The sequence below is a fragment of the Azospira sp. I13 genome (genome assembly GCF_003112695.1).
Lineage (GTDB): Bacteria > Pseudomonadota > Gammaproteobacteria > Burkholderiales > Rhodocyclaceae > Azospira.
This window is the reverse complement of record NZ_BFBP01000005.1, coordinates 439-115,781: the sequence shown is the minus strand read 5'-3', so window position 1 is coordinate 115,781 and position 115,343 is coordinate 439. Positions and strand designations below refer to the sequence as shown.

Annotated in this window: 96 protein-coding genes and 1 tRNA gene (1 of these 97 running past the window's edge); 43 read left to right on the top strand and 54 right to left on the bottom strand. The window is 65.1% G+C overall.

The features are described from left to right. The 5 genes from AZSI13_RS05945 to AZSI13_RS05925 all read left to right on the top strand — a co-directional run. Positions 1–4,080 carry the 3' portion of an alpha-2-macroglobulin gene (locus tag AZSI13_RS05945; RefSeq protein ID WP_109040259.1) on the top strand. 1,602 nt of this gene lie to the left of the window's left edge, so only the last 4,080 of its 5,682 coding nucleotides appear in the window; its start codon lies off the left edge, out of view; it ends in the stop codon at positions 4,078–4,080. Between the two features lie 7 nt (positions 4,081–4,087). Continuing rightward, positions 4,088–6,370 carry a penicillin-binding protein 1C gene (pbpC, locus tag AZSI13_RS05940; protein WP_201262320.1) on the top strand — a complete coding sequence of 761 codons (2,283 nt, stop codon included), beginning with the start codon at positions 4,088–4,090 and terminating at the stop codon, positions 6,368–6,370. A 154-nt stretch (positions 6,371–6,524) separates the two neighbouring features. Next, positions 6,525–8,762, top strand: a complete 2,238-nt coding sequence (locus AZSI13_RS05935) for an AAA family ATPase (protein WP_165833361.1) — start codon at positions 6,525–6,527, stop codon at positions 8,760–8,762. Positions 8,763–8,841: 79 nt separating this feature from the next. Beyond that, positions 8,842–9,555: a hypothetical protein gene (locus tag AZSI13_RS05930; RefSeq protein WP_109040257.1), complete on the top strand. Its 714-nt coding sequence runs from the start codon at positions 8,842–8,844 to the stop codon at positions 9,553–9,555. Positions 9,556–9,614: 59 nt separating this feature from the next. Beyond that, positions 9,615–12,038 carry a tetratricopeptide repeat protein gene (locus AZSI13_RS05925; RefSeq protein WP_109040256.1) on the top strand — a complete coding sequence of 808 codons (2,424 nt, stop codon included), beginning with the start codon at positions 9,615–9,617 and terminating at the stop codon, positions 12,036–12,038. 124 nt (positions 12,039–12,162) lie between these two features. Here AZSI13_RS05925 and AZSI13_RS17480 read toward each other — a convergent pair whose 3' ends face one another. The 4 genes from AZSI13_RS17480 to AZSI13_RS05910 form a co-directional block, all read right to left on the bottom strand. Continuing rightward, a complete protein-coding gene (locus AZSI13_RS17480; RefSeq protein ID WP_165833360.1) occupies positions 12,163–12,339 on the bottom strand; it encodes a hypothetical protein in 177 nt (58 codons plus the stop codon). 122 nt (positions 12,340–12,461) lie between these two features. Next, positions 12,462–12,608, bottom strand: a complete 147-nt coding sequence (locus AZSI13_RS17475; RefSeq protein ID WP_165833359.1) for a hypothetical protein — start codon at positions 12,606–12,608, stop codon at positions 12,462–12,464. 162 nt (positions 12,609–12,770) lie between these two features. After that, on the bottom strand, positions 12,771–13,316 hold the full coding sequence (locus tag AZSI13_RS05915; protein WP_109040254.1) for a YaeQ family protein: 546 nt from the start codon (positions 13,314–13,316) through the stop codon (positions 12,771–12,773). Positions 13,317–13,470: 154 nt separating this feature from the next. Then, on the bottom strand, positions 13,471–14,058 hold the full coding sequence (locus AZSI13_RS05910; protein ID WP_165833358.1) for a TetR/AcrR family transcriptional regulator: 588 nt from the start codon (positions 14,056–14,058) through the stop codon (positions 13,471–13,473). A 223-nt stretch (positions 14,059–14,281) separates the two neighbouring features. Here AZSI13_RS05910 and AZSI13_RS17470 point away from each other — a divergent pair, with 223 nt between their 5' ends. From AZSI13_RS17470 to AZSI13_RS05875, 7 genes are all read left to right on the top strand, one after another. Next, positions 14,282–14,779: a phasin family protein gene (locus AZSI13_RS17470; RefSeq protein ID WP_165833357.1), complete on the top strand. Its 498-nt coding sequence runs from the start codon at positions 14,282–14,284 to the stop codon at positions 14,777–14,779. 51 nt (positions 14,780–14,830) lie between these two features. Then, positions 14,831–16,615: an alpha/beta hydrolase gene (locus AZSI13_RS05900; protein ID WP_201262319.1), complete on the top strand. Its 1,785-nt coding sequence runs from the start codon at positions 14,831–14,833 to the stop codon at positions 16,613–16,615. A gap of 157 nt (positions 16,616–16,772) precedes the next feature. Continuing rightward, complete coding sequence (locus AZSI13_RS05895; protein WP_109040252.1) at positions 16,773–17,012, top strand: RNA-binding protein; 240 nt, start codon at positions 16,773–16,775, stop codon at positions 17,010–17,012. A 10-nt stretch (positions 17,013–17,022) separates the two neighbouring features. Continuing rightward, the gene (locus tag AZSI13_RS05890; RefSeq protein ID WP_201262318.1) at positions 17,023–17,682 is read left to right on the top strand and encodes a paraquat-inducible protein A; all 660 of its coding nucleotides are present in this window, start codon (positions 17,023–17,025) and stop codon (positions 17,680–17,682) included. Beyond that, a complete protein-coding gene (locus tag AZSI13_RS05885; RefSeq protein WP_109040251.1) occupies positions 17,679–18,344 on the top strand; it encodes a paraquat-inducible protein A in 666 nt (221 codons plus the stop codon). The genes AZSI13_RS05890 and AZSI13_RS05885 overlap by 4 nt, the downstream gene beginning before the upstream one ends. After that, on the top strand, positions 18,337–19,908 hold the full coding sequence (locus AZSI13_RS05880) for an intermembrane transport protein PqiB (RefSeq protein WP_109040250.1): 1,572 nt from the start codon (positions 18,337–18,339) through the stop codon (positions 19,906–19,908). Before AZSI13_RS05885 ends, AZSI13_RS05880 begins: the two co-directional genes overlap by 8 nt. Positions 19,909–19,922: 14 nt before the next feature. Then, complete coding sequence (locus AZSI13_RS05875) at positions 19,923–20,597, top strand: membrane integrity-associated transporter subunit PqiC (protein WP_109040249.1); 675 nt, start codon at positions 19,923–19,925, stop codon at positions 20,595–20,597. 111 nt (positions 20,598–20,708) lie between these two features. Here the strand turns inward: AZSI13_RS05875 and pepN are convergent, their stop codons facing one another. Further along, positions 20,709–23,324, bottom strand: a complete 2,616-nt coding sequence (gene pepN / locus AZSI13_RS05870) for an aminopeptidase N (RefSeq protein ID WP_109040326.1) — start codon at positions 23,322–23,324, stop codon at positions 20,709–20,711. Positions 23,325–23,535: 211 nt separating this feature from the next. On the opposite strand from pepN, the gene AZSI13_RS05865 reads away from it, so the two are divergent. Then, the gene (locus AZSI13_RS05865) at positions 23,536–24,330 is read left to right on the top strand and encodes an alpha/beta hydrolase (RefSeq protein ID WP_109040248.1); all 795 of its coding nucleotides are present in this window, start codon (positions 23,536–23,538) and stop codon (positions 24,328–24,330) included. A gap of 108 nt (positions 24,331–24,438) precedes the next feature. On the opposite strand, the gene AZSI13_RS05860 is transcribed toward AZSI13_RS05865, so the two are convergent. The 6 genes from AZSI13_RS05860 to AZSI13_RS05835 all read right to left on the bottom strand — a co-directional run bounded on the left by AZSI13_RS05860 (position 24,439) and on the right by AZSI13_RS05835 (position 31,789). Next, a complete protein-coding gene (locus tag AZSI13_RS05860) occupies positions 24,439–24,750 on the bottom strand; it encodes a hypothetical protein (protein WP_235609683.1) in 312 nt (103 codons plus the stop codon). A 154-nt stretch (positions 24,751–24,904) separates the two neighbouring features. Continuing rightward, positions 24,905–28,033 (bottom strand): efflux RND transporter permease subunit, encoded by a 3,129-nt coding sequence (locus AZSI13_RS05855; protein WP_109040247.1) that lies wholly within the window; start codon positions 28,031–28,033, stop codon positions 24,905–24,907. Between the two features lie 10 nt (positions 28,034–28,043). Then, positions 28,044–29,162: an efflux RND transporter periplasmic adaptor subunit gene (locus AZSI13_RS05850; RefSeq protein WP_109040246.1), complete on the bottom strand. Its 1,119-nt coding sequence runs from the start codon at positions 29,160–29,162 to the stop codon at positions 28,044–28,046. Then, positions 29,159–29,824: a hypothetical protein gene (locus tag AZSI13_RS05845; protein WP_133247272.1), complete on the bottom strand. Its 666-nt coding sequence runs from the start codon at positions 29,822–29,824 to the stop codon at positions 29,159–29,161. The genes AZSI13_RS05850 and AZSI13_RS05845 overlap by 4 nt, the downstream gene beginning before the upstream one ends. A 17-nt stretch (positions 29,825–29,841) precedes the next feature. Next, positions 29,842–31,212 carry a TolC family protein gene (locus AZSI13_RS05840; RefSeq protein ID WP_109040244.1) on the bottom strand — a complete coding sequence of 457 codons (1,371 nt, stop codon included), beginning with the start codon at positions 31,210–31,212 and terminating at the stop codon, positions 29,842–29,844. Between the two features lie 175 nt (positions 31,213–31,387). Further along, positions 31,388–31,789, bottom strand: coding sequence for a hypothetical protein (locus AZSI13_RS05835; RefSeq protein WP_109040243.1), 402 nt, complete (start codon positions 31,787–31,789; stop codon positions 31,388–31,390). A gap of 197 nt (positions 31,790–31,986) precedes the next feature. On the opposite strand from AZSI13_RS05835, the gene AZSI13_RS05830 reads away from it, so the two are divergent. The 6 genes from AZSI13_RS05830 to AZSI13_RS05805 all read left to right on the top strand — a co-directional run bounded on the left by AZSI13_RS05830 (position 31,987) and on the right by AZSI13_RS05805 (position 38,441). Continuing rightward, positions 31,987–32,538 (top strand): DUF2975 domain-containing protein, encoded by a 552-nt coding sequence (locus AZSI13_RS05830; protein WP_109040242.1) that lies wholly within the window; start codon positions 31,987–31,989, stop codon positions 32,536–32,538. A 7-nt stretch (positions 32,539–32,545) separates the two neighbouring features. After that, the gene (locus AZSI13_RS05825; protein ID WP_109040241.1) at positions 32,546–32,785 is read left to right on the top strand and encodes a helix-turn-helix transcriptional regulator; all 240 of its coding nucleotides are present in this window, start codon (positions 32,546–32,548) and stop codon (positions 32,783–32,785) included. 10 nt (positions 32,786–32,795) lie between these two features. After that, positions 32,796–33,200: a hypothetical protein gene (locus tag AZSI13_RS05820; protein ID WP_133247271.1), complete on the top strand. Its 405-nt coding sequence runs from the start codon at positions 32,796–32,798 to the stop codon at positions 33,198–33,200. Positions 33,201–33,312: 112 nt separating this feature from the next. Continuing rightward, on the top strand, positions 33,313–35,517 hold the full coding sequence (locus AZSI13_RS05815; RefSeq protein WP_109040239.1) for a TonB-dependent siderophore receptor: 2,205 nt from the start codon (positions 33,313–33,315) through the stop codon (positions 35,515–35,517). 162 nt (positions 35,518–35,679) lie between these two features. Then, positions 35,680–37,182 carry a PepSY domain-containing protein gene (locus tag AZSI13_RS05810; RefSeq protein ID WP_109040238.1) on the top strand — a complete coding sequence of 501 codons (1,503 nt, stop codon included), beginning with the start codon at positions 35,680–35,682 and terminating at the stop codon, positions 37,180–37,182. A 299-nt stretch (positions 37,183–37,481) separates the two neighbouring features. Next, positions 37,482–38,441 carry a hypothetical protein gene (locus AZSI13_RS05805; RefSeq protein WP_109040237.1) on the top strand — a complete coding sequence of 320 codons (960 nt, stop codon included), beginning with the start codon at positions 37,482–37,484 and terminating at the stop codon, positions 38,439–38,441. Between the two features lie 205 nt (positions 38,442–38,646). Here AZSI13_RS05805 and AZSI13_RS05800 read toward each other — a convergent pair whose 3' ends face one another. Next, positions 38,647–39,750 (bottom strand): tartrate dehydrogenase, encoded by a 1,104-nt coding sequence (locus AZSI13_RS05800; protein WP_109040236.1) that lies wholly within the window; start codon positions 39,748–39,750, stop codon positions 38,647–38,649. 117 nt (positions 39,751–39,867) lie between these two features. On the opposite strand from AZSI13_RS05800, the gene AZSI13_RS05795 reads away from it, so the two are divergent. After that, the gene (locus AZSI13_RS05795; protein WP_109040235.1) at positions 39,868–40,776 is read left to right on the top strand and encodes a LysR family transcriptional regulator; all 909 of its coding nucleotides are present in this window, start codon (positions 39,868–39,870) and stop codon (positions 40,774–40,776) included. A gap of 42 nt (positions 40,777–40,818) precedes the next feature. Here the strand turns inward: AZSI13_RS05795 and AZSI13_RS05790 are convergent, their stop codons facing one another. After that, positions 40,819–42,189 (bottom strand): protein kinase, encoded by a 1,371-nt coding sequence (locus AZSI13_RS05790; RefSeq protein ID WP_109040234.1) that lies wholly within the window; start codon positions 42,187–42,189, stop codon positions 40,819–40,821. Between the two features lie 147 nt (positions 42,190–42,336). On the opposite strand from AZSI13_RS05790, the gene lexA reads away from it, so the two are divergent. The 8 genes from lexA to asd all read left to right on the top strand — a co-directional run bounded on the left by lexA (position 42,337) and on the right by asd (position 50,304). Continuing rightward, the gene (gene lexA, locus AZSI13_RS05785; RefSeq protein ID WP_109040233.1) at positions 42,337–42,948 is read left to right on the top strand and encodes a transcriptional repressor LexA; all 612 of its coding nucleotides are present in this window, start codon (positions 42,337–42,339) and stop codon (positions 42,946–42,948) included. A gap of 260 nt (positions 42,949–43,208) precedes the next feature. Then, complete coding sequence (locus AZSI13_RS05780) at positions 43,209–44,663, top strand: DEAD/DEAH box helicase (protein WP_109040232.1); 1,455 nt, start codon at positions 43,209–43,211, stop codon at positions 44,661–44,663. 131 nt (positions 44,664–44,794) lie between these two features. Beyond that, positions 44,795–45,583 carry a M48 family metallopeptidase gene (locus AZSI13_RS05775; RefSeq protein ID WP_109040231.1) on the top strand — a complete coding sequence of 263 codons (789 nt, stop codon included), beginning with the start codon at positions 44,795–44,797 and terminating at the stop codon, positions 45,581–45,583. A 92-nt stretch (positions 45,584–45,675) separates the two neighbouring features. After that, entirely contained in the window at positions 45,676–47,082 is a 1,407-nt protein-coding gene (gene leuC, locus AZSI13_RS05770) for a 3-isopropylmalate dehydratase large subunit (RefSeq protein ID WP_109040230.1), read from the top strand. A 20-nt stretch (positions 47,083–47,102) separates the two neighbouring features. Continuing rightward, positions 47,103–47,225, top strand: a complete 123-nt coding sequence (locus AZSI13_RS05765; RefSeq protein ID WP_109040229.1) for an entericidin A/B family lipoprotein — start codon at positions 47,103–47,105, stop codon at positions 47,223–47,225. Then, positions 47,225–47,863, top strand: a complete 639-nt coding sequence (gene leuD / locus AZSI13_RS05760; protein WP_109040228.1) for a 3-isopropylmalate dehydratase small subunit — start codon at positions 47,225–47,227, stop codon at positions 47,861–47,863. The genes AZSI13_RS05765 and leuD overlap by 1 nt, the downstream gene beginning before the upstream one ends. Before the next feature lie 143 nt (positions 47,864–48,006). Next, complete coding sequence (gene leuB, locus AZSI13_RS05755; RefSeq protein WP_109040227.1) at positions 48,007–49,071, top strand: 3-isopropylmalate dehydrogenase; 1,065 nt, start codon at positions 48,007–48,009, stop codon at positions 49,069–49,071. A 99-nt stretch (positions 49,072–49,170) separates the two neighbouring features. After that, positions 49,171–50,304: an aspartate-semialdehyde dehydrogenase gene (gene asd / locus AZSI13_RS05750; protein WP_109040226.1), complete on the top strand. Its 1,134-nt coding sequence runs from the start codon at positions 49,171–49,173 to the stop codon at positions 50,302–50,304. Positions 50,305–50,703: 399 nt separating this feature from the next. Here the strand turns inward: asd and aroC are convergent, their stop codons facing one another. The 3 genes from aroC to AZSI13_RS05735 form a co-directional block, all read right to left on the bottom strand. Beyond that, positions 50,704–51,804, bottom strand: a complete 1,101-nt coding sequence (aroC, locus tag AZSI13_RS05745; protein WP_109040225.1) for a chorismate synthase — start codon at positions 51,802–51,804, stop codon at positions 50,704–50,706. 86 nt (positions 51,805–51,890) lie between these two features. Then, on the bottom strand, positions 51,891–53,813 hold the full coding sequence (locus tag AZSI13_RS05740) for an ATP-binding cassette domain-containing protein (RefSeq protein WP_109040224.1): 1,923 nt from the start codon (positions 53,811–53,813) through the stop codon (positions 51,891–51,893). Positions 53,814–53,945: 132 nt separating this feature from the next. After that, positions 53,946–55,982: a methyl-accepting chemotaxis protein gene (locus tag AZSI13_RS05735; protein WP_109040223.1), complete on the bottom strand. Its 2,037-nt coding sequence runs from the start codon at positions 55,980–55,982 to the stop codon at positions 53,946–53,948. Positions 55,983–56,276: 294 nt separating this feature from the next. Between AZSI13_RS05735 and smpB the strand changes: the two genes are divergently transcribed. Both smpB and AZSI13_RS05725 read left to right on the top strand, forming a co-directional pair. Then, a complete protein-coding gene (smpB, locus tag AZSI13_RS05730) occupies positions 56,277–56,723 on the top strand; it encodes an SsrA-binding protein SmpB (RefSeq protein ID WP_109040222.1) in 447 nt (148 codons plus the stop codon). After that, entirely contained in the window at positions 56,723–57,340 is a 618-nt protein-coding gene (locus AZSI13_RS05725; protein ID WP_109040221.1) for a trimeric intracellular cation channel family protein, read from the top strand. The genes smpB and AZSI13_RS05725 overlap by 1 nt, the downstream gene beginning before the upstream one ends. A 203-nt stretch (positions 57,341–57,543) precedes the next feature. On the opposite strand, the gene ppsA is transcribed toward AZSI13_RS05725, so the two are convergent. Then, positions 57,544–59,919 carry a phosphoenolpyruvate synthase gene (gene ppsA, locus AZSI13_RS05720; protein WP_109040220.1) on the bottom strand — a complete coding sequence of 792 codons (2,376 nt, stop codon included), beginning with the start codon at positions 59,917–59,919 and terminating at the stop codon, positions 57,544–57,546. An 87-nt stretch (positions 59,920–60,006) separates the two neighbouring features. Between ppsA and AZSI13_RS05715 the strand changes: the two genes are divergently transcribed. Then, complete coding sequence (locus AZSI13_RS05715; RefSeq protein WP_109040219.1) at positions 60,007–60,849, top strand: pyruvate, water dikinase regulatory protein; 843 nt, start codon at positions 60,007–60,009, stop codon at positions 60,847–60,849. Positions 60,850–60,962: 113 nt separating this feature from the next. Here AZSI13_RS05715 and AZSI13_RS05710 read toward each other — a convergent pair whose 3' ends face one another. The 16 genes from AZSI13_RS05710 to rpsB all read right to left on the bottom strand — a co-directional run bounded on the left by AZSI13_RS05710 (position 60,963) and on the right by rpsB (position 75,926). Continuing rightward, positions 60,963–61,739, bottom strand: coding sequence for an RNA methyltransferase (locus AZSI13_RS05710; RefSeq protein ID WP_109040218.1), 777 nt, complete (start codon positions 61,737–61,739; stop codon positions 60,963–60,965). A 34-nt stretch (positions 61,740–61,773) separates the two neighbouring features. Further along, on the bottom strand, positions 61,774–62,370 hold the full coding sequence (rnhB, locus tag AZSI13_RS05705; RefSeq protein WP_109040217.1) for a ribonuclease HII: 597 nt from the start codon (positions 62,368–62,370) through the stop codon (positions 61,774–61,776). Beyond that, complete coding sequence (gene lpxB, locus AZSI13_RS05700) at positions 62,351–63,538, bottom strand: lipid-A-disaccharide synthase (protein WP_109040216.1); 1,188 nt, start codon at positions 63,536–63,538, stop codon at positions 62,351–62,353. Before lpxB ends, rnhB begins: the two co-directional genes overlap by 20 nt. Before the next feature lie 4 nt (positions 63,539–63,542). Then, positions 63,543–64,313 carry an acyl-ACP--UDP-N-acetylglucosamine O-acyltransferase gene (gene lpxA, locus AZSI13_RS05695; RefSeq protein ID WP_109040215.1) on the bottom strand — a complete coding sequence of 257 codons (771 nt, stop codon included), beginning with the start codon at positions 64,311–64,313 and terminating at the stop codon, positions 63,543–63,545. A 4-nt stretch (positions 64,314–64,317) separates the two neighbouring features. Further along, entirely contained in the window at positions 64,318–64,755 is a 438-nt protein-coding gene (gene fabZ / locus AZSI13_RS05690; RefSeq protein ID WP_109040325.1) for a 3-hydroxyacyl-ACP dehydratase FabZ, read from the bottom strand. Between the two features lie 5 nt (positions 64,756–64,760). After that, entirely contained in the window at positions 64,761–65,747 is a 987-nt protein-coding gene (lpxD, locus tag AZSI13_RS05685; protein WP_109040214.1) for a UDP-3-O-(3-hydroxymyristoyl)glucosamine N-acyltransferase, read from the bottom strand. 19 nt (positions 65,748–65,766) lie between these two features. After that, complete coding sequence (locus AZSI13_RS05680; RefSeq protein ID WP_235609689.1) at positions 65,767–66,249, bottom strand: OmpH family outer membrane protein; 483 nt, start codon at positions 66,247–66,249, stop codon at positions 65,767–65,769. Positions 66,250–66,303: 54 nt separating this feature from the next. Next, positions 66,304–68,595, bottom strand: a complete 2,292-nt coding sequence (gene bamA / locus AZSI13_RS05675; protein ID WP_109040212.1) for an outer membrane protein assembly factor BamA — start codon at positions 68,593–68,595, stop codon at positions 66,304–66,306. 2 nt (positions 68,596–68,597) lie between these two features. Then, positions 68,598–69,977 carry an RIP metalloprotease RseP gene (gene rseP, locus AZSI13_RS05670; protein WP_109040211.1) on the bottom strand — a complete coding sequence of 460 codons (1,380 nt, stop codon included), beginning with the start codon at positions 69,975–69,977 and terminating at the stop codon, positions 68,598–68,600. Next, positions 69,974–71,158 carry a 1-deoxy-D-xylulose-5-phosphate reductoisomerase gene (ispC, locus tag AZSI13_RS05665; RefSeq protein ID WP_109040210.1) on the bottom strand — a complete coding sequence of 395 codons (1,185 nt, stop codon included), beginning with the start codon at positions 71,156–71,158 and terminating at the stop codon, positions 69,974–69,976. Before ispC ends, rseP begins: the two co-directional genes overlap by 4 nt. Positions 71,159–71,216: 58 nt before the next feature. Then, entirely contained in the window at positions 71,217–72,050 is an 834-nt protein-coding gene (locus AZSI13_RS05660; protein ID WP_109040209.1) for a phosphatidate cytidylyltransferase, read from the bottom strand. Beyond that, a complete protein-coding gene (uppS, locus tag AZSI13_RS05655) occupies positions 72,043–72,819 on the bottom strand; it encodes a polyprenyl diphosphate synthase (protein WP_109040208.1) in 777 nt (258 codons plus the stop codon). The genes AZSI13_RS05660 and uppS overlap by 8 nt, the downstream gene beginning before the upstream one ends. A 34-nt stretch (positions 72,820–72,853) precedes the next feature. After that, the gene (gene frr / locus AZSI13_RS05650; RefSeq protein ID WP_109040207.1) at positions 72,854–73,411 is read right to left on the bottom strand and encodes a ribosome recycling factor; all 558 of its coding nucleotides are present in this window, start codon (positions 73,409–73,411) and stop codon (positions 72,854–72,856) included. 12 nt (positions 73,412–73,423) lie between these two features. After that, a complete protein-coding gene (pyrH, locus tag AZSI13_RS05645; RefSeq protein ID WP_109040324.1) occupies positions 73,424–74,152 on the bottom strand; it encodes a UMP kinase in 729 nt (242 codons plus the stop codon). Between the two features lie 23 nt (positions 74,153–74,175). After that, positions 74,176–75,072 carry a translation elongation factor Ts gene (gene tsf, locus AZSI13_RS05640; protein ID WP_109040206.1) on the bottom strand — a complete coding sequence of 299 codons (897 nt, stop codon included), beginning with the start codon at positions 75,070–75,072 and terminating at the stop codon, positions 74,176–74,178. Between the two features lie 104 nt (positions 75,073–75,176). Further along, a complete protein-coding gene (gene rpsB / locus AZSI13_RS05635) occupies positions 75,177–75,926 on the bottom strand; it encodes a 30S ribosomal protein S2 (protein ID WP_109040205.1) in 750 nt (249 codons plus the stop codon). A 382-nt stretch (positions 75,927–76,308) separates the two neighbouring features. Here rpsB and map point away from each other — a divergent pair, with 382 nt between their 5' ends. Continuing rightward, entirely contained in the window at positions 76,309–77,106 is a 798-nt protein-coding gene (map, locus tag AZSI13_RS05630; RefSeq protein WP_109040204.1) for a type I methionyl aminopeptidase, read from the top strand. 3 nt (positions 77,107–77,109) lie between these two features. Then, positions 77,110–79,695, top strand: a complete 2,586-nt coding sequence (locus AZSI13_RS05625) for a [protein-PII] uridylyltransferase (RefSeq protein WP_109040203.1) — start codon at positions 77,110–77,112, stop codon at positions 79,693–79,695. A 42-nt stretch (positions 79,696–79,737) separates the two neighbouring features. Here AZSI13_RS05625 and AZSI13_RS05620 read toward each other — a convergent pair whose 3' ends face one another. After that, complete coding sequence (locus AZSI13_RS05620; protein ID WP_109040202.1) at positions 79,738–81,798, bottom strand: molybdopterin-dependent oxidoreductase; 2,061 nt, start codon at positions 81,796–81,798, stop codon at positions 79,738–79,740. Between the two features lie 340 nt (positions 81,799–82,138). On the opposite strand from AZSI13_RS05620, the gene chrA reads away from it, so the two are divergent. Further along, a complete protein-coding gene (gene chrA, locus AZSI13_RS05615) occupies positions 82,139–83,497 on the top strand; it encodes a chromate efflux transporter (RefSeq protein WP_109040201.1) in 1,359 nt (452 codons plus the stop codon). 141 nt (positions 83,498–83,638) lie between these two features. Further along, on the top strand, positions 83,639–84,352 hold the full coding sequence (locus AZSI13_RS05610) for a hypothetical protein (RefSeq protein ID WP_109040200.1): 714 nt from the start codon (positions 83,639–83,641) through the stop codon (positions 84,350–84,352). A gap of 93 nt (positions 84,353–84,445) precedes the next feature. Here AZSI13_RS05610 and AZSI13_RS05605 read toward each other — a convergent pair whose 3' ends face one another. Continuing rightward, on the bottom strand, positions 84,446–85,309 hold the full coding sequence (locus AZSI13_RS05605; protein WP_109040199.1) for a sulfite exporter TauE/SafE family protein: 864 nt from the start codon (positions 85,307–85,309) through the stop codon (positions 84,446–84,448). A 6-nt stretch (positions 85,310–85,315) separates the two neighbouring features. Beyond that, positions 85,316–86,182, bottom strand: a complete 867-nt coding sequence (locus AZSI13_RS05600) for an MBL fold metallo-hydrolase (protein WP_201262317.1) — start codon at positions 86,180–86,182, stop codon at positions 85,316–85,318. Between the two features lie 183 nt (positions 86,183–86,365). Between AZSI13_RS05600 and AZSI13_RS05595 the strand changes: the two genes are divergently transcribed. The 3 genes from AZSI13_RS05595 to AZSI13_RS05585 all read left to right on the top strand — a co-directional run bounded on the left by AZSI13_RS05595 (position 86,366) and on the right by AZSI13_RS05585 (position 87,666). After that, the gene (locus AZSI13_RS05595) at positions 86,366–86,686 is read left to right on the top strand and encodes a metalloregulator ArsR/SmtB family transcription factor (RefSeq protein WP_109040197.1); all 321 of its coding nucleotides are present in this window, start codon (positions 86,366–86,368) and stop codon (positions 86,684–86,686) included. Positions 86,687–86,812: 126 nt separating this feature from the next. Then, on the top strand, positions 86,813–87,259 hold the full coding sequence (locus AZSI13_RS05590) for a YeeE/YedE family protein (RefSeq protein WP_109040196.1): 447 nt from the start codon (positions 86,813–86,815) through the stop codon (positions 87,257–87,259). Continuing rightward, positions 87,256–87,666 (top strand): DUF6691 family protein, encoded by a 411-nt coding sequence (locus AZSI13_RS05585; protein WP_109040195.1) that lies wholly within the window; start codon positions 87,256–87,258, stop codon positions 87,664–87,666. Before AZSI13_RS05590 ends, AZSI13_RS05585 begins: the two co-directional genes overlap by 4 nt. Positions 87,667–87,988: 322 nt before the next feature. Here the strand turns inward: AZSI13_RS05585 and AZSI13_RS05580 are convergent, their stop codons facing one another. The 7 genes from AZSI13_RS05580 to AZSI13_RS05550 all read right to left on the bottom strand — a co-directional run bounded on the left by AZSI13_RS05580 (position 87,989) and on the right by AZSI13_RS05550 (position 93,646). Continuing rightward, on the bottom strand, positions 87,989–89,278 hold the full coding sequence (locus AZSI13_RS05580; protein WP_109040194.1) for an NAD(P)/FAD-dependent oxidoreductase: 1,290 nt from the start codon (positions 89,276–89,278) through the stop codon (positions 87,989–87,991). Positions 89,279–89,292: 14 nt separating this feature from the next. After that, a complete protein-coding gene (locus tag AZSI13_RS05575) occupies positions 89,293–89,649 on the bottom strand; it encodes a c-type cytochrome (protein ID WP_109040323.1) in 357 nt (118 codons plus the stop codon). Between the two features lie 97 nt (positions 89,650–89,746). After that, a complete protein-coding gene (gene soxZ / locus AZSI13_RS05570) occupies positions 89,747–90,079 on the bottom strand; it encodes a thiosulfate oxidation carrier complex protein SoxZ (protein WP_109040193.1) in 333 nt (110 codons plus the stop codon). A gap of 4 nt (positions 90,080–90,083) precedes the next feature. Continuing rightward, positions 90,084–90,680: a thiosulfate oxidation carrier protein SoxY gene (locus AZSI13_RS05565; protein WP_109040192.1), complete on the bottom strand. Its 597-nt coding sequence runs from the start codon at positions 90,678–90,680 to the stop codon at positions 90,084–90,086. Then, on the bottom strand, positions 90,677–91,723 hold the full coding sequence (locus AZSI13_RS05560; protein ID WP_109040191.1) for a hypothetical protein: 1,047 nt from the start codon (positions 91,721–91,723) through the stop codon (positions 90,677–90,679). Before AZSI13_RS05560 ends, AZSI13_RS05565 begins: the two co-directional genes overlap by 4 nt. Positions 91,724–91,734: 11 nt before the next feature. After that, a complete protein-coding gene (locus AZSI13_RS05555; RefSeq protein WP_109040190.1) occupies positions 91,735–92,415 on the bottom strand; it encodes a DUF302 domain-containing protein in 681 nt (226 codons plus the stop codon). 1 nt (position 92,416) lies between these two features. Next, on the bottom strand, positions 92,417–93,646 hold the full coding sequence (locus AZSI13_RS05550; RefSeq protein ID WP_109040189.1) for a hypothetical protein: 1,230 nt from the start codon (positions 93,644–93,646) through the stop codon (positions 92,417–92,419). A gap of 315 nt (positions 93,647–93,961) precedes the next feature. Here AZSI13_RS05550 and AZSI13_RS05545 point away from each other — a divergent pair, with 315 nt between their 5' ends. Further along, positions 93,962–94,159, top strand: a complete 198-nt coding sequence (locus tag AZSI13_RS05545; protein ID WP_109040188.1) for a hypothetical protein — start codon at positions 93,962–93,964, stop codon at positions 94,157–94,159. A 393-nt stretch (positions 94,160–94,552) separates the two neighbouring features. Next, positions 94,553–95,746 carry an HD domain-containing phosphohydrolase gene (locus AZSI13_RS05540; RefSeq protein ID WP_109040322.1) on the top strand — a complete coding sequence of 398 codons (1,194 nt, stop codon included), beginning with the start codon at positions 94,553–94,555 and terminating at the stop codon, positions 95,744–95,746. Between the two features lie 125 nt (positions 95,747–95,871). Here AZSI13_RS05540 and AZSI13_RS05535 read toward each other — a convergent pair whose 3' ends face one another. Further along, positions 95,872–96,339 carry an Lrp/AsnC family transcriptional regulator gene (locus AZSI13_RS05535; RefSeq protein ID WP_109040187.1) on the bottom strand — a complete coding sequence of 156 codons (468 nt, stop codon included), beginning with the start codon at positions 96,337–96,339 and terminating at the stop codon, positions 95,872–95,874. Positions 96,340–96,471: 132 nt separating this feature from the next. Between AZSI13_RS05535 and leuA the strand changes: the two genes are divergently transcribed. Next, entirely contained in the window at positions 96,472–98,166 is a 1,695-nt protein-coding gene (leuA, locus tag AZSI13_RS05530; RefSeq protein WP_109040186.1) for a 2-isopropylmalate synthase, read from the top strand. 87 nt (positions 98,167–98,253) lie between these two features. Here leuA and AZSI13_RS05525 read toward each other — a convergent pair whose 3' ends face one another. The 5 genes from AZSI13_RS05525 to AZSI13_RS05505 form a co-directional block, all read right to left on the bottom strand. Beyond that, the gene (locus tag AZSI13_RS05525; RefSeq protein ID WP_109040185.1) at positions 98,254–99,897 is read right to left on the bottom strand and encodes an acyl-CoA synthetase; all 1,644 of its coding nucleotides are present in this window, start codon (positions 99,895–99,897) and stop codon (positions 98,254–98,256) included. Between the two features lie 115 nt (positions 99,898–100,012). After that, positions 100,013–101,155, bottom strand: a complete 1,143-nt coding sequence (locus tag AZSI13_RS05520) for a CaiB/BaiF CoA-transferase family protein (RefSeq protein ID WP_109040184.1) — start codon at positions 101,153–101,155, stop codon at positions 100,013–100,015. Between the two features lie 81 nt (positions 101,156–101,236). Continuing rightward, positions 101,237–102,373: an acyl-CoA dehydrogenase gene (locus tag AZSI13_RS05515; protein ID WP_109040183.1), complete on the bottom strand. Its 1,137-nt coding sequence runs from the start codon at positions 102,371–102,373 to the stop codon at positions 101,237–101,239. 89 nt (positions 102,374–102,462) lie between these two features. Beyond that, a complete protein-coding gene (locus tag AZSI13_RS05510; RefSeq protein ID WP_109040182.1) occupies positions 102,463–103,650 on the bottom strand; it encodes an acetyl-CoA C-acetyltransferase in 1,188 nt (395 codons plus the stop codon). Positions 103,651–103,814: 164 nt separating this feature from the next. Then, positions 103,815–104,579 (bottom strand): 3-hydroxyacyl-CoA dehydrogenase, encoded by a 765-nt coding sequence (locus tag AZSI13_RS05505; RefSeq protein WP_109040181.1) that lies wholly within the window; start codon positions 104,577–104,579, stop codon positions 103,815–103,817. A 215-nt stretch (positions 104,580–104,794) separates the two neighbouring features. Between AZSI13_RS05505 and AZSI13_RS05500 the strand changes: the two genes are divergently transcribed. Further along, a complete protein-coding gene (locus AZSI13_RS05500) occupies positions 104,795–105,853 on the top strand; it encodes an AraC family transcriptional regulator (RefSeq protein ID WP_109040180.1) in 1,059 nt (352 codons plus the stop codon). Positions 105,854–106,105: 252 nt separating this feature from the next. Here the strand turns inward: AZSI13_RS05500 and AZSI13_RS05495 are convergent, their stop codons facing one another. From AZSI13_RS05495 to AZSI13_RS05475, 5 genes are all read right to left on the bottom strand, one after another. After that, positions 106,106–106,678, bottom strand: a complete 573-nt coding sequence (locus tag AZSI13_RS05495; RefSeq protein WP_109040179.1) for a hypothetical protein — start codon at positions 106,676–106,678, stop codon at positions 106,106–106,108. Then, positions 106,678–108,069 (bottom strand): AAA family ATPase, encoded by a 1,392-nt coding sequence (locus AZSI13_RS05490; RefSeq protein ID WP_109040178.1) that lies wholly within the window; start codon positions 108,067–108,069, stop codon positions 106,678–106,680. The genes AZSI13_RS05495 and AZSI13_RS05490 overlap by 1 nt, the downstream gene beginning before the upstream one ends. Before the next feature lie 538 nt (positions 108,070–108,607). Continuing rightward, positions 108,608–111,169 (bottom strand): DNA topoisomerase IV subunit A, encoded by a 2,562-nt coding sequence (gene parC / locus AZSI13_RS05485; protein ID WP_109040177.1) that lies wholly within the window; start codon positions 111,167–111,169, stop codon positions 108,608–108,610. Positions 111,170–111,171: 2 nt separating this feature from the next. Next, positions 111,172–113,145: a DNA topoisomerase IV subunit B gene (locus tag AZSI13_RS05480; protein WP_109040176.1), complete on the bottom strand. Its 1,974-nt coding sequence runs from the start codon at positions 113,143–113,145 to the stop codon at positions 111,172–111,174. A gap of 526 nt (positions 113,146–113,671) precedes the next feature. Then, a tRNA-Val gene (locus AZSI13_RS05475) sits at positions 113,672–113,746 on the bottom strand. A gap of 169 nt (positions 113,747–113,915) precedes the next feature. On the opposite strand from AZSI13_RS05475, the gene gltX reads away from it, so the two are divergent. Then, on the top strand, positions 113,916–115,307 hold the full coding sequence (gltX, locus tag AZSI13_RS05470) for a glutamate--tRNA ligase (protein WP_109040175.1): 1,392 nt from the start codon (positions 113,916–113,918) through the stop codon (positions 115,305–115,307). The last annotated feature ends 36 nt before the right edge of the window (positions 115,308–115,343 follow it).

Genomic DNA, 115,343 nt, shown 5'->3' with positions numbered 1-115,343 from the left:
TCTGGCTGTAACGGCCAGTCCCTCTGGCAAGGCAGCACCGATGCCCAAGGCCGGGCCCGGGTGGATCAGGCCCTGCAAGCGCCCTACTGCCGCGAATCCCAGTTCCTTTTCGCCAGCGCCCGCCTCAACGGCGACTACAGCTTCGTCCGCTCCGACTGGAACGAAGGCATCGAACCCTGGCGCTTCGGTGTGGAAACCTGGGGCGAGAGCAGCGACTTCAAGATCCACTCCGTGCTTGACCGCACCCTCTTCCGTCCCGGCCAGACCCTCTCCATGAAGCACCTGGCCCGCAGCCGCAACAGCCGGGGCTTTGCCATTCTGGCAGCGGAAGAGCTGCCCACCCGCCTGGTCATCCGCCACGGCGAAAGCGGTACCGAATATCCCCAGCCCCTGAGCTGGGATGCCCAGGGCGCCGCCACCAGCAGCTGGAAGGTGCCGGACTCGGCCAAGCTGGGCAATTACGAAATCGTGCTCTCCGGCGGCAAGCGGGGCGAGCAGTACACCGGGGAATTCCGGGTCGCCGACTTCCGCCTGCCGGTGTTTACCGGCAGCGTGCAGGGCGTGCCGGCCCGCCAGGTGGCGCCGGGCAAGGTGCCCCTGGCCCTGGGCTTGTCCTTCCTCAACGGCGGCGCAGCCAAGCGGGCGGAAGTCCAGGTCTCGGCCACCCTGCGCCCGCGTTGGCCGGTGTACAAGAACTACGAGGCCTACAACTTCCACATCGACTTCGATGCCGCCGCCCTGGCCGCCTTCAAGGTGGAGGCCAATCGGGAACAGGAAACCCTCATCCTCGATCGCCAGGCCGTGACCCTGGACCAGGCCGGCGCCGGCAAGCTGGAGGTGGTGCTGCCTGCCAAGCCCAAGGGCCCCAGCGAAGTCTATGCGGAAATGACCTTCGCCGACCCCAACGGGGAAATCCAGACCCTGCGGGGCCGGGTGGAGCTATGGCCGGCCAATGTGGCGGTGGGCATCAAGGTGGCGGACTGGGCCTCCGGCAACGGCAAGAACCGCATCGAAGTGGCGGTGCTGGATACCCAGGGCAAGCCCGTGGCGGGCCAGGCGGTGAGCGTCAAGGCCAAGCGGCGGGTGGATTACAGCCACCGCCGGCGCATCGTCGGCGGTTTCTACGCCTACGAAAACCAGCAGGAATACCAGGACATGGGCGAAGTCTGCGCCGGCACCACGGACAGCCGGGGCCTGCTGCTGTGCGAGCCCAAGGCCGGCGAGCCGGGGGCCATCCACCTGCTAGCCGAAACCCGGGACAGCCAGGGCAACGTGGCCCGGGCCAGCACCAGCTACTGGGTCAGCGGCGGCGGCGACCTGTGGTTCACCGCCGGCAACCAGGACCGCATCGACGTCATTCCCGAAAAGCGCAGCTACCAGCCCGGGGAGACGGCCCGCTTCCAGGTGCGCACGCCCTTCCGGGAAGCCACCGCCCTGGTTTCCGTGGAGGCGGGTGGCATCATCGACACCTACGTGCAGCCCCTTTCCCGTTTCAAGCCCACCGTGGAAATCCCGGTCAAACCCGAATGGGGGCCGAATGTCTATGTCTCCGTGCTCGCCGTGCGGGGCCGGGTGGAGCCCCTGAAATGGACCAGCTTCTTCCACTGGGGCTGGCGCGAGCCCCTGGCCTGGTTCAAGGAATGGTGGCACCCGGAGCAGCCCACCGCCATGGTGGACCTGGCCAAGCCGGCCTACCGCCTGGGCCTGGGGGAAATCGCCGTGGGCAACGACGGCTTCCGCCTCAAGGTGGAGGTGAACAGCGACAAGAGCGACTACCGGCCCCGGGAAGAGGCCACGGTGAAAATCCGCGTCACCACGCCGGACGGCAAGCCGGCCCCCGCCGGCAGCGAGGTGGCTTTTGCCGCGGTGGACCAGGCCCTGCTGGAACTGCGCCCCAACGACAGCTGGGACCTGCTGCAGGCCTTCCTGCAGAAGCGGGCCTACCAGGTGGAAACCGCCACCGCCCAATCCCAGGTCATCGGCAAGCGCCATTTCGGCAAGAAGGCCCTGCCCCCCGGCGGCGGCGGCGGCCGCGCCCCGGCCCGGGAACTGTTCGACACCCTGCTCAGCTGGCAGCCCCGGGTCAAGCTGGATGCCAACGGCAGCGCCACCCTCAAGGTGGCGATGAACGATTCCCTCAGCGAATTCCGCCTGGTGGGCGTGGCCACGGCCGGAGCCGGCCTGTTCGGCAGCGGCAGCAGCAGCGTGCGCACCCGGCAGGACCTGCAGATCATCTCCGGCCTGCCGCCCCTGGTGCGGGAGGGCGACCATTTCAAGGCCCTGGTCACCCTGCGCAACGGCACCGCCCGCCAGATGACGGTGCGCCTCCAGGCCCGCCATGGCAGCCAGAGCCTGCCCGAACGCCAAGTCGTCCTGGCCGCCGAAGGGGCCGCCGAACTCAGCTGGGAGGCGGACGCCCCCGATGGTGCCAACCACCAGGACTGGGAATTCACCGCCAAAGAAGAAGGCGGCAAGGCCCAGGATGCCCTGAAGATTACCCAGCAGATCGCCCCCGCCGTGCCGGTGACGGTGCAGCAGGCCACCTTCACCCGGGTCGACGGCAAGTACGAGGTCGGCGTCAGTCCGCCGGCCGGCGCCCTGCCCGGCAAGGGCGGGCTGGAGATCAGCCTGTCGCCCAAGCTGGCGGTGCCGCCGCCGAGCCTGCGTCGCTTCTTCGAGGAGTACCCCTTCTCCTGCCTGGAACAGAAGACCTCCGTCGCCGTCGGCCTCAACGATGCCCGGCGCTGGCAGGCCGTAGCCGACAGCCTCCCCGGCATGCTGGACAGCAACGGCCTGGCCGGCTACTTCCCCGGCACTCCGGGCAGCGCCACCCTGACGGCCTATCTGCTCGACCTCACCACCCTGGCCGGCTTCGCCGTGCCGGAGGAGAGCAAACGGCGCATGATCCAGGGCCTCACCGCCTACGCCGAAGGCCGCCTGCGCACCGGAGAATGGGCACCCGCCAGTTACGGCGACCCGCTGCTGCTGCGCCGCCTCAACGTGCTGCAGGCCCTGGGCCGGCAGGGTGTGCAACTGCCGCGCACGGTGGCGGCCCTGGAGGTGGATCCCCTGCGCCTGCCCACGGCGGCCCTCATCGACTGGTATCTGGTGTTGCAGCGCACCGCCGACCTGCCCCAGCGCAGCAAGCGCCTGACCGAGGCCCAGCAGGAACTGCGCAACCGCCTCTCCTACACCGGCGGCCGCCTGACCTTCACCACGGAACGGGAAGACTACTGGTGGTGGATGATGCTCAACGCCGACGCCAACGCCTTCCGCCTCATCGAGGCCATGCTCGACAACCCGGCCTGGCAGGAGGACCTGCCCCGCCTGGTGCAGGGCGCCATGGAGCGCCAGGTGCGGGGCCGCTGGCTGACCACCACGGCCAATGCCTGGGCCCGGGTCACCCTGGACCGCTTCGCCCGCAAGTTCGAGCGGGAGCCGGTGGCCGGCAAGACCGTGGCCAGCCTGGCGAAAGCCAGTGCCGAGGTGGACTGGCGCCAGACTGGTGACGCCCTGCCCGCCCCCCTGGCCCTGCCCTGGCCCAATCCGGCCGGCAAGGAGGACAAGCTGCAGCTGAGCCACCAGGGCAGCGGCAAGCCCTGGGCCACCGTGCAGGTGCTGGCGGCCGTGGCCGACGGCCCGGCCCGGGCCATGGGCTACCGCATCAGCCGCAAGGTGGCGCCGCTGCAAGAGAAGACCCCGGGCAAGGTCAGCCGCGGCGATCTGTGGCGCGTGACCCTGACGGTGGATGCGGACCAGGACATGACCTGGGTAGCCCTGAGCGACCCCATTCCCGCCGGTGCCCGCATCCTGGGCGACGGCGACGGACGGGACAGCGCCATCGGCACCCTGGATGAGAACCGGGACGCGCACGGCCTGCGGCCCAGCTACGTGGAGCGCAGCTTCAGCGCCTTCCGGGCCTATTACCAGTGGCTGCCCAAGGGCCGCTTCGTCCTGCAATACACCCTGCGCCTCAACAACAGCGGCGACTTCGCCCTGCCGCCGACCCGGGTAGAGGCCCTCTACGCCCCCGACGTGTTCGGCGAAGTGCCCAACAGCCGGGTCAAGGTTGGCGACTAGACCGGCCGTGCCCCGCTCTTCAGGCTTTGGGGCGCGCCGCCCGCCGCTGCGGCGATGGGCGCTGCTCCCCACCCTGGCCCTGCTCCTGGGGCTGGCCGCGCCTGCCGCCCAGGCCCTGCCGGACTACGCCCAGGTGCGCCGGGAATACCGGGCCTCCGACGCCACCCTGCTGGCCCGGGACGGACAGGTGCTGCAGAGCCTGCGCCTCGACCGCAACGTCCGACGCCGGGCCTGGACGCCCCTGGCGGAAATTTCCCCGGCCCTGGTGCGGGCCGTCATCGTCTCCGAAGACCGGCGCTTCATGGAGCATGAGGGCGTGGACTGGCGCGCCGCCGGCAAGGCCGCCTGGAGCAACTTCTGGGGCAGCCGCACCCGGGGCGCCAGCACCCTGACCATGCAACTGGCCGGCCTGCTGGAGGAGGACGGGCAGCGCCGGGGCCGCCGCTCCTTCCTCGACAAGCTCGGCCAGTCCATGGCGGCGGGACGCCTGGAGCGCACCTGGAACAAGCGCCAGATCATCGAGGCCTATCTCAACCTGGTGCCCTTCCGGGGCGAACTGCAGGGCGTCGGCGCCATGAGCCAGGAGCTGTTCGGCAAGTGGCCCCACGGCCTGGACGAGCGGGAATCCGCCCTGGCTGCAGCCCTGCTGCGCTCCCCCAATGCCTCCCCCGCCGTGGTGGCCCGCCGGGCCTGCCGCTTGCTGGCGGAAATGGGCCGGGAACAGGAATGCAGCGACGCCCAGGCCTTCGCCGCCTATGTGGACTACGCCCTCAGCGGCGCCCAGCGTACGCGCCAGGCCCCCTCCCCCCAACTGGCGCCCCACCTGGCCCGCAAGCTGCTGGAGCACCCCGGCCAGGCCCTGCGTTCCAGCCTGGACGGGGACCTGCAGCAGTTCGCCAGCCACGCCCTGCGGCGCCACCTCCATGCCCTGCGGCACCAGAACGTGGAAGACGGCGCGGTGCTGGTGCTGGACAACGCCAGCGGCGAAATCCTGGCCTGGGTCGGCTCCAGCGGCGACCTCTCGGAGGCGGCGGAAGTGGATGGGGTCACCGCCCTGCGCCAGGCCGGCTCCACCCTCAAGCCCTTTCTCTACGCCCTGGCCTTTGAACAGCGGGCCTTGACGCCCGCCTCCCTCATCGAGGATGCGCCCCTGGCCCTGGATACGGGCAACGGCCTCTACGCTCCCCAGAACTACGAGCCCCACTACCAGGGCTGGGTCTCGGTGCGGCGCGCCCTGGCCGGCTCCCTCAACGTGCCGGCGGTGCGCACCCTGGTGCGCCTGGGGCCCGAACCCTTCCGCCGCAAGCTGCTGCAGGCCGGCCTGGCCAGCCTCAACCAGGATGGCGACTGGTACGGCTACAGCCTGGCCCTGGGCTCGGCGGACATTTCCCTGCTGATGCTGGCCAATGGTTACCGCAGCCTGGCCAACGGGGGGCGCTGGAGCCCCCTGCGGGCCGTGCCTGCCGCTGCTGCAACTGCCACCACTGCCGGCAGCAATGGCAAGGCCCAGCCCATTCCCTGCCGCCGCGAAGGCTGCACCGGGGTTTTCAGCGACGTGCCCCGCCCGGCCTTCACCGCGGCGGCAGCCTTCCTGGTGGGAGACATCCTGGCCGACCGCAATGCCCGGGCCTCCACCTTCGGCCTGGAATCCTGGCTCGCCACGCCCTACTGGAGCGCGGTCAAGACCGGCACCAGCAAGGACATGCGGGACAACTGGTGCGCCGGCTATTCCCGCCGCTACACCGTGGCGGTGTGGGTGGGCAATGCCGGCGGCAGCCCCATGCACGACGTTTCGGGCATCAGCGGCGCAGCGCCGGTGTGGCGGGAGGTCATGGACTGGCTGCACCGCGGCGATCCGGCCCGGGCCCGGCCCCCCCAATCGAGCCGACCACCTTCGGCCCCTGCCGGGGTGGTGCACCAGCGCATCCGCTTCGAACCAGCCCGGGAGCCGGCCCGCCAGGAGTGGTTCCTCGCCGGCACGGAACAGGCGGTCATCCGCCAGGCCGGTGGCCAGGCCCTGAGTCGTATTGCCTACCCGACCGACGGCACCATCCTGGCCCTGGACCCGGACATTCCACCCAGCCGGCAACGCATCGAACTGCGCCTGAGCGGCCCCGCCGACCCGGGCTGGCACTGGCAACTCGACGGCAAGAGGCTGGCGGCGGCCCACCCGGCACCCCGCTGGCTGCCCCAGCCCGGCCGCCACCGCCTGCAACTGCTGGATGGAAGCCGGAAGGTGGTGGATGAAGTGGCCTTTGAAGTACGGGCCCTGAAAGGCCGGGCTCGCTAAATCGGCGTGCCCCGCCCTCCGCCTTCGTCCGTGACCAGCATGGGGAAGGTTCGGCAGCAGCAGCTTTGTAGCCCCCTTCAAGAGCCGCGACATCAAATGTCGCATCAATCCCTATGATGGTCTCCATACCCCGAGTTTGGGAATGGAGACCATCATGGAACTGGATTTTGACGACCCGCCCGCCCTTGCTGTCCCCCACAAATGCAACCGGCGGGGCGCGGTATTTGCGCTGCGCATCCTGCTGGCCAACCCGGGGGCCTACGTGGAAGACAGCGAAAACCTGCTCCGCCTGTTGGGTGAAGAGGCCCGCTGGCCGGCCCCCATCCAGGCAGCTTTGGGCAAGGCCCTGGCGCGGGAACGGGACGACGAAGACGGCGAGCAGCCCAACGGCACGACGCTGCACATCGGTCCCCTGCTGCGGCGGCGCCAGGCCTTCCGAACCTACAACGAGGTTATTTCCCGCCAGTTCGTGGAAGCCCCCAGGCTGATCCAGGAAGCCCTGGAAGACAACCTGGCCCATCTGGCCCCCGGCAAGCAATGGAAAAAGCCGGGCAACCCCAACATCGCCCTGCTGGGCCGCCTGCTGCGCCTGAGCCCCCTGGAACTGCGCCTGCTGGACTTCGCCGAACTGCGTCATTTCGAACCGTTCCGCCAGTTTCTGCGGTCCATCAGCGGATTTGCACCGAACGAGGCTTTCGAGCTGCTGGCCCAGGCGATCGCTGCGCCAGCCCACCAGGTACGGGCTGCTCTCAGCAGCCAGGGCCCCTTGCGGGCCCTCGGCCTGGTGCGGCTGGACGTCTCTCCCCGGGACCTGGAGGACTTTGTCGCCCTGGGCGAAACGGGGCGGATGTTCCTGACCGAGCAATTCCGCACCGAAGCCGAAATGCTGCGCCATGTCTTGCAGGCCTCCCCTGCGCCGGCGCTGGAACACGCTGACTTTCAGCACATGGAAAAGGAGTTTGCCTGGCTCCAGGCCTATATGGCCCAGGCGGCGGCGGGCAAGGTTGCCGGCGCAAACATCCTCTTTTACGGGCCTCCGGGAACCGGCAAGTCCGAATTTGCCCGCCTCCTGGCAGCAAGCTGCGGGCTGGCGGCCTTTGACGTGAAATCGTCCGACAACGACGGTGATTCCGTCTCCGGCAAGCTGCGCATGGCCAATTTCGTCATCGCTCAGCGCTTTCTTGCCGATCGCCAGGACAGCCTGCTGGTCTTCGACGAGATCGAAGATGTTTTCCCCGACACGGGCATGGGCCTGGCCGCCTTCTTCGGCCGCGGCCGCAATACCGCCCGTCCCGACCAATCGAAAGCGTGGCTGAATCACCAACTGGAGCATTCACCGGTTCCCGCCATCTGGATCAGCAATGCCATTGACGGAATCGACGAAGCCTATCTGCGCCGTTTCGCCTTTCACCTGGAGTTCCGTACGCCGCCCAAGGCGGCTCGGCAACGGGTCATCAGCCGCTGCCTGGCCAATCTCTCCGTCAGCCCCCCGCTGATTACCCAATTGGCAGCCGATGACAGCCTGACCCCGGCCCAGATCCACCAGGCCAGCCGTTTCGCCAAAATCTGCGCCGGCAATCAGGAAACCGTGGATGAGCAGCTCCTGCTGCAGGCCATCCGCGCCAGCCAGGGGGCCATGGGGCGCCCCCTCCTGGCCGCGGCGACGGAAGACGGCCAACGCCCCTGCCAGTTCGACTACCTGAACCTGGACAGCGAACTGCCGGTGGCGCAGATCCGGCAGGCCCTGGTGCGGCGTCCGCTCGGCACCCTGTGCTTCTACGGTGTGCCGGGAGCCGGCAAGACCTCCCTGGCCCACCACCTGGCGGAAGCCATGGGCCGGCCTTTGCTGGTGAAGCGGGCCTCGGACCTGCTGGGCAAATATGTCGGCGAGTCGGAGAAGCGCATCGCCGGCATGTTCCGGGAAGCCGCCCAGGAAGGTGCGGTGCTGTTGCTGGACGAGGCTGACAGCTTCCTGCGGGATCGCCGTCTGGCAGCCCATTCCTGGGAGGTCACCCAGGTCAACGAGCTGTTGCAGCAGATGGAATCCTTTGCCGGCGTCTTCATCTGCACCACCAACCTGATGCAGGAGGTCGATCCGGCCGCCTTGCGCCGCTTCACCTTCAAGATCCGTTTCGACGCCCTTGCCCCCGCGCAGCGCCGGGCGATGTTTGCCGCCCAGGTGATGGGCATCCCCTCCCATCCCCTGCCGGCAGACATCGGCCGGGCACTGGACCGACTGCACGCCCTCACGCCGGGGGACTTCGCCACCGTGCAGCGACAGGAGCGGATGCTGGGAGAACGCTATTCCCCGGCGCATTTCCTCGCCCAACTGCTGCGCGAACACACCGCCAAGGCGGGGGAACAGCGGCCCGGCATGGGCTTTCTTGCCTGAGGCGCCTTTGCCGCCAGCAATTTTCCCAAGCCGGCCCGGCCTTTCATCTTCGGACACCATCGACATCACCGAGACCATCATGCTGAACTTTGACGACCTGGACGCCCCCGACCTTCCCCCGCCTGAAACGTCCCTGTTTTTCCGGCGCGCCTGGTGGGACCCGCTCTTCATCCTGATCGCCGGTCTGACCGCCTTCCTGGTCTTCGTAGCCTCCGATGTGGCGCGTGACCAATGGCTTGAAGACCTGGTGGGCTATTCCGCTACCCGCATTGGGGTCCTGCTCTGGCTGGTGATGTTCCTCTGGGGCACCCTCCAGGGAGCCCGCCACCGCGCGGTCATCTACATCAATGACGATATCACCCCCAACTACAACGATGCCCTGTGGACCTTCGGCATCTTCCTGGGGGCGCCGGTCATTGCGGTGACGGTGTGGCTGCTGCTTTCCCTGGGCTCCTGGCTGCTCTTTCCAGCCCATATGGAGCCGCCCCGCTACGACGATGCCGGCTTCTACCTGATGTACGCCCTGTGGCTTGCCGGCGCCATCTGGCTGTACGCCCGGCTGTATGCCTATAACCGCAATGCCCTGACCACCACGGCGGCCTTCATTACCAAGCTGAGCTGGTGCTTCCTGGCCTGCGCCTTCTTCCGCCAGGCCGAGCGGGACCTGGAAAACGAATCGGGCAAGGGCACCTATGAAGTCATGAGCAACTTCATCGTGCACATCGTCCTCTTCTTCATGGCGCTGCTGGTGATCGGCAAGCTGACCTACACTGGCCCTTCCCTCCGGAAGTAGGCTCCGATTACCCTTCGCCCTGCCGTCAGCCTTTCCATCTCACTTCATCCGCCCACCCCATGTCCGCCCAGAACAAGAGCACCAAGACCCTGCAACGCCACTGGGAACTGCTGGCGTTGCTGCCCTCCCATCCGCCCGGCCGCACGGCAGGCGAGCTGACGGAAGCCCTCGGGGAATCCTACGAGGTCACCAAACGCCAGGTGGAGCGGGACCTGGCGGACCTGGAAGGCCTGCATTTCCTGGGCATTGCCTGCAACGACAAGGGCAAGCCCTATGGCTGGTACTGGCCCCGGGAAGCCAGAAGCCGGGCCTTTGGCCTCCCGGGCGGAATGCGCCGGGCGCCAGCCCATGACTTTCCCCCCGCGGCCCTGGCCCCCTATCTCGCCCCCACCCGGAGCAGCGCCCCGGTAGCGCCCCTCCCTTTCTTCGGCCGGGAGTGGCTCTTTGCCGAATTGGAAGGCCGTCTTGCCGCTGACCCTGCGGCAACACCGGGACACCTCTGCGTGCTACAGGGCGCCATGGGCGTGGGTAAAAGTGCCTTCCTGGCCCATTACTGGGCGCAATCCGGCCGTCGGAGCCTGGCCTACTACGCTTGTACGGAGGCCGACAGACGCGTACCGGAAGCCCTGCTGGAGGAATTGATCCATACGATTTCGGCCCACCTGGCCACCGCCCATCCCTTCATTGCCCCGCCCCTCGCGCGGCAACTGGAAATCGATGCGCAAACTCGGGAACCGCGCACCCTCGCCGCACACTTCCGGCAACTGGTGCTGCAGCCCTTGTCCCAATGCCCATCCCCTCCCGTTCCTTGGCTGGTCGTCGTGGATGGTGTGGAGCGCTTCGGACTGGGCGATGGGCGCAATGCCCTGCTCGAACTGTTGCTCGAGGTACGGAGGGAGTTGCCGGCGAGCCTGCAATTGATCCTGGCCAGCCGGCCCATCCCCGCCCTGGCCCAGGTATCCGGCATTTTCCCCGTCATTCCCCTGGCCCAGGAAGATCCCCGGCATCAGGCTGATCTGACCGCCTGCGCCCGCCATCGTCTGGCCGGGCGTCTGTCCGAAAAGGGCATTGCCGACATCCTGGCGGCAGGCGGTGGCAGCTTTCTTTACCTGGAAGCCGTGGCCAGCGGACTGGAACACCCCACCGCGCGGCCCGGCGCTCTCCCCACCGGGCTTGACGAGGCCTACGGCAGAATCCTGCGCCAGCATTGCCCTGATAGCGGGCTATTCGCGGAACAGTATGCCCCCCTCCTGACCTTCCTCGCGGGCAGCCTCAGCCCCTTTCCGGAGCCCCTGCTCTGCGCCCTGTCGGGCCAGACCCCCAGGCAACTCATGAAACGGCTAACCCCGCTGCTGGGCCATCTGGTGCTGTACGAGAACGGCGCCTACCGACTGCTGCACGCCGGCTTGGCCGACTGGCTGCACAATCCCCACCGCAGCGGTCCCTTTGCCCTGGAAAACGAGGGAGACCAAGGTCTTGGCGACTGGATCACCGCCAAGGTCACGGCCCCGGACTGGGAAGACACGCCCGCCGATATTCGGCTCGCCTGCCTTGACGCCCTGCCCCGGGTCGTGGAGCGGTGTCAGGCATGGCACGAGCCGGAACAACTCCTGAACCTGGCTCGGCTACTGCATCGCGCCTACCGCTACCCGGAAGCCCGGCGGCTCACCGGGCTTGTCCTGGTTCTGGCCGAGCGGTACCCGGAAAACCTGCCGTTACAGGTCCAAGCACGCTGCCAGGAGGCTGCGGGATGGCGCATGGCGGGTCAGCCCCGGGCGGCCCTGGAAACCCTGGCCCGTGCCGAGGCCCTGCTCCCTCCCGAACCGGCGGAGCCCACCCTGCGGGTCGCCATCTATCGTCAATACGGACTCACCCATTACGTAACAAACGACTTTAATAAATCCGGTCAATTCTTTGTTTTATCATCAGAATTATTAGCCAACAATCCCCAGGGCAACTTGCTGCGTGCCGAACTGCTGAACAACGGGGGGCGCATGTGGAGCCGGGTACCGGAGCGCCATGGCGAAGCAGAGACCTGCCTGCGGGAATCCCTGCGCATCCGCCAGCAACTGCTGGGAGAATCTCACCCCAAGACCGGGGCAACGCTGAACAATCTGGGGTTTTTCTACAACCAAGCCGGCAGGCGCGAAGAGGCGGAGGAATGCTACCTCCGGGCCATCGCCGCAAAACGTACCCGGGGCAGCCAGTACGATGCCTCCATTGCCCTGGCCGAATCCAATCTGGGATCGTTTTACCTGCAGCAGGGATCGCCTGCCAAGGCCGAACCCCATCTGCTCCGGGCCCTGGCGGCACGGGAGGCCCTCTTTGGCAAAAACAGCATTCCGGTCGGCCGGGTGCTCCGAAAGCTGCTCAAGCTCTACACCCTGCAACAACGAACCGTGGAAGCGCGGACATGCGCTGAACGGCTCCATGGGATTCCCGGCTGGGAAGGTGCCGATGCTGGCGAAGAAGAACGGGACTAGTGCAACAGGCCCCGAGCGGGGTACCAAGATGCTGCCGAAACACTAGCGCCGCCGAACTGATCAGCGGTCGGCAGGTTTTCTAGGGGCTGACCGTCAATGCGAGGCTGCCCCACGCTCCTGATGATCAGCGGCGAATCACAGCCTGGCTGGCAATGAACAAGGCACAGGGCTGCAGGGAGTCACCTGTTGCCACGAGGGATACACCACCGCTGATCTCCCAGCCCACCCCCAGACAGGCATTGACCGCCCCCTCCAGGCGGTCCAGCGCCTCATCGGAATTGGTGGACGTTGCTCTCAGCACCCGGTACTCCATCCCATTTTTCCCTTCACTGTGATTTTCAAGTCCCTTCCCGGAAGCACTCCGGAAAGGGCTGGGGGAGCCCGACACCCTGCTCCCGCGCTTAACGAGCTTTGGCCGGCGGCTCAGGACGGCAACTGACGCCCACCCAGCACCTTGCCGCCGGTCTGGGCTTCTGCCTGGGCTTCCGCTTTTTCCCGTGTCGCCGCCTGAATGACGAGACGCTGTTCACCACCGCCGGGCAGACGGACCCGAATCTCAAAGGTATGCATTTGAATCTCCGCTGGATGAATGGAAAACGGATGCAGTCGCACGGTAAACCTGCGCCACAAACATCCGTACAACAACCTACGGAATTTTAGCGCCATCTGACGGATTGCCGCGAGCGGCTTATTCTCCGCCCGGCGATTGCCCCCTGGCGGCGGGAACTGGGTTCAGTCCCTAGCCAGCCATTTCACCGGCTCCACCGTGACGGTGCCCTTGTCGCTGCTGATCATCAGATGGCCGTCCTGGATGGAGCAGGAAAGGCGCATGGTGCGGTCCGCCAGTTCGGCCAGGGCGCGGCTCTGGGCTTCGGGAATGAACAGTACGGTGAGCTTCTCCTGCCGCTCTACCTTGGTCGCCAGTTGGGACCACCAGATTTCGGCGGCCCGGCCGCCATAGGCCAGCACTACCACCTGGGCGGAGCGGGAAAGCCCCTTCTTGATGCGCTTTTCGTCGGGCAGACCGACTTCGATCCACTGTTCGATGGCCTCGGTGTAGTCCTTGCGCCAGAGGTCCGGCTCGTCGTCGTCGGAGAGGCCCTTGCAGAAGCCCAGGCGCTCGTCGGCATAGAGCGCGTAGGCCAGCAGGCGAATCATCATGCGTTCGTCGGTTTCCGACGGGTGGCGGGCCAGGGTCAGGGAATAGTCGGCGTAATGATGCCGGTCCATGTCGGCGACGCTCAGATCGGCCTTGAAAACAGTGGATTTAAGTGCCATGAAATCAGTTTTTCAGTGGGAAGGAATGGGGGCGAAAGGTAGCCGACTTCGCGGCTTCAGCATAGGGGGCCGCTGGGCCGGGGGTCAGAGGAACAGACCGCAACCGATGGGCGCCGAGAACAGCCGGTGAGCACCGGTGGCAACTAGCGAATCCTCAGACTGCATCAGCCAGCAGCCCGCGGTGGATATGGGCCTTCAATTCCGCCAGGTCCATCTCGGCCGCCCCAAGGCTCGGCAGGATGGGGCGGAAGGCCAGGATCATGGCCATGGCGCCGAAGATGCCGACGTGGAACAGCACCGGGTCGGAACGGCGCAGTACGCCGGCCTCCATGGCCTCCTGCCAGAAGGGGGAAAAGCGTTCGCAGGACGGCCCCAGCAGCTGGGCCACCAGGAAATCCCGGCGCTCCCCGGGAAGAGAGGTCTCCCGCATGATGAGCAGGGTAAGGGTGGGCCGCTGCACGAGCTTGTCCATGAAAATGTCCAGCACCTGGGTGACGCGCTGCACCAGCGGGCCTTCGCCCTGAATCAGGGGCAGCAATTCATGGGCCAGGGAGGCCTGGAAATCGGCCGCCATGGATTCCACCACCGCCTGCCACAGTCCCTCCTTGGAGCCGAAGTGGTGGAAGATCATGGCCACGTCGAACCCCGCCGAGACGGCAATGGCCCGCAGGCTGGCGCCGGCGAAACCGAGTTCGGAGAAAGCCAGCAAGGCCGCGGCCAGCAGCTTTTCGCGGCTGTCCACATCGGTGCTGCGGGGGCGCCCGGGACGGCGCGGGGATGAAGGTGGCGGGCTCATATTCGGAGCGCAAAGATATCACGTTCGGCCAGGCACAGACGGTTACAAAGAGCCCCTTGTCATTATTAAACGATCGCTGAATAATGGATCGACCCGGGGCCGGCCTGCAAATGGCCGACCATCAGGCTCCGGGACGGTTTTCCATCCAATCCAAGAACAGGAGTCACCCATGTCAGAAAAGCTGAACTTCGCCTCCTTGGCCTCGCTTTCCCAGGCCAACAACGCCTTGGCCACCTCCTTCCTGGGGGCCACCCAGGTCTATTTCGACACCATCCAGAACCTGGCCGAACTCAATTTCGGCGCCGTGCGGCAAATGCTGGAAGACGAGGCGGCGGGCTACAAGCAACTGCTCGGCAGCACCAGCGTCCAACAGGCGGTGGATATCCAGACCGGCCTGGCCCACACCCTGCTGAAAAACGGCACCGCCTATGCCCAGGCTGCCTACGAGCTGACCACGACCGCCGCCGAAGAACTGACCCCCGTCATGCAAAGTCAATATGTAGAATGGCAGGCAGCCGTGGAGGATGGCGCCCGCCAGACCGCCGCCACCCTGCCCTTCGGCAAGGACCTGGCCCTGGCCGCCATCAAGCAGGGTGGCGCCCTGACCCAGTCGCTGCAGCAGGTTGCCGCCGCCATGCCGAAAGCGGCCGCAAAAAGCAAAAAATGATGTTCTTCCCGGGGGCCGCCAGCGGCCCCCGCCCGATAGAAAGGAGACCCCATGCCCCCCGCCGTCGCCACCTCTTCCCTCCTGCCCCTGATCTCCCCGGCCGCCCAGGTGCTGACGCCCCTGCAGGCCGACAGCGCCACCCAGCGCCTGGATCAGCACGTGCACGCCACCATCGCCCAGCTCACCAACTCCCTCTCGCCCCACACCATGGCCATGGCCATGATCGACTGGGCCGGGCATCTGGCCGTCTCCCCCGGCAAACAGCTGGAACTGCTCAAGCTGGCGGCGACGGAAGCCGCCGCCCTGCAGGCGGCCCAGCTTTCCATGCTCAACGAGGGGCCGGACTTCGTCGCCCCCTGGAGTACCGACCGCCGCTTCAAGGAAGAGGCCTGGCACCGCTGGCCCTTCAATGTCATGCAGCAGTCCTTCCTCCTCACCGAGCGCTGGTGGAAGGCGGCGACCCACGGCATCTGGGGGGTCTCCGCCCACCACGAACGCATCGTCTCCTTCGCCGCCCGGCAGATTCTTGACCTGCTCTCCCCCGGCAACAGCCCCCTCACCAATCCGGTGGTGCTCGAACACACCATCCGCGAAGGCGGCCAGAACCTGTGGCGCGGCATGGCCCATCTGCAGGAGGACCTGCAACGGGCCATGAACAACGAGCCCCCCGCCGGCAGCGAGGATTACGTGGTAGGCCGGGACGTGGCGATCACCCCGGGCAAGGTGGTGGCCCGCACCCGGCTGATGGAACTGATCCAGTACTCCCCCACCACCGCCAAGGTCCATCCCGAGCCCATCCTCATCGTGCCGGCCTGGATCATGAAGTATTACATCCTGGACCTCTCGCCCCACAACTCCCTGATCAAGTTCCTGGTGGACCAGGGCCATACCGTCTTCTGCATTTCCTGGCGCAATCCGGACGAGGAAGACCGGGACCAGGGCATGGACGATTACCTGGAAAACGGCTTCTTCGCCGCCCTGCAGGCCATCAACGACATCGTGCCGAAGCGCCGGGTGCACGCCACCGGCTACTGCCTGGGGGGCACCCTGCTGGCGATTGCCGCCGCCGCCATGGCCCGGGACGGGGACGAGCGCCTGGCCTCCATCACGCTCCTGGCCGCCCAGACCGACTTCACCGAGCCGGGGGAGCTGGCCCTCTTCATCGACGACAGCCAGATCAGCCTGCTCGAGGCCCAGATGGCGGAAAAGGGCTACCTCTCCGCCGGCCAGATGGCGGGCGCCTTCCAGCTGCTGCGCTCCTACGACCTGCTGTGGTCGCGCATGGTGAGCCAGTACCTGCTGGGCGAACGGGGCGCCATGAACGACCTGATGGCCTGGAATGCGGACACCACCCGCATGCCGGCCCGCATGCACAGCCAGTACCTGCGCCAGCTGTTCCTCAACGACGACCTCAGCGAAGGCCGCTACCAGGTCGGCGGCCGGCCCGTGTCCCTGGGCGACATCACCATCCCCATCTTTGCCGTAGGCACGGAAAGCGACCACGTGGCACCCTGGCGCTCGGTGCACAAGATCCACTACCTGAGCCCGGCCGAAGTCACCTTCGTCCTCACCAGCGGCGGCCACAATGCCGGCATCGTCAGCGAACCCGGCCACCCGCGCCGCCACTACCGCCTCCACACCCGGCCCGCCGGCGAGGTGTACGTGGCCCCTGAGCAATGGCTGGCGGAAACGCCCACCCGGGAAGGCTCCTGGTGGACCGCCTGGCAGGAATGGCTGGCGGCCCGCTCCGCCGCCCCCGCAGCGCCGGCCAAGACCGGCTCCAAGCGTTATCCGCCCCTGGAAGACGCCCCCGGCAGCTACGTCCTGCTGAAGTAGGCAGCCGGCTCCGGGGCTGCGCTCCCGCCGCCCCCGCCGCGCTGCGGGTAATATGCCATCAGGCCCCCGGACGACCGCCCGGCCTGGCGCCCCGCCCCGGAGCGCCGCCGGGCGCCCCTGACAAGCACCACCCTTCCACCAGCTCCCTGGACTTCCGATGAAAAAGATCATGTTCTCCGGCCTCCCCGCCGACGTCAGCGAAAGCGGGCTGCGCCAGGTCCTGGCGCGCTTCGGCCCCGTCGGCGAGATTGCCATCGTCCGCGACGGCGACCCGCAACAGCCCATCGCCATCGTCGAGATGCGCATCACCGACCAGGCCGCCTTCGACCTCACCACCCGCATCACCGACATCTGGCACGACGGCCGGCGCATCAACGCCTGGGTGCTGCTGCACTGAAACGCGCCCCATGCCTGCACCGCCGAGCGAGGCCGCCATGCCCGCCCCCCTCACCGCCTGCCACGAGTGCGACCTGCTGCTGCAGCCGGTGGCCCTGACGCTGCCCCGCAGCCGGGCCCACTGCCCCCGCTGCGGCGCCCGCCTCTACAGCTTCCACCGGGACCGGCTGGAGAAAATCCTGGCCCTGACCCTGGCGGCCCTGGTGCTGCTGCTCACCGCCAATCTGTACCCCATCGTCGGCCTCAACATCCAGGGCAACTACACCGAAACCACCGTCATCGGCGCCGTCCACCATCTCTGGCAGGACGGCCGGGAGGCCCTGGGCGGCCTGGTGCTGCTGACCACGGTGCTGATGCCGGCCATCGAGCTGGGCGCGGTGCTGTGGCTGGTGCTGCCCCTGTGGCTGGGACGCCGCTCGCCGGCCTTCGCCCCGGTCTTTCGCGCCTTCCGCCTGGCCCATCCCTGGGCCATGGTGGAAGTGTTCATCCTCGGCGTCCTGGTCTCCCTGGTGAAGCTGGCCCACCTGGCCGACGTGCTGCCGGGGCCGGCCATCTGGTGCTTCGGCGGCCTCATGCTGCTGCTGGCCGCCCTGGCTGGCCTGCTCGACGGCCATACCCTGTGGCAGGCCTGGGACGAGGCGCGCCCGGACGACGAGGCAGCCCCGGCATGAGCCGCCGCCATACCGCCGCCAGCCGCGGGCTCGCCGTCTGCGAGGTTTGCGGCCTGCTGGCTTCCCTGGAACAGCACGAACACTGCCCCCGCTGCCAGGCGCCCCTGCACCTGCGCAAGCCGGACAGCCTGGCGCGCACCTGGGCCCTGATGCTGGCCGCCTACGTGCTCTACCTGCCGGCCAACCTGCTGCCCATCATGGAGACCCGCTCCCCCTTCGGCACCCAGCGCGACACCATCATGAGCGGGGTGGTGGTGCTGTGGGACACGGGCTCCTGGGAACTGGCCCTGGTGGTCTTCTGTGCCAGCATCGTGCTGCCCATGCTCAAGCTCTTTTCCCTCACCTACCTGCTGCTCAGCGTGCATCGCGGCTCCCACCGCAACACCCGGCAGCGGGCCCGGCTCTACCGGCTGCTGGAACTGATCGGCCGCTGGTCCATGCTGGACGTCTACGTGGTCACCCTGCTGGTGGCCCTGGTCCAGGTCCAGTCCCTCGCCATCATTTCCCCCGGCCCCGGGGTGGTGGCCTTCGGCGCCGTGGTGGTGCTGAGCATGCTCGCCACCATGGCCTTCGACCCGCGCCTCATCTGGGACCGGGCCGTTCCCCAGACCGTACCCCCTGACACTTCTGCCGCCTCCGCCGAGGAACACCGCCATGCCTGACGACACGCCCCTGCCCGCCGCCGAGACGGTCCGCGTCACCCCGCCCCGCCGCCGCCCCACCCTGGTGTGGATCATCCCCCTGCTGGCGGTGGCCCTCAGCCTGGGCCTGGGCATCAAGGCCCTGCTCGAGCGGGGGCCCCAGATCACCCTGCAGTTCGCCCGGGCCGAAGGTCTGGAGGCCAACAAGACCCGCCTCAAGTACAAGGACGTGGACATCGGCACGGTGACGGACATCACCCTGAGCCCGGACCGCAGCTCGGTCCAGGTCAAGGTCCAGGTGAACAACAGCGCCAAGGGCCTGTTGGTGGAGGACAGCCGCTTCTGGGTGGTGCGGCCCCGGGTCACCGTGGGCGGCGTTTCCGGCCTCGCCACCCTGCTCTCCGGGGTACATATCGCCATCGACCCGGGCCAATCCGGCAGCGACGCCCGGGAATTCGTCGGCCTGGAGGAGCCGCCGGCCATCACCAGCGACACCCGGGGCAGCCAGTTCAAGCTCAGCAGCGACACCCTGGGTTCCCTCGACATCGGCGCCCCGGTCTATTACCGACGCATGCCGGTGGGCCGGGTCATCGGCTACGCCATGCAGCCCGATGGCCGCGGCGTCGATGTGCAGATTTTCGTGGATGCCCCCTACGACCGCTTCGTCAGCCCCAATTCCCGCTTCTGGCACGCCAGCGGCGTCGATGTGGCCATGGACGCGGACGGGGTCAAGCTCAACATGCAGTCCGTGCTCAGCCTGATGCTGGGCGGCGTTGCCTTCTCCAGCCCGGAAGGGGAGCCCGGCGAGATGCCGGCAGCGGCCCCCGCCGCCAGCACCTTCGTCCTCCATCCGGACCAGGCCACCGCCCAGCGCATTCCCGACAGCAGCTACCAGAAATACGTGCTCATCTTCCGCGAATCGGTGCGGGGCCTGACGGTGGGCGCCCCGGTGGATTTCCGCGGCATCACCGCCGGCGAGGTGTCCCGCATCGACCTGGATTTCGACCAGACCACCAAGAACTTTTCCATGGCGGTGGAGATCAAGCTCTACCCGGAACGCCTCAGCCGCCGCAGCCGCGGCATGGGCAACGCGGAACCCAGCCGCAAGGACATCCGGGAAGTCCTCAACGCCATGGTGGCCCGGGGCTTCCGCGCCCAGCTGCGCACCGGCAACATCGTCAGCGGCCAGCGCTACGTGGCCCTGGACTACTTCCCCAACGCCAAGCCCGCCGCCATGCGCTGGGGCAAGGGCATTGCCGAACTGCCGACCCAGCCCGGCAGCCTGGACTCCCTGCAGGACCAGCTGGAAACCATCGCCACGACCCTGCAGCACACCCTGCAGCACACGGACAAGCTGATCACCCGCCTGGACCGGGAAGTGGTGCCGGAACTGGCCGACACCCTGCGCGACGCCCGCAAGGCCCTGGACCAGGCCAACAAGGTCCTGGCCAGCGACGCCCCGATGCAGCAGGAAGTGCGCGACACCCTGCGGGAAGTGGGCCGGGCCGCCAGCGCCGTGCGCAACCTGGCGGACCTGCTGGAACGCCAGCCCGAAGCCCTGCTCAAGGGCAAGAAGGACGATTGAGAGGATTGAGAGAAATGCCGACCATGCCCACGCGCCGCCCCATCGCCGCCCCTTCTACCCTTTCCGCCTTCGCCGCCGCCCGGCGCGGCGCCCTCGCCATCCTGGGCACCGCCCTGCTCCTGGCGGCCTGCGGCACCACGCCCAAGGCCAGCCTCTACACCCTGGACGACGGCCGCCCCGGCGGCCAGGGCAACGGCCCCAGCGTGCTGCTGCTCAGCGCCAGCCTGCCCGAATTGCTGGACCGGCCCCAGCTGGTGCTGCGGGGCCCGGACCAGCGCATCTTGCTCAGCGAACAGCAGCGCTGGGCCGAGCCCCTGCGCAGCGGCATCGCCCGCAGCATCGCCGCCGACCTGGGACGCCTGCTGGCCTCCTCCCGGGTGGCGGCCCTGCCCAACGGCGCCCCCCATTTCGACGCCGACTTCCGCCTCACCCTGCACGTGCAGCGCCTGGAGGCCCAGGTGGGCCGGGGCGTCGATCTGGATCTGCTGTGGACCCTGCAGCCGCGGCAGGGCAAGGAGCTGCTCGGCCGCAGCCAGGTGCATGAGCCGCTGGCGGCGGGGAACGAAACCATGACGGGCGACGGTGGCGCCGCCGCCCTGGTAGCGGCCCAGCGCCGGGCTCTCAGTCAGGCCGCCGCCGAGATAGCCGCGGCCATTCGGAGCCAGCCCCTGCCGGCTGCAGCCCAATAGGGACGGCCACCTTCAGGCACGGCAGGCCGGAAACAAGGCGCCATGCGCCTTCCCGGCACCCTCTTTTTCAAGCCGCCACCTTGCTGGGCGGCGGCCCCGACTCTCCCCGCCTTAACCCAGGGCCCGGGTGACGATCTCGAACACGTCCCGGGACAGGCCGGGATGGTCCCGCAGACTCTCCAGGGCCGCCCGGCTGTGGGCCTGGCGGCCGGCGTCGAACTTCTTCCAGCGATCGAAGCAGCGGGCCAGGCGGGAAGCCACCTGGGGATTGCGGGCGTCCAGGGCCTTGATCTGCTCGGCGAAGAAACGATAGCCGGCGCCGTCGGCAGCGTGGAAGCGCACCAGGTTGGCACCGAAGGTGCGCAGCAGGGCATAGACCTTGTTGGGATTGCCGAGGTCGAAGGCCGGGTGGCCGGTGAGGCGCTGCACCGTGGCCAGGGTGTCGGGCTGGCGGCTGGAGGACTGCACCGCCAGCCATTTATCCACCACCAGGGCCTCGCCCTGCCAGCGCTGGTAGAAGGCGGCCAGGGCCGTCTCCCGCTCGGGGCAGTCGCCCAGCACGTTGGCCAGGGCGGCCAGGGCGGCGAACTGGTCGGTCATGTTGTCCGCGTCCTCGAACTGGCGCACGGCCAGCTGGCGCATGCCGGCGGTGTTGAATTCCAGCAGGTAGGAGAGGCACAGGTTGCGCAGGGCGCGGCGGCCCGCATCCTCGGCACTGGGCTGGTAGGGGCCGCTGGGGGCTAGTTCCGCATAGACAGCAGCCAGCTCGGCCCGCAGGCCCTCGGCCAGGGAGAGGCGCAGATGGTTGCGGGCGGCGTGCAGGGCATCCGGATTCACCTCCTCCAGCATCTCGGCCAGGGTGGCCTCGCCGGGCAGGGTCAGGGCTTCGGCGACGAAGGCGGCGCCGGCCTCTTCATGGCTGCTGAGCAGGCGGCGGGCAGCGGCGATGAAGCCTTCCGGCACGGCCGGCGCCTGGCCGGCAACGATGGCCCCGGTGGCTTCCAGGATCAGGCGGGAGGCCAGGCGCTGGCCCGCTTCCCAGGCGTTGAAGGGATCGCTGTCGTGGGCCAGTAGCAGGGTCAGGTCGGCGTCGCTGTAGGCAAAGTCCAACACCACCGGGGCGGAGAAATCCCGCAGCAGGGAGGGCACCGGAGCCTCCGCCACGTCCTCGAAATCGAAGCGCTGGGTGCTCTCGGTGAGCAGCAGGGTGCGGCTGTGGCCGGCCAGTTCCTGGCCCTGGCGGTCGAACAGGGCGACGCGGATGGGGATCAGGTAGGGCGCGCTGTCCGAAGCCTTGGGATTGCTCTGGGTGAAGCTCAAGGTGTAGCGCTTCGCCGCGGCATCGTAGGCAGCCTCGGCCTTGACCTGGGGCGTGCCGGGCTGGCTGTACCAGCGCATGAACTGGGTGAAGTCGAAGCCCGAGGCTGCTGCCATGGCGGCGACGAAATCGTCGCAGGTGACGGCCTGGCCGTCGTGGCGGCGGAAGTATTCGTCCATGCCGGCGCGGAAGGCTTCGCGGCCGATCAGGGTCTGGATCATGCGCACCACCTCGGCGCCCTTTTCATAGACCGTGGCGGTGTAGAAGTTGTTGATCTCCATGTAGGAGGCGGGACGCACCGGATGGGCCATGGGGCCGGCATCCTCGGGGAACTGGGCGGCGCGCAGGCCGCGCACCTCGCGGATGCGGGCGGTGGTGGGGTTGTGCAGGTCGGCGCCGAATTCCTGGTCGCGGAAGACGGTGAGGCCTTCCTTCAGGGAAAGCTGGAACCAGTCCCGGCAGGTGACCCGGTTGCCGGTCCAGTTGTGGAAATACTCGTGGGCCACGACCCGGTCGATGTTCTCGAAATCCACGTCGGTGGCCACGTCGGCCCGGGCCAGCACGTATTTGGTATTGAAGATGTTGAGGCCCTTGTTCTCCATGGCCCCCATGTTGAAGTCGCCCACGGCGACGATCATGTAGTGGTCCAGGTCGCACTCCAGGCCGAAGCGCTGCTCGTCCCAGGCCATGGACTTCTTCAGGGCCAGCATGGCGTGGGGGCACTGGTCCAGCTTGCCCGGCTCCACGTAGATGGCCAGCTGCACCGTGCGGCCGCTGGCGGTGGTGAAGGTGTCGCGCAGCACGTCCAGCTTGCCGGCGACGACGGCGAAGAGGTAGCAGGGTTTCTTGAAGGGGTCCTGCCAGCGGGCCCAGTGACGCCCATCGGCCTCGTCGCCGCTGGCGACGGGATTGCCGTTGGCCAGCAGCACCGGCAGGGCCGCCTTGTCGGCGTGCAGGGTGACGCTAAAGGTGGCCATGACGTCGGGCCGATCCGGGAACCAGGTGATGCGGCGGAAGCCCTGGGCTTCGCACTGGGTGAAGTAGCCGTCGGCGGAGCGGTAGAGGCCGGAGAGCTGGGTGTTCTTTTCCGGCACGATGCGCACCACGGTCCGCAGGGTGAACTGCTCAGGCACCCCTGGGATGGTCAGGGTTTCGGCTGCCACCGTGTACTCGCCGGCTGCCAGCGTCCGGCCGTCGATGGCGACCGATACGGTTTCCAGCTCTTCGCCATCCAGCACCAGGGCCTGGGCCCCGGCGCCCGCCGGATTGCGGCGACAGGCCAGGGTGGCGGTGACGGTGGTGCTGCCGGGGCGGATGTCCACATCCAGGTCCACCGTGTCCACCAGATAGGCGGGCGGGGTGTAGTCCTTGAGGTGGATGGTCTGGGGGGTTTGGGAGGTTTCGCTCATGTCGTTTTCCAGGAACAGCAGGGGCTGGCGGCACCAGCCCGCAAATACGGGAGCCGCCATGATACGCCACCCGATGGAGGCCGCCGGGCGTCACACAGCTTAAAAACAATGGTGTTATCGTTGCGGCATAAAAATGATCGCTGGGCCTATCCGCAAGGCCTGCCCATGATCGCCAACGACCTTCCCTCAACCCCAACACGCCGCACTGCCCATGAAACCCCGCCATATCCATACCCTGCACCGCCCCGCTTCCCCACCGGGCCAGCGCCCTCCCCTGCTTTTCATCCACGGCGGCTATATGGATGCCCGCTGCTGGGAGATCAATTTTCTGCCCTTTTTCGCCCAGGCCGGCTACGACTGCACGGCCCTGGACCTCTCCGGCCACGGCCAGAGCGAAGGCCGGGATTACCTGGATGCCTTCAGCCTCGACGATTACGCCGACGACGTGCTGCAGGTCATGGCCACCCTGGCCGAGCCGCCGGTGCTGATCGGCCACTCCATGGGCTGCGCCGTGATCGAACGGGTGCTGGAAGGACACAGCGCCCGGGCCGCCGCCCTCCTCTCCCCGGTGCCCACCACCGGCACCCAGGGCTCCATCGTCAACCTGGCCCTGACCCAGCCGGATTTCTTTGCCGGCATCCAGGCTGTCAGCCACGGCGACCTGGATGAAAAGACCCTGCCCCTGATGCGGGACATCTATTTCGATCCCGAGACCCCGGCGCAAGAACTGCTGGCCTTCGCCCCGCTGATCCAGCCGGAATCCGCGACGGCCGTGGCCGACATGGCCTCCCTCGGCTGCCGCCTCTACCGTGCCCGGCCCAGCCTGCCGGTGCTGGTCATGGGGGGCCAGCACGATGCGGTGTTTCCGCCCTCCAGCATCGGTTTTACGGCCCTGCGCTGGAACGGGGATTTCAAGATCATTCCCCATTGCGGCCACATGCTGATGCTCGATCGCCCCTGGCCCAAGGCCGCGGAAAAACTACTGGCATGGCTGGAACGGCTCTGATTCGGCGCGCCCCCGGGCTGCAGAACCACCGCCAGCATAGCTCGGCATAAAAAAGCCCCGGCGGCACCTTGCCCCGGGGCTTTCGCATCAACGCCTGCTTGTTGCCAATCAGGGCAGCACGAAGCGCAGGGAACTGCTCTGGGTCTTCCCGCGCACCTGGGCAACCACCTTGCTTCCCGGCGCCAGGACAAAGCTCCCCCGAGCCTCTAGCAGCCCCGGGCCAACCGGTGCCAGGACGACCTGCTGGGGCGCTCCCTTGCCCTGCAGAACCAGCTGGGCTGAGGCTTGGCTAACATCCGCCGGCTGGCCGTGATCCCGAACGTGAAGCTGCAACACCCCCGGGCCGGCCACCAGTTCATACGTGAGGTCCCGGGCCTGGGCCACCACCCCGCCGTGGCGCCAGATCGTGCTGGTGATCATGCCCGCCGGCCGCCAAAACGCCAGGCCCCGCCCACAGGCTGGCCAGGAACAGGAGCGTGGAAACAACGACGAAACGGAAGCCGGTACGCCGTGTGTGAAGCAATGGAATCATGGTCATGCCTATCTTTGGAGAGAAGTCGAGGTTGCTCAGGGCCTAGAGGGCACTGGCGCTGTCATCGGCCAGCAGCCGCTCTGCCGCCGGGCGGCCGAAGCACCAGAACAGCACGGGGGTGAGGAAGGTATCCAGCAGGGTCGAACTGACCAAGCCGGAGAAGATGACCACTGCCACTGGATGAAGAATCTCCGTGCCCGGCCGCTCCGCCTCGAAGAGCAGGGGCGCAAGGGCAAAGGCGGTGACCAGGGCCGTCATCAGCACCGGTGCCAGACGCTCCAGGGAGCCCCGCAGGATCATGGCCTGATCGAAGGCGGCCCCCTCGAAACGCATCAGGTTGAGGTAGTGGCTGACCTTGAGAATGCCATTGCGCACGGAAATGCCGGCCAGGGTGATGAAGCCGATGAGGGCCGCCACAGAAAGCGGCTGCCCCGATAGCCCCAGCCCCACCACCGCCCCTACCAGGGCCAGGGGAATGTTGGCCATGATGAGCACCGACAGGGTGGCCGAACGGTAACGGCTGTAGAGCACCACGAAAATCAGGATGAGGGACACCAGGGAAAGCAGGCCCACCAGCCGCGAGGCTTCCTCCTGGGCCTGAAACTGCCCACCCAGGGTGACGAAATAGCCCTCCGGCAGTGGCGTTTCCGCCACTACCCGGCGAATGTCCGCAACGATGTCGGAGAGAGCCCGCCCCTGGGCATTGGCCGAAATGACGATACGGCGACGGCCATCATCCCGGCTGATCTGGTTCGGGCCATCCCCCTCCTCCACCGTCGCCACCCGGGATAAAGGAATGGGGCCGCCCGGTGCCTCCACCAGCAAGCCTGCCAGGCCCTCTGGCCCCCGGGCGCTTTCCGGCAGGCGCAGCACCAGGGCGAAGCGGCGCCCGCCCTCCACCACCTGGGTGATTTTCTCCCCCTCCACCAGACGCTGCAGGGAAGCCAGCAACTGGGGCACGGCGATGCCGTACTGGGCCGCCGCACCGTAATCCACCCGCACCTTGATCTGGGGCGCCAGCACCTGCTTTTCCACCTCCAGGTCGGCGACGCCGGGAATGGCGGCAAGTCGGCTGCGCAGCACTTCGGCCTGGCCCCGCAGGGTGTCCAGGTCTTCGCCGAAAAGCTTGAGGGCGATCTGGGAGCGCACCCCGGACAGCATGTGGTCAATACGGTGAGAAATGGGCTGGCCCACCGCCACGGCCACTGGCAGGGAAGCCAGGCGCTGGCGGATGTCGGCGGCGATCTCCCCCATGGGTCGGGTGAGTTCGGCCACCGGCTTCAGGCCCACATCCAGTTCGCTGACGTGGACGCCTTCGGCATGTTCATCCAGCTCTGCCCGGCCACTGCGCCGCCCCACGTAGGCCACCTCCGGGATTTCCTTGACTCGCAGCTCGGCCTGCCGCGCCACGTTGGCCGATTCGGCCAGGGTCACGCCCGGATTGAGGCGCAGGCCCACCAGGAAGGTGCCTTCGTTGAAGGGCGGCAGGAAGGTGCGGGGGAACAGGGGCACTGCGACCGCTGCCAGCAGCACGGCGGCCACTCCGGCTGCCATGGCGGCCCGGGGCCGGGCCAATACCGTCGCCAGGCTGCGCCGGTAGCCGGCCTTGAGCCAGCGCAGCAGCCGGGTATCGCCGTGATCCAGCCCCTTCATGGTGGGCAGCAGGTAGTAGGAGAGCACCGGCGTCACCGTCACCGAGACCAGCAGGGAAGCCAGGGTGGAGACGATGAAGGCGATGCAGAGGGGCACGAAGAGCCGCCCCTCCATGCCCGGCAAGGCAAACAGGGGCAGGAACACCAGGACGATGATGAGGGTGGCGTAAAGAATGGCCGAACGCACCTCCAGGGTGGCCCGGGCCACCAGCATGAGGGGCGACAGGCGCTCCCCGTGGGGGCCGTCGCCCTGCTCCTGGGCGGCCTTGAGGCGGCGCATGACGTTTTCGATCCCCACCACCGCATCGTCCACCAGGCCGCCGATGGCGATGGCCAGCCCCCCCAGGGTCATGGTGTTGATGGATTGGCCAAAGTAGCGGAAGACCAGGGCGGTGACGAAGATGGAAACGGGGATAGCCGTCAGAGCAATGAGGGTTGGCCGCAGGGTACCGAGAAAGGCGAACAGGATCACCGCAACGAACACCGAGGCGCCGACCAGCTTGCCCTGCAGGGTGTGCAGGGAAGATTCGATGAAACTGGCCTGGCGGAAGGTCACCTGGGGCGCCGCCATGCCCTCGGGCAGGGTGCGGCCCAGCGCTTCCAGGGCCGCTTCAATGGCCTGGGTGAGGCGGATGGTGTCGGCCGTGGGCTGTTTCTGCACCCCCAGAATTACCGCGGGGCCGCCGGCAAAACCGGCATCGCCGCGCTTCAGGGCCGTGGCGAAAGTCACCTCGGCCACCTGTTGCAGCAGCAGCGGCTGGCCGTTGCGGGCGGTCAGGGCCAGTTGGCGCAAGTCCTCCAGGCGGGAAGTGCGGCCCAGATGGCGGATCAGGTATTCCCGCCCGTTACGTTCCAGGAAGCCGCCGGAGGTATTGGCGGCAAAGCCCTGCAAGGCCTGCTCCAGCTGGGTCTGGGTGATGCCCAGGGCGGCCATGCGGGCGGCTAGGGGCTGCACCTGGAACTGGCGCACCTCGCCGCCGATGGGAATCACCTGGGCCACGCCGGGAACCGCCATCAGCCGAGGCCGCAGCACCCAGTCGGCGTATTCCCGCACCTCCATGGCGGAGCGACGGGCCGGGTCAATGGGCAAGGCGATCTGCAGGATTTCCCCCATGATCGAGCTGATGGGCCCCAGGCGCGGCACCACCCCGGCTGGCAAGGCCCCTTCCAGGGCACTGAGCCGCTCCGTCACCATCTGCCGGGCCCGGTAGAAATCCGTCTCCCAGTCGAAGGTGACATAGACGAAGGACAGCCCGGCGCTGGAAGTGGAGCGGATGGCCTCCACCCCGGGCAGGCCGTTCATGGCCGTTTCCAGGGGGAAGGAAATCAGCTGCTCCACCTCCTCCGCCGCCATGCCGCCAGCCTCGGTCATGAGGGTGACGGTGGGCTTGTTGAGGTCGGGGAAGACATCCACCGGGGTGCGGGAGAGGCTCATCACCCCATACACCATCAGCACCAGGCTGATCATGAGCACCAGCAGGCGGTTGCGCAGGCTGGCATCGAGAAGCCACTGAAACATGGTGTTCTCCTCAGCGAACCTGATTGACGAGACCGGCGGCCTGCAGCACCACCCGCTCCCCCGCCGCCAAGCCGGATGTCACCGCCACCCGCGCGCCATCCAGAGGCACGTGGGTGACGACGCGGGGCACGAACTGCTCGGCCCCCTGCTTGACCCAGACAATGGTCTGGTTGGCTGGATTCTTCAGCAGGCTGGCGGCTGGCAGGGCGATACCGGGAATGTTTTCCCGGGTCTGCACCACCACCTTGACTGGCTGCCCCACGGCCAGGGCCGACAGGGCGGTGCCCCGGGCCCGGAAGGTCAGCGGCAGGGCTTCATCCCGCAGGCTGCGGGCGGCCCCCAGCAATTGCAGGGGCACGCTGTCGCCACCCACGCCAAGGGATGCGCCGGCCACATTGGCGCCCAGGCCCGGGTCGTAGGCCAGGGCCTCCACCAGCAGGCGCTCCGGGTCCACCACCTCGAAGAGGATTTCCCGGGCCTCCACCACCTGGCCGGCCACCCCGTTGGCCCGGGCAATGACGCCGCTGACCGGGGCCACCAGACGTTCATTGGCCACCGCCGCCTCCGCTTCCTCGATAGCTTTGCGCGGCACCGTGTCCGCCAGTTCCCGCAGGCGCCGCAGGCGGCTCTCGTTGAGTGAACGGTTCTGGCCGCCTACTTCCGGCGTCACATAGGCCAGCACCTGACCCTGGCGCACCCGCTGGCCGGCATAGGGCAAGCCCCCGGGGCCGGGGGTCAGACGCCCGGCCACCATGGCCTGGACGCGCCCGCCGGCGTTGGGGTCCATCACCACCCGGCCGTTCAGCTCCAAGCTGCGGGGCCAGGCTCCCGTCTCCGCCAGGACCGTGCGCAGACCGTACTGGCGCTGGGCTTCCTTGGGCAAGAAGACGCTGCCGTCTGGCAGGCGGCGGGGGCCGTTGCCGGCCGCAGGCGCCGGCGCTTCGCCATGGTCGTGGCCGGGGCCGGCCAGGGCCGGTTGGACAGCCGCACCCACCAAAGCCAGGAGCAGGCCCACCACCAAGGTGGCCGCCCGGGCCAATCGTTCGGATGGCGACTTCTGCGCACCCAGCCACAGCGACGGGTGTTGCGAACACGCCCCCCGCAGCACGGTCGTCCAACGGCGGCTCATTGGGCACCGCCGATCTGACCATGGGCGCGGGTGCGCCGGCCCCGTCGATGGCGCCAGATCCCGCCAAGCAAGAGACTGGCCCCCAAGGCGGCGAGAGCCCAGGCACTCCCGCGTTGCCAGAAACGCCCGGCATCAGCCCCATGGTCATCGTGGGATGCCGCGATATCCCAGTCCGCCGCGAGAAGATCGTCGACGCCGCCCGCTTGCACCTGGGCCAATACGGCCCGGGAGCCAGCTTCCGGGGCTTCCGCCAGGGTGGCGATGAATTCCCCGGCCCCATGGGGCGTCAGTGGAACCTCGCTGCCATCCAGGCTAAGGGTCAGGCGGGCGTTTTCCACCGGGCGGGAATCTGCAAAGTGATCCAGATACAGCGTAAGTTGCCGCCCTGCCAACACGCCGACCAACTCAAAGGTTTCGGAGGTGGCCGCAAAACGGGGGCTGACTGCGGCAGGGGCCACTACCGGCACTTCACCATGGTCGTGGCCAGCACCGGCAAAGGCCGGCAGGCTCAGTGAGGAGAGTGTTGCAAACACCAGCAACAGGCCGACAGGCACCGGACTTACCACCCGGCGATCGGTAGCGGGCAGGCCAAGCGCAAGGGGAAGCCCAAGGAGCGTAGCGGGTGCGGGCAGCGGGTTCTGCAATGAACAAGACAGTGACATGGGAAATCTCCGGAATTTCATTCGGGCAGCAGGCCCAGGGCCTGGCGCAGGTCGGATATGGCGGCGGCCAGGGCGATACGGGCGCGGGCAGCCTGGCGTTCCGCCTCCACCGCTTCCAGCTCAATACGCAGGCGGGTGGGCAAGTCGGATTCCCCCAGGCGGAAGGATTTGTCGAAGAACTGGCGGGTTTCGCCGGCCAGGCGGGCCCGCTCGGTGGCGGCCTCCAGCTGGCGCCGCACCGCGTCCACCTGGTGCCGGCTGGCTTCCCGGGACGCTTCCAGGCGTTCCTGCTCCAGCTGGCCAAGGCGCTCCGCCTCCAGGGCTTCGGCCCGGGCCAGGCCGAGACGGGCCTGGTGGCGAGCTTCAGAACCGATGGGAATGCGCACGCCGACGGTCAGGTTGCGCTGCCAGCCTTCCTCGAAGGCGCCCCGCTCCCGGGCAGTGGACAGCACCAGTTCCGGGTTGCCGCGGGTTTGCAGACGGGCCAGTTCGGCGCTTTGACGGGCCAGTTCGGCCCGATCCCGCCATTCCGCCAAGGCCGGATGCCCCTCGGGGACACCAGCCCCAGCGTCGGGCAGGGCGGGCCAGGGCTCCGGCTCGGGTGACGGCACTGACAGGGTGGCACTGACAGATCCGTTCATCCTCACCCGCGGCGCTTCCGGCCAGCCACCAACGATGGCCCGCAATTCCCGGGCGGCACCGGCCAGGGCACGGTCGCTTTCCGCCAGGGCGGCGGCGGCGCTGGCCCGGGCGCCTTCGGCCTGATGCTGATCGGCTCGGGCCAGATCACCGGCCCGGACTCGCCGGGCCACATCGGCTGCCAGGCGGCTGGCGCCTTCCAGGCGGGCCTGGGCCAGCTGCTGCTCGGCCTGCTGGCCCAGCCAGGCCCACCAGGCGGCGCGCAACTGACCGGCCAGGCGCAGCCGGGCACCACCGCTGCGGCTATCCACGACCCGGGATTCGGCTTCTGCAAGAGCCGCCGTGCCCTCCCGCTCACCGGGCAGCCACAGGGGCAAGGCCACGCCGGCGGCGTATTCCCGGCTGCCCTGGTTTTTCAGCAGTCGGTCGGACTGGCCGGACATTTCCAGCACCGGGGGTTCGGCGGTCCACGCCTGGGCCGCCTGGCGACGGGCCTGGGCGGCTTGGCGTCGCAAGTCGAGGGATTGGCCCTCGGGTTGTCTGGCCCAGGCCTGGTCAAAGGCCTGGGCCAGGGTGGGCGGCGCCACCGGCACCAGAGCGGACACGGTGCCCGCCGGCAGATTGGCCGGGCCGGACGGGTTAGGCAGGTTTGGGGGAGCAGCCGCCAGGGTCAGGGGGGCGCTCCACCACACCAGCCCCAGCAGGGCGGGCGCAGCGCGCCGCAGGGCATTACATCCAAAGAAATACATCCGATTCTCCGCAGGTACGGGTTTCGATCAGTCAAACGCATCGAGACAGGAGAAGCGGCAGGGCCAAAGATGGCGTCCATCGGGCATCCACAGGGCATGGCGCCATGGGCTCCCGGGCCGCGGGTGGCGCAGCCGGGGAGAAAACCGTCAGGGCAAGGAAGGGAAGGCCCGCCGCTTAGCGCGCAGCAAACCAGTTGGGACGATCGGGGAGATCGCTGGGGAGGGAATCGGGGAACAGGGGCGGCGCCAGCCAGCGGGCCGCCGTGGGCAAGGCCGGCCAGGCCACCGCCAGAGTCGGCAGGGCCACGGCGCAACCGGCATGGCAGGCAGCGCAGTCGTTATCCACCGCCAGACGGAGGGAAGGCTCGCCATCGGACAAGGGAGAGGCAGTGCCAGCCGTAACGTTTTCCGGGCTTGCCGGGGCGCCGTCGTGGGCAACCGGGTGCTGATGCTGGTGATGGCCCGGATGGGCATCGACGCCCCCCGCCTCGTGCTGGCAATAGCCCGCCACCGCGGCCCAGGAGAACTGGAGCGGCAGGAACATCAGCAGCAGGAGGGCGAACAGGCGGCGCAGCATGGGGCGGATGTTAGCAGAGCCTGCCCCACCTCCCGGATACGGGGAATTACGGACATGGCCCCGTGAATGGCCGGAATGGAATGGATAAAAGGGATGAAAGGTGGCTTGTCGGGTCGGAGTACTTATCTTATAGTCGTAAAAACTTAATATAAAACATTAAATAATTAACAAACTCGCTTTCCCTTGTAGAGACCGCCATGGCGCCCATTCCTGCCCGCATCCGCACCCTCTCCCGGCTACTGCGCATCATTGCCCTGCTCAGTGCCACCCTGCTTCCCATCCTGGTGGCGCTATTGTGGAGCCAGACGGCGCACTGGGCCGACTGGGGCATCACCTGGAGCGACGCCTTCAGGATTTGCGGCATAACGCCCGCCCAGCTGGCCCCTTCCCAACGCCTGCTCGGCTTTCTCACCGACCTGCCCGCCCTGGTGGCCGGCAGCGCCGCCTTCTTCATCCTGGCTGGCATTTGTCGTCGCTACGGCCAGGGGGAGCTGTTTTCCGCCGCAGTGGCCCGGGCCTATCGCCGCTTCGCCCTTGCCTTGCTGATCTGGGGCGCCCTGCGGGTGCTGGCGCAAACGCTGCTGGTGCTGGCCCTGACCCTGGACCTCCCCCCCGGACAACAACTGGTCGTCATCAGCATCAGCAGCGATACCCTGGCCATGGGCCTGCTGGGGCTGGCGGTATACCTGCTCGGCCAGGTGATGGAGGAAGGGCGCCGGCTGCAGGAAGATAACGCCTTGATCCTGTGAGCGCGCCATGGCCATCGTTTTGAATCTCGATGTCATGCTGGCCCGGCGCAAGATGCGCTCCCGGGAACTGGCCGAGGCCATCGGCATGACGGAACAGAACCTTTCCCTGCTGAAGAGCGGCAAGGTCAAGGGGGTACGTTTTTCCACCCTGGAAGCCATCTGCCGCCACCTGCAGTGCCAGCCCGGGGACCTGCTGGAATACCGTGCGGAAGACGAGCAGGATGGGCATGACGCCTTACCGGAATAAGGCCACGGCCGTGCCTGGGCACCTCCCTGGCGGAGACACGGAACCGGCCTCGCAACCCCACCGGCCGGCCCCTTGGGCGCCCTGGCGGCAAAGGGGGGCCCAGGCCCTCTTCGCGTCCCTCGCCCTGGCAGCCGCCCCATTCCTGCTTGGCGGCGGCACCGCCCAGGCCCAGGAGAATCCGCCCCGCCGCATTACTCTGGACGAGGGCGATCCGGTGCGCATCATCGCCCCGGGGGGGGCCTTGGAAAGCCGTACCGGCCCGGCCGGCGCCAGCCAGCGGGTGGAAGTGCGCACCGCCTGGGGCCGCTACTGCATCACCGACCACCGCAACAATCCGATCCTTGCCGAGGCCTACGCCACGCCCGGCAGCGGCGGTACTGGCAACTTCGGCATTCCCACCAACTGCCCGCCGTAACGGCCCCCTGTGACAACGTGTCACATTCCGCTGCCCTTCCCCCTCCCCTAGCATCCCGGTCTTTTCAACCGGCGCCGACACCGTGTTCGGCCGCCCTTTTGATCGGACCGACATGCTGCACGCTCCCCTGCCCCGGGCCCTGCTCGCCCTTTCCATCCTGACGGCGTTCACGCCGCGGGCCAACGCCCAAGCCGTTACGCCCGCCGCTTCCGCTTCTCCCTCCACCCCCGCAACCGCCAAGGTCCTGGGCGAAGTGGTGGTGCGGGAGCAGGCTGCGCCCCTGGACCTGGTGCTGGAACGCAAGTCGGAAACCGGCAGCCGCCTGGGTCTCAGCATCAAGGAAACGCCGGCTTCGGTCACCGTCATCGACCGGGAAACCATCGAGCGCCGGGGCGCCGACAACACCCAGGAAATCCTCAAGGGGGTGCCCGGCATGACCGCCGCCTCGCCCCCGGGGGCTGCCGGCTCGGTTTATTACCGGGGTTTCTCCGGGGCCAGCCTGACCCAGCTTTTCAACGGCATCACCGTCCAGTACGACAGTATCGCGGCGCGGCCGGTGGATAGCTGGATCTACGACCGGGTGGAGGCCGTCGGCGGTCCCTCCTCCTTCCTCTACGGCGCCGGCGCCGTGGGCGGCACAGTGAATTACGTGACCAAGCTGGCCACCCGGGAAGGGGAATTCACCGAAGCCAAGGCCGGCTACGGCAGCTACAACGCCAGCCAGCTGGCCATTGGCACCAACCGCAAGCTGGGGGAAAGCAATGCCCTGCGCCTGGATCTCAACCGCAACAGCGCCCGCGGCTGGAGCGATGGCACCGAACGGGAAGCCTTGCAGCTGGCCGCTTCGCTGCTCACCGACCTGACGCCCCAGCTGAGCCATACCCTGGCCCTGGAATACCAGAAGGAAAACGTGGATCGCCCCTACTGGGGCACGCCTCTGCTCAAGCCGGCCCGGGATTCGGTGCGCATCGACGAAGGCACCCGCTTCAAGAACTACAACAGCCAGGACGGCGTGTATGAACAGACCGTGCAGTGGCTGCGCTCGGTGCTGGAATACCGGGTCTCGGACCATCTGCAACTGCGCAACACCCTTTACCACTACGACGCCCTGCGGGATTACCGCAACGTGGAAACCTACGCCTTCAACGCTGCCAACACCCGGGTCACCCGCTCTGGCGCCCTGCTGCAGCGCCACGACCAGGAGCTGAACGGCGACCGCTTTGAATTCAACTGGAATTCCCATCTCGGTTCCCTGCCCAGCGCCTGGGCCGGCGGCTTCGACTACAGCGTCAATCAGCAGACCCGCTTTCCCCTTTCCGTCAGCGGGCCCTTCGGCAACGTCAATCCCTATGCCTTCAGCACCGAGAATTTCTTCAGCCTGCCCGGCATGAAGCCCGGCTTCAACCCAGACCGCACCAACAAGGTCACCACCCTGGCCTTCTTCCTGGAAAACCGCACCCTGCTGACCCAGCGCCTCTCCCTGCTGACCGGCCTGCGGCAGGACAATATCGACCTGGAAGTGACCAACCACCGGGCCGCCAGCCCCACCAACCCGGCCTATTTCAAGCGCACCTACACGCCCCTCACTGGCCGGGCTGCCCTGGCCTACGACCTGACGCCCAACGCCAACGTCTATGTGCAATACAGCACGGCCGCCGATCCGCCTGCCGGAATTCTCACCACCGCTTCCTTCAGCCAGGTGCGGGATTTCGACCTGACCACCGGCAAGCAGTGGGAACTGGGCAGCAAGTTCTCCTTCGCCGGGGGCCAGGGCAACGGCTCCGTGGCCTATTACGAGATCACCCGCCGCAACATCGCCGTCAGCGACCCCAAAAATCCGGGCACCACCATTCCCGTGGGCCAGCAATCCTCCCGGGGCATCGAAGGCGCCCTGGCCTACCAGCTGACCAGCAGCCTGCAGGTTTCCGGCAACGCGGCCCTGGTGGATGCCCAGTACGACGACTTTACCGAGACCGTCGGCGGCAAGGCCGTGTCCCGCGCCGGCAACAAGCCCACCAACATCCCGGCCCGGGTCGGCAACCTGTGGCTGACCTGGAGCCCCCACGCCCAGTGGCGCTTCGGCACCGACCTGCGCTACGTGGCCGAACGCTACGCCGACACCGCCAACACCCTGAAGGACGGCAGCTACACCCTGGTGGGGGCCTTCGCCCAGTACAAGCTGGACAAGAAGACCACCTTCACCGCCCGCATCAAGAACCTGACGGACAAGATCTACGCGGAAAGCCTCTCCGGCACCAATCAGGTGTACCTGGGCGCCCCCCGCACCCTGGACCTGTCGGTGCAGACCAGTTTCTAAGCCCCCTTGGGCGGTCCGCCGGGTTCCCCCCGGCCCGGTGGACCGCCTTCTTTCCCGGATCTTCCGCCATTCATTTCCCAGCGCGACGTCTGCCGCATCCGTCAGGCCTCCGCCAGCAAACCGTCAGCCACACCGCCCAGGCAATTACACCCCGACCGCCCCATGAAACGCACCCTCTATCTCCTCCACCGCTGGCTGGGCATCGCCCTGTGCCTGTTCATGGCCCTCTGGTTCGTCTCCGGCGTGGTCATGATGTATGTGGGCTACCCCAAGCTTTCCTCCCAGGAACGGCTGTCCGCCCTGCCGCCCCTGGAGCCGCAACACTGCTGCAACGGGCTGTCGACGGCGCTGACCGAACTTGCCGGGCTGGCCGATAGCGGCACGCTGCGCAGCCTGCGCCTGACCACCCTGGGCAAGGACCCGGCACTCATCGCCGGACTGGAAAAGGGACGCTACCGAGTCTTTTCCACCGATGGCAGCCCCCGGGGCCCGGTCACCCGGGAGCAGGCCCTGGCCACCGCCCAGGCTTTCCGCCCCGGAGTGGCCGCCACCTATCTCGATCAGGTGGAGGAAGATGCCTGGAGCCATTCCAAGGCACTGGACAGCCACCGCCCCCTGCACCGCGTCGCCCTGGCCGATGCAGACGAAACCTGGCTCTACCTTTCCGGCAGCACCGGCGAGGTGGTGCGGGATGCCAGCGCCACCGAGCGCACCTGGAACTGGCTCGGCGCCTGGCTGCACTGGCTCTACCCCTTGCGCGGCGGGCTGCTGGACGCTTGGTGGACGGACATCGTCATCACGCTTTCCGTCGCCGCCACCGTGCTCGGCATTGTCGGTCTCTGGGTGGGAATACTGCGCTGGCGCCGCCGGCCCTACGCCTCCGGCAGCCGCAGCCCCTACCGCAATCCCTGGATGCGCTGGCACCACTGGCTGGGCCTGGGCTTCGGCCTCCTCAGCGTGACCTGGATCGCCAGCGGCCTGTTTTCGGTCAATCCCTGGAAAATGTTCGACAGCGCCGGCCCCCGCCCGGCCCCGCGCCCGGCATTGTCCCGGCCCGACGTTAGCAGCCTGCGGGAGCCGATGGCCCTAACCGATGCCCTGGGCCGCTTCCACGCTGCCGGCCTGGCCGCCAAGGAGGTGGAATGGACCACCTTGGCCGGCCGCAGCTACCTACTGGCCCGGGACGGCCAGGGCCACTCGCAGCTCCTCGACTGGCCCCTGCAGCGGGACGAACAGCCCTTCGCCGCCTTTTCGCAGGAAGCCCTGGCCCTCGCCGGCCAGGGCCTCCTGCCGGGTTACGGCGTGGTCGACCAGCAACTCCAGGCCGACTACGACTGGCATTACTACGCCCGGGCACCCCACAGCATGACCGGCCACATGGAGCGCCCCCTGCCGGTACTGCGCCTGACCTTCGACGATCCGGCCCACACCTGGCTATATCTGGACCCGGCCAGCGGCGCCGTGGTGCACCGGCTCAATGATGCCCTGCGGCTCAAGCGCTGGCTCTTCGCCCTGCTGCATAGCTGGGACTGGCGGCCCTTGCTGCAGCACCGCCCGGTATGGGATGTGCTGCTGATTGGCGCCAGCCTGGGGGGCTTCCTGCTCAGCCTGAGCGGCGCCGTCATCGGCTTCCGCCGCCTGCGCCGGCCTCTGCCCCGCCAGTAACCCTGGGACTGCGCCGGACTGGCGCAGACTGGTTGGGAGTGGGGTGGACTTGGGGTGGACTTGGGGCGGAATGGTTCGGACTGCCGCCGGATAGCACGGGGATGGCACAGGCCGGTCCCCCCGGATGCCCCAGGTTGGGGCATCTTTTTGTTGTTTTCTCCGCAGTCCCTCCCCCATTTGGTACCTTGCCGCCCCACTTTGCCGGGAAAAAATCCGGCGAATCAGGGAGAATCGCCGCCCAGCCTGAGCTGCACGACTCTTGCTTCGCAACGATCATCCCTTCCCCTGGAGCCGGGACCATGAACACCCTTTACCGTCTGGAAGTCACCCAGGACGCCAGCCCGCCGCCCGAAGGCACCCGCCGCCTCATCGACGGCCGGGAGCGGGTCTATTACGACGGCTACTGGATCAAGTCCTACCCCGTTCCGGCAGACTCCCTGGAGGCCAAGAAGCGCCTCATCGAGGCCCTCACCCGGCGCCTCTTCAACCACACCGAGCACGGCCTCAACATTCCCGGCAGCCGCCTGGCCGAGGCCCGGGCCACCTACCAGGGCGAGGCCGACCCGGCGCGCAAGCGGGTCAAGGGGGCCATGCTGGCCGGCGCCCTGTTCAACCGGGCGACGGACATTTTCCGCAAGCTGGTGGATTTGCAGGCGGACGGCATCGAGATCGGCAGCGACGACGCCCTGATGCGGGAATGCGGCAACTGTCTGATGGAAGCCATGGAGCTGGGCCGCTTCGTCCTCCACCGCAGCGGCGACGAAGGCATCGACGAGCTGTGGGGCGAGCCTTTCCGCGCCTTCTCCATTCCCGTGGAGGATTTCTACGAAAGCCGTTACATCAAGATCGGCCAGACCCTGCGGGATATCGACCGCATCGCTGCGGCCATGACCGCCACCCTCTGCCGGGTGCCCCTCTTCGCCGGCGCTGCCGGCCCCATCCGGGATTTTGCCGAAGCGGCCAAGATCAAGACCGAAACCCTGCGTACCGATCCGGAAATCTTCGATATTTGGTCGTCCCTGGTCACGGCGGGCGAGCGCCTGGCCCACTTCACGCCGGAACTGGCCGCCCCTCAGGGTTCGCCGGCCTACAGCGTCTCCGACGGCCTGCACCTGCTGCGCAACGGCCGGGACCTGATCGTGGACATCACCCGGGCCCGCACCCCCATGCCCAAGAGCACCCAGGAATACATCGCCCGCTGCCAGACCTATCGGGACACCGGCATCGCCCCCCTGGCGCCTTCCCCCCTGCCGGCGTAAGCCGCGTCGAGGGCTGGATGTACCGCTCCTGAGCAAAGGGGGGCAGGGAAACAAAAGGGGCCGAATGGCCCCTTTTCCTTGTGCGGCGTAGCTGTCCGATTCGTTCCAGCCCGCCCCAATCCGTCTTGATCCATGCGGTCTGGCTGCCCCTGGCAAGCCCACCTCGCCAGCCCCCGAGCGGGGCGGAAACGGGCAGCGCTCGCCCTCAGAGGGCAGCGGCTACGGCCTCTCCCATGGCCGTGGTATCCGCCGTACCACCCATGTCCGGCGTGCGCGGCCCTTGCAGCAGCACCTTCTCGATGGCGGCCAGCATGGCGTCGTGGGCGGCCGTGTAGCGGGCATCGCCGTTGCCGAGGAAGTCCAGCATCATGGCGCCGGACCAGATCATGGCCACCGGATTGGCGATGTTGCGGCCGTAGATATCCGGCGCCGAGCCATGCACCGGCTCGAAGAGGGAAGGAAAAGTGCGCTCCGGGTTGAGATTGGCCGAGGGCGCGATGCCGATGGTGCCGGCACAGGCCGGCCCCAGGTCAGAGAGGATGTCACCGAAGAGGTTGGAGGCCACCACCACGTCGAAACGCTCCGGGCTGAGGACGAAGCGGGCCGCCAGGATGTCGATGTGGTACTGGTCCCAGCGCACCTCGGGGTAGTCCGCGGCCATGGCTTTCACCCGCTCGTCCCAGTAGGGCATGCTGATGGCGATGCCGTTGGATTTGGTGGCGGAGGTGAGGTGCTGCTTGGGCCGCTTCTGGGCCAGGTCGAAGGCGTATTTGAGGATGCGATCCACCCCCTTGCGGGTGAAGATGGATTCCTGCAGCACCGTCTCCCGTTCCGTGCCTTCGTACATGCGGCCGCCAACGGTGGAATATTCCCCTTCGGTGTTTTCCCGCACCACGTAGAAGTCGATGTCGCCAGCCTGCTTGTTGGCCAGGGGGCACGGCACGCCGGGCATGAGGCGCACCGGGCGCAGGTTCACGTACTGGTCGAAGTCGCGGCGGAACTTGAGCAACGAACCCCACAGGGAAACGTGGTCCGGCACGGTCGCTGGCCAGCCCACGGCGCCGAAGTAGATGGCATCGAAGCCCTTCAACTGGTCGAACCAGTCATCCGGCATCATCTTGCCGTGTTGCAGGTAGTAGTCGCAGTGGGCCCAGTCGAAATGGGTGAATTCCAGGGCAATGTCGAATCGGGCCGCAGCGGCTTGCACCACCCGCAGGCCTTCGGGCATGACTTCCTTGCCGATGCCATCGCCAGGAATGACGGCGATGCGGTGGGGGCGGTTGGGATGCTGGGCAGGGGTGGGGTTCATGGTGAGTCTCCAGGTCGATGGCCGGCCCCGCAACGGCGGGGGCTTCATGGAGCGGCAGCATATCCCCAACCATTGAATCTACAATCCCGCCATCCGTAACTTCAAAAGACACGAATCGTGAACAATAAACCCCTCCTGGAAGACCTGCGCCTTTACTGCACCGTGGCCCGCAAGCAGGGATTTGCCGCTGCGGCCCGGGAACTGGGTACCTCCAACGCCTTCGTCAGCAAGCGCATCGGCCTGCTGGAAGAGGCCCTGCAGGTAAGGCTCCTGCATCGCACCACGCGCCGGGTCAGCCTCACCGACCAGGGGGAAATCGTGCTGCAGTGGGCCCAGCGCATCCTGGAAGACGTGGACCAGATGGCGGCGGAGGTTTCCAGTGAGCGCCTTTCCCCCCGGGGCCGGCTGCGCCTGTGCACCAGTTCAGGCTTCGGCCGCAACCGGGTGGCGCCGGCCCTCTCGGCCCTGGCCCGGGAGTACCCGGAGCTGGAAATCGAACTGGAACTCATGGACCGGCCGGTGGACCTGATCGAGGAAGGCTTCCACCTGGATATCCGGGTCGGCGCGGTGCGGGAATCCCATCTCATCACCCGCCGCATCGCCAGTAACACCCGGGTGCTGTGCGCAGCCCCGGATTACCTGGCGCGCTGGGGCGAGCCCCGGGCACTGGCCGACCTGCCCCGACACCGCTGCATCGTCATCCGGGAGCGGGACCAGGATTTCGGCCGCTGGACCTTGCAGGGGCCGCAAGGGGCGGAAACAGTGAAAGTGGGCGGCCCCCTTTCCGCCAACAACGGCGAAATCGCCCGCCAGTGGGCGGCGGACGGCCACGGCATCATCCTGCGCTCCGAGTGGGATGTGGGGCCGAGCCTGGCCCGGGGCGAACTGCGCCGGGTGCTGCCGGACTATGCCCAGGCGGCCGATGTATGGGCGGTGTATCCCTCCCGCCTGTCCACCTCGGCCAAGCTGCGGGTCTGCGTGGAGTTCCTGCAGAACTGGCTGCAGCGGGCCGACACGCAGCCCTGAAGCGGGGCGCCCGCAGCGCCGGACGGCCAGGGGGCCGGCCCCTCAGGCCGGATTGCCTTCCCGCATCTGCATGTGCTGGTGGTAGAGCGTGAGGTATTGCTCATCCACCTTCTTCAGCCGTTCGGCGGCCAAGCGGAAGAAAATCTGCAGCATTTTTGATTGCAGGGCGGTGGAGGCGTGGTGCAAGCGCTCATAGGAGAAGCGGCCTATGGTGACGTCGCTGGTGGAGGTGACGGTGGCGGCCCGCACCGTGGGGGTGGCCTCGGCAAAGGCCAGCTCGCCGAACAGGGTGCCGGGGGAAAGGCAGTTGATGAGCTTGCCCTCCTGGGTCACCTTGGCTTCCCCTTCCAGCAGCACGTAGAAGGAGCGGGCCGGCGCCCCCTCCTCCACCAGGATGGTGTTGGTCGGCACCCGGTGCCAGCGGGAAATGCGCAGCAGCTCCCACAGCTCGGCACCGTTCAGCTCCCCCAGCAGGGGAAGGCGGCTCAACTGATCGTGCAGCTCGCCCTGAGGCGGGGTACGGGCGCCGGCGGTGGTGTTGTTGAGGGTGCGGCGGCCCAGGCGTTGCAATTGCTCCCCCAGGGCGATCAGCACATGGGGCCAGCTTTCGTAGCGTTCCTCCAGGCTGCGGGCGATCATGCGGGCGGCAATGGCATCCAGCTCCGGCGGCAGGTCGTTGCGCAGTTCGGAAAGGCGGGGCGGCGTCCCGTTGAGGATCTGGTACATGAGGGCGGCCTGGGTCGGCGCCTCGAAGGGGTGGCGGGAGGTAAGCAGGCGGTAGAGCACCACCCCCAGGGCGTAGATGTCGGCCTGGGGGGTGATCCACTGACGGAACAGCTCCGGCGCCATGTAGGCCAGGGAGCCGATATCCAGCACCTGGGTGGACTCTTCCCCACCCTGGCTCCAGTAAGCAGCGCCGAAATCCCCCACCTTCACTTCGCCGGGTCCCACGTATTGCAGGTTGGCGGGCTTGATGTCGCGGTGGATGATGCCGGCGCGGCAGGCGTAATCCAGGGCGCTGGCGCACTTGTAGAGGATTTCCAGCACTTCCTCCACCGGCTTCAGGCTATCCGCCCGGGTAAAGGGTTCCAGGGTGCCCTTGGGCAGGTATTCCATGACCAGATAGGCGGTGCTCGGCGTCACCCCGGCATCGAAGACCGAGACGATGTAGGGGTGCTGCAGGGTGCCCGCCAGGTGCACCTCGTTGAGCCAGGCCTTGCGCACCTGGGGCTGCTGGGAATCCTCGCGGAAAATCTGGGCGTGGGCGATCTTCACCGCTACCTGGCGCTGGGAAAAAGTGTCGTCCGCCAGATAAACGACCCCGGTGGCCCCCCGGCCCAACTCCGAGCGGGGCTCGTAGCGGTGCAGCAGGCCTGCCTCGGTGAAGGCGGTGCGGATGGCATCGGGGGTCATGGTCACGGTCAGGAAGGGGAAAAGTGGGAAAGGCCCCGATGGTAGCCCGTCCTCCAGGCCGCCGTCATCTTCCCGAAGGCAGGAGATGCCTTGCCTTTTCCCCGATAACTGTACGAAAATACAGTTACCCAGCCCGAGGCACCCGCCATGATCAAACTGACCCCCCGCCAGCAGGAAATCCTGGAGTTCATCCGCAACCACCTGGAAACCCTGGGGGCGCCGCCCACCCGGGCAGAAATCGCCCGGGCTTTCGATTTCGCCTCCGCCAATGCGGCGGAAGACCATCTCAAGGCCCTGGCCAAGAAGGGCCACATTGTGCTCGAGCCCGGCTCGGCCCGCGGCATCCGCCTGGTGGAACAGCTGGGCCTGCCCCTGGTGGGCAGCGTCGCCGCCGGCTCCCCCATTCTGGCAGTGGAAAACGTGCAGGGCCGCTATTCGGTGGCGCCGGACCTGTTCCAGCCCCGGGCCGATTTTCTCCTCAAAGTGCGGGGCCTCTCCATGCTCGGCGCCGGCATCCTCGACGGCGACCTGCTGGCGGTGCATCGCACCACCCAGGTGCGGGACGGCCAGATCGTCGTCGCCCGTATTGCCGACGAGGTGACGGTGAAACGCTTCAAGCGCAATCTGGGGCGCATCGAACTGTTGGCGGAAAATCCCGATTTCGGCCCCATCCTGGTGGATCCTGCCCGGGAAGACTTCGCCATCGAAGGGGTGGCCGTGGGCCTCATCCGGGGCGGCTTCTCCGGCAGCCTGAGCTGAGGGCCGGCGCCCTCCGGGGCGCTGCCCGCAGTACCCGCCGGACGCCCTGCCGGGACGGAAGATTCTCCGCAGCCGGCTGCGGCCCCGTGCTACACTCCGCGCCTCGCTTCGCCGCTATCAGTCGCGGCGGTCGTCGAAATTCCCCCGGAATTCCTTGAGAAACAAGGAATTCTGCGTGATTTACCCCATCCCGTAGTTCGCCTCGACTGGTTCGTGCCGCTGGCACGCAAGGCCCAAGGGCTACCCCACCAGGAGCATCCATGCTGTTTACTGATCTCGGCCTTTCGGCCGAAATCCTGCGCGCTATTGCCGAGCAGGGTTACACCGAACCTACCCCCATCCAGCAACAAGCCATTCCCGCCGTCATGGCCGGCCGCGACCTCATGGCCTGCGCCCAGACCGGCACCGGCAAGACCGCCGGCTTCACCCTGCCTATTCTCCAACGCCTCGCCGAAGCTCCCCGCCGCGCCCCGACGCCTCTCAAGCCCCGCGTCCTGATCCTGGCACCGACCCGGGAACTGGCCCTGCAGGTGGAAGAGAGCGTGCGTACCTATGGCCAGCACCTGCCCTTCAAGTCCATGTCCCTCTTCGGCGGCGTCGGCATGAATCCCCAGGTGGCTTCCCTGCGCCGCGGCGTGGATATCCTGGTGGCCTGCCCGGGCCGCCTGCTGGACCACGTGAACCAGCGCACCCTGGATCTCTCCGCTGTGGAAATCCTCGTCCTCGATGAAGCCGACCGCATGCTGGACATGGGCTTCATCCGCGACATCCGCAAGATCCTGGCCCTGCTGCCGCCCAACGGCCAGCGCCAGAACCTGCTCTTCTCCGCCACGTTCTCTGACGAGATCAAGGATCTGGCCCGCAGCTTCCTGCACGACCCCCAGTCCATCGAAGTGGCTCGCCGCAATACCACCGTGGAAACCGTCGCCCAGACCATCATCCACGTGGACCGGGAGAAGAAGAAGGATGTGCTGCTGCACCTCTTCGAGAACCGCGGCTGGAACCAGGTGCTGATCTTCACCCGCACCAAGCACGGCGCCGATGCCCTGGCCCGCCGCCTGGACAAGGAAGGCATCCGCTCCGCCGCCTTGCACGGCAACAAGACCCAGGGCGCCCGAGTGCGGGCCCTCACCGAATTCAAGGACGGCAAGCTGGTGGCCCTGGTGGCCACCGACATTGCCGCCCGGGGTATCGACATCGACCAGTTGCCCTACGTGGTGAACTACGAGTTGCCCAACGTGGCAGAAGACTATGTGCACCGTATCGGCCGTACCGGCCGGGCCGGCGCCGAAGGGGAAGCCATTTCCCTGGTCTGCCACGAAGAGAAGGACAACCTGCGGGGTATCGAGCGCCTGATCAAGATGGATCTGGGCAAGGTCATCCTGCCCGGCTTCGAGCCCAGCGCCAATCCTACTCCGGCTCCGCCCCCCCAGAATCGTGGTGGCCAGCGCCAGGGTCAAGGCCAGGGACGCGGTGGCAACGGCAATAACGGCGGCCGTAACGGTGGCCGCGAGGGCTCCCGGGAAGGCGGCAGAAGTGGCGGCCAATCCCAGGGCCGGGGCCGCCCCCAGGGCGGCAATGGCGGTAATGGTGGCAACGGCGGCGAAGGCCGGCGCTTCGGCGAAAACCGGGGCCGCGGCAACAGCGGCAGCGGCGGCAACAGCGGGACCGGCGGCAACGGCCCGAGCCATCGCAACGGCAGCCGCCACCACTGAGCGACGGGGCCCCGCAGCCCCTCAATACCTGAGGCCCTAGCCTCAACCGAAACGCCGAAGACCTGAAAATCTTCGGCGTTTTTTTGGGTCAAACTGGCTAAACTGCACCTTTTTTCTCGCTGCCGACGCCCATGAAACTGACTCCCTGGTTGCTCGCTGCTTCCGCTGCCCTTTTCGCTGCCTGCCAGACGGTGCCCATCACCGGCCGCAGCCAGATGCAATTCCTTGGCGAAGGCCAGGAAATGCGCATGGGCCTGACCTCCTACCAGGACATCCTGAAGAAGGAGAAGGTGTCGGACGACCCCGAACTGAACGCCCAGATTCAGCGCGTCGGCCGGCGCATCGCCGCCGCCACGGGCAAGAATTACCAGTGGGAATTCAAGGTCATCGAGAACGACAAGACCATCAACGCTTTCTGCCTGCCCGGTGGCAAGGTGGCGGTCTATACCGGCCTGCTGCCGGTGACCCAGGACGATGCAGGCCTGGCGGCGGTGATCGGCCATGAAGTGGCCCACGCCATCGCCCGCCACGGGGGTGAGCGCCTGAGCCAGCAGATGCTGGTGGCCGGCCTGACCGCCGCCGTGGTGGTGTCCTCCAGCGATTCCCGCAAAGCCAACCTCTACGCCGGCCTGCTGGGCGCCGGAGCCGCGGTGGGCTACCTTCTGCCCTACTCCCGCCTGCAGGAATCGGAGGCGGACCGCATGGGCCTGGTCTACATGGCCAAGGCCGGCTATGACCCCCACGCCTCTCTGGAATTGTGGAAACGCATGGCGGAAGCCGCCAAGCGCGAAAGCAAGCCGCCGGAGTTCCTCTCCACCCACCCGGCCGATTCCACCCGCATCCGCCAGATCCAGGACTGGCTGCCCGAAGCGATGCAGTACTACAAGCCGGTGCCGGAAGCGGCCAAGCACGGGAAATGAGGGGCTGCTTTCCAGTCCCGGCGGCCCCCGCACAGCCCTGAATAGCCGGTTTTGCTATAGAATTTCCCCCTTTCCCCTACGCCGTACCGAAAATGCCCCAAACCCTCTATGACAAGCTCTGGCAGAGCCATGTGGTGCATGAAGAAGCCGATGGCACCGCGCTGATTTATATCGATCGTCATTTGGTCCACGAAGTGACCAGCCCCCAGGCTTTCGAGGGTCTGAAGCTGGCAGGCCGCAAACCCTGGCGCATTTCCTCCATCGTCGCCACGGCGGACCACAACACCCCGACGGACCACTGGGAAGAAGGCATCAAGGACCCGATCTCCCGTCAGCAGGTGGAAACCCTGGACGCCAACATCCGTGAAGTGGGCGCCCTCGCCTACTGGCCCTTCAAGGACATGCGGCAGGGCATCGTGCACGTGGTGGGGCCGGAAAACGGCGCCACCCTGCCCGGCATGACCGTGGTCTGCGGCGACTCCCACACCTCCACCCACGGCGCCTTCGCCTGTATGGCCCACGGCATCGGCACCTCCGAGGTGGAGCACGTGATGGCCACCCAGTGCCTGATCCAGAAGAAGTCCAAGTCCATGCTGATCCGCGTCGAGGGCAAGCTGGGCAAGGGCGTCACCGGCAAGGACGTGGCCCTGGCCATCATCGGCAAGATCGGTACCGCCGGCGGTACCGGCTACGCCATCGAATTCGGCGGCTCCGCCATCCGCGGCCTCTCCATGGAAGGCCGCATGACCCTGTGCAATATGGCCATCGAAGCCGGTGCGCGCATGGGTTTCGTGGCGGTGGACGACACCACCATCAACTATCTGAAGGACCGCCCCTTCTCCCCCAAGGGCGAGACCTGGGACAAGGCAGTGGCCCACTGGCGCACCCTGAAGTCCGACGAAGGCGCCACCTTCGACCGCGTGGTGGATTTGAAGGCTGAGGAAATCCAGCCCCAGGTGACCTGGGGCACCTCCCCCGAGATGGTGGTGGCCATCGGTGCGACCGTGCCCGATCCCGCCAAGGAAGCCGATCCGGTCAAGCGCGAAGGCATGGAGCGGGCCTTGCAGTACATGGGTCTGACGCCCAATCTGGAAATCAAGAAGATCGCCATCGACAAGGTCTTCATCGGTTCCTGCACCAACTCCCGTATCGAGGACCTGCGCGAAGCCGCCACCGTGGTGCGGGGCCGCCAGAAGGCCGCCAACGTCAAGCTGGCCCTGGTGGTGCCGGGCTCCGGTCTGGTCAAGCGCCAGGCCGAGGCCGAAGGTCTGGACAAGATCTTCATCGCCGCCGGCTTCGAGTGGCGCGAACCGGGCTGCTCCATGTGCCTGGCCATGAATGCCGACCGGCTGGAGCCGGGCGAGCGCTGCGCCTCCACCTCCAACCGCAATTTTGAAGGCCGTCAGGGCCCCGGCGGGCGTACCCACCTGGTCAGTCCCGCCATGGCTGCAGCGGCGGGGATCGCCGGCCACTTTGCCGACGTGCGTGACATTCTCTGAAGACCGAGGAGATTAGAGCCATGAAAAAACTGACCCTGATCGTCGCAGCCCTGGCCGTTCTGCTGGCCGGCTGCAACACCGTGCGCGGCATCGGCCAGGACATCGAAAAGGGTGGCGAGGCCATCCAGAAGGCGACCAAGTAATGCAGGCATTTACCAAACTCGACGGCCTGGTGGCCCCCCTCGACCGTAACAACGTCGATACCGACGCCATCATCCCCAAGCAGTTCCTCAAGTCCATCAAGCGTTCCGGCTTCGGCCCCAACGCCTTCGACGAGTGGCGCTACATGGATCACGGCGAGCCGGGCATGGACAACTCCAAGCGGCCCCTGAATCCCAATTTCGTGCTCAACCAGCAACGCTACCAGGGCGCTTCCGTGCTGCTGACCCGCAGCAACTTCGGCTGCGGCTCCTCCCGGGAGCATGCTCCCTGGGCCCTGCTGGATTACGGCTTCCGCGTGGTCATCGCCGAATCCTTCGCCGACATCTTCTTCAACAACTGCTTCAAGAACGGCATCCTGCCCATCGTCCTTCCCAAGGCCGAGATCGATGCCCTGTTCGGCCTCACCGAATACACCCCGGGCTTCAAGCTGGTGGTGGACCTGGAGCAGCAGAAGGTGGTGCGCCCCGACGGCCACGCCATCCCCTTCGAGGTGGATGCCTTCCGCCGCGAATGCCTGCTCAACGGCTGGGACGATATCGGCCTGACCCTGAGACACGCCGACAAGATCAAGGCCTTCGAGGAACGCCGCCGGGCTGAACAGCCCTGGCTGTTTTCCTGATCTTTTTTTGCCACAGAGGACACAGAGTTCACAGAGAGGAAGTTGCGGGATTGGCCTGTTGATGCAGGTTCCGTGATGCCCCAGGGGGTTTTACCTCTGTGTTCTCTGTGCCCTCTGTGGCCAAGTCCTTTAAGGTTCTGAAAATGAAAATTTGCGTTCTCCCCGGTGACGGCATCGGTCCCGAAATCATGGCGGAAGCCGTGCGTGTGCTGGAAGCCCTGAACCTGGGCTTTGAAATGGAAACCGCCCTGCTCGGCGGCTGTGCCGTGGATGCCACCGGCACCCCCTACCCGGAAGCCACCCAGAAGCTGGCCCAGGAAGCCGATGCCGTACTGCTGGGCGCCGTGGGTGGCCCCCAGTGGGACACCCTGCCCCGGGAGCAGCGCCCCGAGCGCGGCCTGCTGGGCATCCGCAAGCAACTCAACCTGTTTGCCAACCTGCGCCCCGCCATCCTCTACCCGGAACTGGCCAATGCTTCCACCCTGAAGCCCGAAGTGGTGGCCGGCCTGGACATCCTCATCGTGCGCGAACTGACCGGCGATATCTACTTCGGCCAGCCCCGCGGCATCGAGGAGCGCGAGATTGACGGCCAGAAGCAGCGTTTCGGCTTCAACACCATGCACTACAGCGAATCCGAAATCCGCCGCATCCTGCGCGTGGCCTTCGAAGCCGCCCGCAAGCGCAACAAGAAGCTGTGCTCGGTGGACAAGATGAACGTGCTGGAAACCACCCAGCTCTGGCGCGACATCGCCAACGAACTGGCCCCCGAATACCCGGACGTGGAACTCTCCCACATGCTGGTGGATAACGCCGCCATGCAGCTGGTGCGCAATCCCAAGCAGTTCGACGTGATGGTCACCGGCAACATGTTCGGCGACATCCTCTCCGACGAAGCCTCCATGCTCACCGGCTCCATCGGCATGCTGCCCTCCGCCTCCCTGGACGCCAACAACAAGGGCCTCTACGAGCCCTCTCACGGTTCCGCTCCGGACATCGCCGGCAAGGGCGTGGCCAACCCGCTGGCCACCATCCTCTCCGCCGCCATGATGCTGCGCTACACCTTCAATATGGAAGAAGCCGCCGTGAAGGTGGAAAACGCCGTGAAGAAGGTGCTGGCCCAGGGCTACCGCACCGGCGACATCTACGAGCCGGGCACCACCAAGGTGGGCACCAAGCAGATGGGCGACGCCGTTCTCGCGGCCCTCTGAGCATTCAGGGAAAACCATGAGGGCGGCGGAGTGGAAAAGCCCGCCGCCTGTGATACCGTTACATATTCGTTAATTAGTTCTTTACCCAAGGAAGCAGTGATGAAGCGAGTTGGTCTGGTTGGTTGGCGCGGCATGGTCGGTTCCGTCCTCATGCAGCGCATGGTGGAAGAAGGCGATTTCGCCCATATCGAGCCGGTGTATTTCTCCACTTCCAATGCCGGCGGCAAGGCCCCGGTGTTCGGTGGCAAGGAAGCCGCTGCGCCCCTGCAGGACGCCATGTCCGTGGACGCACTGAAGGCCTGCGACATCATCATCACCTGCCAGGGTGGCGACTACACCAAGGAAGTCTTCCCCAAGCTGCGGGCTGCCGGCTGGAACGGCCACTGGATCGACGCCGCCTCCGCCCTGCGCATGGCCGACGACGCCGTGATCATCCTCGACCCGGTGAACAAGAACGTCATCCAGGATTCCCTGGCCAAGGGCGGCAAGAACTGGATCGGCGGCAACTGTACCGTCTCCCTGATGCTGATGGGCCTGGGCGGCCTGTTCCAGAACGACCTGATCGAGTGGGCCACCTCCATGACCTACCAGGCCGCTTCCGGCGCCGGCGCCCAGAACATGCGCGAGCTGATCGCCCAGATGGGGGCCATCCACGCCTCCGTGGCCGACCTGCTGGCCGATCCGGCCTCCGCCATCCTGGAAATCGACCGCAAGGTGGCTGAAACCATCCGTTCCGACGCCTTCCCCAAGAAGAACTTCCGCAACACCCCCCTGGCCGGCAGCCTGATCCCCTGGATCGACGTGCCCGTGGAAAACGGCCAGTCCAAGGAAGAATGGAAGGGTGGCGCCGAATGCAACAAGATCCTCGGCAAGCCCGCTTTCCGTAGCGCCGGCTCCATCCCCATCGATGGTCTCTGCGTGCGTATCGGCGCCATGCGCTGCCACTCCCAGGCCCTGACCATCAAGCTGAAGAAGGATGCGCCCCTGGACGAGATCAGCGACATGCTGGCCAAGGCCAACCAGTGGGCCAAGGTGGTACCCAACGAGCGCGAGATTTCCGAGCGCGAGCTGACCCCCGCCGCCGTCACCGGCACCCTCACCGTGCCCGTCGGCCGTCTGCACAAGATGGCCATGGGCCCCGAGTACCTGGCTGCCTTCACCTGCGGTGACCAGCTGCTGTGGGGTGCTGCCGAGCCCCTGCGCCGCATGCTGCGCATCCTGCTGGAAGCCTGATCCCCCGGCCGGATATTCCGGTGACAAAAAAGGACGCCTGCGGGCGTCCTTTTTCATTCATAGTCGGTGCTTAATCATCCATGGCCCATGGGCCATAGCCCCAACTCATGGCCAGCGGAGTGGCGCCGGGTGACGGTCATGGCGATGACGAGGGAAACGGTGCTGGGGAGAGAGGATGCTAACCCGCCCTGCCCTGAGAGGCAGCAGGGACGCGGCTTGGCACTCGCCCCAGCTGCCAAGGCGCATCCCGCCTGCCCGGCGCGGCAGGGGGTGGCAAGAATGGCGCCCCTATTGCCGCTCAGGGCAGGTGTTGCGAAGGTATTGAAGTAGCGGGAAGAAACCGCTCCCCTCCCCGGATTCCGGCTGGAGGGAAACGGCGTGGCCCCGTGCCTGGGATGCTCAGGCCGGGCTGGCCGGAATGCGCGGGGTGGCGCACTGCACGTCACCACACTGGGCGCGGTGGCGCAGGGCGTGATCCATCAGCACCAGGGCCAGCATGGCCTCGGCAATGGGCGTGGCGCGGATGCCGACACAGGGGTCGTGGCGGCCTTCGGTGGCCACTTCCACGGCATTGCCCTGCAGGTCCACGGAGCGGCGCGGCTGGGCAATGGAAGACGTGGGCTTGATGGCCATGTTCACCACGATCTCCTGACCCGTGGAAATCCCCCCCAGCACGCCGCCGGCATGGTTGGAGAGGAAGCCTTGCGGGGTGATTTCGTCGCCGTGTTCGCTACCCTTCTGGGCCACGGAAGCAAAGCCGGCGCCGATCTCCACGCCCTTGACGGCGTTGATACCCATCATGGCGTAGGCGATTTCCGCATCCAGACGGTCATAGACCGGCTCGCCCCAGCCCGGAGGAACCCCGGTGGCGGTGACGGTGATCTTGGCGCCGACGGAATCCAGGGACTTGCGCAGGGCATCCATGTAGGCCTCCAGCTCCGGCACGAGGGCGGCGTTGGGGGCGAAGAAGGCATTGCCATCAATGTCGGCAGCGCTGACAAAGGGAATCTCGATGGGGCCCAGGGCGCTCATCCAGCCCCGGATGCCGATGCCGTAGCGTTGCTGCAGCCACTTGCGGGCAATGGCGCCAGCCGCCACGCGCACGGCGGTTTCCCGGGCGGAGGAGCGGCCGCCGCCGCGATAGTCGCGGAAGCCGTATTTCTGGGTGTAGCCGTAATCGGCATGGCCGGGGCGGAAGGTCTGGGCGATGTTGCCGTAGTCCTTGCTGCGCTGATCCTGGTTGCGGATCAAGAGGCCGATGGGGGTACCGGTGGTTTTGCCGTCAAAGACGCCGGAGAGAATCTCGACGGTGTCCGGCTCCCGACGCTGGGTGACGTGGCGGGAAGTGCCGGGCTTGCGCCGGTCCAGTTCGGCCTGAATGTCCGCCTCGGTCAGTTCCAGTCCGGGAGGACAGCCATCCACCACGCAGCCGATGGCCGGGCCGTGGGATTCGCCGAAGGAAGTCACCGTAAACAGGGTGCCGAAAGTATTGCCGGACATGGGCGTCAAAACCTTGTGCTGGAAAGGTTTCGGAGTTTATCACAGGGCCGGGGGCGGCATCCGGCGGGGCCGCCCCGCAGGCGGGGTCAGGCGGCGGTTTTGCCTTCCAGCGCTTCCCAGCGTTCGAGCAGCGCCAGCAGCTCCTCGTCGATCTCGCCCAGACGGGCGGAAAGGCGCTGGGCTTCCTGGGGGTCGCGCTGGTACAGGCCCGGGTCTTCCAGACGCTGGCTGATGCCGGCCTGCTCCGCCTCCAGTCCGGCAATGCGGTCCGGCAGGGCTTCCAGTTCCTTGGTTTCCTTGTAGGAAAGCTTGACCGGCTTGGCCTTGGCGCCCTTCTCTTCCTTCGGCGCCGCAGCTTTTTCTTCCCGGGCCTGGGCCTTGGCGGCTTCTGCTTCGGCGGCCTGGCGCTTCTGCTGGTAGGCCGCCCAGTCGCTGTAGCCACCGGCGTACTCGTGCCACACGCCGTCGCCTTCGGCGGCGATGGTCTGGGTTACCACGTTATCGAGGAAAGCCCGGTCGTGGCTGACCAGGAACAGGGTGCCCGGGTAGTCCTGCAGCAGCTGTTCGAGCAGCTCCAGGGTTTCGATATCCAGGTCGTTGGTGGGTTCGTCCAGCACCAGCACATTGGCCGGACGGGCGAAGAGCCGGGCCAGCAGCAGGCGGTTGCGCTCGCCGCCGGAGAGGGACTTCACCGGCGAACGGGCCCGCTGTGGCGCGAAAAGGAAGTCGCCCAGGTAGCTGATGACGTGCTTTTTCTCGTTGCCGATTTCCACGTAGTCGGAGCCCGGGGAAATGACGTCGGCCAGGGCGGCTTCCTCGTCCAACTGGCTGCGGAACTGGTCGAAATAGGCCACTTCCACCTTGGTGCCCTGGCGCACCGTGCCCTCGTCGGGCTGCAGTTCGCCCAGAATGAGGCGCAGCAGGGTGGTCTTACCAGCACCGTTGGGGCCGATCAGGCCGATCTTGTCGCCGCGCATGAGGCGGGTGGAGAAATCCCGCACGATGGTGCGGTCGCCGTAGCGTTTGGTGACATGCACCAGCTCGGCCACCAGCTTGCCGCTCTTTTCGCCGGCATCCAGGTTCAGTTCGACCTTGCCCTGGCGATCCCGCCGGGCCGCCCGATCCCGCCGCAACTGCTCCAGGCGCAGCACCCGGCCTTCGTTGCGGGTGCGCCGGGCTTCCACGCCCTTGCGGATCCACACTTCTTCCTGGGCCAGAAACTTGTCGAACTTGGCATTGACCACTGCCTCGTCGGCCAGCATGCGCTCCTTGCGCTCCTGGTAGGTGGCGAAGTTGCCGGGAAAACTCACCAGCTGGCCCCGGTCCAACTCGACGATGCGGGTGGCCAGGCGGTTGAGGAAGGCCCGGTCGTGAGTGATGAAGAGCAGGGTGACGTTGGCTTCAACGAGCAGATTTTCCAGCCAGGCGATGGCCCCCACGTCCAGGTGGTTGGTGGGTTCGTCCAGCAGCAGCACTTCCGGCGCCACGGCCAGGGCCTGGGCCAGGGCCAGGCGCTTCTTCTGGCCGCCGGAAAGGCCGCCCACCCGGGCCTCCGGGTCCAGGGAAAAGCGCTGGATGGCGGCTTCGGCCTGGGCATTGACGGCCCAGGCACCCCGGGCTTCCAGGTCGGTCTGCAACTGGTGCAGGCGGGCCAGCAGGGGCTCGTGGTCGGCCCCCTCTTCTGCCAGGCGATGGGAAACCTCGTGGTACTCGGCCAGCAGCACCGAGGTATCCCCCATGCCCCCCACCACGGCCTGAAAGACGCTCTGTTCCGGGTCGAAGGGCGGCTCCTGGGGTACGTAGCCGATGCGCGCGCCGGGCTGGCGCCAGACCTCGCCATCGTCCAGCCCGCCCTGGCCGGCCAGGGCCTTGAGCAGGGAGGATTTGCCGCAGCCGTTGCGACCGATCAGGGCCACCCGTTCGCCGGGGTCCAGCTGGAAATCGGCGTGGTCCAGGAGGGGCACGTGGCCGAAGGCCAGGCAGGCGGATTTGAGTTGCAGATAGGGCACGGGCGGACGGGGGATAAGAGGAAGGCCGCTATTGTAGCCTTGCCGCCAGCTCCATGACGCCACGGAAAGGAAAACCCCGGCCGGAGCCGGGGTTCAGAGTCATGCCGGGGCGCCAGGACCCGGGGCAGGAGTTCAGACCTTGAAGCGCTGCAAGGCCAGCTGAAGCTCGTTGGAAAGCAGTTGCAGGTTCTGGGCCGAGGCCGTGTTCTGGGTGGAAGAGGCGCTCCCCTCCTCCGCCATCTGGGCGATCTGCTCCACCATGCGGGCGATTTCCTGGCTTACCACGCTCTGCTCCCGGGTACTGTCGGCAATATCCCGCACCGTGGAGACCGAACGGCTGGTGTTGGTATCGATCACTTCCAGGGCCTGGCCGGCTTCCCGGGCCCGGACCACGCCGGCTTCCACCTGCTGGCTGACCACCTGCATGCCCAACACGGCGCTCTGGGTTTCGCTGGTGATGGCCGAAATGGTGTTGGCGATTTCCTGGGTGGACTGGCTGGTGCGCTCCGCCAGCTTGCGCACTTCATCCGCCACCACGGCGAAGCCCCGGCCCTGTTCACCGGCCCGGGCCGCCTCGATGGCGGCGTTGAGGGCCAGCAGATTGGTCTGGTCGGCGATTTCCTTGATCACGCCGACGATGCCGGAAATCTGCTGGGAACGCTGGCCCAGGCTTTCGATCACCTCGGCGGAGCGGCCGATATCCCCAGCAATGCGCTCCATTTCCTGCTCGTTTTCCTGGACGATGCGGCGCCCCAGATGGGCGGATTCAGCAGCCTCTTCGCCGATGTGGGCCGCATCGCCGGCACTGGAGGCGACATGGGAAATGCTGACGGACATCTGCTCCACTGAAGCCGCCATGCCGGAGGCCGACTGGGACTGCTGCTCGGCGGCCTCCATGGCGTTGCGGGAAGCACTTTCCACTTCCGCAGCAGCCTGGCCAACCCGGCTGGCAGCAGTAGAAATCTCACCCACCAGGCTGCGCACGCTGGCCGCGGTGACATTGAGGGAATGCCCCAGCCGATGGATTTCGTTGTCGCTGCGAGCATCGGCCTCAGCCACGCTGATGGTCAGGTCGCCGCTGCCCAGGCGGTCCATCTGGCGCATGAAATCAGCCAGGGGCCCCAGGCGCTGGCGCACCAGGAAAAAGATGACAGCGCAGGAGAGCAAGGCGGAAATGGCACTGGCAATGATGAGAAAATCGCGCAGCTTCAAGCTTTCCTCAAGAAATTCATCAAGCCAGGCCGCCCCCACCAGACGCCAGCCCCAGCGCTCTGAAGTTGCTGCGACGCCGAGTTTTTCCCGCAGCCGACCGGTTTCATCGGCAACGCTGTAGCGCAGCAGGCCATCAGGCCCCTTGACCACCTTGGTCAGGCTGTCCCGGGCTTCCGCAGCGGCGCCTTCCAGGGTCTTGCCCTGCAGGGTGGGGTGGACGACAAATTCGGCGACAGTCTTCTCGTCCTGGGTTGGCCGGGCGATATAGACATAGCCGGTCTTCGCCACCTTGATATTGGAAAACAGCTCCCGGGTGCGGGCCAGTTCCGTATCCAGCTTGATGCGCACGGAAAGGCCGCCGAAGACCTTACCTTCCGGCGTCTTCAGGGCCTTTACGGTGCTGAAGAAATAAGCGCCGTTGCGAATCACCAAGCCGGCGTAGTCCTTGCCCTGGAGGATGGCCTTGCTCACCGGGTCGTCGGCACCCAGGGGCACGCCATCCATGTAGGCACCATCCTTCTTCAGCAGGGTGGCAGCCCGGTACAGCTTGCCATCGTGGATCACCAGGACGGCGGCATCTTCACCCGTCAAATCCTGAAAATTCTGCAGCAGGCGATGGTTGTTGTTGAAAACTTCATTGCCGACCCGGATCACCGGCAGCTCCACACCGCCAGAGGCCACCATGCCCTGGCCCAGGGTCACCTCCCCGGGCAACTGGCGCTTGAAGAAGCCGGCTTGCCGCTCACCCCGGGCCAATACGCCCTCGAACATGCTGTCCAGCACATCGCCGAGGATGTGCATCTGTTCCTTGAGGTCGCTCTCGGCCAGCTGGATGGAGGACTTGGCGGCCATGGAGGTGGCCAGGTAGGTCATCACCGAAAATATGGCGATGAGCAGGGCGGCGGCCGCCATGATGATCTGTCGGGCAATGGGCTGCCGCTGGTAGGCTTGGGGCATGGGGTTATCCTCTTCTTTGAAATGGCTGCCCGGCAAGACCGGGGCTGGCTGATGACGGAGGTTTTACGAATGTTGCCAATCTAATACCGGGATCATACCGCAGCCACCACCCACCAACCCAGGGCTTCGGCAGGATCAAAGCCATGAATTCACCCGCTGTACGGCCATCTACGTACAATCACTCCAAACCATGGTTCGACTTCCCCGGGATGCTTCACCCGACCCATTCACCGCCATGGCTTTATCCCCGCCAGACCATTAAAATGGCGGACTTTTAGCGGAAAGCCCGGCCCGATGAGCATCACCAACAACAAGAAAGCCTTTCACGACTACTTCATCGAGGAGAAGGTCGAGGCTGGCCTCGCCCTCGAAGGGTGGGAGGTCAAGGCCATCCGTGCCGGCCGGGTTAATCTCAAGGAAGCCTACGTCGTCATCAAGCGTGGCGAAATCTGGCTGCTGGGAATGCATCTGACGGCCCTACCCACCGCTTCCACCCACGTCACCCCGGAGCCGACCCGCACCCGCAAGCTGCTGCTGCACCGGGAGCAGATCGACAAGCTCATCGGCAAGGTGGAGCGGGCCGGCTATGCCCTGGTGCCCATCGACCTGCACTACACCCGGGGCCGCATCAAGGCCGAGATCGGCCTGGCCAAGGGCAAGAAGCAGCACGACAAGCGGGAAACCGAAAAGCAGCGGGACTGGGACCGGGAAAAGCAGCGCCTCCTGCGGGTGAAGGCCTGATGGCCCTGGCCGATCTGCTTTACTGGGTCGGCCTGGTGGCCGTGGCAGTGAGCGCCGCCACGGGCGTTTTTGAAGCCGAACGCAAGGGCATGGATCTGGTGGGTGCGGTCATGGTCGCCGTGGCCACCGGGCTCGGCGGCGGCACGGTGCGGGATGTGCTGCTGGACCGCAATGTCTTCTGGGTGGTGGACCAGACCTATCTGCTGGCCGCTTTCGGCACTGGCCTGCTGACTTTCTTCCTGGTGCGCCGGCATCCTGTGTCGCCCCGCCTCTTCCTCTACCCTGATGCCCTGGGCCTGGCCCTCTTCGCCGTCCTTGGCACCCAGGCGGCCCTGCACTGGCATGCCCCCTGGCTGGTGGCCAGCCTCATGGGGGTCATCACCGGCGTCTTCGGCGGCGTGGTGCGGGACATCTTCTGCAACCAGGTGCCGCTCATCTTCCTGCCGGGAGAACTCTACGCCTCGGCCGCCCTGGCCGGCTGCCTGCTGCTCATCGGCCTGCAGGAGTTCGGCGTTTCCCCCGTCTGGTCAGCCTGGCTGGCCGCTGGCTTGATTTTCGGCCTGCGCTGGGCCGCCATCGTCTTCAAGATTTCTGTTCCCACCTTCAAGCCGCGCTGAGCAGTCCCCTCCCGGAGAGGCAGGAAGGACGCCATTCTCCGTAGCCTGCCCGCCCTCTGCCGCTTGCCGCCTGCCTCTCAGGCCCATGGCCATGATGGGTAACTGCGAGCGGTTCCGCATCTCCCAATAGCATCCAGATGCATTACGGCAATAAAAAAGGCGCCGCAATTGCGGCGCCTTTTGGCTGGAGCTTGAGTCCAGGTTTAGCCGGCCTTGTGGGCGCCCAGGCGGGTCCAGGTATCCACCACCGTATCCGGGTTGAGGGAGATGGAGGAAATGCCCTGATCCATCAACCACTCAGCCAGATCGGGATGGTCGGAGGGGCCCTGGCCGCAGATACCGACGTACTTGCCCTTCTTGTTGGCGGAGGCGATGGCCATGGCCAGCAGGGTCTTCACCGCCGGGTCCCGCTCGTCGAAGAGGGAAGCCACCAGGCCGGAATCCCGGTCCAGGCCCAGGGTCAGCTGGGTCAGGTCGTTGGAGCCGATGGAGAAGCCGTCGAACACTTCCAGGAACTGGTCGGCCAGCAGGGCGTTGGAGGGAATCTCGCACATCATGATCAGCTTGAGATTGTTCTCGCCTTGCTTCAGGCCGTGCTCGGCCAGCAGGCTGACCACGCCCTTACCTTCATCGACGGTGCGCACGAAGGGCACCATCAGTTCCACGTTGGTCAGGCCCATTTCTTCCCGGACCTTCTTCATGGCACGGCATTCCAGGGCAAAACAGTCGCGGAAGGTACTGGCGATGTAGCGGGAAGCACCGCGGAAGCCCAGCATGGGGTTTTCTTCCTCGGGTTCGTAGAGATCGCCACCCAGCAGCTTGCGGTACTCGTTGGACTTGAAGTCGGAGAGACGCACGATGACGGGCTTGGGCCAGAAAGCGGCGGCAATGGTGGAGACGCCTTCGGCCAGCTTCTCGACGAAGAATTCCACCGGATTGGCGTAACCCCGGGCGCGACGCTGAATCTCTTCCCGCTTGGAAGCGGGCAGGCGATCGATTTCCAGGATGGCCTTGGGGTGGATGCCGATGACGTTGTTGATGACGAATTCAACCCGGGCCAGGCCAACGCCGGCGTTGGGCAGCTGGGAGAACTCGAAGGCCAGCTCCGGGTTACCCACGTTCATCATGATCTTGGTCTGAATCTCGGGCATGGTGCCCAGATCGCGGGAGATCACTTCGTAATCCAGCTTGCCGCGATAGACGTGGCCGGTGTCGCCTTCGGTGCAGGAGACCGTGACCACTTCGCCTTCGCCCAGGGTTTCGGTAGCGTCACCGCAACCGACGATGGCGGGAATGCCCAGTTCGCGGGCAATGATGGCGGCGTGGCAGGTACGGCCACCGCGGTTGGTGACGATGGCGGAAGCCCGCTTCATCACCGGCTCCCAGTTGGGATCGGTCATGTCGGCCACCAGTACATCACCGGGCTTGACCTGGTCCATCTCGGAGGGATCGCGCACCACGCGCACCGGGCCGACGCCGATCTTCTGGCCGATGGCACGGCCGGAGGCCAGCACCTTGGAGAAGGACTTGAGCTTGAACTTCTCCAGGCGGCCGTGGCTTTCCTGGGACTTCACGGTCTCGGGGCGGGCCTGCAGGATGTACAGCTTGCCATCCACACCATCCTTGCCCCACTCGATGTCCATGGGGCGCTGGTAGTGCTTCTCGATGATCATGGCGTAGCGGGCCAGTTCCTCCACTTCGGCATCGGTGATGGCGAAACGGTGACGGTCGGCCTCGGCCACGTCCTCGGTGATGGTGGACTTGCCGGCGACCTTCTCGGCGGAGAAGGTCATCTTGATCAGCTTGGAACCCAGGTTGCGGCGGATCACGGCCTTCTTGCCGGCGGCCAGCATGGGCTTGTGCACGTAGAACTCGTCCGGGTTCACGGCGCCCTGCACCACGGTCTCGCCGAGGCCGTAGGAGGCGGTGACGAAGACGGCATCGCGGAAGCCGGATTCGGTATCCAGGGTGAACAACACACCGGCAGCGCCCTTGTCGGAACGCACCATGCGCTGTACGCCGGCAGACAATGCCACTTCGGCGTGGGTGAAGCCCTTGTGCACCCGGTAGGAAATGGCCCGGTCGTTGTACAGGGAGGCGAACACTTCCTTCATGGCGTGAAGGATGTTGTCGAAGCCGTGGATGTTGAGGAAGGTTTCCTGCTGGCCGGCGAAGGAGGCGTCGGGCAGATCCTCGGCAGTGGCGGAGGAGCGCACGGCGAAGGAGGCGTCGGCGGTGGAATCGGCGATCAGGGCGTCGTAGTGGGCCTTGATCTCGTTCTGCAGCTGGGCCGGGAACGGGGTATCGATGATCCACTGGCGGATCTTGGCGCCAGCAGCCAGCAGGGCATTGACGTTATCCACATCCAGCGTGGAGAGTTCTGCCTCGATGCGGGCGGCCAGGCCTTCATGGGCAAGAAACTCCCGATAGGCATGGGCCGTGGTGGCAAAACCGCCGGGAACCCGCACACCGGTATTGGCCAGCTGGCTGATCATTTCGCCGAGGGAGGCGTTCTTGCCGCCAACACGATCCACATCGGTCATGCGCAGTTGGTCGAAACCGATCACATAATCGCTCATGAAGTCCTTCCTGAAGATTGTTTCAAAGTCGGGAAACCGATATTTTAGCGCCTTCCACAACACTTGACCCGCCGATTAGGGAAATCCATGACCCAAGCTGCACCCCCGCTGCCCGCCCGAACCATTTTCTTCATCTCCGACGGGACCGGCATCACCGCCGAGACCCTGGGCCACAGCCTGCTCACCCAATTCGAGGGCGTGCGGCTCAAGCAGGTGCGCATTCCCTTCGTCAACACCCCGGAAAAGGCCTGGGAATGCCTGGATCGCCTGCAGGAAGCTACCCGGCAGGACGGCGCCCGCCCCATCGTTTTCTCCACCCTGGTGGATCGGGAGCTGAACCGCATCATCAGCAATGCGGACACGCTCTGCCTGAACTTCTTCGAAACCTTCATCGTGCCCCTGGAAGCGGAGCTGGGGGTGAAATCCACCCACACCATCGGCCGCACCCACGGTTCCATCGATACCAACGACTACAAGCAGCGCATCGAGGCCATCAACTACACCCTCTCCCACGACGACGGGGTGACCAACCAGGGGCTAGAGCAGGCCGACGTGATCCTGGTGGGCGTTTCCCGCTGCGGCAAGACCCCCACCAGCCTCTACCTGGCCATGCAGTTCGGCGTGAAGGCCGCCAATTTCCCTCTGATTCCCGAAGACTTCGAGCGCATGAAGCTGCCGGACAGCCTCATCAAGCACCAGGACAAGCTCTTCGGCCTGACCATCCAGCCGGAACGGCTCAACCAGATCCGCAGCGAACGGCGCCCCAACAGCAAGTACGCCTCTCTGGAAAACTGCCGCTACGAAGTGAAGGAAGCGGAAAAGATGATGCGCGGCCACGGCATCCGCTGGCTCGATTCATCCACCAAGTCCATCGAGGAAATTTCCACCACCATCATGCAGGAAGTGAAGCTGGAACGACTCAGCTTCTAAGCGCCGTCCAAGCTACCTGCGCCACAACGCAACAGGGGCGCCCTTCTCCGCAGCCTATCGCGGAAGAACGGCGCCCCTGCTGCATCTCAGGGCATACCCTCCGGGCCGGCAACTCAGCGCCGTTGGCGCACCGTCTCGAACAGGCAGATCGCAGCGGCAGCAGCCACGTTGAGGGATTCGCTGCCCCCTGGCATGGGAATGGCCAGATGCAGGCCCGCCGCGGCCTGAACCTCAGGCCGAACGCCCTGCCCTTCGGAACCGAAGACCCAGGCGGTGGGGCCGGCAAAATTCCCGTCAAACAGGGACCGGGAGGCCCCCAGCACCGTCACGGCGGCCTGGCCGGCATAGCGGGCAAGGAAGGCGCACAGGTCCTGACTTTCGTGGAGCGTGGTCTGAAAATGGGCGCCCTGCCCCGCCCGCAGCACCTTGGGCGACCAGGCCTGGGCGCAATCCGGGCTCAACAGCACCTGGCGAAAGCCGGCTGCTGCCGCACTGCGCAGGATGGAGCCGAGATTGCCCGGGTCCTGCACGCCGTCCAGCAGCACCGCATCAGCCTGAAAGTCCGGGCCAGCCCCGGGCACCGGCGTGTCGATGAGGGCAACGATGCCAGTGGGGGAATCCACCAGCCCCAGCTCTTCGAAGAGGCGATCGGGCAGCAGGGTCTGCTTGATGCCACCATGGCTGGCCAGACAGGCGGCGATTTCATCCTTGTGCTGGCTGCCGGCGCTGACAAAAAGCTCCCGCACCCGCTGGAAACGCTCTTCGTAGGCGGTGATCAGGTGCATGCCGTCAAGCACCGAAAGACCGGTCTTGCGGCGCTCCCGGCCGGATTGGCAGAGGCGACGCAACTGGCGGTAGGCCGGATTGTCGGCGGACTGGATTTCACGCATGGTCGGAGAAGGCCTGGATCAGACTCAGATAGGCTCAGAACAGGCTGGCCTGGGCCAGCAGGGCCTTGACCGGCCCGAAGGAGCGGCGATGCACCGGCGTCGGGCCATGGCAGCGCAGGCGCTCCAGATGGTCGGCGGTGGGATAGCCCATGTGGCGGTCAAAACCGTAATCGGGGTATTGCTGATGCAGCGCCAGCATGGCGTGGTCCCGATCCGTCTTGGCGAGGATGGAGGCAGCAGCGATGCAGGCCACCTTGCCATCCCCCTTGACCACGGCCTCCACCGGCACCGCCAGCTTGGGGCAACGATTGCCATCCACCAGGGCCCGTAGCGGCACCACGGCCAGCCCTGCCACCGCCCGCTGCATGGCCAGCATGGTGGCGTGGAGGATGTTGAGCTGGTCGATTTCCGCCACCGAGGCTTCGGCCACACACCAGGCCAGGGCCTTCTCGCGGATTTCCAGGGCCAGGGCCTCGCGGCGCGCCGCGGTCAGCTTCTTGGAATCGTTGAGCCCGGCAATGGGCCGGGCCGGATCGAGAATGACGGCCGCCGCCACGACGGAACCGGCCAGGGGACCACGGCCGGCTTCGTCGATGCCGCACACGGCCTCGTCAAACAGCTGCAGGGACATCGCGGGCAACAAGGGGCCGCCGGCCCAGCACGGAGAGAATCGCCGCTGCCGCCTTTTCGGCGGTGTTCTGCCGCAGCAGCAGGTGGATGCGGAGGAACTCCTCCTCGATGCGCTGGCGCAGCACCTTGTCTGTCTGCAGATTGAGCAGGGCCTGGGCCAGGTTGTCCGGCGTGGCATCTTCCTGCAGGAATTCCGGCACCACGAACTGGCCCGCCAGGATGTTTGGCAACCCGACCCAGGGCTGGTACTTCATGCGCTTCATCAGCCGCCAGGAAAACGGCGCCATGCGGTAGGCAATGGCCATGGGGCGCTTCAGCAAAGCCGCTTCGAGGGTGGCGGTACCGCTGGCCACCAGCACCGTGTCGGCCGCCGCCATGGCGTCATGGGAGTGGCCAAAGAGCAGGTTGAAAGGCAAATCCAGGGCCTGATGGCGATACATGGCGGTTTCAAAGAGCAGCCGGGTTTCCCGGGTGGCCAGGGGCACCAGGAAAATGGCCCGGGGCAGCCGGGCATGGAGGCGCTTGGCCGTCTCGATGAAGGTATCCGCCATGTATTCCAGCTCGGACTGACGACTGCCGGGCAGAAAGGCGAAAATCGGCGCATCCACGGGCAGATTGAGCTTTTCCCGGGCGGCCTTGCGATCCACTTCCAGGGGCGCCATGTCGGCCACCGGGTGGCCCACGTAGTCCACCGGCACGCCCTTGGCTTCATACAAGGCCGGTTCGAAGGGGAACAGGCACAGCATACGGGAGACGGAGCGGGCGATCTTGTGAATACGCTTACCGCGCCAGGCCCAGATGGAAGGACTGACGTAGTGGATGGCCGGGACACCCTTGTTCTTCAGAGCCCGTTCCAGGTCCAGGTTGAAATCAGGGGCATCCACACCGATGAAGACATCGGGCTTTTCCTCCAGCAGGCGTTTCTTCAGTTGCCGCCGGATGCCGGTGATTTCCCGGTAATGCTTGAGTACTTCGACATAGCCACGCACGGCCAGCTTTTCCAGGGGCCACCAGGCATCAAAGCCCTGGGCGGCCATCTTGGGGCCGCCGATACCATAGAAAGTAGCGTCCGGCAGATGCTGTTTGAGCGCTTTGATCAGATGGCTGGCCAGGAGGTCGCCCGAGGCTTCCCCCGCCACCATGGCGATGCGGATTCCGTTACCGGCCATGGCCTCACCGCACGATGCCGCGCTTGGACACGGCGAGGAAATCGAGCAGCAGCTGGTATTCGGGATGCTTGGCCACATCGGCCTCCAGCTTGGCCTTGGCTTCTTCCAGGGTCAGGCCAGACTTGTAGATGGCCCGGTAGGCACGCTTCAGCGCCATCAGGGCTTCGGAGGAGAAACCGCGACGCTTCAGCCCCTCGCTGTTGATGCCATAGGGCGAGGCGGTGTTGCCCGCGGCCGTAACGTAGGGCGGCAGGTCCTGGAAGAGGATAGTGCCCATGCCGGTCATGGAATGGGCACCGATACGTACAAACTGGTGCACCACGGTGAAGCCGCCAAGAATGGCGTAATCGCCAACATGGCAATGCCCGGCCAGCTGGGCATTGTTGGCGAAAATGGTGTGATCGCCCACCTGGCAGTCGTGGGCCAGGTGCACATAAGCCATGATCCAGTTGTCGTTACCCAGGCGGGTGATGCCGCCATCCTGGATGGTGCCCAGGTTGAAGGTGCAAAACTCGCGGATGATGTTGCGGTCGCCGATTTCCAGCCGGGTCGGCTCGTTGGCGTACTTCTTGTCCTGGGGGACGGCGCCGAGGGAGGAGAACTGGAAAATCCGGTTGTCCCGCCCGATGGAGGTATGCCCCTCGATCACCACATGGGGACCGATCTCGGTGTTGTCACCGATCTGCACATGCTCGCCGACGATGGAATAGGGGCCGACGGAGACGTTCTCTCCGAGGCGGGCGCCGGGATGGACGATGGCCGTCTGATGGATCATGGGCTTACTCGATGGAGCGGACGGTGCACATCAGTTCAGCCTCGGTGGCCAGCAGGCCATCCACCCGGGCTTCGGCCTTGAACTTCCAGATACCGCGCTTGCTGGCGATGATCTCGACGTGCAGGTTGAGCTGGTCGCCGGGGCTGACCGGCTTCTTGAAGCGGGCACCGTCAATGCCGGCAAAGTAATACACGGACTTGTCGTCAGGCTTGGAGCCCATGGTCTTGAACGACAGGATGGCGGCAGCCTGGGCCAGGGCTTCCAGGATCAGCACGCCAGGCATGACGGGATGATGGGGGAAGTGACCGTTGAAGAACGGTTCATTGATGGTTACGTTCTTGATCGCATGGATGCTCTTGCCCGGCTCGCACTCGAGCACCCGGTCCACCAGCAGGATCGGGTAGCGGTGGGGCAGGTATTCAAGAATTTGGTGGATGTCCATGTTGGTCAAGATTTTTTCTCCAGCTCACTAAGTTTTTTTTCAAGTTCGTGGACCCGGTCGGCCAGCTTCGAAAGGTGGCGCAGATGGGCTGCATTCTTCAGCCAGCCGTCGTGGCGTTCGACGGGGAAGGCCCCGGTGTACTGCCCGGGTTGCTTTAGGCTCTTGGCGACCAGGGTACCGGACGAGACATGCACGTCGTCAGCCAGCTCCAGATGACCGAGGATGATGGCGCCGCCGCCGACGGTACAGCGCCGGCCGATGCGGGCGCTGCCGGCAATGCCGACGCACCCGGCCATGGCGCTGTGATCACCGATGACGACGTTGTGGCCCACCTGGATCTGGTTGTCCAGCTTGACCCCATCGCCGATCACGGTGTCTTCGATGGCACCTCGGTCGATCGTGGTATTGGCGCCGATCTCCACATCGTCACCAATGATCACCCGGCCCACCTGGGGAATTTTCAGCCAAGCTTCGCCGGCCTTGGCAAAGCCGAAGCCGTCGGCGCCGATCACGGCACCGGCGTGAATCAATGCCCGCTTGCCAATGCGGCAGCCGGCGTAAACCGTTACGTTGGGATGCAGTATCGAATCGTCACCGATGCTGGCGCCATCGCCGATGACACAACCGGCATGGATGACCACCCCCTCCCCCAGCAGTACATCGCGGCCAATCACGGCCGTCGGATGGATGGGCTGCTCGGGAATCCGGGAAGGGTAAAGCAGCTGGGCGACCCGAGCGTAGTAGACATAGGGATTGTCTGCGACGATACGGGGCCCGTCGTATCCCTCCTGCATGGCAGGAGAGAGAATCACCGCTGCCGCACGGGTTGCCGCCAGCTGACTGCGATATTTGGGGTTGGCAAGAAAGGTGATCTGTCCCTCCCCTGCCCCGGCCAGGGTGCCGACGCCGTGCACACCAATGGCACCATCGCCCAGCAAGGTTCCTCCCAGCTGGGCGACAATTGCGTCGAGACGAACCCCCTCCCCGGCCACGGATCCCCCGGGAAACGCCTTACCGGGCGGCCTTGTCGTCAGACAGGGCCTTGATGACCTTGTCGGTGATGTCCAGCTTGGGGCTGACCCAGACCACATCCTGCAGGATCAGGTCGAACTTCTCGTTCTCGGCGATCTGCTTGATGGCCTTGTTGGCCTTTTCCAGCACGGCAGCCATTTCTTCGTTTTGACGCAGGTTCAGGTCTTCACGGAATTCACGCTGACGACGCTGGAAGTCGCGATTCAGATCATTCAGCTCACGCTCCTTGTTGCGGCGATCGCTGTCGGAAAGAGTAACGCCGTTCTTTTCCAGGCTTTCCTGCAGGGACTGGAGCTTCTTGGCCATGGACTGAAGATCCTGGTCACGACGGGAAAACTCGGCATCCAGCTTCTTCTGGGCCTTGACTGCGGCCGGAGCATCGCGGAAAACGCGTTGGGTGTTTACATAACCGATCTTGCTCGCTTCGTTGGCAAAGGCCGGCACAGCCAGAAAGGCAGACAGGACAGCGGCAGCGCCGACTTTGAGGATAGTGTGTTTCAAATCAGTCTCTCCTGATTAAAAAGTGGTGCCCATGGTGAATTGGAACCGTTGGGTCTTGTCCCCTTCCTTATCGTTAAGGGGCTGGGCAATGCTGAACTTGAGGGGGCCCATGGGCGAGGTCCACGCCACGGCAAGGCCCGTAGAGTAACGCAGATCAGCCAGGCTGACCTTGGAGTAGCGGCCGAAATCATCCTTCGGCCCGAACACCTGACCCGCATCGACGAACCAACCCAGACGCAGGGATTTGTCCATCCCGGAACCCGGCATGGGGAACAGCAATTCGGCATTCATGACCACCCGCTTGTTACCGCCGATGGCTTCGTCACTCTGACGGGGGCCCAGGCTGGCAACGTCATAGCCACGCACCGAGGTCACGCCGCCGGCATAGTAGCTGCGATAGAAGGGCAAGGGTTTACCACCCAGGCCATTGCCCATGCCGAATTCACCGTTCAGCATCAGCACCAGATCCTTGGTAAAGGGAATGAAGCGCTGGTGCTGGAAGTTCATGCGATAGAACTTCAGGCTGCCCACCGGAGACATTTCCCCGTTAACGCGGGTATAGGTACCCGAGGTGGGGTAAATGAGGCTATCGCGGGCATCGCGGCCCCAGCCCAGATTGACCGTGCCGGAGGTATTGGAATTACCGAATTCCTTGATGAAATCCTTGTAGATGCGACGGCTGTCGGCAAAGGTCTCGATGTCGGTCTTGTCCACTGCCACGCCGAAATTGATGCTTTCTTTTTCGGCAATGGGTACGCCCCAGCGCAGGCCGCCACCAATGGAGGAGGTCTTGTAGCTCTTGGCGTAGGAAGTACCAGTGGGGTCATAGGTCTTCTTGTAGATATCGAAGCCCTGACTGATGCCATCCACCGTGAAATAGGGGTTGGTGTAGGAGAAGGAGTAGGTTTCCCGGGACTTGGCGGTATTCACGGCCACGGCCACGGATTTACCGCTACCGAATAGGTTCTGCTGGGCGATGGAGCCGGAGAGGATGATGCCGTCGGAACTGGAGAAGCCGGCACCCAGCATGAGGCTGCCAGTGGGCTTTTCCGTGACGTTCATATTGACGTCCACCTGGTCGCTGGTACCAGGCACCGACGGGGTTTCCACCGTCACTTCGGAGAAGTAACCCAGCTTGTCCACCCGCTGACGGGAGAGCTGAATCTTCTCGGCGTCGTACCAGCCGCCTTCCATCTGGCGCATTTCCTGGCGCACCACCTCGTCCCGGGTCCGACTGTTGCCGCCGATATTGATGCGGCGAACATAAACCCGCTTGCCCGGATCCACGAAAATGGTGAAGGCAACCTGGCGCTTTTCCTTGTCCACTTCGGGCGCGGAGTTCACGTTGGCAAAGGCATAGCCTTCCTTGCCGAGACGCTCGGAGATGGCTTTCTGGGTTTCATTGAGGCGTTCACGGGAGAAAATATCGCCCGGCTTGACCTTCACCAGCTTGCGCAAATCCTCTTCCGGAGCCACCAGATCACCCGCCAGCTTGACGGAGGAAACGATAAAGCGCTCCCCTTCATTGACGCTGATGGTGATGAAAATGTCCTTCTTGTCCGGACTGATGGACACCTGGGTTGATTCAATACCAAACTCCAGGTAGCCGCGGTTCTGGTAGTAGGACTTGAGACTTTCCAAGTCAGCCGTCAGTTTTTGCTTGGAATACTGGTCGTTTTTGGTATACCAGGTCAGCCAGCCCGGCGTCTGCAACTGGAACAGCTCCAGCAGTTCCTTTTCCTTGAAGGCCTGGTTGCCGACGATGTTGATCTGCTTGATCTTGGCAGCTTCACCTTCGTCGATGGTGAAGTTGATGGAGACCCGGTTACGCTCGAGCGGCGTCACCGTGGTTTTCACTTCCACCGCATAGCGGCCACGGGAAAGATATTGGCGCTTCAGTTCCTGCTCGGCCTTGTCGAGCAGGGCGCGGTCGAAAATCCGGGATTCAGCCAGACCGATATCCTTCAGCCCCTTTTTGAGCTGATCCTTGTCGAATTCCTTGAGGCCGACAAAATCGATCTGGTAGATGGCCGGGCGCTCCTCGAGCACCAGCACCATCACGTCCGCTTCGACTTCAATACGCACATCCTTGAAGAAACCGGTAGCAAACAGGGCTTTGATCGCCTGTGCCGCCTTTTCATCATTCAAGGTATCGCCCACCCGCACGGGAAGGTAGCTGAATACGGTGCCGGCCTCGGTGCGCTGAATGCCTTCAACGCGAATATCTTTGACCACAAAAGGGTCGAAGGCCTGGGCTGCGGAAGCGAAAAGCGCCGCAATTACCCCTGCCAACAGGTTTTTCTTCATATTCAGCCGGAAATCAATCGATTGATGTCATTGTAGAAGGCGAACGCCATAAGCAACACCAGCAGCGCCAGCCCGATTTGTTGGCCGATCTCCATAACCCGCTCGGAGACTGGGCCTCGCTTGATAATCTCAATCATATAATACATCAAATGCCCACCATCCAGCACGGGGATGGGAAGCAGGTTGAGCACCCCCAGGCTGATACTGACCAAGGCCAGAAACTTGAGGTAATAGTCGCTTCCCATGCGTGCCGACTGGCCGGCGTAATCGGCAATGGTGACCGGGCCACTGAGGTTTTTCCACGAAACCTCGCCGGTCAGCATCTTGCCCATCATTACCAGGGAGAAAGACGCCTTGTCCCAGGTTTCCGCCACGGCCTTGGCCAGCGCCACTCCTACACCATAACGTACGGTAACCATGACATCTTCCCGGGATGGCCCGGGATCCCGCACGCCAACCCCGATGCGGCCGATGCGCAGCCCCCGTTCCTCATGGGTTTCAGGAATAACTTCCAGGTACAAACGCTGCTCACCACGCTGAATGGTCAGAGCCAGCAAACGCCCGGCGGCGGAGCGAATCTTCTGTACCGCCTCGGGCCACAGCTCGATGACATCGCCGTCAATCGCCACAATGCGGTCCCCCGACTGCAGCCCCGCCCTTTCCGCAACGCTACCCGGCGCAATAGTGCCCAGAACTGCTGCAATCTGGGGGCGAAAGAAAATCACCCCCAGGTGGGCCAGGGGATCACCTTCAAAGCCTTGCTCAGCGAGGGAAGAAAGATCCAGTCGCCGCATGAAAATCTGCTGCTGCCCGTCCATGACCTCCAGGGTGACCTGACGATCCGACGCTTGGCCATCCATTCCCTGCTGCAGCAACTCCCAGCGGAAATCCTGCCAAGTCGCCACCGCGGTGGCGCCCACCTTCCGCACCACTTCACCGTTATGAATGCCGGCGGCGGCAGCCGGTGTCGCTGCCGGCGGGGTACCGAGGATGGGCCGCAGTTCTTCCATGCCGCTAAAGAACAGCAGCCAATAGACGAGAATGGCGAGCAGAAGGTTGGCGCCAGGGCCTGCGGCGACGATGGCCATGCGCTTCAGCACCGGCTGAGTATTGAAGGCCCGATGCCGCTCATGCGCAGCCACCTCCCCCTCCCGCTCGTCCAGCATTTTCACGTAGCCGCCCAGAGGAAAGGCCCCAAGGGCCCATTCGGTACCATCACGCCCCAAGCGCAGAGCAAACAGGGGGCGACCGAACCCGACGGAGAAGCGCAGCACCTTTACACCGCACCAGCGGGCCACGCTGTAGTGGCCGAACTCATGGACGATGATGAGCACCCCGAGGATCAGGGCGAAAGCCGCGAGATAAAAGAGGAAATTGCTCACCGAGCAACCTCTCGGGCCAGTAGCGCCCGAGCCTTCTCACGAGCCTGCCGGTCAGCCTCCATCACGGCCTCCAGGCTGGCGACAGGGGTTGCCGGAATGGCGTTCAGGGTCGCTTCAATGATGCGGGGAATAGCGGTAAAGCCGACCTGCCCGGCAAGGAAAGCCTCCACAGCCACTTCATTGGCCGCATTGAGCAGGGCCGGCGCACTGCCCTCCTCCGCCAACGCCCGATACGCCAGGGAGAGGCAGGGAAAGCGTTGCAGGTCCGGTGCCTGAAAATCCAGACGAGCCACCTGGAACAGGTCCAGCGGGCCGACACCTGATTCGATCCGCTCCGGGAACGCCAGGGCATGGGCGATGGGCGTCCGCATGTCCGGGTTGCCGAGTTCAGCCAGCACCGAACCATCCACATACTCCACCAGGGAATGGATGACACTCTGGGGATGGATCACCACCTGGATGCGATCCGCCGCCACATTGAACAGATAGTGGGCTTCGATCACCTCCAGCCCTTTGTTCATCATGGAGGCGGAATCGACGGAAATCTTCCGCCCCATCACCCAGTTGGGGTGGGCGCAAGCCTGATCCGGAGTCACCGACTCCAGACTCTCGGCCGTTGCATTGCGGAAGGGGCCGCCAGAGGCGGTCAGCAGAATGCGGCGTACGCCATTTTTCGATAAATCACTTGAGAAATTAATCGGAAGTGATTGAAAAATCGCATTATGTTCGCTATCTATTGGCAGTAAGGTAGCACCATGACGGGCCACTGCCGCCATGAATACCGGGCCAGCCATAACCAGGGCTTCCTTGTTTGCCAGCAGTACTTTCTTGCCGCTGTGTACAGCAGCTAGCGTCGGCGCCAGACCGGCTGCACCGACAATGGCCGCCATTACTGCATCCACTTCGGGCAGGCTGGCCATCCTGCACAGCGCCTCGGGGCCGTGCAGGATTTCAATCGGCATCCCGGTCAATTCCTGCGCCAGAAGCGACGCAGACTCGGCACTCCCCACCACGGCAAAATCGGGACGAAATTCACGGCACTGCTCCGCCAGGCGCATTACCTGGCGATGGGCGCACAGTGCGCGCACCCTGTAGCGCTCCGGGTGGCGGCGCACCACATCAAGGGTGCTGACGCCGATGGAACCGGTAGAGCCTAAAACCGTGAGTTGCTGGAGTTGCATGAAAGATCCGGCGGGGGAAGGAAAGGCAGCGCAAGAAAGCAGCTGGCGCCAGGCTGAATCAGCTCAGCAGCCAGAACAGCGTGACCAGCGGCAAGGTGGAAGTGAGGCTATCGATGCGGTCGAGAATGCCGCCATGACCGGGCAAAAGCTGGCTGCTGTCCTTGATGCCGGCCTGGCGCTTAAGCAAGGACTCGAACAGGTCACCGATGATGCTGACGGCTGTCAGCAGCAGCAAGACGGGAACCAGCAACAGCGGGGATACCCCGTTCGACGGAGCGAACAGGCCATACATAGCCAGCCCGTAGACCAGCACTCCGGCGGTAGCCCCGTAGGCCCCCTCCCAGGTCTTCCCGGGACTGATCTGGGGTGCCAACTTGCGCCGCCCGAAGGCCCGCCCGGTAAAGTAGGCGGCAATATCGGCAATCCAGACCAAAGCCATGATGGCCAGGAGGACTTCCGGACCAAGATGGCGCAACAGCACCAAAGCCAGCCATGTCGGCAGCAGCACCACGGCACCTGTCAGCAGGCCGGCCACGAAATCGGTCAGGGGCCAGCGGCGGCTCAGCCACAACGGCACCAAGAAAATCCAGAAAGCCGCGGCCGGAAGCAGTAGCACCAGTGCCAGCGAACGGGCAGCCGCCTTATCCAGGATGCCGCCCAGCCCCAGGGATTCAGGTGACCACAGCATGATAACGGTGCAAGGCACTCCCATCAGCAAGCCCAGAGCCACTCGGGGCAGACGCCCCAGGCCCATCAGGCCACCCCACTCCCAGGCTGCCAGCATGGCCACCGCAGTGGCCAGCAGGGTCCAGCCCGTGGTGGAAAGCCCCCACAGGGCGCCGAGAAAGCCGATGAGAAGGAAAATGGCGGTGATGACCCGAGCCTTAAGCATGGGGCTGATTTCCCTTGAGTTCTGATTCCAGTTGTTCGCTGGTCCGACCAAAACGCCGTTCCCGCTTCTGGTAAGAGGTAATGGCAGCCTCCAGGGCGGCCTGGCCGAATTCCGGCCAGAGCGTTTCGGTGAAGTAAAACTCGGAATAGGCCAGCTGCCAGAGCAGGAAATTACTGATCCGCTCTTCACCGCCGGTGCGGATGAAAAGGTCAGGCTCTGGGGCGTAGGCCATGGAAAGATAAGGTTCCAGGTCCGCCTCCTCCCAGGCTCCCGCCTTTTCCGGCTGCTCCGCCGCCAGACGGTTGGCTGCCTGGAGGATATCCCAGCGACCACCGTAATTGGCGGCAATAGTCAGGGTCAGGCGGTCGTTGCCGGCAGTACGTTCCTCACCCTGGCGGATAAGCTGCTGCAGGGCCGGATCGAAGCGGGAAAGGTCGCCGATGATGCGCAGGCGCACGCCGTTGCTATGCAGACGTTCCACTTCCTGCTCTAGCGCCTTGACGAAAAGCTGCATGAGCAAACTCACTTCGTCCTGGGGACGGCGCCAATTTTCGGAACTGAAAGCAAACAGGGTCAGATAGGCGACTCCCTTTTCGAGGCAGGCGCGCACCATGTCACGGACGGACTCCACCCCTTTGCTATGGCCGGCGAAACGGGGCAGGAAACGTTTTTTGGCCCACCGGCCATTGCCATCCATGATGATGGCAATGTGCCGGGGCACCGCTGCCGCCCGGGGAATTTCCCGGGTGGAGCTTTTGAAAATGGACATCCGGTGAAGTCTCCCGGAAGGGGGCTGAAGGCGGTCAGACCGCCATCAGCTCGCTTTCCTTCTGGGCGACGAGCTTGTCCACTTCGGCAATGTATTTATCGGTCAGCTTCTGGACATCATCCTGGGTACGACGCTCGTCGTCTTCGGAGATTTCCTTGGCCTTGACGGCATCCTTGAGGGCGCTATTGGCATCACGCCGCAGATTGCGCACGGCCACCTTGGCGTTTTCACCTTCACCCTTGACCACCTTGGTTAGGTCGCGGCGGCGCTCTTCGGTCAGGGGGGGCATCGGCACGCGGATCAGGTCGCCTTGGGCGGCCGGATTGAGGCCCAGGTCGGAATCGCGAATAGCCTTCTCAACCTTGGCACCCATGCCCTTTTCCCAGGGCTGTACGCCGATGGTACGGGCATCCACCAGGGTGATGTTAGCCACCTGGCTGATCGGCACCATGCTGCCGTAGTAATCCACCTGCACGTGGTCCAGCAGGCCCGTGTGGGCGCGGCCGGTACGTACCTTGGCGAGGTCGTTCTTCAACGCCTCGATGGATTTCTGCATCTTGCTTTCGGTGTTTTTCTTGATTTCGGAAATCATTGCCTATTCCCCTCAGCAGTAGACCAGCGTGCCTTCGGCTTCACCCAGCACCACACGCTTCAGGGCGCCGCGCTTGAAGATGGAAAACACGTTGATCGGCAGTTTCTGGTCGCGGCACAAGGCGAATGCGGTGGCATCCATGACCGCCAGATTGCGGGCGATGGCCTCGTCGAAACTGATCTTGTCGTAACGGGTTGCGGTCGGGTCCTTCTTCGGGTCGGCGGTATAGATGCCGTCCACCTTGGTCGCCTTGAGCACGATCTGGGCGCCGATTTCGGCGCCGCGCAGCGCGGCGGCAGTATCGGTGGTGAAGAAGGGATTGCCGGTACCGGCGGCGAAAATAACGATCCGGCCCTGCTCCAGATAACGGATGGCCTTGCCCCGGATATAGGGCTCCACCACTTGCTCAATATCCAGAGCGGACTGAACCCGGCTGTTCAGGCCGGCCATACGCATGGCATCCTGCAGAGCCAGGCCATTCATGACCGTGGCCAGCATGCCCATGTAGTCGGCGGTAGCCCGATCCATGCCAGTGGCGGCCGGTGCAACACCCCGGAAAATGTTGCCGCCGCCGATGACCACGCCGATTTCCACACCCAGTTCGGCCACTTCCTTGATCTCGGAAACGATCTCGGAGATCGTCTGGCGGTTGATGCCGTAAGCATCAGAACCCATCAGGGCCTCACCGCTGAGTTTGAGGAGAATACGCTTGTAAGCCGGCTGGGGCGTGGTATCGGGCATGGACATCCTTTTTTAAAACAATATTACTTCTGGGCAGCAGCGGCAGCCTGGGCAGCCACTTCGGCAGCGAAGTCGGTGACCTTCTTCTCAATGCCTTCGCCCACGATGAACAGGGTGAAAGCGGCCACGGAAGCGCTCTTGGCCTTCAGCAGCTGTTCGATGGTCTGCTTGCCGTCTTCAGCCTTGACGAAGACCTGGGCCAGCAGGGTCACTTCCTTCAGGAACTTCTGCACGGTGCCATCAGCGATCTTTTCCAGCATGGCTTCGGGCTTGTTGTCGGCACGGGCCTTCTCGATGGCAACGCGGCGCTCGGTGTCGATCAGGTCCTGGGACACGCCGGAGGCGTCCAGAGCCTTGGGCTTGGAAGCGGCGATGTGCATGGCGATGTCCTTGGCCAGCTGTTCGTCGCCACCCACCAGATCCAGCAGCACGCCGATCTTGGCGCCGCCGTGGATGTAGGAGGCCAGCTTGCCTTGGGCTTCCACGCGCACGAAGCGGCGGAAGGACATGTTTTCACCGATCTTGCCGACCAGGGCGGCGCGGATGGATTCCAGGGTCTGACCACCCACTTCCAGGGCGGACAGGGCTTCCACGTCGGCCGGGTTCTTGGTGGCCACCAGCTCGGCAGCGTTCTTCACCAGTTCCAGGAAGTCGTCGTTCTTGGCCACGAAGTCGGTTTCGCAGTTCACTTCGACGATGGCGCCCAGCTTGGCGTCGGCGGAAATGTAGATGCCGACCACGCCTTCGGCGGTCACGCGGGCAGCGGCCTTGGTGGCCTTGTTGCCCAGCTTGACGCGCAGGATTTCTTCGGCCTTGCCCATGTCGCCATCGGCTTCGGTCAGGGCCTTCTTGCACTCCATCATCGGCGCATCGGTCTTTGCGCGCAGTTCAGCCACCATGCTTGCGGTAATTGCCGCCATATTTTTTCTCCGGTTGCTACTGGAAGGGCGCCACGCAGGCGCCCTTCCGGATTGTCATAAACGAATCAGAAACGCCGCTCGGGAGCGGCGTCGGAAGGGACCGATTACTCGGCAGCTTCTTCCACTTCAACGAACTCGTCGTCACCGCCGGTGGCGGCCACGATTTCCTGCAGGGACATGCTGCGACCTTCCAGGATGGCATCGGCCACGCCGCGGGCGTACAGGCGGATGGCGCGGGAGGAGTCGTCGTTACCGGGGATCACGTAATCCACGCCTTCGGGGGAATGGTTGGTATCAACCACGGCGATCACGGGGATGCCCAGCTTGTTGGCTTCGGTGATGGCGATCTTGTGGTAACCCACGTCCACCACGAACAGGGCGTCGGGCAGGCCGGCCATGTTCTTGATGCCGCCGATGGACTTCTGCAGCTTTTCCAGTTCGCGCTTCTGCATCAGGGCTTCTTTCTTACCCAGGCGCTCAATGGAGCCGTCCTCGATGGACTGTTCCATGTCTTGCAGGCGCTTGATGGACTGCTTGACGGTCTTGAAGTTGGTCAGCATGCCGCCCAGCCAGCGCTGGTCAACATAGGAGGTGCCGGCGCGCTGGGCTTCTTCGGCGATGATCTCGCGAGCCTGGCGCTTGGTGCCGACGAACATGATGGTGCCCTTGTTGGCGGCCAGCTTCTTCACGAAAGCCATGGCTTCGTTGTACTTGGCCAGGGTCTTTTCCAGGTTGACGATGTGAATCTTGTTGCGGGCGCCGAAAATGTACTGAGCCATCTTCGGGTTCCAGAAACGGGTTTGGTGACCGAAGTGGACACCGGCTTCCAGCATTTGACGCATCGTTGCGGACATTGAAAACTCCTCAAGGGTTGAACCGCCATCCGCCGCATTACAGCTTTTAAAGCCACTACTGCCACCCGCAAAGCGGGCACCCTAGATAGAGGCGGATGTGAGTGATTTGCCCGGAACCGGACCACCCGATTCCATGACATGCCGGCCTGACCCAAAAGCCAAACCGGCGGTTTCTCCGACTCGGGAAAGCCCGAAGCCGAAAAAGCCGCAGGATTTTAGCATTTCCCCCGCCTTTTCTCAAGGCGAACCATCGCCTGCGGAAATTGCCCAAGGGGTGCCGCCGGAGTTGTTTCGGAGTTGTTTACTTCTACGGCGTATTTTTCCTGTGGCGTCTTTTTCTTATATCCTTCGCCCTTCACCCTGCGTCTAGCAAAGAGAAACAATGAGCGTCGTCATCAAAACCGCCGAAGAAATCGAAAAAATGCGCATCGCCTGCCGCCTGGCGGCAGAAGTCCTGGACCACGTCACTCCCCACGTCAAACCCGGCGTGACCACGGGCGAGCTGGATCGCATCTGCCACGACTACATGGTCAATGTGCAAGGCTGCATTCCGGCCCCGCTGAACTACGCGCCCCCGGGTTACACGCCCTATCCCAAGTCCATCTGCACCTCCATCAACCATCAGGTGTGCCATGGCATCCCCGGCGACAAGCCCCTGAAGAACGGCGACATCGTCAATCTGGACATCACCGTCATCAAGGACGGTTTTCATGGCGACACCAGCCGCATGTTCGTGGTGGGCGAAGGTTCCATCCTGGCCAAGCGACTGTGCGAAATCACCCACGACTGCATGTGGATCGGCATCAACCAGATCAAGCCCGGCGCCCACCTGGGTGACATCGGCGCCGCCATCCAGAAATATGCCGAGGACGCCGGCTTCTCCGTCGTCCGCGAATTCTGCGGTCACGGTATCGGCCGCAAGTTCCACGAAGACCCCCAGGTGCTGCACTACGGCAAGGCCGGCACTGGCATTGAACTCAAGCCCGGCATGATCTTCACCGTGGAACCCATGATCAACGCCGGTAAGGCCGCCATTCGGGAAATGGGCGACGGCTGGACCATCGTCACCAAGGACCGCAGCCTGTCCGCCCAGTGGGAACACACCATTCTCGTCACTGAAACGGGCTACGAAGCCCTCACCGTCTCCGCCGGCACCCGCCCCAAACCCGACTGGATCTGAGCCATGTCCCGCAGCGCCACCTCGCCCCACCCCTTGAGTGTCTATAAAACCAGGCTCCAGGAGGGGCAGAAGGCGCTGAAGGCCGCCTACGAAGCCAGCGGCGATGCCGCTGCCCTGCTCCAGGCCCGCTGCCGCCACATCGACGGCGTCCTCACCGAACTGTGGCAGGACCACCATTTCCCCACCAGCCTCGCCCTCATCGCCGTGGGCGGCTACGGCCGGGGGGAACTCTACCCCGCCTCCGACATCGACCTGCTGATCCTGCTGCCCAAGGCACCGGACGACAAGCTGAAGGGCAAGCTGGAACAGCTGGTGGGCCTGTTCTGGGATATCGGCCTGGAAATCGGCCACAGCGTACGCACCGTCGACGAATGCCTGGAAGAAGCCAAGGGCGACATCACGGTGCAGACCGCCCTCATCGAAAACCGCCTGCTCACCGGCAGCAAGGTCCTGTTCGAGAAGTTCCGCAAGGGCCTGGCGGCCAGCCTCGACCCCCAGGCATTCTTCAAGGCCAAGAAGCTGGAGCAGGAAGAACGCTACCTGCGCTTCCAGGAAACCCCCTACGCCCTGGAACCCAACCTCAAGGAAAGCCCAGGCGGTCTGCGGGACCTGCAGGTGGTGCTATGGGTCGCCCAGGCCGCCGGCCTCGGCCGCAGCTGGCAGGATCTGGAAGCCGGTGGCTTCATCACGGCGGAGGAAACCGCCGCCCTGATCGATGCCCAGGGCCTGTTGGAAACCCTGCGGGCACGCCTGCACCTGCTCACCGGCCGCCGGGAAGACCGCCTGCTCTTTGACGTGCAAACCCCCATGGCCGCCCAGATGGCCATCGAGGCTGCGCCGACGCGCCGGGCCAGCGAACTGCTGATGCAGCGTTACTACCGCAACGCCAAGCTGGTCACACAACTCAACATCATCCTCATGCAGAACATCGGCGCCGCCATCTTCCCGGGCCACGGGCAGCCGCCGGAGCCGATCAACGAACGCTTCCAGAACACCCGCAACTTCCTCGACGCGGTGGATGAAGAAGTCTTCCAGCGCCACCCCGGCGCCCTGCTCGAAGCCTTCCTGCTGCTGCAACAGCATCCCGAACTGAAGGGCATGACGGCCCGCACCCTGCGCGCCCTGTGGCGCGGCCGCCTGCTCATCAACGACGACTTCCGCGCCGACCCGGCCAACCGGGCCCTCTTCCTTCAGCTCTTCCAGCAACAGCAGGGGGTGGTGCATGAATTCCGCCGCATGAATCAATACGGCATCCTGGGCCGTTACATCCCGGCCTTCGGCGCCGTCGTCGGCCAAATGCAGCACGACCTCTTCCACGCCTACACCGTGGATCAGCACATCCTCCAGGTGCTGCGCAACATGCGCCGCTTCACCATGGAGGAATTTGCCCACGAATACCCCCTCTGCTCCCGCCTCATCAACGCCTTCGAGCGCCACTGGCTGCTCTACATCGCCGCCCTCTTCCACGACATCGCCAAGGGCCGGGGGGGCGACCACTCCGCCCTGGGCATGGCGGATGCCCAGGCCTTCTGCGAAAACCACGGTCTCTCGGCGGAAGACACGGAGCTGGTGGTCTGGCTGGTGGGCCAGCATCTGGTCATGTCCCAGGTGGCCCAGAAGGAAGACATCACCGACCCCGATGTGGTGGCCGCCTTTGCCGCCCGGGTCAAGGACGAGCGCCACCTGACGGCCCTCTACCTGCTCACCGTGGCCGACATCCGGGGCACCAGCCCCAAGGTATGGAACGCCTGGAAGGGCAAGCTGCTGGAAGACCTCTACGGCATGACCCTGCGCCGCCTGGAAAAGGGCGAAGCCCCCGAACCCCGTGGCGTCATCGACGAGCGCCAGCAGGAAGCCCTGCGCCTGCTGCGCTATTTCGCCCTATCCGACACCGTGCACCAGGGCCTGTGGAAGCAGCTGGACACCGTCTATTTCCTGCGCCACTCGGCGGAGGAAATCGCCTGGCACACCCGCTGCCTGCACTACCGCATCCACAACGACGAGCCGGTGGTGAAGGCCCGTCTGCGCCAGGGCGAAAACGAGCCCACGGAAACCCTCCAGGTGATGGTCTACACCCGGGACCAGCCGGACCTCTTCGCCCGTACCTGCAGCTTCTTCGGCCGCGCCGGCTTCAACATCGTCGATGCCAAGATTCACACCACCCGCCACGGCTACGCCCTGGACAGCTTTGTCCTGCTCGATGTCTCGAACCGGGAAATCACCCGGGAAATGACCAGCTACGTCGAGCACGAACTGAGCGAAATGCTGCTCCACCCAGCCCCGGCCGAAGCACCGCCGACGGGCCGGCTGTCCCGCCAGGTGCGGCACTTCCCCATCACCCCCCAGGTCAGCCTGCTGCCGGACGACCGGGGCCACTGTGTGCTGTCCATCGTCGCCGCCGACCGGCCGGGGCTGCTCTTCGCCATCGCCGAAACCCTGGCCCGCCATGGCGCCGGGCTGCAGACCGCGAAAATCGCCACCCTCGGCGAACGGGTGGAAGATACCTTCCTCGTCTCCGGCGGCAACCTGGACCAGAGCCAGAATCGCATCAAGCTTGAAACCGAGCTGCTCGACCTGCTCCAGGTCTGAGACCCGCTGCAGCGGGCCGGGCTAAAGCCCTCAAAAACGCTTTCAGGCCCGCCGCAACCACACCGCCGTGTCGTGATAGGCCGCGCCGGCGGCGGGAAAGCCCGGCTCTGCCCCCACCAGGGCATTGATGCCCAGCCCCTCGATGAAGGCATCGTTGGGCCACAGACTCTCCACCACCAGGGTATCCGGCTGCAGGCCGGCAAAGGGCCGGGCGTGGATCAGCAGGCTGGCCCGCTCGTTGCCCAGCCGCACCCGGTCGCCCTCTGCAATGCCCAAACTGGCACAGACCTGCGGATGCACCAGCACCGTGGGCCGGCCTTCTGCCGCCCGGGAACCGGGTGTTTCGCTAAAGCTGGTGTTGAGAAAATGGCGGGCCGGCGCCGCCACCAGGCGGAAGGGATGATCCGGCCCCGCCGTTTCGATCACCGCCAGATGGTCCGGCAGGGCCGGCATGACGCCGTGGTCGGCCCCTACCCGGGACCAGTCCGGGGCGAAATGGAAGCGCCCGTCGGGCTGGGGGAAACCATCGAGAAAATGGGCCACAGCAAAGGGCGGCGCACAATCCTCCCAGCCCTCGGCCAGCAGCGCCTCGGCTCCGGCCTTGCCCGAATCCTTGAGAATCCGGTCCACCACCTGCCATTCGGGCAGGGCGAAGGCCGGGTGGGCAATGCCCAGACGCTGGGCCAGCTGCCCCATCACCCAGTGGTTGGAGCGGGCGTCGCCCTGGGGCGGAATGACGGCCCGGGCGGCCTGCAGATAGGTATGGCCCGAGGCCTGGTACAGGTCGTCGTGCTCGAGGAAAGTGGTGGCCGGCAGCAGGATGTCGGCGTAACGGGCCGTATCGGTCATGAACTGCTCGTGCACGCAGAGGAAGAGATCCTCCCGGGCCAGCCCCTGTAACACCCGGGCGCTTTCCGGCGCCACCACGGCGGGATTGGTGCTCTGCACCAGCAGGGCCGTAACGGGGGGGCCATCCCCCAGATCGCGCCGGTCCCCGGCCAGGATGGGGCCGATGCGCGCCATGTCCAGGGTGCGGGCCGGCGGCAGGGGCTGGTCGAGCCCATGCAGGAAATCCTTGTTGAGCCCGTAGAGGCCGCCGTTGCTGAACAGCGCACCGCCCCCCTGATGGCGCCAGGCCCCGGTGATGGCGGGCAGGCAGCTCACCGCATGCATGGCGGCGGCACCGTTGCGCTGCCGGGTGAAGCCGAAGCCCACCCGCAGATAGGTCTTGCCGCTGGCCCCGTAACGACGGGCAAAGTCCACGATCTGGGCTTCCGTCAGACCGGTGATGGGGGCCGCCCAGGCCGGGCCGCGGTGGGCCAGGTGCTCGGCCACCGTGGGGGAAAAATCCGTGTAGCGGGCCAGATACGCCTGATCGGCCAGTCCCTCCGCCAGCAGCACCTGCATCACGGCACAGGCCAGGGCGCCGTCGGTGCCCGGCTTGAGGGCCAGATGCAGGTCGGCCTTTTCCGCCGTGGCCGTGCGGTAGGGGTCAATGACCACCACCTGGGCGCCGTTCTGGCGCCGGGCCTTTTGCACCCAGTTCATGAAATTGACCTGGGTATGCACCGGGTTGCCGCCCCAGATGACGATCAGGTCCGAATGCACCACCTCCCGGGGATCCACGCCCCGCTTCTGCCCGACCCCGGCCAGCCAGCCGGCATCCGCCAGGGCCACGCAGAAGGTCTCCCGCTGGCGGGACCAGCCGGCCAGATGGCCGAGCCGGCGGATGGCGCCGCGCTGCACGAATCCCATGGTGCCGGCGTAGTGGTAAGGCCACACCGTCTCCGGCCCGTGCCGGGCCACTGCCTGCTGCAGGCGGGCAGCCACTTCGTCCAGAGCCTCCCCCCAACCGATGGGTGTGAACTGGCCGCTGCCCTTGGGGCCTGTGCGGCGCAAGGGCTGGGTAAGGCGCAGGGGATGATGGACCCGATCGGCGTAACGGGCCACCTTGGCGCAGACCACGCCATCCGTATAGGGCTGAGGAGCCCCACGCACCCGACCGATGCGATCGGGGGACAGCAGCTCCACCTCCAGGGCGCAGACACTGGGGCAATCGTGGGGGCAGACGCTGGGCACGCGGCGGCTGGCTTCCTGGGCCATGGGGGAAACTCCTGGGCGACAAGGCGGTAAAGGGAGGGGGATGGTAAAGGCCCCCGGGGCCGGAGGCAAAACATCAGGGAGGAAGCGTATCCACATGCCTGCCCCGGCGGGAAATAATTCATCAGGATTTAGTCATAACCCGAGATAATTTCCCTTACTGCGGCATTAGCCCTAACCTCGCCATTGAGCCGGAGCCGCCTGATGAAGCAGGATGTCTGGACGTCGGAACATCGGGACATCGAGCAAAGCAGGAAAATAGCGCCCAGCCCGTCGCTCCTTTTTCCCTATCTTTTCCCTATCAAATACCCCACCAAACCACGCCACCTTCCGCCAGCCCAACATGACCACCCCTGCCGCTCCTCCGCCCCCCGCCGCCGGCTTCTGGGAAGCCTTCCGCTTCTGGCTGAAGCTGGGCTGCATCAGCTTTGGCGGCCCGGCGGGGCAGATCGCCATCATGCATCAGGAGCTGGTGGAAAAACGGCGCTGGATTTCCGAGCGGCGCTTTCTCCACGCCCTCAACTACTGCATGGTGTTGCCCGGGCCGGAAGCCCAGCAGCTGGCCACCTACATCGGCTGGCTGCTGCACCGTAGCTGGGGTGGCGTCATCGCCGGCGCCCTGTTCGTCCTGCCCTCCCTGCTGCTGCTGATTCTCCTCTCCTGGGGCTATGCCGCCTTCGGCCAGACCCTCCTGGTGGCTGGGCTGTTCTATGGCATCAAGCCGGCGGTGACGGTGATCGTCCTCCAGGCTGCCCACCGCATCGGCTCCCGGGTGCTGCGTCACGGCAGCCTGTGGGCTCTGGCAGGGGCGGCCTTCATCGCCATGTTTGCCTTCAACCTGCCTTTTCCTCTCATCGTTGCCGCGGCGGCCATGGCCGGCATCGTTGGCGCCCGCTGGGCCCCCGGGCAGTTCCAGGCTGGCGGCGGCCATGGCAAGGCCACGGGGGAACACGCCCCGGCCCTCATCGACGACCACACCCCGCCGCCGCCCCACGCCTGCTTCAGCTGGAGCCGACTGGCCCGGGTGCTGGTCCTGGGCTTGGCCCTGTGGCTGCTGCCCATGGCCCTGATGACTGCCACCCTGGGCTGGCAGCACACGTTCACCCAGATGGGCTGGTTCTTCACCAAGGCCGCCCTGCTCACCTTCGGCGGCGCCTACGCGGTGCTGCCCTACGTTTATCAGGGGGCGGTCACCCACTACGGCTGGTTGAGCCCGACCCAGATGATCGACGGCCTGGCCCTGGGGGAAACCACGCCGGGGCCGCTGATCATGGTGGTGGCCTTCGTCGGTTTCATCGGTGCCTATGGCAGCCCGACGCCGGAACTGCTGTTTGGGCCGGAAGGGCGCTTCCTGGCGGGCGCCGTGGCCGCGGCCCTGGTCAGCTGGTTCACCTTCCTGCCCTCCTTCATTTTCATCCTGGCCGGCGGCCCCCTGGTGGAGCGCACCCGTGACGACCTGGCCTTCACCGGCCCCCTCACCGCCATCACCGCCGCCGTGGTGGGGGTGATCCTCAACCTGGCGCTCTTCTTCGCCTACCACGTCTTCTGGCCGGCCGGCCTGGGCGCCCCCTTTGACCCCGTCGCCGCCGGTATTGCCCTGATTGCCGCCGTTGCCCTCTTCCGCCTGCGCCTCGGCGTGCTGCCCCTGATCGGCCTGTGCGCCCTGTTGGGCCTGGGCTGGCGATGGCTGGGCTTGATCTGATGATTTAAGGAGCGATTGAGGGCATTGGGAACGACCGGGCTAGGCGCCTCCGCTGTGTCTTTGCTATCGTCGCCGGGGTCGTGGTGGCGCCTGGTCTGCGGCACCGCCTTTCACCCACCGTTTCGTCAGCATGTGTTCCCCATGGATGCTTCCCAGCCCTTTGCCGCCTCCCCCCTCGCCGACGCCGGCCTCAATCTCCACGCCGTTTTCAATCTGGCCGACCTGCCCGCCGGGCTACGGCAATCCTTGGCGGACGCCGGCCCCGGGCGGGATAACTACCGGCAGCTGATCCTCATCGGCCACGGCGGACGCCGCCTCTGGCAGGCCGTGCAAGCCGCCCACCCGCCGGGGCCGGACCCCATCGACACCTTCACCGTGCAGACCCTGCAAGACTGGTTCGCTCGCCATTACCCCTCGGCCCGTTACACCCTGCTGTACCCGGCACCGGATTCGGCCCCCGGCGTGGGGCTGCAAAGTCTGGGAGAACTGGCGGGCTGGCACCAGCCCGGGCCTTTCATGCTCGGGGTGCGGGCTGACTGGGGCAGCTGGTTCGCCTACCGAGCGGTGATCCTGGCGGATACGGCATTCGCCCCAACGCCGGCCTACGCTGCCCCGCCCCCCTGCGCCAGTTGTGCCGGGCGGCCCTGCGTGGCGGCCTGCCCCGGCGGCGCCATGGCCACGGGGCAATTTTCCCTCACCGCCTGCGTGCCCTACCGCAAGGCCAAGGATTCCGCCTGCAAGGCCACCTGCCTGGCCCGCCTGGCCTGCCCCGTGGGCGCCGAACACCGTTACGACGCGGCCCAGCTGGCCCACACCTACGGCATCTCCATGGCTGCCATCGAGGCCTGGTACTAGCCCTTCGTCACGACAAGGCGGATACGCCCTCGCCCCAAGGGGAGCCAGCAGCCCCGCCAGACAGCGGGGCGGCAACACCCGTCACCCCCAACCTCAGCCCTGCCAGAGCAGGCCGCTGGCGCGCAACAGCAGCAGCGCGGCAGCCAGCAGACTGACCAGGGCGAAGCTTTGCTGCAAACGGTGGCCCGCCAGACGGGCCCCTATCCCCTGCCCCAGCAGCAGGCCGGCCACGGCACCGCCGCCGAACGGCAGGGCCGCGGCCCAGGGAATGGCGCCGTGCCAGGCGGCGGCGCCGATGCCCCCCAGGGCCACCAGGGTGATGACGCCCAGGGAGGTGGCCAGCACGCTGCGCTGGGGCAGGTCGGAATGGCGCCCCAGGGCCGGTACGATGACGAACCCGCCCCCGACGCCCAGCAGGCCGCTGAGCAGGCCGCTCACCAGGCCAGTGCCGGCCAGGGCCCGGGCGCAGGGCAGGTTCCAGAGAAAGCGCCCCTGGGCCGGGTCCAGGCGACAGGCAACACCGGGCCGGGCCGCCGCCAGGCAGTCGGCCTCCCCGCCCCCGCCCTTTGCTCCCCGGGCACCCTGCCGGGCCCGGCGCAGGGTGGCCAGGGCAGTCCACACCAGCACCAGGGCGAAGGCCGCCATCAGGGGCCGGTTGGGCACTTGATGGGCCAGCCACACCCCCAGGGGAGCCGTGGCCATGCCCACCAGGCCGATCAGGCCCGCCGCCCGGTAGCGCAGGATGCCCTGGCGCCAGCCGAGGAAAGCCCCCAGGCCCGCCGCCAGCCCCACCGCCAGGAGGCCGATGGGCGCCGCCTGCTGCATGGGCAGGCCGAGGCCGAAAACCAGCAGCGGCACGGCGATGATGCCGCCGCCGGCGCCACTCATGGCCAGGATCAGCCCCACCACCCCGCCCAGCAGGATGGCCAGGCCATGCACTTCAGTCCACCAGGCCATCGCTGCTTACAGCCCGTTGAGGGGAATTTTCAGGTAGCGGGTGCCGTTGGCCTCCGGCTCGGGAAACTGGCCGGCCCGCATGTTCACCTGCACCGACGGCAGGATCAGCACCGGCATCTCCAGGGTGGCGTCCCGCTTGCTGCGCAGGGCGACGAAATCCGCTTCACTGACACCGTCATGCACATGGATGTTGGCCGCCCGCTGGGCGCCGACGGTGGTGATGTAGCCCAGGGGACGGCCCTCAGGCGGGTAGTCGTGGCAGAGGTAGAGCCGGGTCTCCGCCGGCAAGGCCAGCAGGCGCCGCACCGAGCGGTAAAGAATCTCCGCATTGCCGCCCGGGAAGTCGCAACGGGCGGTGCCGGTATCGGGCATGAACAGGGTATCGCCGACGAACACCACCTGCTCCTCGCCATCCGACACCAGATAGCTGACACAGGCCGGGGTGTGGCCGGGGGTGTGCAGCACCCGGAAGGTGAGTTGGCCCAGGGCGAAGGTTTCGTCGTCGGCAAAAAGGTGGTCGAACTGGCGGCCATCGGTGGCAAAGCCCTCCCCGGCATTGAAGAGCTGGCCGAAGACCTTCTGCACCACGCCGATCTGGTTGCCGATGCCGGTCTTTCCCCCCAACTTTTCCTTCAGATAGGCGGCGGCGGAAAGATGGTCCGCATGGACATGGGTTTCCAGAATCCACGCCACCTTGGCGCCCAGTTCCTGGACCCGGGCGATGAGCCGGTCGGCGCTGGCGGTTCTGGTGCGCCCCGATTTGGGGTCGTAGTCGAGCACGCTGTCGATGAGCGCACAGGCCCGGCTTTGGGGATCGAACACCAGATGGCTGACGGTGCTGGTGGCGGGGTCGAAAAAGCTGTCGATATGCACGATGGCGCTCCTTGGGGTCGTCCGGCGCGGGCCAATGGATGGGAGGAAGCGTACAGGACGGCGAGGGGCGCTGCTTTACTGCAACGCCTGATCGCCTGTCGAATACATTATCGAATAATAATATATTGATTCACATAATATCAATCAATATAATGAAAGCCATCCCGACTCTGAAAGCTGCCCATGGAAACTGCCAGCCCGCCCCTGGATATGGCCCTGATGCGCGAAGGCGCCAGCCAGGCCAAGGCCATGCTCACCGCCCTGGCCAATGAAAACCGCCTGCTGCTGCTCTGCCAGCTGACCCACGGGGAAAAATCCGTCAGCGACCTGGAATCGGCCCTGGACCTGCACCAGCCCACCCTCTCCCAGCAGCTCGGGGTGCTGCGCAGCGAGGGTCTGGTGACTACCCGCCGGGACGGCAAGCGCATCTACTACGCCATAGCCGACCCCCGGGTGCACAGCCTGCTGGGCATCCTTTACCAGCTCTACTGCCCGGCCAAGTAAATACGGCAGCGCGCCCACAGACACTCCCATGAATTTTCCCCGCAAGCCCTGCCCCAACAGCCAGCCCGCACCGGGCACCGCCCGCCAGAGCAGCCCGGCCCGCCCCAATTGACGAAAGGAAACCCCATGACCCTGGACTGGACCCACTTCACCCCCTGGAGCGCCCTCGCCGGCGGCCTGCTGATCGGCCTGGCCACCGCCCTGCTGCTGCTCTTCAACGGCCGCATTGCCGGCATCAGCGGCATCATCGGCAGCCTGCTGCCCAAGCCCCCCAAGGGCGACAGCGCCTGGCGCCTGGCCTTTGCCGGCGGCCTGCTGGCGGCCCCCCTGCTCTATTCCCTCTTTGCCGCCCTGCCCGCCAGCCAGGTGGATGCGGGCTGGGGCACCCTGGTGATCGCCGGCCTGCTGGTGGGCTTCGGCACCCGCCTGGGCTCCGGCTGCACCAGCGGCCACGGGGTCTGCGGGCTTTCCCGCCTGTCCCCCCGCTCCCTGGTGGCCACCCTCACCTTCATGGCCCTGGGCTTTACCACCGTTTTCGTCACCCGCCATCTTTTCCCGGGAGTTCTGGCATGAACATCCTCAGCGCCTTCATCGTCGGCCTGGTCTTTGGCCTCGGCCTCATCGTTTCCGGCATGGGCAACCCCGCCAAGGTGCTCGGCTTTCTCGACTTGGCCGGGGCCTGGGACCCTTCCCTGGCCTTCGTCATGGGTGGCGCCATCGCCGTCGGGCTGGTGGCTTTCCGCATTGGCGGCCAGCGCGCCCGCTCCTTCCTCGGCCACCCCATGCAGATTCCCACGGCCCGGCAGTTGGACAAGCGCCTCGTCATCGGCAACGCCCTCTTCGGCATCGGCTGGGGCCTGGCCGGCATCTGCCCGGGGCCGGGCTTCATCCTGGTAGGCAGCGGCATTCCCCAGGGGCTGGTATTCGTGCTGGCCATGCTGGCCGGGATGCTGGCCTTCCAGCTCCTGCCCAAACGCTGAACGGGTGAACCGTGGCATCCCTGGAAGGCAATAGGGACGCCATTCTTCCCGTCATCACCCCGGAGCGGCAAGCGGGGCGGGGCCTCTGGACAAACCCCGCGCCCTGCTTGCCTCTCCGGGCAGTTTTAAGTAGTGCTGACTTAGGCGGCACAGACAGCCGCTGCTCAAGGCGCTAGCCCCCCCAGTGAAAAGGGCATGACCGTTACCGGCCATGCCCTTTTTCATTGCCAACATTGCCCGGCCAATCCGGGCGGAACTTCGCTTGAGGCAACCCGGGATGGCCCCGGAATCCCTCCGGGGCCGCGCCTAGATCAAGCCAATATCACCCCAGGGTGTCCTTCCAGATGGTTTCGGCCCAGGCCCGGGTGTACAAGCCTTCGCTCACCGAAGGCTCGGTGGAGACGCCGCCGGAGCCTTGCACCACCAGGGGCACCTTCTTCTCCGGGTCGTAGCGGTGCACCGAATCCACGTGGATGGCCCGCCGGTTATCCACCAGGGAATAGCAGGTGTTGGCCAGCAGGGTCGGCGTCGGGGTGCGGCCGGAGAGCAGTTCGACGATGGCGGCGGCCACGGCCTTGCCATGCTGGTTGGCCATGTGGCCGGACTTGGGCATGAGGGGCGCGGCCTGCAGGGCATCGCCGACGATGTGCACGTTTTTCACGGCGGTGGATTCGAGGGTCACCCAATCCACGTCGCACCAGCGGTTATTGACGTTCACCAGGCCGGCTTCCCGGGCGATGTCGCCGGCCCGCTGGGGCGGCAGCACGTTGAGCACGTCGGCGGTGAATTTGTCGCCCAGCTCGCTGGTGACGGTCTTGCTCGCCGCATCCACGGCCACCACGTTCCAGTTGGGGCGGTATTCGACGATGCCCTTGTAGTCGTTCTCCCAGACGCTGCGGAAGAGCTTTTCCTTGGACTGCACCTTGTCGTTGGCGTCCAGCAGAACCACCTTGCTGTTGGGCTTGTGGGTCTTGAAGTAGTAGGCGATCTGGCAGGCCCGCTCGTAGGGCCCCGGGGGGCAGCGGTAAGGCGCCTTGGGAATGGTCAGGGCGTAGGTCCCGCCGTCGGGCAGGTCTTCCAGCTGCTTGCGCAGGGCCAGGGTCTGGGGGCCGGCTTTCCAGGCGTGGAGGATGGTTTCCCGGGCCTTGTCGTCGTAACCGGCGATCTGGCTGTAGTCGAAGTCGAAGCCGGGGGCCACCACCAGGCGGTCGTAGGCGAACTCGCCGGCTTTGTCGGTTTTGACCTGGCGCTTGTCGGTGTCGATGGCGGTGACGCTGGCGTGCACCACCTTGACGCCCCAGGTCTTCTTCAGGGCATCGTAGCTGTGGCGCAGGGTCTTGAAATCCCGGTTGCCGCCCAGCACTTCGTTGGAGGTGGGGCAGGAAATGAATTCCTGGTTGCGCTCGATGAGCACCACCTCGATGCGGCCTTCGCTCCACTTGCGCAGGTACTTGGCCGCCGTGGCGCCGCCAAAGCCGCCGCCTACCACCACCACGCGGCCCAGGGGCTTGCCCTTCACCGCCGCCAGGGCGTTGCCGGAAAGCGCGCCCACGGAAGCCGCGGCGCCCAGGGCCTTGATCAGGGTACGGCGGGAAAATTTGATCTGTTCCATCTTGGCTATCCTCCTCAGGGCTTCTGTTTGGCGAAGTAGTCGGCGATGACGGCGATTTCCTCGTCCGTATAGCCCTTGGCCAGCTGATGCATGATGGTGGCCGGACGGCTGCCGTCCTTGAAGCCCTTCATGGTTTCGACGATGTACACCGCCTCCTTGCCGGCCAGGCCCGGAATGGCGGCGTTGCTGCGGCCGTCGGTGCCGTGGCAGTTGAAGCAGTTGGCGACGAAATAGGGGGTGGGCGTGGTAGCTGCCGGTGCCGCCTTGGCGGGCGGCTGAGCCGCCGCCGGCAGCGCGGTGAGGGCTGACAGCGCGGTCAGGGTGGATAAGGCGAGAACGCCCAGGCCCCGGGAGAGTGCGCGTTTATTCATGCTGGCTCCTTGGATGAAATAAAGGTTAATGCCGGCCCGGCAGGGCAGGCGGTGGATGCGAAAAAGGTTCATGACCCATGGGCTCATGACTCGGGCTTCATGGCGTGGGGCGGACCACGGTTTCGGCCCAGTTCTCGTCGCCCCGGTTGTCGCGCCAGCCCACCCGCACCGTGTCGCCGGCCTTGGCGCCCTTGAGGCGCCAGCCGAAGAGCGGGTCCTTGGCCACGCCGGAACCGGTTTCCACCTGGATCACGGTCTGGCCGTTGAGCTGGAGTTGCACCTGGGTGATGTAGCGGGCGGCGATGAGGCGCCCGGCCTCGTCCTTGGCCAGGCCGTTCTCCATGGGATGGCTGAAGAGGGTTTTCACCACCAGGGCGTCCCCCTCCAGGCTGGCCCGCAGGCGAATGGGGTAACTGCTGTTCTGGCTCATGGCATCACCCCGGCAGGCAACCGCCGACGATGACCTTCACCTCCCGGGTGGTGGTGTAGAGCCGGCCGTCGGCCTGGACGATGGCCCGCAGGCGGGAGCTTTCCCCCAGCTTCACCTTCAGCTCCAGCCAGGGCTGGACCTGGATCGGCGCATCGGGCGCAAAGGCGGCATCCACCAGCAGGGGGAAAAGGTTCTTTTCGGCGATGAGCAGCACCCGCTCCACCCGGGGCAGGCTGACAGACACCTCCACCGGCACGTTGGCGCCGTTTTCCGCCACGTCCGGGGCGTGGATGCGGATGCCCTGCCCTTCCGCCAGTTCCGTTGGCGCCGCCAGGCCCAGGGCACCGAATACGGATTCGGGGCTGCGGGCGTTGAAGGCGTTTTCATTGCGGCTGGCCGCCCGGGCCCAGCGGGGCGAGGCCAGCAGGGCCGCCAGCAGGGCACCGGCGGAGGCGGCGATGAAACGGCGCCGGCTCCGGGATTCCTGGCCCGCGCCCGCCAGGGCCGGCACGGCTACCGCACCCCGATCTCCCCGCTCCCCCGCCTCAGCGGGGGGCCGGGAGACGCCGGTGCGACGGGCACTCATGGCGAGACGGCTCATTTGCCAGCCACGCCCGGAGCGGCCTGGCTGGCGCCGCTGACGCCGGCGATGGCCTTGAGCAGGGTCACCAGATTGTCCGGCGTGGCCGCCTTGAGGAAGGCGCCGATGATCTGGGGATCGGTCAGGGTGGTGACCCAGCGCCCGGTGACCTGGGCATCCCCCAGGCGCACCACGCTCTCCACCAGGGCCGGATTAACCAGGGCGTTGGCCCAGGCCAGCATGGCTGCCGGCTCCAGGTTGTGGGAGACGAAATCGCTCTGGGCGAGCTGGGTCATGGCGTTGATCCAGCCCAGCAGGGACGCAGGGCGGGCCAGCCGGGTCAGGGCCGTGAGGGTTTCCTCCCGGGTCAGCAGGCGGATCCAGTCATTGACCAGGCGGGGCTCGGCCAGCTTGGCAAAGCTGTCCAGCAGCTTGGGGTTGGAAAGGGCAACGATCCACTTCTCGAACAGGGCCGGGTCGGAAAGGCGCAGGGCGACGCTGATGCTGCGGGGGTCCAGCAGCACATCCACATAGCGTTGCAGCTTCTGCTTGTCGGCGGCGCTGCCGATGATGGCCTCGAAGGCCGGCTGGTAGTAGGCGGCGTTGGCCCACTGGGCCAGCAGCTTGTCGTCCGCCAGGCGGCTCAGGCTCTCGGCCAGGCGGGGGTCGGCAATGGCGGCCACCCAGGCTTCGATGAGGGCCGGATCGGCGCTTTTCAGGGCCGCCTCCACCAGGGCCGGGTGGGTGGCGGCCTGAATCCAGGTGCCCACCACGTTGCGGTCGGTGCTGGTGACGATGGCCTCGAAGGCGGCCGGGTCCGCCAGCTGGCGAATCCAGGCCTTCAGCTGCTCGGGGCCGGCAATGGCGTTGGCTTCCCGGGCGCCGGCCTTGGCCGGCAACTTGGCCAGCTTTTCGGTAATGGCGTGGAAGGTGGCGGCATCCAGGGGGTGCTCGGCCCAGGCCAGGGCTGACAGGCCGAGATTGGCCACCAGCGCGGCCGCCAGGGCGGTTTGCCGGAAAGAGAAAGTCGCGGAAAAAACAGCGGGGAAAGCAGTCAATTTCATGAGATCGCTCCTTACAGGTCGCCGTTGGCGCCGGCCTGGATGATTTCCTCCAGGGACTTGCGGATGCGCTCGGCCCCCTGGCGCACGTTGTCGGGCAGGGTGTTGGGATTGGGGGAGCCGTCGAACCAGCTCACGTCCCAATCCAGCATCACCAGCCAGACCTTGCCGGCGGCGTCTTCCACCACGGCGATGCGGCAGGGGAAGAAGATGACGAACTCCAGGCTGTAATCCAGAATGTCCCGGGCCAGCTGGGCGTCGCAGAAATTGAACACTTCCACCTTGGGGGTGGGCTTGCCGGTGAGGGCGGCCACGTCCTTGTAGATGGAATTGACGCCGACGAACTTGAAATTGAGCTTGTTGGCCCGGGCCTTGAGGGAAGCCACCACGTCGTCGTAGGAAACGCCGGGCTTGGCTTCCACCTTGTAGGCCAGCAGATTGACCATGTCCCGCACCGACAGGGGGTTGAAGGCGGTGCCGCTCTGCATGAAGCGCTTGCGGGCTTCGGGGGTGATGGGGTCCATCACCGTATTGGGGGTGAATTGCTTCTTGGCCGGGGCCGGGGCGGTGTATTTCTCGGGCACGGCATAGCTGCTCTGGGCCAGCACGGGGGGGGCTGCAAGGGTGCCGAGGGCGCCGACGGCACATAGCAGGGCCCGGGCGGATTGACGAAGTTTGGTCATGTTCTGGGTCATGTCATTTCCCCTTTTTCTTGGCTTCGGCCTTGGTTTCACCCTTGGCGGCGGCGTGATGCAGGCCGTCAGCCCCCTGCACGGAGGCCTTCAGCACCTGGGCCATGGCCCGCAGGGTGGCATCCACCAGCTTGGGGTCCGAGGCCAGCAGCAAGGCATTGAGCACCTTGGGCTCGGTCAGGGCGTTGGCGTAGGGCACGGCGATCTTGGGGTCGCTCCAGGCCAGGCCGGCGGCCAGCAGCTTGGGTTCGGTGAGGGCGGCGATCCAGTGGTTGATCAGTTCCGGCGTGGCGAAACGGGTCACCGCCTCGATGGTCTTGGGATGGGTTACCGCCTCGATCCACTGGCCCACCAGCTTGGGGTCGGCAAACTTGAGCACGGCGGCGATGATCTTCGGGTCCGTGGCCAGGGCCGCCAGCTGGTTGATCAGCTTGGGGTCGGCGTACTGCACCAGGGCCTGGACGTAGCGCGGGTCGGTGAAGGCCGTGGCATAGGCCTGTACCGCCTTGTCGTCGGCGAACTGCAGGAAGGTGGCCACCAGGCGAGGGTCGGTGCCGGCTTGCAGCCACTGGTTCCACAGGCTGGCATCGGCCAGGACGGCGAGGCGCTCGATCAGTTTGGGGTCGGCAAAGGCCCGGGCCAGGCGGGAGACATAGACCGGATCGGCCCAGGCCAGGGTGGCCTGGATGAGGGCCGGGTTGCTCAGCAGATTGACCCAGGCGCCGGCGATCTTCGGGTCCCCCAGCTTGAGCACGGCGGCAATCAGGCGGGGATCGGTGAAGGTCTTGATCCACTGCCCCACCACCTTGCGGTCGCTCAGTTGCAGCACCGCATTGACAATGCGCGGGTCGGCAAAACCGTTCACCCATTGCTGGATCAGGGCCGGGTCGGTGGCCTTGAGTACATTGCCCACCACCGCCGGGTTGGTCATGACCTCGGCCCAGCGGGCCAGGTTTTCCGGGTTGCCCTGCTTGAGCAGGGCTTCCAGGGTGTCGGGGCTGGTCAGCACCTGGACCCAGACCGTCAGGGTCTTGGGATCCACCAACTGGGCAAAGCTGGCCACGCTGTCGGGCTGCTTGAGGGCCTTGGCGGCGGTGTCGGCCATCTTGTCCACGGCCTTGCCGTCGTACTGGGCCAGGGCGGTGCCGGGCAGGGTCACGGCCAGACCGGCGACCAGACAGGCCGCCAGGGTGAGGGGGCGCCGGGCAGGCGCCCGGTCAAACCAATGGGGCATAGGATTCTCCCTTGAAAAATGTTGTTCTCGCCTCGGCCAGGCCCGTCCTGTAAGGGTTGCGGAGCTGGCCGGGGTTTTCAGGGAGGCATCCTAATCAACACGGCATATAATTCAAAAAACTTTATTAACCTATAACTTCTAACTTTTGGTTATAAATAGCTGGCGATACGCCCAGAAAGAGGGAGTCAGGCCTTAGTCCATTACTTATTCCAAAACAGATATAGAAATATAAATATTGATTACTTATGGAGCTATATTTTCCTGCCATACTCGCTCCATCAATTTTTTGTGGGCCCAAGGCCCGGGAGACCTGTCATGAAGTCCTGCGAGCTGCTCAATGCGCTGGTTGCGGCCCTGACCATGGCCTCCGCCCAGGTGGATGAAGCCCCGGCCCAGAGCGTCATCGAGCCTGCCCACATCCAGGTTTCCGAGAACCGCCCGAGCGAACCCCGGCCGCGCCTGTTGCGCCGGGCTGCCAAGCCCCAGACTGCCGCACCGACCCACGGCGACTGACCTTCCGCCCTCGCCCTGCCGCCGGTCGGGCGCTTCAACGATGGTGGGGCTCGGCCCCGATACGGTGCCCCTCTCCCGCTCCCCGACAGCGGCACCTTTCTCCATCGCCAACGGGCCCTGCTGCGATCTCTGCGACAGGCGCCCTACTCCAGCCGTTCCGGTTAGTCCCGCGCCATTTCCGTGACTTGCCCAGGCCATGCCCTGTATGGGCTCAAGCTGCCTGGCAACACCACGCCCCCAATCCCGGGCGTGACCCCAACAGCGGTGGTAGTGGTATCGGTAAGGCCGGTCATGGATGATGAACCGCGCGGCGAAAAATAGCCTTACCGGTTGCACGGCCAAATTCACCGTTCATATAATGCGCCTCCCTCAATGCGCCCCCGGCCCCGCGCCATGCCCTTTTCCCTCCCTGTCAGTGCCAACCCGGCCATTCCGGAGGATGTGCCCCTGCACCAGCCGTCGTTCTCCCACGACGATGGGCTGGGCATCCTGCATTCGGCGCTGCCCCTGGAAGAAAAACTGCGGCAGATTCACCGCCACGTGCAGCAGGCCCTGCCCTTTCTCGACCGCATCTCGGTGGTGTCCTACGAGCCCCTGACGGACAAGCTGAAGACCTTTCTCCACTCCAGTGATCAGGACAGTCCGCTTTCGTTCTACGAAAGCACCCTGGCCCAGTCCCGCTCCCTGATGGAAATCGCCACCCTCCAGCGGCCCCGGGTGATCAACGACATGGAGGCCCTGGTCCGGGATGCCAGCCGCCAGCACACCCGGCGCATCGCCGGAGGCTACGGCGCCAGCTACACCATGCCGGTGAAGCAGAATGGTGAGCTGTACGGCTTTCTCTTCTTCAATTCCCGCCAGAAGTGGGTCTTCGATGCCCAGGCCCTGCGCTACCTGAACATGCTGGGCCATCAGCTTTCCCTGATGGTGAGCAACGAGCTGAGCTGCCTGCGCACCCTTGGCGCCTCGGTGCGCACGGTGACCCAGATCGCCCAGTTCCGGGATTTCGAGACCGGTGCCCACCTGGAGCGCATGGCCCACTACTCCCGCATCATCGCCCGGGAACTGGCGCCCCGCTGCCAGCGGGATGATGCCTTCGTCGAATACCTCTATCTGTTCGCCCCGCTCCACGACATCGGCAAGATCGCCATTCCCGATGCCATCCTGCTCAAGCCGGGCCGCCTGGAAGCAGAGGAGTTTGCCGTGATGCAGCAGCACACGGTGAAGGGCGCGGAAATCGTGGACACCATGCTGGACAATTTCGGCATCCGGGGCATGGCCCATGCCGACATGCTGCGCAATATCGTGCTGCACCACCACGAAACGGTGGATGGAACCGGCTACCCCCACAGACTCAAGGGCGAAGACATCCCCCTGGAAGCGCGGATCGTCACGGTGGCGGATGTCTTCGATGCTCTCACCAGCCGCCGGCCCTACAAGGAACCCTGGACGCCGGAAACCACCTTCCGCTTCCTGCAGGAGATGGCCGGCAGCAAGTTCGACCGGGATTGCGTGGATGCCCTGGTGCGCCACGAAGCAGAGGTACTGGCCATCCGCCAGCGCTTTGCCGAAGATTACCTGGGTTAGGCGAAAAGCGCCCGCAACGGCCCCTGGCGGCCATCGAAAGACGCGGCAGGAACGCCAGGAACGCACCTGTACCGGTGCCCTCCTCAGGGCGGGGCAACAACAGGCGTGGCCAGCCGCCGCCAGGCTCAGGCGGAAACGGGAATCTCGGTACGATCCACCACCCGCCGCAGCACGAAGCTGGTGTGCACCCCGGTCACCCCCTGGATGCGGGTGAGCTTGTTGAGCAGCAGGTCCTGGTAGGCATCCATGTCCCGCACCACCACCTTCAATTGGTAGTCCGACTGCTGGCCGGTGATCAGCAGGCATTCCAGCACCTCGGGAATATCCCGGATGGCCGCTTCCAGATTGGCGAAGCGCTCCGGGGTGTGCTGGTCCATGGAAATGCCGATGAGGGCCATCAGGGTCAGGCCCAGCTTCTTCGCATCCACCAGGGCGCGGTAGCCGGTGATCAGCCCCGCCTCTTCCAGGGTGCGCACCCGGCGCAGGCAGGGCGACGGCGAGAGGCCGATGCGGTCGGCCAGGTCCTGGTTGCTGATGCGGCCATCCTGCTGTAATACGGCGAGAATTTGCCTGTCGTAGCGATCAAGTTCCATATTGTTGCGCCATTTAAAATAATAACGATATTTTCTGCCGATCATAGCACCTATGACGGCAAACAACGCAATCGTCTGCCAAGGGCTTTTCCGTAGAATTCCTCCATCGAAATTCATTCTTTGGAGCCGACCATGGCACAACAAGCGCAAACCAAGTATCAGCCCTTCCCTCCCGTTCAGCTTGCTGACCGCCAGTGGCCCAACAAGGTCATCGACAAGGCGCCGATCTGGATGAGCACCGACCTTCGGGACGGCAACCAGTCCCTCTTCGAGCCCATGAACATCGACAAGAAGATGCAGATGTTCAAGACCCTCTGCGCCATCGGCTTCAAGGAAATCGAGGTGGCCTTCCCCTCCGCTTCCCAGACCGAATTCGATTTCGTGCGGGGCCTCATCGAAGGTGGACACATCCCCGAGGGCGTCAGCATCGAAGTGCTCACCCAGGCCCGGGAACATCTCATCCGCCGCACCTTCGAATCCTTGAAGGGCATCAAGCGGGCCATCGTGCATGTCTATAACGCCACCTCCAAGCCCTTCCGCGAAAACGTCTTCGGCATGAGCAAGGCCGAAGTGGTGAAGATGGCCGTGGATGCGGTGAAGCTCATGAAGGAATTGGCCGAGGCCCAGCCGGAAACCGAATTCACCCTCGAGTACAGCCCGGAAACCTTCACCGCCACCGAACTCGATTTCGCCCTCGAAATCTGTTCCGCCGTGGTGGAAGCCTGGGATGCCACCCCCAACCGCAAGGTGATCCTCAACCTCCCCACCACCGTGGAAGTGGCCACCCCCAACATCTACGCCGACCAGATCGAGTGGATGCACCGCCACTTGCCGCGCCGCGACAGCATCATCCTCAGCCTCCACCCCCACAATGACCGGGGCACCGCCGTGGCCGCCGCCGAGTTGGGCCTCATGGCCGGCGCTGACCGGGTGGAAGGCTGCCTCTTCGGCAACGGCGAGCGCACCGGCAATGTGGACTTGGTGACCCTCGCCCTCAACATGCACACCCAGGGCGTCAATCCGGGCCTCGACTTTTCGGACATCAACGCCATTGCCCGTACCTACGAGCATTGCACCCAGTTGCCCATTCACCCGCGCCATCCCTACGTGGGTGATCTCGTCTTCACGGCCTTCTCCGGCTCCCACCAGGACGCCATCAAGAAGGGTTTCTCGGCTCAAGAGGCCGGAACGCTGTGGAACGTGCCCTACCTCCCCATCGACCCCGCCGATGTGGGACGCAGCTACGACTCCGTGATCCGGGTCAACAGCCAGTCCGGCAAGGGGGGCATCGCCTACCTGATGGAAAACGAGCACGGCGTGGTCATGTCCCGCCGCCTCCAGGTGGAGTTCTCCGGCGTGGTGCAGCAGCACACCGATGCCCACGGCGGCGAAGTAACGGCCAGCGACATCTGGAAGCTCTTCTCCGACACCTATCTCGATAACGTCATGCCGGTGCGTTACCGGGAACATCACCTGACCGAGCAAGGCGGCAACCAGGGCATCCGCCTCTCGGTGGATATCCACGGCACGCCCCACATCCTCACGGGTGAAGGCAACGGCCCCATCAACGCCGCCGTCCATGCCTTGCAGAGCGCCGGCGTCAAGATCCAGGTGCGCAGCTACGAGGAACGCTCCATGGTGCCCATGGGCGAAGACGGCAACGCCCGGGCCTGTGCCTTCATGGAAGTGGCCGGCGGCGAACAGGGCGAGTGCTACGGGGTGGGCATCGACAGCAACATCGTCACCGCCTCCATCAAGGCCCTCATCAGCGGGGTGAACCGCACCCACGCCGGGGCCCGCCAGTTCTCCCCCCAGGCCGCCGCCTGATCCCGGTTGCGGGCCGCCATACGGGCCCGCCAAACAAAAACGGCGACGGATGATCCGTCGCCGTTTTTCATTGCAGCTTCGCCCAGCTTATTCGATGGCCAGGGCCGACTTGGCGTTCTGGCGCAGCACGAATTTCTGGATCTTGCCGGTGGAGGTCTTGGGCAGTTCGCCGAAGACGATCTGCTTGGGTACCTTGAAGTGGGCCATGTGCTCACGGCAGAAGGCCACCATCTCGGCTTCGGTGACGCTGGCGCCGGCCTTCAGTTCAACGAAGGCACAGGGCACCTCGCCCCACTTGGCATCGGGCTTGGCCACCACGGCGGCGGCGATCACCGCGGCGTGGCGATAAAGCACGTCTTCCACTTCCAGGGAGGAGATATTCTCGCCGCCGGAGATGATGATGTCCTTGGAGCGATCCTTGATCTTCACGTAACCATCGGCATGGACCACGGCCAGGTCGCCGGAGTGGAACCAGCCGCCGGCGAAGGATTCCTCGGTGGCGGCCGGGTTCTTCAGATAACCCTTCATCACCAGGTTGCCGCGGAACATGATCTCGCCCATGGTTTCGCCATCCCAGGGCACCGGCTCCATGGTTTCCGGGTCCATCACGGTGATGGCTTCCAGGGCGTGATAACGCACACCCTGACGGCCGTTGCGGGCGGTGCGCAGGTCCAGGGGCAGCTTGTCCCATTCCGGATGCTTGGCGCAGACGGAAGCCGGGCCGTAGGTTTCGGTCAGGCCATAGACGTGGGTGATGTTGAGGCCGATCAACTCGGCGCCCTCAATGATGGCGGCGGGAGGCGCAGCGCCGGCGATGAGGCCGCTCACCTGATGCTCGATGCCGGCCCGGACTTCCGCCGGGGCGTTGATCATCATGCCGTAGATGATGGGGGCGCCGCACATGTGGGTGACCTTGTGCTGGCGGATCAGGTTGAAGATGGTGCCCACCTCGATACGGCGCAGGCAGACGCTGGTGCCGGCATTGGCGGCCAGGGTCCAGGAGAAGCACCAGCCGTTGGCGTGGAACATGGGCAGGGTCCACAGATACACCGCATGGGGAGGCATGCCCCAGGAGACGATGTTGGACATGGAATTCAAATAGGCGCCCCGGTGGTGGTAGACCACGCCCTTGGGGTTGCCGGTGGTGCCGGAGGTGTAGTTGAGGGCGATGGCATCCCACTCGTCTTCAGGCAGGGACCAGGCGAATTCCGGGTCGCCCTCGGCGAGGAACGCTTCGTAGTCCATCACGCCCAGGCGCTCGCCGCCGGTGTAGTCCGGGTCCATGGCGTCGATGACCAGGGGCTTGGGGCCCTTCATCAGTTCCAGGGCGCCCTTGATGATGTTGGTGAATTCCGGATCGGTGATCAGTACCTTGGCCTCGCCGTGATCCAGCATGAAGGCTACGGCCTCGGCATCGAGGCGGGTGTTGAGGGTGTTGAGCACGGCGCCGGCCATGGGAATGCCGAAGTGGGCTTCGAACATGGGGGCCACGTTGGGCAGCATCACGGCCACGGTGTCGCCCTTGCCGATGCCCCGCTTCACCAGGGCGGAAGCCAGCTGGCGGCAGCGACGGTAGGAATCGACCCAGGTGTACTGGCGATCGCCCTGGATGACGGAAATTCGCTTCGGGTAAATATAGGCCGAGCGTTCGAGGAAGCTCAGGGGCGAGAGGGAAACATAGTTGGCCGGGTTTTTCTCGAGGCCGGTGCTGTAGGGATTGTTAGCAGCCACAACTTTCTCCAGATAATGCGAATGACGCGGGACCACCGCTGCGGGCGCCCGCCGGGGCTGGCCCGACGGCCGGTTTTATCCCTGGCCGCCGGGTCGAAAGGGTATGAACGGGGCGTTACAGGGCGCCGCAGGCCTGCAGCCGGGCCACCTCGTCGGCAGAAAAGCCCCACTGGGCCAGCACTTCCGCCGGCACGCCGGTATCGGTGGGGGGCCGCGGGGTATCCGGCACAGTGCGGCTGAAGCGGGGCGCCGGGGCGGGTTGCACCACGCCTTCCACCTCGATGAAGGTACCGCGGGAAACGTTGTGGGGATGGTGGGGTGCTTCCTCCATGTCCAGCACCGGCGCCACGCAGGCATCGGTGCCTTCCATCAGGGCACACCATTCGTCCCGGGTCTTTTGTTCCAGCACGGCGGCCAGCTTTTCCTTCAGGGCCGGCCACTGGCCCCGATCCCACTGGGCCTTGAAATCCGGATCGGCGGCAAGGCCGGCCTTTTCCAGGAACAGGGCGTAGAACTGGGGTTCGATGGGGCCGATGGAGATGTACTTGCCGTCCTGGCAGCGGTAGGTGTCGTAGAAGTGGGCGCCGCCATCGAGCAGGTTGCTGCCCCGCTCCTGGGTCCACTGGCCCATGGCCTTCAAGGTGTACATCATGGTCATGAGGGTGGCGCAGCCGTCGGTCATGGCCACATCCACCACCTGGCCCTTGCCGGAGCCCTTGGCTTCCAGCAGGGCGGCCATCACGCCCATGGCGAGGAACAGGGCGCCACCGCCGCAGTCCGCCACCAGGTTGAGGGGCGCCACGGGCTTGCCGCCCTTCTCGCCGATAGCATGCAGGGCGCCGGAGAGGGAAAGATAGTTGATGTCGTGGCCGGCGGCCTGGGCCAGGGTGCCGCGCTGACCCCAGCCGGTCATGCGGCCATAGACTAGGCGCGGATTCCGGGCGAGGCATACGTCAGGGCCGAGACTCAGGCGTTCCATGACGCCAGGGCGGAAGCCTTCGATCAGGGCATCGGCACCGGCAATGAGTTGCAGGGCGGCAGCGATGCCTTCCGGCTTCTTCAGGTCCAGGGCCACTACCTGGCGGTTGCGGTTGAGGATGTCGATCTTGGGATCGAAGAGGTCGGCCGTGGGTCGGCCGCTGGTCTTGCGCTCGATGCGCACCACCTGGGCGCCCAGGTCGGCCAGCAGCATGGTGCCCATGGGGGCGGGGCCCAGGGCGGCGAATTCCACCACCTTGATACCGTGTAAAGGTCCCATTCGGTTTTCCTTGGCCGAGCAAAACCAAAGCCCCGTTAAAAGTACCCGGGGCTTTGGCTCATACGGCGGAACGTTGGAAGATTACTGCTGGGCGATGGAGCGGCCGATCACCAGGCGCTGAATATCGTTGGCGCCTTCGTAGATCTGGCAGATACGCACGTCACGGTAGATGCGCTCCACCGGGAAGTCGGCGGTGTAGCCCACGCCACCATGGATCTGGATGGCGTCGGAAGCGATCTTCTCGGCAGCTTCGGAGGCGAACATCTTGGCCATGGAAGCTTCGGTCAGGCAGGGCTTGCCGGCATCCTTGAGGCTGGCGGCGCGCCACACCATGAGGCGGGCGGCATCCAGCAGGGTGGCCATGTCGGCCAGGCGGAAATTGACGGCCTGGTGATCGATGATGGGCACGCCGAAGGTCACACGCTCCTTGGCGTAGCGTACGGCGGCCTCATAGGCGGCGCGGGCCATACCGATGGACTGGGCGGCAATGCCGATGCGGCCGGCTTCCAGGTTGGACAGGGCGATCTTGTAGCCCTCCCCTTCCTTGCCCAACAGGGCGGAGGCGGGTACGCGGCAGTCTTCCAGAATGATCTGCACGGTGTCGGAAGCGTGCTGGCCCATCTTCTCTTCGGTGCGGCCAACGATGAAACCCTTGGTGTCGGTGGGCACCAGGAAGCAGGAGATGCCCTTCTTGCCGGCGGCCTTGTCGGTGACAGCGAAGACGATGGCCATGTGGGCGTGCTTGCCGGTGGTGATGAACTGCTTCACGCCGTTCAGCACGAAGTGGTCGCCGTCCCGGTCGGCCCGGGTGGTGATGGCGGAAGCATCGGAACCGGTGTGGGGTTCGGTGAGGCAGAAGCAGCCCAGCTTTTCACCGCGGGCCAGGGGCTTGAGCCATTCTTCCTTCTGCTGGTCGGTGCCGTACTTCTGGGTGATGCCGCAGGCCAGGGAGTTCTGCACGGAAACGATGGTGGAAGTGGCGCCGTCACCGGCCGCGATTTCTTCCAGGGTCAGCACCAGGCTCATGTAGTCCATGCCGGCACCGCCCCACTCCTCGGGCACGCACATGCCCATGGCGCCCAGCTCGCCCAGTTCCTTCAGGGCTTCGGCGGGGAAGGTGTGGTGCTTGTCCCATTCGGCGGCGAAGGGGGCCAGACGCTCCTGCGCGAAGGCGCGCATGGAGTCACGGATCATTTCCTGTTCCTGGGTCAGAATCATTTGCTACTCCGAATATTTCTGGATGGCGGAGCCCCCAGGGCCCCGCCTGTTACTCAATGGCTGGTTGAAGCCAGGCTTGGTACCGCCGTTTAGTACATTTCGACGCCAACGGCCACGGCTTCGCCGCCGCCGATGCACAGGGAGGCCACGCCCTTCTTCTTGCCGTACTGCTTCAGGGCACCGATCAGGGAGACCAGGATGCGGGCGCCGGAAGCACCGATGGGGTGGCCCAGGGCGCAAGCACCGCCGTGCACGTTCACCTTGGCGGGGTCCAGCTTCAGGTCCTTCACGGCGGCCATGGTGACCACGGCGAAGGCTTCGTTGATTTCCCACAGATCCACGTCACCCACGTTCCAGCCGGTCTTCTTCAGCAGCTTTTCCATGGCGAAGACGGGGGCGGTGGTGAACAGGTTGGGTTCCTGGGCATGGGTGGTGTGGCCAACGATCTTGGCCACGGGGGAGAGCCCCAGGGCCTTGGCCTTGGATTCCTTCATCAGCACCAGGGCGGCAGCGCCGTCGGAGATGGAGGAGGAGTTGGCGGCGGTCACGGTGCCGTCCTTCTTGAAGGCGGGCTTCAAGCCGGGGATCTTGTCGATCTGGGCCTTCAGAGGCTGTTCGTCCTGCTCCACCACGGTGTCGCCCTTCTTGCCGGCGATGGTGACGGGGGCGATTTCCCACTTGAAGAGGCCTTCCTTGACGGCCTTCTGGGCGCGCACGGTGGACTGGATGGCCCACTCGTCCTGGGCTTCACGGGTGAAGCCGTAGGATTCGGCGCATTCCTCGGCGAAGGTACCCATCAGGCGGCCCTTCTGGTAGGCATCTTCGAGGCCGTCGAAGAACATGTGGTCCAGCAGCTGGCCGTGGCCCAGGCGATAGCCGCCGCGGGCCTTGGGCAGCAGGTAGGGGGCGTTGGACATGGATTCCTGGCCGCCGGCCACGCCGATCTCGTAGGAACCGGCCAGCAGGCCGTCATGCACCATCATCACGGACTTGAGGGCGGAACCGCACACCTTGTGGATGGTGGTACAGCCGGCAGAGAGGGGCAGACCGGCACCCAGGGCGGCCTGGCGGGCGGGGGCCTGGCCGACGCCGGCCTGCAGCACGTTGCCGAACACCACTTCTTCCACCTGCTCGGCCTTGATGCCGGCGCGCTCCACGGCGGCCTTGATGGCCACGGCGCCCAGCTGGGGGGCGGTCAGGGCGTTGAAGTCACCCTGGAAACCGCCCAGGGGGGTACGGGCGACGGAAACGATAACGATGGGATCTTGTTGGGACATGTGAATTCCTTTCAGCGTGTCGGAGACAAAACTGGCTTAAAAGCAGTCTCGGAAGCGGTAAAAAAATGGAGCGAAGCGATCCTGGCTAGGCGTGCTGCCGCAGACAGTACCGAGTAGTACGGCAAGGCAGCGCAACGACGCCAGGACCATTTTTCTGTCGCTTCTTACTTGGCGGCCATGCGGATGGAACCGTCGAGACGAATCACTTCGCCGTTCAGGTACTGGTTGCCGAAAATGTGTTCCACCAGGGCGGCGTACTCGGCCGGCTTGCCCATGCGGGAGGGGAACGGCACCATCTTGCCCAGGGCATCCTGCACATCCTGGGGCATGCCCATGAGCATGGGGGTTTCCATGATGCCGGGGGCGATGGTCATGACGCGGATGCCGGAGCGGGCCAGTTCGCGGGCGATGGGCAGGGTCATGGCGACCACGCCACCCTTGGAAGCGGCATAGGCAGCCTGGCCCAGCTGGCCGTCGAAAGCGGCCACGGAGGCGGTGCTGACGATAACGCCACGCTCGCCCTGCTCGTCCGCTTCCAGCTTGCTCATGATTTCAGAAGCCAGGCGGATCATGTTGAAGCTGCCCACCAGGTTGATGCTGATGACGCGGGAGAAGGATTCCAGCTTGTGGGCGCCTTCCTTGCCCACCACCTTTTCGGCGGGAGCAATGCCGGCGCAGTTCACCAGGCCACGCAGATTGCCCAGGGACTGGGCCACGGCGAAGGCGGCCTTGGCACTTTCCTCATTGGTCACGTCGGTCGCCACGAAGCGGGCGTTGGCACCCAGCTCGGCAGCCACGGCCTCGCCGGCTTCCTTGTTCACGTCGGCCAGCACCACCTTGCCGCCCTTGGCAACGATCATGCGGGCCGTGGCAGCGCCCAGGCCAGAACCGCCACCGGTCACCACGAATACGTTGTCCTTAATCTGCATGGAATGGGCTCCTTTTATGGTTTATCCAGGGATGGGCCGGTGCACCTTGGGCAGACCGGCCAAAACAAGCAGTGTAGGCACAGCCGGGGCAAGGCTCCATGCCGAAACCGCTCAAATTGAATGGTAGAATTTGCCACTGTTTTCCAGGCCCGTCACAAGCATCCCGGGCCCTTTTGCTTCGCTTTGCCCCTCTTTCCCTCTTCGCCCCCTCCAGGATGAGCGCTCCCAGCCCCGACCGCGACACCATATCCATCTGCTTCGTGCACGAAGCCCTGGTGGCCATTCGCGAACGGGGCCTGGATGCCGACGCCCTGCTGGAAGCAGCCGGCATCTCTCCGGAACTGCTGAAACTGCCCGAGGCCCGGGTTTCCTCCACCCACTTCGGCAACCTCTGGCACCTCATCGCCCGCACCCTGGACGACGAGTTCTTCGGTATGGACAGCCACCGCATGAAGGTGGGCAGCTTCACCCTGCTCTGCCACGCCGCCATCCACGCCGACACCCTGGAACGGGCCCTGCAGCGGGCCCTACGCTTCTTCCGCCTGGTGCTGGACGATCTGGAAGGCCATCTGGAACGGGAAGGCGACCTGGCCCGCATCGTCATCGACGACCTGCCCCGGCCGGCGGAAGGCAGCGCCCCGCCCTGCCCCGCCCGCCCCTTCGCCTACGGCACCGTGCTGGTGATCCTGCACGGCCTGGCCTGCTGGCTGGTAGGCCGGCGCATCCCCCTCATCGAAGCCAGCTTCCGCTGCCCCGAACCCCACTACAGCGGCGAATGGCGCATGCTCTTCTCGCCCAACCTTAAGTTCGACCAGCCCCGCACCAGCATCACCTTCGCCGCCGAATACCTGGACATGGCCAACATCCAGAACGAGCGCAGCATGAAGGAATTCCTGCGCAGCTCCCCGGTCAATTTCCTGGTCAAGTACAAGAACAGCGCCAGCCTCACCGCCCGTATCCGCCGCCATTTGCGGGAAACCCCCCCCGCCGCCTGGCCCGCCTTCGACACCCTGGCCGAAGAACTGCACTACTCCCCCTCCACCCTGCGCCGCCGCCTCGAAGACGAAGGCAACTCCTACCGCACCATCCTCGACGACCTGCGCCGCGACCTGGCCATTTCCCTGCTCAGCGACTCGGAAAACAGCATCATGGCCATCGCCAACGAACTCGGCTTCGCCGAACCCAGCGCCTTCCACCGGGCCTTCAAGAAATGGACGGGGGCAAGGCCAGGGGAGTATCGGCGGTTGTTGCCGGCGGAGAAGGGACAGGACTGAAGCAGGAAGGACTGACCGGCATCAGCGGTTGATCGACAGCTGCAAGAGGGCCCACGCAGCGTGGGTGAAGGTGGCGAGGTTGTCGGCAGGTTGAACCTGCTAGACACTGGTTCGACAAACATAGAAGACCATCAAGGAAACGTGGCGGCCCTTTGTCTTCTTATCGGAATAACAGCCACAGTCCTATGACTCGGTGCCGGACGTCAAGACACCGGTCCCCTGCCGTTCAGTCGGAAATTGTGTTGATTGTTCTCAAGTCAGCAATTCCTTGAGATACAGCCTTGCTGGTTGCGGTACTTCGCGCTTATGTGGATTGTCTGGCTGCGTTTTCCCGATTTTTTTGAGTTTTGGCACCGTCGTTGTCTTTTGCAGTAATGCAGGTTTACCGCCGTAGAGCACTACAAAACGTTCTTCGGCCAGTGTGATCTTGCTGCCATGAAACTCCTCCAGCAAGCCCAAGGCATAACGCACAAACTGCCGCGTGCTTTTGAATTGACCGGAATAGCCGCTAGGATTGCCTGACTTCAAATCCACATATAAGGCGGTCAGCAGACCGTCTCGATTAATGAGAATCACGCAATCGCACGCGCGGTGATGGTCATGAGTCGATCCAGTGGCCAGCAAGGGCGACATCTGTGCAAACTTACCCCGACCTTTATCCGGATCAAAACTAAACCAGTCACCCGCCGATGCAGCGAGCGTCACGCTTTTCAATTTTGCTTCCGCCGAGGTTTCCTTTATCAACACATGGGAGTGCTGGGCCCCGTTGAAAGTGCAGCAAGACAAGGAGTCGTGTAATTGTTGCAGAGCTGCCGTCAAGGCCATCAGAGCTCGCCCCCATATAGGATTTCGCTTTGAATGGCATTCATAATTTCGATGGTGTCATCGAAAGTACTCACCTCAATCCCACGATCAGGATAGATCATTGCCGAAACCAGCGTTCGTACCTTGCCACGACCAGAGGTCGCTTTTTTAACACCGGTCATGTATAGGCGGATGCGCTGCGGGTCAATCAACTCAGCCTCGTCATAGACATATTGCCGCTGTACAGCCTGGGTGTGGGGGGTACGTTGATTCAGCATGATCAGCGTATTCAGTTCCTTAACCAGATAGTCACTGTGGGTCGTGATGAATACCCTAATACCTGCATTAACCATGCGAGCCACCAAGCGGGCAAAAGCACGCTGGTTTTTGGGATGAAGATTCAGTTCGGGCTCATCGATGATAAACAAATCACCGGTCTTAGCCCTGCAACGCAGGTAAAAACCAACGTCCAGCAAGGCTCGGATGCAACTAGATGCCTCGTTCATGGTGAAACGCTGTTTGCCTGCCCCCTTAGCCTGAAACACCAGTTGTTGTTTCACCACCTTGTAACTGCCGCCAATAATGGCATCGAAGGCTGACAGCAACTCAGGATTGGCTTCAGCCAATTCTCCCGTGCGTTTGTCAATGTCTTCAAGCTGGCGCACAAAATCCACATTGTCTTCTACCGGCCAAGCGTAGCCACCATCGATTTCTTGAAGGATTTTGAAAGGGTTCCTCTTGAGTTCTTTAGAATCGATCTGATGAATAGCCTTCAGCATGCGGGTTCGGGCCATATCCAGTTCTTTGCGAAAAATGGCAGCTCCGGTACGCTCCGCGCTTGCAATGTGCACACGCGGCAAGTGTTGTGCAAACACAATGTCGGCAATTGCATCCGAGATGAAGTCACTCAATCCACCAAACGGTTGCTGAAGCACTTCAGCATCCGCCACCAGCACATCAAGCATTGTGCTGCCAGCTTCTTTCTTGAGGGTAGCCAACACTTTTCCACTGGCCCCCGCTTGCACCGTTCGCTGGTAGCTGCGTGTCAGGAAGTCAGTTGCTTTGCAGCAGCGAATAGCACAAATTGTGTGCTCAAAAACATTGCTCTCCGTAGCAAATGCACGCGGTAAACCGCCCACATATTCACTCCCCATTTTCTCAAGGTAAGCATCTACCTTTCCCTCAAACATTGCGACCAGATCAATGCGGTACTGCTGCGCATCTTTGAGCAGTGCGTTAATTTCATCTTCAAGCACGAATCGCAAAATTCCCCGCCAACTCCGTAAAAAACCATAAACGGCGTAGGTGGCATAGGTTTTACCAGTGTTGTTTTCACCACAAATCAGCGTGAGATCAGCAAGTTCAATATCGGCTTCATCCAACAGGCCGAGGTTTTCAAAATGAAATTTCATCAGTGTAATTCTCCAATTTCCAATGCATCTCACGCTGCGAGTGCCAGCCTTTTCGTGGGACATTCGCCGAATTCTCGCATTTCTTTGTTTTTGAAGACACAAAAGGTTTCGGACTGGTAGTCATGCGCGCATGTCATAGCTGGGGCGAGAAGGCAACGGACTCCGTCGAGGGGAATGGCCGTAGAGACTTGCATAATAGGGGGTGAGTTCGATACGAAGTTGGGCGCTGCTGCGGAAAGCGAAGGAGGACATCGTAGCCCAAACCTTTAGCCAAGGGGTACAAGTCGCGGGTAATACCGAGAATGCCCCCCAGGGTATTGAGTAGAGCTACCGTTCAAATGAATTCACAGCAACAACTGGTTACCAAGGAACTGCCGACTCATTGGGATCACTCTGTCAAGATCTACAAAGGCAGATAACCAGACTATCAACCACCTCCGATCAATTGCATTCTGGACCGCTCAAAACTTACAATTTATCGGGAACACCCAAACAAAAAGGGGCGCCTTAGCGCCCCTTTTTTATTCCCACATCCGCCCTACTTCAACGGCGTCTCCCGCACAAACCCCACCGGCTGAGTCCGTCCAACGAAGGGCTCGCCCTTGCGGGCCCGGGCGCTCAGGAAGATTTGTACGTCCTTGGGCGTCACGGACATCTGGGTTTCCTTGCCGGCCTTGGAGATACAGCGGATCAGCAGGGTTTCGTCGGAGCCGGCGACGGAGACGGCGGCCAGGGTGTCGCCGTCGTTGAGCTTCATGATGATGACGCCGCGGCCGCCCCGGGGCAGTTCGTTCACATCGGCCACGGGGAAGACCAGGAGGCGGCCGCCGGTGCTGATGGCCAGGAGATTTTCCTGGGTGTCGAAGGTCCAGGGCGCCAGGATGGTGTCGCCCGGTTCGACGCTGAGGAATTGCTTGCCGGCCTTGTTGCGGCCCAGCATGTCGGCGATGCGGCAGGTGAAGCCGTAGCCGCTGGAGACGGCCAGCAGCACCCGCTGTTCGGCGTTGCCGCAAACCATCTGGGCGACCTTGGCGCCGCTGGGGATGGTAACCAGGGTGGCCACCGGCACGCCGTCGCCGCGCCCACCGGGCAGGCTGGAGACGGGCACCGTGCAGGCCCGGCCGTCGGTGAGCAGGATCACCACGTTATCCACGGTGCGGCATTCCTGGGCGGCGAAGAGCTTGTCGCCTTCCTTGAAGCCGACGGTAGAAAGGTCGAGGCCGTGGCCCTGGCGGGTACGCATCCAGCCCTTTTCGGAGAGCAGCACGGTGACGGGTTCGTTCACCACCACCTGGGCCACGGCGGCCCGTTCGGCGGCTTCCACCACGGTGCGGCGCTCGTCGCCGTATTTCTTGGTGTCGGCCTTGATCTCGCTGATGATCAGGCTCTTCATGGCCTTGTCGTCGGCCAGGAGGTTTTCCAGGCCGGCCTTTTCTTCCCGCAGCTCGGCCAGTTCCTGCTCGATCTTGATGCCTTCGAGGCGGGCCAACTGGCGCAGGCGGATTTCCAGGATGTCTTCGGCCTGGCGGTCGGAGAGGTTGAAGCGGGCGATCAGGGCCGCCTTGGGCTCGTCCGACTCGCGGATGATGCGGATCACTTCGTCGATGTTGAGGAAGACGATGTGCCGGCCTTCCAGGATGTGGATGCGGTCGTTGACCTTGCCCAGGCGGTGCTCGGTACGGCGGCGCACGGTGTCGAAGCGGAAGGCGATCCACTCGGACAGCAGGTCTTTCAGGGTCTTCTGGCGCGGCCGGCCGTCCAGGCCGATGGCCACCATGTTGATGGGGGCCGAGGATTCCATGGAGGTGTGGGCCAGCAGGATGTTCATGAACTCGCCCGCATCCTGGCGGCTGGAACGGGGTTCGAACACCAGGCGCACCGGGTGCTGCTTGTCGGATTCGTCCCGGGCCTTTTCCAGCACCGAGAGGATCAGCTGCTTGGTCTGGGTCTGTTCCTGGGTCAGGGTCTTCTTGCCGGTCTTGACCTTGGGATTGGTCAGGTCCTCGATCTCTTCCAGAATCTTCTGGTTGGAGGCGGCGGGCGGCAGTTCATAAACCACCAGCTGCCACTGGCCCCGGGCCAGTTCTTCCACCTTCCAGCGGGCGCGCACCTTGAGGGAGCCGCGACCGGTTTCGTAGGCGTTGCGGATGTCGGTGGGGGTGGAAATGATCTGGCCGCCGCCGGGGAAGTCCGGCGCCGGGATGTATTCCATGAGGTCGGCCACCGACAGCTCGGGCTTCTTGATGAGGGCGATGGCGGCCTCGGCCACTTCCTTCAGGTTGTGGCTGGGCATTTCCGTGGCCATGCCGACGGCGATGCCGGAGGCGCCGTTGAGCAGCAGCATGGGTAGGCGGGCCGGCAGCAGGGCCGGTTCCTGGAAGGCGCCGTCGTAGTTGGCCTGGAAATCCACCGTGCCCATGTCCAGCTCGCCGAGCAGCAGCTGGGCGATGGGGGTGAGGCGGCATTCCGTGTAACGCATGGCGGCGGCGGTGTCGCCGTCGCGGGAGCCGAAGTTGCCGATGCCATCCACCAGGGGGTAGCGCAGAGAGAAATCCTGGGCGACGCGGACGATGGCCTCATAGACGGAGGAGTCGCCGTGGGGGTGGTACTTACCGATGACGTCGCCCACCACCCGGGCAGACTTCACCGGCTTGGCGCCGCTGGTCAAGCCCAGCTCGTTCATGGCGTAGAGGATGCGGCGCTGCACCGGCTTCTGGCCATCGCAGACATCGGGCAGGGCCCGGCCCTTGACCACGCTGACGGCGTATTCCAGATAGGCCCGCTCGGCGAAGAGAGCCAGGGGCACGGCATCGGCGTCGTCCGGCAGGGCGGGAAGGGGCGCCAGATGGCGATTTCCACCACCATTGCCCGCAGAGGCAGCAGGGGCGGGCATCTCCACCGAGGGGTCGGCAAGGTCCGCGCTGGACGTGGCTTCCAGGGCACCGTCCATCTGGGCGGCCTGTTCGATCAGGTGGCCGGCCACCACTTCGGCCTGGGCCACTTCCGCGGCGGAGGCTTCGTTCTCGGCGTGATCGGCATGATCCGCGTTATTGGCGAAAAGATCGCCGCTCAAGGTGTCATCGTTCTTGTGGGTGGTCATGGTCAGATATCCGCCTCGACTTCGTTACCGTGCACTTCCAGCCATTCGCGGCGGGAGCTGGCTTCGCCCTTGCCCATCAGCATGTTCATCTTGGCAATGGTCTCTTCCATGGGGAAGTCGCCGAATTCCACCCGCACCAGGCGGCGGGTGTCGGGGTTGAGGGTGGTGTCCCACAGCTGTTCGCTGGACATTTCGCCCAGGCCTTTGAAGCGGGAGATGGAAAGGGCTTCGGGCTTGACGCCTTCCTTCACCAGTTTGTCTTTCACCGCCACCAGTTCGGCTTCGTCCAGGGCGTAGATCTTGCGCGGCGGGCGGTTCTTGCCCTGGCCCGGCACGTCCACGCGGAACAGGGGCGGACGGGCCACGTAGATGTTGCCGTTGGCGATGAGCTTGGGGAAATGGCGGAAGAACAGGGTCAACAGCAGACACTGGATGTGGCTGCCGTCCACGTCCGCGTCGGACATGATGATGATCTTGCCGTAGCGCAGGCCGTCGATGCTGGCGGCGCTTTCCAGGGTGTGGTGGTCCACGCCGATGGCCACGGCGATGTCGTGGATTTCGTTGTTGGCGTAGAGCCGGTCCGGCTCCACTTCCCAGCTGTTCTGCACCTTGCCGCGCAGGGGCAGGAGGGCCTGGAATTCCTTGTCCCGGCCCTGCTTGGCGGAACCGCCGGCGGAATCGCCTTCCACCAGGAAGAGTTCGTTACGGGCGATGTCGTCGGATTCGCAGTCAGTGAGCTTGCCCGGCAGCACGGCGACGCCGCTGCCCTTCTTCTTTTCCACCTTCTGGGCGGAACGCTGGCGGCTCTGGGCCTGCTTGATGGAAAGCTCGGCCAGCTTCTTGCCGTATTCCACATGCTCGTTGAGCCACAGCTCGAAGGTGTCGCGGAACATGGCGCTGACCAGCTTCACCGCGTCCCGGGAATTGAGGCGGTCCTTGGTCTGGCCCTGGAAACTGGGGTCCAGGATGCGGGCGGAGAGGAGAAAGCTGGAGCGGCCGAAGACGTCTTCCGGCAGCAGCTTGACGCCTTTGGGTAGCAGGCTGTGCATATCCACGAAGCTCTTCACGGCCTGGAAGATGCCGTCCCGCAGGCCCGATTCGTGGGTACCGCCGCCGGGGGTGGGAATGAGGTTCACATAGGATTCACGGGCCGGAGCGCCCTCTTCCGTCCAGGCCACGGCCCAGGCGGCGCCCTCACCTTCGGCGAAGCCGTCGCCATCCACCGATTTGCCGGCGTACTTCTCGCCGACGATCATGGGAATCACCAGGTCGGAGCCGCCCAGCAGCTCGGCCAGATAGCCGCGCATGCCGTCCTTGTAGGCCCATTCCTTGGTCTCGCCCGTGCGCTCGATGTGCAGGGTGACAGCAACACCAGGCAGCAGCACGGCCTTGGAACGCAGGATGTGCTCCAGCTCGCCCATGGGGATGGTGGGGGAATCGAAATACTTGGCATCGGGCCAAGCGCGCACCCGGGTGCCGCTGGCCTTCTTGGGCGCATCGCCGATGCGGGCCAGAGGCTCCACCACGTCGCCGGCGGCGAAGACCAGGCGGTGCATACCGCCTTCCCGGGCCACTTCCACCTCCAGACGGGTAGACAGCGCGTTGGTCACCGAGACGCCGACCCCGTGCAGGCCGCCGGAGAAACTGTAGGCGCCGCCGGCACCCTTGTTGAACTTGCCGCCGGCGTGCAGGCGGGTGAACACCACTTCCACGGTGGGCGCGTTTTCCACCGGATGCAGATCCACCGGAATGCCCCGGCCGTTATCGGCCACGGAGATGGAACCATCCACATGGACGGTCACCAGGATGCTCTTGGCGAAGCCGGCAATGGCTTCGTCCGCCGCGTTGTCGATGACTTCCTGGATGATGTGCAGGGGATTTTCGGTCCGGGTGTACATGCCCGGGCGCTGCTTCACCGGCTCCAGTCCCTTGAGGACGGTAATCGACGAGGCGTTGTAATCGGAAGGATTGCTCATGGTGCTCACAGAGGAGAAAGGCCCGCCCGTGACGGGGGCGCGCAGCCAAAGGCGGCAAACGAAACAAAAACGGGCGTCAGATTACCAAATCTGCGCTACCTCCGCCCACCCGGCATTCATGACCTAGGCACTTAGACATAGCCGCCAGGGACCGACAGAGAACCGGCTTCCCCGAGGAAAGACAGCCGCCCCACGGCAAAGTAGGGAAAAATGGCAAAAATCATGAAGCAGGGGAATTAGCGCACAAAATACGAAGACCAGCCCATTGCTGGAAGCAATAGCTACGGTGCGAGGAGAAGATCAGGAGGGAACAGCAAAGGAGCAACAAGGGGACAACGCAGGGACTACAGATCGGCAAGAATACCGGGAGCAACAGAACCAAGCAGGGAGAAAACAAGGCCCGGTGCGCTGACATCGCCACTCACCCGAGGCGATGGGAAAATACTGCTTTCAGACGCCACAAAGCAAAAAAGCCGCCCGGAGGCAGCTTTTCTTGCTTTTCGACACATCAGATTCCAGAGGTTTCTGGTGGGTGGTACAGGGATTGAACCTGTGACCCCTGCCGTGTGAAGGCAGTGCTCTACCGCTGAGCTAACCACCCGGTGCGTCGAAGAGGTGCGCATTAGACCATAACGATTCGGAGTGGTCAAACATTTTCAGAAAATAATGTTTTGCCTCGGCCAATTCCTGCTGCCGGAATTCTCCCCGGCCGCTCCCCGTGCGCTATCTATTACAATAGCCTTCTTTTGCTCAACGCCTGACTAAACACCATGATTCGTACCCGTTTCGCTCCCAGCCCCACCGGCTACCTGCACATCGGCGGCGCCCGTACCGCCCTCTTCTCCTGGGCCTATGCCCGCCGCCATGGGGGGAAATTCGTGCTGCGTATCGAGGATACCGACGTGGCCCGCTCCACCCCGGAAGCGGTACAGGCCATCATCGACGGTATGAACTGGCTGGGCCTGGCTCACGATGAAGGCCCCTTCTATCAGATGCAGCGCATCTACCGTTACAAGGAAGTGATCCAGCAGATGCTGGAAGCCGGTGCGGCCTATCACTGCTACACCTCCCCCGAAGAGCTTGAGCAGATCCGCGAAGCCCAGCGGGCCAAGGGTGAAAAGCCCCGCTATGACGGCCACTGGCGCCCCGAGCCGGGCAAGACCCTGCCCTCCATTCCCTCTGGCGTGCAACCGGTGGTACGTTTCAAGAACCCCACCAGCGGCGTGGTGGCCTGGGATGATCTGGTCAAAGGCCGCATCGAGATCAGCAACACGGAACTGGACGACTTCATCATCGCCCGGGCTGACGGCACCCCCACCTACAACTTCTGCGTGGTGGTGGACGACTGGGACATGGGTATCACCCAGGTCATCCGTGGCGACGACCATGTCAACAACACCCCGCGCCAGATCAATGTGCTGCAGGCCCTGGGTGCCACCGTACCCCAGTACGCCCACCTTTCCATGATCCTGGGCGACGATGGGCAAAAGCTGTCGAAGCGCCATGGCGCAGTATCCGTCATGCAATACGACGAAGACGGTTACCTGCCGGAAGCGGTGCTCAACTACCTCGGCCGCCTGGGCTGGTCCCACGGCGACGACGAAGTGTTCTCCATGGAACAGTTCTGCCAGTGGTTCGACCTGGACCACATCACCCCCTCTGCCGCCCAGTTCAACACCGAAAAGCTGAACTGGCTCAATGCCCACTACATCAAGCAGGCGGATAACGCCCGCTTGGTAGGCCTGGTGCAGCCCCGCCTCGAAGCCCGGGGCGTCAAAGTCGGCGATATTCCTTCCCTGGAAGCCATCATCGCCCTCTATAAGGAACGGGTACATACCCTCAACGAACTGGCGGATGCGGCTGAAGTGTTCTACATCGACATCCACCCCAATCCGGAACTCCTGGCCCAGCACCTGAGCGAAGAAGCCAAGCCGGCCCTGGCGGACTTCATCGAAGGAATCAAACAGGTGAACTGGGAAGCCCCGGCCATCGGTGCCCTCATTAAGGAAGCAGTGGGCAAGCACGGCCTGAAGATGCCCAAGCTGGCCATGCCCCTGCGCGTCCTGCTCACCGGCCAGGCCCAGACGCCCTCCGTCGATGCCGTGGTAGCCCTATTCCCCCGGGAAGTGGTGCTGAAGCGACTGACCGCCGCCGGAAGCTAAAAAAAGTTAAGGGAGGGGTTTACAAGGCGAAACCCC

Coding starts and splice junctions, on each gene's coding strand:
- AZSI13_RS05935 (WP_165833361.1), top strand. CDS start 6,525: ATGGAACTGGATTTTGACGACCCGCCCGCCCTTGCTGTCCCCCACAAA.
- AZSI13_RS05725 (WP_109040221.1), top strand. CDS start 56,723: ATGGCCCTGGCCGATCTGCTTTACTGGGTCGGCCTGGTGGCCGTGGCA.
- map (WP_109040204.1), top strand. CDS start 76,309: ATGAGCGTCGTCATCAAAACCGCCGAAGAAATCGAAAAAATGCGCATC.
- AZSI13_RS05575 (WP_109040323.1), bottom strand. CDS start 89,649: ATGAATAAACGCGCACTCTCCCGGGGCCTGGGCGTTCTCGCCTTATCC.
- AZSI13_RS05595 (WP_109040197.1), top strand. CDS start 86,366: ATGGAAACTGCCAGCCCGCCCCTGGATATGGCCCTGATGCGCGAAGGC.
- AZSI13_RS05790 (WP_109040234.1), bottom strand. CDS start 42,189: ATGACCCCCGATGCCATCCGCACCGCCTTCACCGAGGCAGGCCTGCTG.
- asd (WP_109040226.1), top strand. CDS start 49,171: ATGAAGCGAGTTGGTCTGGTTGGTTGGCGCGGCATGGTCGGTTCCGTC.
- AZSI13_RS17470 (WP_165833357.1), top strand. CDS start 14,282: ATGTCAGAAAAGCTGAACTTCGCCTCCTTGGCCTCGCTTTCCCAGGCC.
- AZSI13_RS05605 (WP_109040199.1), bottom strand. CDS start 85,309: ATGGCCTGGTGGACTGAAGTGCATGGCCTGGCCATCCTGCTGGGCGGG.
- AZSI13_RS05835 (WP_109040243.1), bottom strand. CDS start 31,789: ATGCTGCGCCGCCTGTTCGCCCTCCTGCTGCTGATGTTCCTGCCGCTC.
- smpB (WP_109040222.1), top strand. CDS start 56,277: ATGAGCATCACCAACAACAAGAAAGCCTTTCACGACTACTTCATCGAG.
- AZSI13_RS05775 (WP_109040231.1), top strand. CDS start 44,795: ATGAAACTGACTCCCTGGTTGCTCGCTGCTTCCGCTGCCCTTTTCGCT.
- AZSI13_RS05855 (WP_109040247.1), bottom strand. CDS start 28,033: ATGTTTCAGTGGCTTCTCGATGCCAGCCTGCGCAACCGCCTGCTGGTG.
- AZSI13_RS05800 (WP_109040236.1), bottom strand. CDS start 39,750: ATGAACCCCACCCCTGCCCAGCATCCCAACCGCCCCCACCGCATCGCC.
- ppsA (WP_109040220.1), bottom strand. CDS start 59,919: ATGAGCGATTATGTGATCGGTTTCGACCAACTGCGCATGACCGATGTG.
- AZSI13_RS05915 (WP_109040254.1), bottom strand. CDS start 13,316: ATGGCACTTAAATCCACTGTTTTCAAGGCCGATCTGAGCGTCGCCGAC.
- AZSI13_RS05545 (WP_109040188.1), top strand. CDS start 93,962: ATGAAGTCCTGCGAGCTGCTCAATGCGCTGGTTGCGGCCCTGACCATG.
- AZSI13_RS05490 (WP_109040178.1), bottom strand. CDS start 108,069: ATGAAATTTCATTTTGAAAACCTCGGCCTGTTGGATGAAGCCGATATT.
- AZSI13_RS05890 (WP_201262318.1), top strand. CDS start 17,023: ATGCCTGCACCGCCGAGCGAGGCCGCCATGCCCGCCCCCCTCACCGCC.
- AZSI13_RS05480 (WP_109040176.1), bottom strand. CDS start 113,145: ATGAGCAATCCTTCCGATTACAACGCCTCGTCGATTACCGTCCTCAAG.
- AZSI13_RS05810 (WP_109040238.1), top strand. CDS start 35,680: ATGAAACGCACCCTCTATCTCCTCCACCGCTGGCTGGGCATCGCCCTG.
- AZSI13_RS05860 (WP_235609683.1), bottom strand. CDS start 24,750: ATGATCACCAGCACGATCTGGCGCCACGGCGGGGTGGTGGCCCAGGCC.
- AZSI13_RS17475 (WP_165833359.1), bottom strand. CDS start 12,608: ATGCATACCTTTGAGATTCGGGTCCGTCTGCCCGGCGGTGGTGAACAG.
- AZSI13_RS05710 (WP_109040218.1), bottom strand. CDS start 61,739: ATGCGTGAAATCCAGTCCGCCGACAATCCGGCCTACCGCCAGTTGCGT.
- AZSI13_RS05625 (WP_109040203.1), top strand. CDS start 77,110: ATGTCCCGCAGCGCCACCTCGCCCCACCCCTTGAGTGTCTATAAAACC.
- AZSI13_RS05515 (WP_109040183.1), bottom strand. CDS start 102,373: ATGATTCTGACCCAGGAACAGGAAATGATCCGTGACTCCATGCGCGCC.
- ispC (WP_109040210.1), bottom strand. CDS start 71,158: ATGCAACTCCAGCAACTCACGGTTTTAGGCTCTACCGGTTCCATCGGC.
- AZSI13_RS05815 (WP_109040239.1), top strand. CDS start 33,313: ATGCTGCACGCTCCCCTGCCCCGGGCCCTGCTCGCCCTTTCCATCCTG.
- AZSI13_RS05850 (WP_109040246.1), bottom strand. CDS start 29,162: ATGAGCCGCCGTTGGACGACCGTGCTGCGGGGGGCGTGTTCGCAACAC.
- lpxB (WP_109040216.1), bottom strand. CDS start 63,538: ATGGCCGGTAACGGAATCCGCATCGCCATGGTGGCGGGGGAAGCCTCG.
- lexA (WP_109040233.1), top strand. CDS start 42,337: ATGATCAAACTGACCCCCCGCCAGCAGGAAATCCTGGAGTTCATCCGC.
- AZSI13_RS05845 (WP_133247272.1), bottom strand. CDS start 29,824: ATGTCACTGTCTTGTTCATTGCAGAACCCGCTGCCCGCACCCGCTACG.
- AZSI13_RS05805 (WP_109040237.1), top strand. CDS start 37,482: ATGAACACCCTTTACCGTCTGGAAGTCACCCAGGACGCCAGCCCGCCG.
- AZSI13_RS05840 (WP_109040244.1), bottom strand. CDS start 31,212: ATGTATTTCTTTGGATGTAATGCCCTGCGGCGCGCTGCGCCCGCCCTG.
- AZSI13_RS05880 (WP_109040250.1), top strand. CDS start 18,337: ATGCCTGACGACACGCCCCTGCCCGCCGCCGAGACGGTCCGCGTCACC.
- AZSI13_RS05540 (WP_109040322.1), top strand. CDS start 94,553: ATGCCCTTTTCCCTCCCTGTCAGTGCCAACCCGGCCATTCCGGAGGAT.
- AZSI13_RS05520 (WP_109040184.1), bottom strand. CDS start 101,155: ATGGGACCTTTACACGGTATCAAGGTGGTGGAATTCGCCGCCCTGGGC.
- aroC (WP_109040225.1), bottom strand. CDS start 51,804: ATGTCCGGCAATACTTTCGGCACCCTGTTTACGGTGACTTCCTTCGGC.
- AZSI13_RS05580 (WP_109040194.1), bottom strand. CDS start 89,278: ATGGAACAGATCAAATTTTCCCGCCGTACCCTGATCAAGGCCCTGGGC.
- AZSI13_RS05550 (WP_109040189.1), bottom strand. CDS start 93,646: ATGCCCCATTGGTTTGACCGGGCGCCTGCCCGGCGCCCCCTCACCCTG.
- AZSI13_RS05585 (WP_109040195.1), top strand. CDS start 87,256: ATGAACATCCTCAGCGCCTTCATCGTCGGCCTGGTCTTTGGCCTCGGC.
- AZSI13_RS05825 (WP_109040241.1), top strand. CDS start 32,546: ATGGCCATCGTTTTGAATCTCGATGTCATGCTGGCCCGGCGCAAGATG.
- AZSI13_RS05780 (WP_109040232.1), top strand. CDS start 43,209: ATGCTGTTTACTGATCTCGGCCTTTCGGCCGAAATCCTGCGCGCTATT.
- AZSI13_RS05610 (WP_109040200.1), top strand. CDS start 83,639: ATGGATGCTTCCCAGCCCTTTGCCGCCTCCCCCCTCGCCGACGCCGGC.
- AZSI13_RS05865 (WP_109040248.1), top strand. CDS start 23,536: ATGAAACCCCGCCATATCCATACCCTGCACCGCCCCGCTTCCCCACCG.
- AZSI13_RS05560 (WP_109040191.1), bottom strand. CDS start 91,723: ATGAAATTGACTGCTTTCCCCGCTGTTTTTTCCGCGACTTTCTCTTTC.
- AZSI13_RS05765 (WP_109040229.1), top strand. CDS start 47,103: ATGAAAAAACTGACCCTGATCGTCGCAGCCCTGGCCGTTCTGCTGGCC.
- AZSI13_RS05495 (WP_109040179.1), bottom strand. CDS start 106,678: ATGGCCTTGACGGCAGCTCTGCAACAATTACACGACTCCTTGTCTTGC.
- parC (WP_109040177.1), bottom strand. CDS start 111,169: ATGACCACCCACAAGAACGATGACACCTTGAGCGGCGATCTTTTCGCC.
- pyrH (WP_109040324.1), bottom strand. CDS start 74,152: ATGCCCGATACCACGCCCCAGCCGGCTTACAAGCGTATTCTCCTCAAA.
- AZSI13_RS05590 (WP_109040196.1), top strand. CDS start 86,813: ATGACCCTGGACTGGACCCACTTCACCCCCTGGAGCGCCCTCGCCGGC.
- chrA (WP_109040201.1), top strand. CDS start 82,139: ATGACCACCCCTGCCGCTCCTCCGCCCCCCGCCGCCGGCTTCTGGGAA.
- rpsB (WP_109040205.1), bottom strand. CDS start 75,926: ATGTCCGCAACGATGCGTCAAATGCTGGAAGCCGGTGTCCACTTCGGT.
- leuD (WP_109040228.1), top strand. CDS start 47,225: ATGCAGGCATTTACCAAACTCGACGGCCTGGTGGCCCCCCTCGACCGT.
- AZSI13_RS05535 (WP_109040187.1), bottom strand. CDS start 96,339: ATGGAACTTGATCGCTACGACAGGCAAATTCTCGCCGTATTACAGCAG.
- bamA (WP_109040212.1), bottom strand. CDS start 68,595: ATGAAGAAAAACCTGTTGGCAGGGGTAATTGCGGCGCTTTTCGCTTCC.
- leuB (WP_109040227.1), top strand. CDS start 48,007: ATGAAAATTTGCGTTCTCCCCGGTGACGGCATCGGTCCCGAAATCATG.
- leuC (WP_109040230.1), top strand. CDS start 45,676: ATGCCCCAAACCCTCTATGACAAGCTCTGGCAGAGCCATGTGGTGCAT.
- AZSI13_RS05830 (WP_109040242.1), top strand. CDS start 31,987: ATGGCGCCCATTCCTGCCCGCATCCGCACCCTCTCCCGGCTACTGCGC.
- AZSI13_RS05660 (WP_109040209.1), bottom strand. CDS start 72,050: ATGCTTAAGGCTCGGGTCATCACCGCCATTTTCCTTCTCATCGGCTTT.
- AZSI13_RS05505 (WP_109040181.1), bottom strand. CDS start 104,579: ATGCAGATTAAGGACAACGTATTCGTGGTGACCGGTGGCGGTTCTGGC.
- AZSI13_RS05555 (WP_109040190.1), bottom strand. CDS start 92,415: ATGACCCAGAACATGACCAAACTTCGTCAATCCGCCCGGGCCCTGCTA.
- frr (WP_109040207.1), bottom strand. CDS start 73,411: ATGATTTCCGAAATCAAGAAAAACACCGAAAGCAAGATGCAGAAATCC.
- tsf (WP_109040206.1), bottom strand. CDS start 75,072: ATGGCGGCAATTACCGCAAGCATGGTGGCTGAACTGCGCGCAAAGACC.
- AZSI13_RS05875 (WP_109040249.1), top strand. CDS start 19,923: ATGCCGACCATGCCCACGCGCCGCCCCATCGCCGCCCCTTCTACCCTT.
- rnhB (WP_109040217.1), bottom strand. CDS start 62,370: ATGTCCCTGCAGCTGTTTGACGAGGCCGTGTGCGGCATCGACGAAGCC.
- pepN (WP_109040326.1), bottom strand. CDS start 23,324: ATGAGCGAAACCTCCCAAACCCCCCAGACCATCCACCTCAAGGACTAC.
- AZSI13_RS05930 (WP_109040257.1), top strand. CDS start 8,842: ATGCTGAACTTTGACGACCTGGACGCCCCCGACCTTCCCCCGCCTGAA.
- gltX (WP_109040175.1), top strand. CDS start 113,916: ATGATTCGTACCCGTTTCGCTCCCAGCCCCACCGGCTACCTGCACATC.
- AZSI13_RS05900 (WP_201262319.1), top strand. CDS start 14,831: ATGCCCCCCGCCGTCGCCACCTCTTCCCTCCTGCCCCTGATCTCCCCG.
- AZSI13_RS05510 (WP_109040182.1), bottom strand. CDS start 103,650: ATGTCCCAACAAGATCCCATCGTTATCGTTTCCGTCGCCCGTACCCCC.
- AZSI13_RS05565 (WP_109040192.1), bottom strand. CDS start 90,680: ATGAGCCGTCTCGCCATGAGTGCCCGTCGCACCGGCGTCTCCCGGCCC.
- AZSI13_RS05885 (WP_109040251.1), top strand. CDS start 17,679: ATGAGCCGCCGCCATACCGCCGCCAGCCGCGGGCTCGCCGTCTGCGAG.
- lpxA (WP_109040215.1), bottom strand. CDS start 64,313: ATGATCCATCAGACGGCCATCGTCCATCCCGGCGCCCGCCTCGGAGAG.
- AZSI13_RS05895 (WP_109040252.1), top strand. CDS start 16,773: ATGAAAAAGATCATGTTCTCCGGCCTCCCCGCCGACGTCAGCGAAAGC.
- AZSI13_RS05500 (WP_109040180.1), top strand. CDS start 104,795: ATGAGCGCTCCCAGCCCCGACCGCGACACCATATCCATCTGCTTCGTG.
- AZSI13_RS05620 (WP_109040202.1), bottom strand. CDS start 81,798: ATGGCCCAGGAAGCCAGCCGCCGCGTGCCCAGCGTCTGCCCCCACGAT.
- AZSI13_RS05735 (WP_109040223.1), bottom strand. CDS start 55,982: ATGCCCCAAGCCTACCAGCGGCAGCCCATTGCCCGACAGATCATCATG.
- fabZ (WP_109040325.1), bottom strand. CDS start 64,755: ATGGACATCCACCAAATTCTTGAATACCTGCCCCACCGCTACCCGATC.
- soxZ (WP_109040193.1), bottom strand. CDS start 90,079: ATGAGCCAGAACAGCAGTTACCCCATTCGCCTGCGGGCCAGCCTGGAG.
- uppS (WP_109040208.1), bottom strand. CDS start 72,819: ATGTCCATTTTCAAAAGCTCCACCCGGGAAATTCCCCGGGCGGCAGCG.
- AZSI13_RS05925 (WP_109040256.1), top strand. CDS start 9,615: ATGTCCGCCCAGAACAAGAGCACCAAGACCCTGCAACGCCACTGGGAA.
- leuA (WP_109040186.1), top strand. CDS start 96,472: ATGGCACAACAAGCGCAAACCAAGTATCAGCCCTTCCCTCCCGTTCAG.
- AZSI13_RS05715 (WP_109040219.1), top strand. CDS start 60,007: ATGACCCAAGCTGCACCCCCGCTGCCCGCCCGAACCATTTTCTTCATC.